This is a genomic window from Novosphingobium sp. FKTRR1 (assembly GCF_020404405.1).
Classification (GTDB): Bacteria; Pseudomonadota; Alphaproteobacteria; order Sphingomonadales; family Sphingomonadaceae; genus Novosphingobium.
Genome location: NZ_JAIZDA010000001.1, coordinates 288,358 through 402,375, shown reverse-complemented (window position 1 = coordinate 402,375; position 114,018 = coordinate 288,358). Strand labels below are relative to the sequence as shown.

Annotated in this window: 96 protein-coding genes and 1 tRNA gene (2 of these 97 cut by a window edge); 62 read left to right on the top strand and 35 right to left on the bottom strand. The window is 65.7% G+C overall.

Annotation, left to right across the window (positions count from 1 at the left end):
• The 6 genes in view from LDN95_RS01670 to LDN95_RS01645 are tightly spaced (at most 22 nt apart) and all read left to right on the top strand, a layout consistent with a single transcriptional unit that may run on beyond the window.
• On the top strand, positions 1-168 hold the end of the coding sequence (locus LDN95_RS01670; RefSeq protein WP_226015881.1) for an SDR family NAD(P)-dependent oxidoreductase. The gene continues 672 nt to the left of window position 1, outside the view; 168 of the gene's 840 nt are visible here — the last part of the coding sequence; its start codon lies beyond the left edge, outside the window; the stop codon is at positions 166-168.
• On the top strand, positions 165-497 hold the full coding sequence (locus tag LDN95_RS01665; RefSeq protein WP_226015880.1) for a cytochrome c: 333 nt from the start codon (positions 165-167) through the stop codon (positions 495-497). The genes LDN95_RS01670 and LDN95_RS01665 overlap by 4 nt, the downstream gene beginning before the upstream one ends.
• A complete protein-coding gene (locus LDN95_RS01660; protein ID WP_226015879.1) occupies positions 494-2,113 on the top strand; it encodes an FAD-binding oxidoreductase in 1,620 nt (539 codons plus the stop codon). Before LDN95_RS01665 ends, LDN95_RS01660 begins: the two co-directional genes overlap by 4 nt.
• Complete coding sequence (locus tag LDN95_RS01655; RefSeq protein ID WP_226015878.1) at positions 2,113-2,994, top strand: MBL fold metallo-hydrolase; 882 nt, start codon at positions 2,113-2,115, stop codon at positions 2,992-2,994. Before LDN95_RS01660 ends, LDN95_RS01655 begins: the two co-directional genes overlap by 1 nt.
• Positions 2,982-3,785 carry an SDR family oxidoreductase gene (locus LDN95_RS01650; protein WP_226015877.1) on the top strand — a complete coding sequence of 268 codons (804 nt, stop codon included), beginning with the start codon at positions 2,982-2,984 and terminating at the stop codon, positions 3,783-3,785. The genes LDN95_RS01655 and LDN95_RS01650 overlap by 13 nt, the downstream gene beginning before the upstream one ends.
• 22 nt (positions 3,786-3,807) lie before the next feature.
• Complete coding sequence (locus LDN95_RS01645) at positions 3,808-4,815, top strand: alcohol dehydrogenase catalytic domain-containing protein (RefSeq protein WP_226015876.1); 1,008 nt, start codon at positions 3,808-3,810, stop codon at positions 4,813-4,815.
• A 27-nt stretch (positions 4,816-4,842) separates the two neighbouring features.
• On the opposite strand, the gene LDN95_RS01640 is transcribed toward LDN95_RS01645, so the two are convergent.
• The 3 genes from LDN95_RS01640 to LDN95_RS01630 are packed head-to-tail and all read right to left on the bottom strand — an operon-like array spanning position 4,843 to position 9,011.
• A complete protein-coding gene (locus LDN95_RS01640) occupies positions 4,843-6,366 on the bottom strand; it encodes a DHA2 family efflux MFS transporter permease subunit (RefSeq protein WP_226015875.1) in 1,524 nt (507 codons plus the stop codon).
• Between the two features lie 16 nt (positions 6,367-6,382).
• A complete protein-coding gene (locus tag LDN95_RS01635) occupies positions 6,383-7,540 on the bottom strand; it encodes an HlyD family efflux transporter periplasmic adaptor subunit (protein WP_226015874.1) in 1,158 nt (385 codons plus the stop codon).
• 25 nt (positions 7,541-7,565) lie between these two features.
• Positions 7,566-9,011 (bottom strand): efflux transporter outer membrane subunit, encoded by a 1,446-nt coding sequence (locus LDN95_RS01630; protein ID WP_226015873.1) that lies wholly within the window; start codon positions 9,009-9,011, stop codon positions 7,566-7,568.
• Between the two features lie 80 nt (positions 9,012-9,091).
• Here LDN95_RS01630 and LDN95_RS01625 point away from each other — a divergent pair, with 80 nt between their 5' ends.
• Positions 9,092-9,751, top strand: coding sequence for a TetR/AcrR family transcriptional regulator (locus LDN95_RS01625; protein WP_226015872.1), 660 nt, complete (start codon positions 9,092-9,094; stop codon positions 9,749-9,751).
• A gap of 7 nt (positions 9,752-9,758) precedes the next feature.
• Here LDN95_RS01625 and phnX read toward each other — a convergent pair whose 3' ends face one another.
• From phnX to LDN95_RS01605, 4 genes are all read right to left on the bottom strand, one after another.
• Entirely contained in the window at positions 9,759-10,577 is an 819-nt protein-coding gene (gene phnX / locus LDN95_RS01620) for a phosphonoacetaldehyde hydrolase (RefSeq protein ID WP_226015871.1), read from the bottom strand.
• Positions 10,574-11,716 carry a TIGR03364 family FAD-dependent oxidoreductase gene (locus tag LDN95_RS01615; protein WP_226015870.1) on the bottom strand — a complete coding sequence of 381 codons (1,143 nt, stop codon included), beginning with the start codon at positions 11,714-11,716 and terminating at the stop codon, positions 10,574-10,576. Before LDN95_RS01615 ends, phnX begins: the two co-directional genes overlap by 4 nt.
• Positions 11,717-11,733: 17 nt before the next feature.
• Positions 11,734-13,773 (bottom strand): sulfotransferase, encoded by a 2,040-nt coding sequence (locus LDN95_RS01610; protein ID WP_226015869.1) that lies wholly within the window; start codon positions 13,771-13,773, stop codon positions 11,734-11,736.
• Positions 13,774-13,875: 102 nt separating this feature from the next.
• The gene (locus LDN95_RS01605; protein WP_226015868.1) at positions 13,876-16,542 is read right to left on the bottom strand and encodes a TonB-dependent receptor; all 2,667 of its coding nucleotides are present in this window, start codon (positions 16,540-16,542) and stop codon (positions 13,876-13,878) included.
• 240 nt (positions 16,543-16,782) lie between these two features.
• Between LDN95_RS01605 and LDN95_RS01600 the strand changes: the two genes are divergently transcribed.
• Entirely contained in the window at positions 16,783-17,664 is an 882-nt protein-coding gene (locus LDN95_RS01600; protein WP_226015867.1) for a LysR family transcriptional regulator, read from the top strand.
• Between the two features lie 35 nt (positions 17,665-17,699).
• Here LDN95_RS01600 and LDN95_RS01595 read toward each other — a convergent pair whose 3' ends face one another.
• Together LDN95_RS01595 and LDN95_RS01590 are read right to left on the bottom strand one after the other, a co-directional pair.
• Complete coding sequence (locus LDN95_RS01595) at positions 17,700-18,440, bottom strand: gamma-glutamyl-gamma-aminobutyrate hydrolase family protein (protein ID WP_226015866.1); 741 nt, start codon at positions 18,438-18,440, stop codon at positions 17,700-17,702.
• 159 nt (positions 18,441-18,599) lie between these two features.
• Positions 18,600-20,537, bottom strand: a complete 1,938-nt coding sequence (locus LDN95_RS01590) for an NAD(P)/FAD-dependent oxidoreductase (protein WP_226015865.1) — start codon at positions 20,535-20,537, stop codon at positions 18,600-18,602.
• Positions 20,538-20,784: 247 nt separating this feature from the next.
• Here LDN95_RS01590 and LDN95_RS01585 point away from each other — a divergent pair, with 247 nt between their 5' ends.
• The 4 genes from LDN95_RS01585 (at position 20,785) to LDN95_RS01570 (ending at position 26,471) form a co-directional block, all read left to right on the top strand.
• Positions 20,785-22,140 (top strand): aspartate aminotransferase family protein, encoded by a 1,356-nt coding sequence (locus tag LDN95_RS01585; RefSeq protein WP_226015864.1) that lies wholly within the window; start codon positions 20,785-20,787, stop codon positions 22,138-22,140.
• Between the two features lie 46 nt (positions 22,141-22,186).
• Positions 22,187-23,674, top strand: coding sequence for an NAD-dependent succinate-semialdehyde dehydrogenase (locus LDN95_RS01580; protein WP_226015863.1), 1,488 nt, complete (start codon positions 22,187-22,189; stop codon positions 23,672-23,674).
• 222 nt (positions 23,675-23,896) lie between these two features.
• Positions 23,897-25,117 (top strand): DNA (cytosine-5-)-methyltransferase, encoded by a 1,221-nt coding sequence (dcm, locus tag LDN95_RS01575; protein WP_226015862.1) that lies wholly within the window; start codon positions 23,897-23,899, stop codon positions 25,115-25,117.
• A gap of 67 nt (positions 25,118-25,184) precedes the next feature.
• Complete coding sequence (locus LDN95_RS01570) at positions 25,185-26,471, top strand: MvaI/BcnI family restriction endonuclease (RefSeq protein WP_226015861.1); 1,287 nt, start codon at positions 25,185-25,187, stop codon at positions 26,469-26,471.
• Between the two features lie 521 nt (positions 26,472-26,992).
• On the opposite strand, the gene LDN95_RS01565 is transcribed toward LDN95_RS01570, so the two are convergent.
• From LDN95_RS01565 to LDN95_RS01550, 4 genes are all read right to left on the bottom strand, one after another.
• On the bottom strand, positions 26,993-27,910 hold the full coding sequence (locus LDN95_RS01565) for a glutathione S-transferase family protein (protein ID WP_226015860.1): 918 nt from the start codon (positions 27,908-27,910) through the stop codon (positions 26,993-26,995).
• A 194-nt stretch (positions 27,911-28,104) separates the two neighbouring features.
• Complete coding sequence (locus LDN95_RS01560) at positions 28,105-30,549, bottom strand: TonB-dependent receptor (RefSeq protein ID WP_226015859.1); 2,445 nt, start codon at positions 30,547-30,549, stop codon at positions 28,105-28,107.
• A 110-nt stretch (positions 30,550-30,659) separates the two neighbouring features.
• Positions 30,660-32,606 (bottom strand): tetratricopeptide repeat-containing sulfotransferase family protein, encoded by a 1,947-nt coding sequence (locus LDN95_RS01555; RefSeq protein WP_226015917.1) that lies wholly within the window; start codon positions 32,604-32,606, stop codon positions 30,660-30,662.
• Between the two features lie 186 nt (positions 32,607-32,792).
• Positions 32,793-34,127 (bottom strand): MFS transporter, encoded by a 1,335-nt coding sequence (locus LDN95_RS01550; RefSeq protein WP_226015858.1) that lies wholly within the window; start codon positions 34,125-34,127, stop codon positions 32,793-32,795.
• 160 nt (positions 34,128-34,287) lie between these two features.
• Between LDN95_RS01550 and cyoA the strand changes: the two genes are divergently transcribed.
• Genes cyoA through LDN95_RS01515 form a run of 7 tightly spaced genes read left to right on the top strand, consistent with a single transcriptional unit; the run spans position 34,288 to position 41,234 of the window.
• Positions 34,288-35,538: a ubiquinol oxidase subunit II gene (gene cyoA / locus LDN95_RS01545; RefSeq protein ID WP_226015857.1), complete on the top strand. Its 1,251-nt coding sequence runs from the start codon at positions 34,288-34,290 to the stop codon at positions 35,536-35,538.
• A gap of 31 nt (positions 35,539-35,569) precedes the next feature.
• Complete coding sequence (cyoB, locus tag LDN95_RS01540; protein ID WP_226015856.1) at positions 35,570-37,585, top strand: cytochrome o ubiquinol oxidase subunit I; 2,016 nt, start codon at positions 35,570-35,572, stop codon at positions 37,583-37,585.
• Entirely contained in the window at positions 37,582-38,229 is a 648-nt protein-coding gene (cyoC, locus tag LDN95_RS01535) for a cytochrome o ubiquinol oxidase subunit III (RefSeq protein WP_226015855.1), read from the top strand. The genes cyoB and cyoC overlap by 4 nt, the downstream gene beginning before the upstream one ends.
• Positions 38,226-38,618 carry a cytochrome o ubiquinol oxidase subunit IV gene (gene cyoD / locus LDN95_RS01530; RefSeq protein WP_226015854.1) on the top strand — a complete coding sequence of 131 codons (393 nt, stop codon included), beginning with the start codon at positions 38,226-38,228 and terminating at the stop codon, positions 38,616-38,618. The genes cyoC and cyoD overlap by 4 nt, the downstream gene beginning before the upstream one ends.
• Positions 38,619-38,620: 2 nt before the next feature.
• Positions 38,621-39,382, top strand: coding sequence for an SURF1 family protein (locus LDN95_RS01525; RefSeq protein ID WP_226015916.1), 762 nt, complete (start codon positions 38,621-38,623; stop codon positions 39,380-39,382).
• On the top strand, positions 39,379-40,683 hold the full coding sequence (locus LDN95_RS01520) for an ATP-binding protein (RefSeq protein WP_226015853.1): 1,305 nt from the start codon (positions 39,379-39,381) through the stop codon (positions 40,681-40,683). Before LDN95_RS01525 ends, LDN95_RS01520 begins: the two co-directional genes overlap by 4 nt.
• Positions 40,683-41,234, top strand: coding sequence for a response regulator transcription factor (locus tag LDN95_RS01515; protein WP_226015852.1), 552 nt, complete (start codon positions 40,683-40,685; stop codon positions 41,232-41,234). Before LDN95_RS01520 ends, LDN95_RS01515 begins: the two co-directional genes overlap by 1 nt.
• A gap of 54 nt (positions 41,235-41,288) precedes the next feature.
• Here the strand turns inward: LDN95_RS01515 and LDN95_RS01510 are convergent, their stop codons facing one another.
• Genes LDN95_RS01510 through LDN95_RS01495 form a run of 4 tightly spaced genes read right to left on the bottom strand, consistent with a single transcriptional unit; the run spans position 41,289 to position 46,157 of the window.
• Positions 41,289-42,497, bottom strand: coding sequence for an ABC transporter permease (locus LDN95_RS01510; protein WP_226015851.1), 1,209 nt, complete (start codon positions 42,495-42,497; stop codon positions 41,289-41,291).
• Positions 42,498-43,292, bottom strand: coding sequence for an ABC transporter ATP-binding protein (locus LDN95_RS01505; protein ID WP_370631632.1), 795 nt, complete (start codon positions 43,290-43,292; stop codon positions 42,498-42,500).
• A gap of 3 nt (positions 43,293-43,295) precedes the next feature.
• Positions 43,296-44,702 carry an efflux RND transporter periplasmic adaptor subunit gene (locus LDN95_RS01500; RefSeq protein ID WP_226015850.1) on the bottom strand — a complete coding sequence of 469 codons (1,407 nt, stop codon included), beginning with the start codon at positions 44,700-44,702 and terminating at the stop codon, positions 43,296-43,298.
• A 12-nt stretch (positions 44,703-44,714) separates the two neighbouring features.
• Positions 44,715-46,157 (bottom strand): efflux transporter outer membrane subunit, encoded by a 1,443-nt coding sequence (locus tag LDN95_RS01495; RefSeq protein WP_226015849.1) that lies wholly within the window; start codon positions 46,155-46,157, stop codon positions 44,715-44,717.
• A gap of 298 nt (positions 46,158-46,455) precedes the next feature.
• On the opposite strand from LDN95_RS01495, the gene LDN95_RS01490 reads away from it, so the two are divergent.
• The 21 genes from LDN95_RS01490 to LDN95_RS01390 all read left to right on the top strand — a co-directional run bounded on the left by LDN95_RS01490 (position 46,456) and on the right by LDN95_RS01390 (position 69,054).
• A complete protein-coding gene (locus LDN95_RS01490; protein ID WP_226015848.1) occupies positions 46,456-47,550 on the top strand; it encodes an acyl-CoA dehydrogenase family protein in 1,095 nt (364 codons plus the stop codon).
• A complete protein-coding gene (locus LDN95_RS01485) occupies positions 47,547-48,758 on the top strand; it encodes an acyl-CoA dehydrogenase family protein (RefSeq protein ID WP_226015847.1) in 1,212 nt (403 codons plus the stop codon). Before LDN95_RS01490 ends, LDN95_RS01485 begins: the two co-directional genes overlap by 4 nt.
• Before the next feature lie 30 nt (positions 48,759-48,788).
• Entirely contained in the window at positions 48,789-49,571 is a 783-nt protein-coding gene (locus LDN95_RS01480) for an SDR family oxidoreductase (protein ID WP_226015846.1), read from the top strand.
• 104 nt (positions 49,572-49,675) lie between these two features.
• Positions 49,676-49,876, top strand: coding sequence for a DUF4089 domain-containing protein (locus LDN95_RS01475; RefSeq protein ID WP_226015845.1), 201 nt, complete (start codon positions 49,676-49,678; stop codon positions 49,874-49,876).
• The gene (locus tag LDN95_RS01470) at positions 49,873-51,216 is read left to right on the top strand and encodes an AtzE family amidohydrolase (protein WP_226015844.1); all 1,344 of its coding nucleotides are present in this window, start codon (positions 49,873-49,875) and stop codon (positions 51,214-51,216) included. Before LDN95_RS01475 ends, LDN95_RS01470 begins: the two co-directional genes overlap by 4 nt.
• 13 nt (positions 51,217-51,229) lie before the next feature.
• Positions 51,230-52,570: an NCS2 family permease gene (locus LDN95_RS01465; protein ID WP_226015843.1), complete on the top strand. Its 1,341-nt coding sequence runs from the start codon at positions 51,230-51,232 to the stop codon at positions 52,568-52,570.
• Positions 52,567-53,493: a 5'-methylthioadenosine/S-adenosylhomocysteine nucleosidase gene (locus LDN95_RS01460; RefSeq protein ID WP_226015842.1), complete on the top strand. Its 927-nt coding sequence runs from the start codon at positions 52,567-52,569 to the stop codon at positions 53,491-53,493. Before LDN95_RS01465 ends, LDN95_RS01460 begins: the two co-directional genes overlap by 4 nt.
• 4 nt (positions 53,494-53,497) lie before the next feature.
• On the top strand, positions 53,498-55,117 hold the full coding sequence (locus LDN95_RS01455) for a gamma-glutamyltransferase family protein (RefSeq protein WP_226015841.1): 1,620 nt from the start codon (positions 53,498-53,500) through the stop codon (positions 55,115-55,117).
• Positions 55,111-56,361, top strand: a complete 1,251-nt coding sequence (locus LDN95_RS01450; protein ID WP_226015840.1) for an allantoate amidohydrolase — start codon at positions 55,111-55,113, stop codon at positions 56,359-56,361. Before LDN95_RS01455 ends, LDN95_RS01450 begins: the two co-directional genes overlap by 7 nt.
• The gene (locus LDN95_RS01445; protein ID WP_226015839.1) at positions 56,358-57,602 is read left to right on the top strand and encodes an alanine--glyoxylate aminotransferase family protein; all 1,245 of its coding nucleotides are present in this window, start codon (positions 56,358-56,360) and stop codon (positions 57,600-57,602) included. Before LDN95_RS01450 ends, LDN95_RS01445 begins: the two co-directional genes overlap by 4 nt.
• Entirely contained in the window at positions 57,599-58,495 is an 897-nt protein-coding gene (puuE, locus tag LDN95_RS01440; protein WP_226015838.1) for an allantoinase PuuE, read from the top strand. Before LDN95_RS01445 ends, puuE begins: the two co-directional genes overlap by 4 nt.
• Complete coding sequence (hpxZ, locus tag LDN95_RS01435; RefSeq protein ID WP_226015837.1) at positions 58,492-58,872, top strand: oxalurate catabolism protein HpxZ; 381 nt, start codon at positions 58,492-58,494, stop codon at positions 58,870-58,872. Before puuE ends, hpxZ begins: the two co-directional genes overlap by 4 nt.
• Positions 58,869-59,339, top strand: coding sequence for a 2-oxo-4-hydroxy-4-carboxy-5-ureidoimidazoline decarboxylase (gene uraD, locus LDN95_RS01430; RefSeq protein ID WP_226015836.1), 471 nt, complete (start codon positions 58,869-58,871; stop codon positions 59,337-59,339). Before hpxZ ends, uraD begins: the two co-directional genes overlap by 4 nt.
• Positions 59,336-60,541 carry a urate hydroxylase PuuD gene (locus LDN95_RS01425; RefSeq protein ID WP_226015835.1) on the top strand — a complete coding sequence of 402 codons (1,206 nt, stop codon included), beginning with the start codon at positions 59,336-59,338 and terminating at the stop codon, positions 60,539-60,541. Before uraD ends, LDN95_RS01425 begins: the two co-directional genes overlap by 4 nt.
• Positions 60,538-60,870, top strand: a complete 333-nt coding sequence (uraH, locus tag LDN95_RS01420) for a hydroxyisourate hydrolase (protein WP_226015834.1) — start codon at positions 60,538-60,540, stop codon at positions 60,868-60,870. Before LDN95_RS01425 ends, uraH begins: the two co-directional genes overlap by 4 nt.
• 1 nt (position 60,871) lies before the next feature.
• A complete protein-coding gene (gene xdhA / locus LDN95_RS01415; protein ID WP_226015833.1) occupies positions 60,872-62,305 on the top strand; it encodes a xanthine dehydrogenase small subunit in 1,434 nt (477 codons plus the stop codon).
• Entirely contained in the window at positions 62,298-64,592 is a 2,295-nt protein-coding gene (gene xdhB / locus LDN95_RS01410) for a xanthine dehydrogenase molybdopterin binding subunit (protein WP_226015832.1), read from the top strand. Before xdhA ends, xdhB begins: the two co-directional genes overlap by 8 nt.
• Positions 64,589-65,596 (top strand): xanthine dehydrogenase accessory protein XdhC, encoded by a 1,008-nt coding sequence (xdhC, locus tag LDN95_RS01405; RefSeq protein WP_226015831.1) that lies wholly within the window; start codon positions 64,589-64,591, stop codon positions 65,594-65,596. Before xdhB ends, xdhC begins: the two co-directional genes overlap by 4 nt.
• A complete protein-coding gene (gene guaD / locus LDN95_RS01400; RefSeq protein ID WP_226015830.1) occupies positions 65,593-66,924 on the top strand; it encodes a guanine deaminase in 1,332 nt (443 codons plus the stop codon). The genes xdhC and guaD overlap by 4 nt, the downstream gene beginning before the upstream one ends.
• Positions 66,921-67,934, top strand: a complete 1,014-nt coding sequence (locus LDN95_RS01395) for an adenosine deaminase (protein WP_226015829.1) — start codon at positions 66,921-66,923, stop codon at positions 67,932-67,934. Before guaD ends, LDN95_RS01395 begins: the two co-directional genes overlap by 4 nt.
• Positions 67,918-69,054: a nucleoside hydrolase gene (locus LDN95_RS01390; RefSeq protein ID WP_370631631.1), complete on the top strand. Its 1,137-nt coding sequence runs from the start codon at positions 67,918-67,920 to the stop codon at positions 69,052-69,054. The genes LDN95_RS01395 and LDN95_RS01390 overlap by 17 nt, the downstream gene beginning before the upstream one ends.
• Positions 69,055-69,099: 45 nt before the next feature.
• Here LDN95_RS01390 and LDN95_RS01385 read toward each other — a convergent pair whose 3' ends face one another.
• A complete protein-coding gene (locus tag LDN95_RS01385) occupies positions 69,100-70,023 on the bottom strand; it encodes a LysR family transcriptional regulator (RefSeq protein ID WP_226015828.1) in 924 nt (307 codons plus the stop codon).
• Positions 70,024-70,335: 312 nt separating this feature from the next.
• On the opposite strand from LDN95_RS01385, the gene LDN95_RS01380 reads away from it, so the two are divergent.
• From LDN95_RS01380 to LDN95_RS01360, 5 genes are all read left to right on the top strand, one after another.
• Positions 70,336-72,804 carry a TonB-dependent siderophore receptor gene (locus LDN95_RS01380; protein WP_226015827.1) on the top strand — a complete coding sequence of 823 codons (2,469 nt, stop codon included), beginning with the start codon at positions 70,336-70,338 and terminating at the stop codon, positions 72,802-72,804.
• Positions 72,805-72,866: 62 nt separating this feature from the next.
• Positions 72,867-73,970, top strand: a complete 1,104-nt coding sequence (locus LDN95_RS01375; RefSeq protein ID WP_226015826.1) for a purine nucleoside permease — start codon at positions 72,867-72,869, stop codon at positions 73,968-73,970.
• The gene (locus tag LDN95_RS01370) at positions 73,967-75,328 is read left to right on the top strand and encodes an 8-oxoguanine deaminase (RefSeq protein WP_226015825.1); all 1,362 of its coding nucleotides are present in this window, start codon (positions 73,967-73,969) and stop codon (positions 75,326-75,328) included. The genes LDN95_RS01375 and LDN95_RS01370 overlap by 4 nt, the downstream gene beginning before the upstream one ends.
• Positions 75,329-75,370: 42 nt before the next feature.
• Entirely contained in the window at positions 75,371-76,795 is a 1,425-nt protein-coding gene (locus tag LDN95_RS01365; RefSeq protein ID WP_226015824.1) for a uracil-xanthine permease family protein, read from the top strand.
• A gap of 59 nt (positions 76,796-76,854) precedes the next feature.
• The gene (locus tag LDN95_RS01360; RefSeq protein ID WP_226015823.1) at positions 76,855-78,771 is read left to right on the top strand and encodes an ABC-F family ATP-binding cassette domain-containing protein; all 1,917 of its coding nucleotides are present in this window, start codon (positions 76,855-76,857) and stop codon (positions 78,769-78,771) included.
• A 66-nt stretch (positions 78,772-78,837) separates the two neighbouring features.
• On the opposite strand, the gene ald is transcribed toward LDN95_RS01360, so the two are convergent.
• On the bottom strand, positions 78,838-79,953 hold the full coding sequence (ald, locus tag LDN95_RS01355) for an alanine dehydrogenase (RefSeq protein ID WP_226015822.1): 1,116 nt from the start codon (positions 79,951-79,953) through the stop codon (positions 78,838-78,840).
• 133 nt (positions 79,954-80,086) lie between these two features.
• Between ald and LDN95_RS01350 the strand changes: the two genes are divergently transcribed.
• The 3 genes from LDN95_RS01350 (at position 80,087) to LDN95_RS01340 (ending at position 83,309) form a co-directional block, all read left to right on the top strand.
• Complete coding sequence (locus LDN95_RS01350) at positions 80,087-80,551, top strand: Lrp/AsnC family transcriptional regulator (protein WP_226015821.1); 465 nt, start codon at positions 80,087-80,089, stop codon at positions 80,549-80,551.
• A 135-nt stretch (positions 80,552-80,686) separates the two neighbouring features.
• Positions 80,687-81,799, top strand: coding sequence for an NAD(P)-dependent alcohol dehydrogenase (locus LDN95_RS01345; protein WP_226015820.1), 1,113 nt, complete (start codon positions 80,687-80,689; stop codon positions 81,797-81,799).
• 79 nt (positions 81,800-81,878) lie between these two features.
• Positions 81,879-83,309: an aldehyde dehydrogenase family protein gene (locus tag LDN95_RS01340; RefSeq protein ID WP_226015819.1), complete on the top strand. Its 1,431-nt coding sequence runs from the start codon at positions 81,879-81,881 to the stop codon at positions 83,307-83,309.
• A gap of 81 nt (positions 83,310-83,390) precedes the next feature.
• Here LDN95_RS01340 and LDN95_RS01335 read toward each other — a convergent pair whose 3' ends face one another.
• The 3 genes from LDN95_RS01335 to LDN95_RS01325 form a co-directional block, all read right to left on the bottom strand.
• Positions 83,391-84,929: an acetyl-CoA acetyltransferase gene (locus tag LDN95_RS01335; protein WP_226015818.1), complete on the bottom strand. Its 1,539-nt coding sequence runs from the start codon at positions 84,927-84,929 to the stop codon at positions 83,391-83,393.
• A gap of 138 nt (positions 84,930-85,067) precedes the next feature.
• Positions 85,068-85,493: a MarR family winged helix-turn-helix transcriptional regulator gene (locus LDN95_RS01330; RefSeq protein WP_226015817.1), complete on the bottom strand. Its 426-nt coding sequence runs from the start codon at positions 85,491-85,493 to the stop codon at positions 85,068-85,070.
• Positions 85,494-85,643: 150 nt separating this feature from the next.
• Positions 85,644-87,413, bottom strand: a complete 1,770-nt coding sequence (locus tag LDN95_RS01325) for a cation:proton antiporter (protein WP_226015816.1) — start codon at positions 87,411-87,413, stop codon at positions 85,644-85,646.
• 157 nt (positions 87,414-87,570) lie between these two features.
• Here LDN95_RS01325 and LDN95_RS01320 point away from each other — a divergent pair, with 157 nt between their 5' ends.
• Entirely contained in the window at positions 87,571-87,870 is a 300-nt protein-coding gene (locus tag LDN95_RS01320; RefSeq protein WP_226015815.1) for a hypothetical protein, read from the top strand.
• A gap of 53 nt (positions 87,871-87,923) precedes the next feature.
• On the opposite strand, the gene LDN95_RS01315 is transcribed toward LDN95_RS01320, so the two are convergent.
• Entirely contained in the window at positions 87,924-88,397 is a 474-nt protein-coding gene (locus LDN95_RS01315) for a PaaI family thioesterase (RefSeq protein WP_226015913.1), read from the bottom strand.
• Between the two features lie 65 nt (positions 88,398-88,462).
• A tRNA-Arg gene (locus LDN95_RS01310) sits at positions 88,463-88,539 on the bottom strand.
• 60 nt (positions 88,540-88,599) lie between these two features.
• Here LDN95_RS01310 and LDN95_RS01305 point away from each other — a divergent pair.
• Positions 88,600-89,406 carry a queuosine precursor transporter gene (locus LDN95_RS01305; RefSeq protein WP_226015814.1) on the top strand — a complete coding sequence of 269 codons (807 nt, stop codon included), beginning with the start codon at positions 88,600-88,602 and terminating at the stop codon, positions 89,404-89,406.
• Positions 89,407-89,448: 42 nt separating this feature from the next.
• On the opposite strand, the gene LDN95_RS01300 is transcribed toward LDN95_RS01305, so the two are convergent.
• The 3 genes from LDN95_RS01300 to LDN95_RS01290 all read right to left on the bottom strand — a co-directional run bounded on the left by LDN95_RS01300 (position 89,449) and on the right by LDN95_RS01290 (position 92,489).
• A complete protein-coding gene (locus LDN95_RS01300; protein ID WP_226015813.1) occupies positions 89,449-91,014 on the bottom strand; it encodes an AMP-binding protein in 1,566 nt (521 codons plus the stop codon).
• Positions 91,007-91,849 (bottom strand): beta-etherase, encoded by an 843-nt coding sequence (locus tag LDN95_RS01295; RefSeq protein ID WP_226015812.1) that lies wholly within the window; start codon positions 91,847-91,849, stop codon positions 91,007-91,009. Before LDN95_RS01295 ends, LDN95_RS01300 begins: the two co-directional genes overlap by 8 nt.
• A gap of 175 nt (positions 91,850-92,024) precedes the next feature.
• Complete coding sequence (locus LDN95_RS01290) at positions 92,025-92,489, bottom strand: MarR family winged helix-turn-helix transcriptional regulator (protein ID WP_226015811.1); 465 nt, start codon at positions 92,487-92,489, stop codon at positions 92,025-92,027.
• Positions 92,490-92,602: 113 nt separating this feature from the next.
• Here LDN95_RS01290 and LDN95_RS01285 point away from each other — a divergent pair, with 113 nt between their 5' ends.
• From LDN95_RS01285 to LDN95_RS01275, 3 genes are all read left to right on the top strand, one after another.
• Entirely contained in the window at positions 92,603-93,469 is an 867-nt protein-coding gene (locus LDN95_RS01285) for a p-hydroxycinnamoyl CoA hydratase/lyase (RefSeq protein WP_226015912.1), read from the top strand.
• Positions 93,470-93,503: 34 nt separating this feature from the next.
• Positions 93,504-95,624, top strand: coding sequence for an acetate--CoA ligase family protein (locus tag LDN95_RS01280; RefSeq protein ID WP_226015810.1), 2,121 nt, complete (start codon positions 93,504-93,506; stop codon positions 95,622-95,624).
• A gap of 64 nt (positions 95,625-95,688) precedes the next feature.
• Positions 95,689-96,552, top strand: coding sequence for an SGNH/GDSL hydrolase family protein (locus LDN95_RS01275; RefSeq protein WP_226015809.1), 864 nt, complete (start codon positions 95,689-95,691; stop codon positions 96,550-96,552).
• Positions 96,553-96,566: 14 nt separating this feature from the next.
• On the opposite strand, the gene LDN95_RS01270 is transcribed toward LDN95_RS01275, so the two are convergent.
• Genes LDN95_RS01270 through LDN95_RS01250 form a run of 5 tightly spaced genes read right to left on the bottom strand, consistent with a single transcriptional unit; the run spans position 96,567 to position 102,006 of the window.
• Entirely contained in the window at positions 96,567-96,941 is a 375-nt protein-coding gene (locus LDN95_RS01270) for a twin-arginine translocation signal domain-containing protein (RefSeq protein WP_226015808.1), read from the bottom strand.
• Positions 96,938-97,330: a cytochrome c gene (locus LDN95_RS01265; protein ID WP_226015807.1), complete on the bottom strand. Its 393-nt coding sequence runs from the start codon at positions 97,328-97,330 to the stop codon at positions 96,938-96,940. The genes LDN95_RS01270 and LDN95_RS01265 overlap by 4 nt, the downstream gene beginning before the upstream one ends.
• The gene (locus tag LDN95_RS01260) at positions 97,327-98,904 is read right to left on the bottom strand and encodes an FAD-binding oxidoreductase (RefSeq protein WP_226015806.1); all 1,578 of its coding nucleotides are present in this window, start codon (positions 98,902-98,904) and stop codon (positions 97,327-97,329) included. Before LDN95_RS01260 ends, LDN95_RS01265 begins: the two co-directional genes overlap by 4 nt.
• Before the next feature lie 49 nt (positions 98,905-98,953).
• The gene (locus tag LDN95_RS01255; protein WP_226015805.1) at positions 98,954-101,149 is read right to left on the bottom strand and encodes a PQQ-dependent dehydrogenase, methanol/ethanol family; all 2,196 of its coding nucleotides are present in this window, start codon (positions 101,147-101,149) and stop codon (positions 98,954-98,956) included.
• Entirely contained in the window at positions 101,146-102,006 is an 861-nt protein-coding gene (locus tag LDN95_RS01250; RefSeq protein ID WP_226015804.1) for a hypothetical protein, read from the bottom strand. The genes LDN95_RS01255 and LDN95_RS01250 overlap by 4 nt, the downstream gene beginning before the upstream one ends.
• An 89-nt stretch (positions 102,007-102,095) precedes the next feature.
• Between LDN95_RS01250 and LDN95_RS01245 the strand changes: the two genes are divergently transcribed.
• Genes LDN95_RS01245 through LDN95_RS01235 form a run of 3 tightly spaced genes read left to right on the top strand, consistent with a single transcriptional unit; the run spans position 102,096 to position 103,720 of the window.
• Positions 102,096-102,500: a nuclear transport factor 2 family protein gene (locus tag LDN95_RS01245; RefSeq protein WP_226015803.1), complete on the top strand. Its 405-nt coding sequence runs from the start codon at positions 102,096-102,098 to the stop codon at positions 102,498-102,500.
• 13 nt (positions 102,501-102,513) lie between these two features.
• Positions 102,514-102,966 (top strand): nuclear transport factor 2 family protein, encoded by a 453-nt coding sequence (locus LDN95_RS01240; RefSeq protein ID WP_226015802.1) that lies wholly within the window; start codon positions 102,514-102,516, stop codon positions 102,964-102,966.
• A 13-nt stretch (positions 102,967-102,979) separates the two neighbouring features.
• Positions 102,980-103,720 (top strand): SDR family oxidoreductase, encoded by a 741-nt coding sequence (locus LDN95_RS01235; RefSeq protein WP_226015801.1) that lies wholly within the window; start codon positions 102,980-102,982, stop codon positions 103,718-103,720.
• Between the two features lie 24 nt (positions 103,721-103,744).
• Here the strand turns inward: LDN95_RS01235 and LDN95_RS01230 are convergent, their stop codons facing one another.
• A complete protein-coding gene (locus LDN95_RS01230; protein ID WP_226015800.1) occupies positions 103,745-104,197 on the bottom strand; it encodes an Lrp/AsnC family transcriptional regulator in 453 nt (150 codons plus the stop codon).
• 75 nt (positions 104,198-104,272) lie between these two features.
• On the opposite strand from LDN95_RS01230, the gene LDN95_RS01225 reads away from it, so the two are divergent.
• On the top strand, positions 104,273-104,884 hold the full coding sequence (locus LDN95_RS01225; protein WP_226015799.1) for a LysE family translocator: 612 nt from the start codon (positions 104,273-104,275) through the stop codon (positions 104,882-104,884).
• A gap of 10 nt (positions 104,885-104,894) precedes the next feature.
• On the opposite strand, the gene LDN95_RS01220 is transcribed toward LDN95_RS01225, so the two are convergent.
• A complete protein-coding gene (locus LDN95_RS01220) occupies positions 104,895-106,370 on the bottom strand; it encodes an aldehyde dehydrogenase (protein ID WP_370631630.1) in 1,476 nt (491 codons plus the stop codon).
• A gap of 180 nt (positions 106,371-106,550) precedes the next feature.
• Positions 106,551-108,932, bottom strand: coding sequence for a TonB-dependent receptor (locus LDN95_RS01215; protein WP_226015798.1), 2,382 nt, complete (start codon positions 108,930-108,932; stop codon positions 106,551-106,553).
• A gap of 386 nt (positions 108,933-109,318) precedes the next feature.
• Here LDN95_RS01215 and LDN95_RS01210 point away from each other — a divergent pair, with 386 nt between their 5' ends.
• The 5 genes from LDN95_RS01210 to LDN95_RS01190 form a co-directional block, all read left to right on the top strand.
• On the top strand, positions 109,319-110,830 hold the full coding sequence (locus LDN95_RS01210) for an aldehyde dehydrogenase family protein (RefSeq protein WP_226015797.1): 1,512 nt from the start codon (positions 109,319-109,321) through the stop codon (positions 110,828-110,830).
• 84 nt (positions 110,831-110,914) lie between these two features.
• Positions 110,915-111,787 (top strand): amidohydrolase family protein, encoded by an 873-nt coding sequence (locus LDN95_RS01205; RefSeq protein WP_226015796.1) that lies wholly within the window; start codon positions 110,915-110,917, stop codon positions 111,785-111,787.
• Positions 111,787-112,554 (top strand): SDR family NAD(P)-dependent oxidoreductase, encoded by a 768-nt coding sequence (locus LDN95_RS01200; RefSeq protein ID WP_226015795.1) that lies wholly within the window; start codon positions 111,787-111,789, stop codon positions 112,552-112,554. The genes LDN95_RS01205 and LDN95_RS01200 overlap by 1 nt, the downstream gene beginning before the upstream one ends.
• Positions 112,555-112,578: 24 nt before the next feature.
• On the top strand, positions 112,579-113,355 hold the full coding sequence (locus tag LDN95_RS01195; protein ID WP_226015794.1) for a glutathione S-transferase family protein: 777 nt from the start codon (positions 112,579-112,581) through the stop codon (positions 113,353-113,355).
• A protein-coding gene (locus LDN95_RS01190; protein ID WP_226015793.1) for an alpha/beta fold hydrolase crosses the window boundary here: on the top strand, positions 113,355-114,018 show its 5' portion. It continues 74 nt past the right edge of the window; only the first 664 of its 738 coding nucleotides appear in the window; it begins with the start codon at positions 113,355-113,357; the stop codon falls past the right edge of the window. The genes LDN95_RS01195 and LDN95_RS01190 overlap by 1 nt, the downstream gene beginning before the upstream one ends.

Here is a 114,018-nt window from a genome sequence, read left to right as displayed (position 1 = left end):
GACCCCAGCGCGCGCGCCGCATGGGACGCCATCGTGCCGCTGGGCAAGCTGGCCGAGCCCGAGCAGATCAAGCCGCTGGCGCTGCTGCTGGCGTCCGATGCGTCGGACTACATGACCGGATCGCACGTCGTGATCGATGGCGGCATGATGCTGGGGAAGTACAAATGAGGGGGCCGTTGTTCCTTGCGCCGCTTGCGCTGGTTGCGGGTGGAACCGCGCTGGCCACCGCCCCCATCGCGCAAAAGCTGGGCGAGCCGCTGCCCCCGCGCACGCCCGAGCAGGTCTATTCCAGCACGTGCGCCTATTGCCACGGCGCCAACGTCGGGCCGGTGATCCGGGGCCGCGCGCTGCCTGCGGCGATGGTCGAGATGACCGTGCGGCAAGGGCGCAACGCCATGCCCGCCTTCCGCCCAAGCGAGATCAGCCCGGCCGAACTGCATGGCCTGGCGCAATGGATCGAAGCCGGCCCCGCCGATCTGAAGGAGAAAGGCCAATGACCGTCACCCTCGATCGCCGCGGACTGCTGGGTGCAGGCGTTGCCGGGGCGGCTTCGGTCGGTCTGAGCGGTGTTGCCGGGGCCAAGCCCGTCCTCGCCAAAGGCATGCGCAAGGCCGACTTCAAGGGCGCCATCGCCGCCATGCGCGCCGTCGTCGGGCCCGAATGGGTCTTTGCCGACGAGGACGCGGTGCGGCCCTGGCGCAAGACCTATGTGCCCGACCCATCGGGCCGCCATGCCCCGGTCGGTGCGGTCTGCCCCGGCACGGTCGAGGAAGTGCAGGCGCTGGTAAAGATCGCCAACCAGTTCCGCCAGCCACTGTGGCCGGTCTCCACCGGCAAGAACATGGGCTATGGCATGACCAGCACCGCCGCGCCGGGGCAGGTGGTGCTCGACCTCAAGCGGATGAACCGGATCATCTCGGTCGATCCCGAGCTGTGCACCGCGCTGGTCGAACCGGGCGTGACCTATCGCCAGCTCAAGGACTATCTGGTCGAACACAACCTGCCGCTGTGGATCGACGTGCCCACGGTCGGCCCGGTCGCCAGCCCGGTGGGCAACACGCTCGATCGCGGGGTCGGTTACACCCCCTATGGCGAACACTTCATGGTCCAGTGCGGCATGGAAGTGGTGCTGCCCAATGGCGAGATCTTGCGCACGGGCATGGGCTCCACCCGCAATCCATCGGCATGGCAGGCGTTCAAGTGGGGTTACGGGCCTTATCTGGACGGGTTGTTCACCCAGTCCAACTTCGGCGTGGTGACCAAGATGGGGATGTGGCTGATGCCTGCCCCGCCGGTCTACAAACCCTTCGTCGTGCGGCACAAGCGGGTCGAGGACGTGGCGAAGATCGTCGAGGCGATGCGCCCGCTGCGTATCTCGAACATCATTCCCAACGTCGTGCTGATGATGTCGGCCGGGTACCAGTTGGCCATGTTTCAGCGGCGCGGCGAGATCTGGGACCACCCCGAGCCGGTCACCGACGAGGCGCTGATGGCGGCGGGCGCCAAAGTCGGGCTGGGGTACTGGAACACCTACTTCGCGCTGTACGGCACGCCCGAGATGATCGCCGCGAACGAGGCGATCGTGCGCGCCGCCTTTGCCGCGATCGATGGCGAAGTGCTGACCGAGGCGGAAATGCAGGGCAACCCCTATTTCCACCACCACGCCACGCTGATGCAGGGCGGATTGAGCCTTGAGGAAGTGGGTATCGTGCGCTGGAAGGGCGCGGGCGGCGGCCTTGCGTGGTTTGCGCCGGTGGCCCCGGCCAAGGGCAACGAGACTACCGGCCAGATCGCGCTGGCCAAGCAGATCCTCGGGCGCCACGGCTTCGATTACACTTCGGCCTTCGCCATCGGCAGCCGTGAACTGCACCACATCATCGCGCTGTTGTACGACAAGTCCGACCCCGAGGAGGAGAAGCGCGCCGACGCCTGCTACCGCGAACTGGTCGCTGGTTTTGGTGAGCGCGGCTGGGCCAGTTACCGCACCGGGGTTCACGCGATGGATCTGGTCGCGCAGCAATATGGCGCGGTCAATCGCGCCTTCAACGCCACGCTGAAACACGCGATCGATCCCAACCATATCCTTGCGCCCGGCAAGTCGGGGATAGCCTGATGAAAAGACTGCTGCTTTCGCTCGCCGCGCTGGCCATTCCGTTTGGCGCGCAGGCGCAGGACAAGCCGCTGACGGTCGAGGTGCTGCGCACCAGCGCCGGTTCGCTTTATGCCAACGTCGCGCTGATCGAGGGGGAAAAGGACGCGGTGCTGGTCGATGCGCCGTTCACGCGGGCCGATGCGCACCGGGTCGTGGCCATGGTGCTCGACAGCGGCAAGCACCTGACCACCGTGTTCGTCACGCACGACCATCCCGACCACTTCTTCGCAATGGAAGTCATCAAGGATGCCTTTCCCGACGTAAAGATCGTGGCGCATCCGGTGGTGGTGGCTGATATCTGGCGCTCGCTGCCGTTCAAGGTCAAGCGCTGGGGCCCGCTGTTGGGCAGCAATGGCCCGCTTCACCCCTCGGCGCCTGCTTCGCTCGATGGCGACACGATCCTGCTGGAAGGCAAGGAGTTGAAGGTGATCGGGCCGATGCCGGGCGATCATCTCCATGCCACCGCGCTGTGGGCACCGTCGATCAAGGCGCTGTTTCCGGGCGATCTGGTCTACAACCAGATGTACTTGTGGTTCGGCGAACATGACGCCGCCGGGATTGCCGCATGGGGCCGCTCGCTCGACACGCTGGCCGCGCTGGGCCCGGTCATGGTTGTGCCGGGGCATTCCAAGCCGGGCCTGCCCAACGACGTTTCGGGCCTTGCGTTCAGCCGCAAATATATCGCCGACTGGCCCAAACTGGTCGCCGCTTCGAAAGACAGCGCCGACCTGCGCGCGCGGGTGAGCGCGGCCTATCCGCAAGCCGTCGACGTGCTGGGCGACTTCCTGCTCGGCAATTCGTCCAAGGTCGCCAAGGGGGAGCAACCAGCGTGGCAGGAGTAACCGGGGCAGGAGTAACCGGGGCAGGAGTAACCGGGGCAGGAAGGACGTTCGCAGGCAAAGCGGTGCTGGTGACCGGCGGCGCCACCGGCATCGGCCGCGCGACGTCGGTGGCGCTGGCTGGCAGCGGCGCGCAAGTGCTGATCGGTGATATCGACCCGCGCGCCGAAGAGACCGTCTCGATCATCCGGCAGGCTGGCGGCGAGGCCGACTTCGTGCCGACCGACGTGACCGATCCGGCGGCGGTCGAGGCGCTCGTGCGTGGCTGCATCGCGCGCTTTGGCCGGATGGACGGGGCGTTCAACAATGCGGGCGTGCTGCCACCGCAGCGGCCGATCCACGAAGTGCTGCCCGAGGAAATGGACCTTGCCATCAATGTCGATTTCAAGGGCGTGTTCTATGCCATGCAGTCCGAAATCCGCCATTTCCTGAGCGTCGGCGGCGGTGCCATCGTCAACACCGCATCGGTCGGCGCGCTGATCGCGGACCCGAACATGAGCGTCTATTGCGCGATGAAGCACGCGGTATCGGGCCTGACCAAGGCGGCGGCGGTGGAATATGCCCAACGCGGAATACGGGTGAACGCCATTGCGCCGGGCTTCGTTGTCACCCCGATGACCCAGCACTGGGCCGACAGCGCCGATTTCCGCGCGGCGTTCTTTGCGGGCAACGTTTCGGGCCGCGCCGCGCTGCCCGAAGAGATTTCGGGCACGGTGCTGCACTTGCTGTCCGATGCCGCAAGCTTCATCAACGGCGCCACTTTCGTGATCGACGGCGGGCAGACCGCGCACTGAGCGCCATCAGGGGACCAACACCATGCGCGCAGCCGTGATGCAGGGGCTTCATCGCCCGCTGACCATCGAAACTCTGCCCGATCCGACCCCGGCCGAAGGCGAACTGGTTGTGCAGGTGGGGCGCTGCGGCATCTGCGGATCGGACCTGCACATGACCGAGGACGCGGCCTATGGTCAGGGTGCGGGCTCGGTACTGGGGCACGAGTTTGCGGGTGAGGTCGTCGCGCTGGGGCGGGGCGTCGAAGGCCTTGCGCTCGGCGACCGGGTGGCGGTGAGCCCGCTGGTCAGTTGCGGCCATTGCCCCGCTTGCCGCGCCGGCAACGTGTCATGGTGCGACACGTTCGGCCTGCAAGGCGGCGGCTATGCCGAATATGCGCTGACCCGTCCCAACCAGTGCGTGCGCCTGCCCGGCAGCGCCAGTCTGGCCGACGGTGCGATCATCGAGCCGCTGGCGGTCGCGCTGCACGGTGTGGCGATGAGCGGGCTTACCATCGGTGACAAAGTGCTGGTCCTTGGCGCGGGGCCGATCGGGCTGGCGGTGGCGTTCTGGGCGCGGCGGCGCGGGGCGGGGCGCGTGGTGGTGCAGGATCTGGCCGAATGGCAGCGTGACCGCGCGCTGGCGATGGGCGCGCACGACTTCGTGGTCGATGCGCAAGACCCGGTCGGCGCTGCCGGGCGCGCGCTGGGCGGCAAGGCCGACGTGGTGTTCGAATGCGTCGGCGTGCCGGGTCTGATCGAACAGGCCGTGCAGCAAGTGCGCGCGCGCGGCAGCATCGTGCTGCTGGGCCTGTGCACCCGGCCCGACACCTTCAACAGCTTTGCCATGCTGTCAAAGGAGGTCCGGCTGATCACCTCGGCGTTCTTCACCGCGCAGGAGTTCGTCGCCGCGCTCGATGCGCTGGACCGCGGCGCGGTAGAGCCAAGGTTGCTGGTGACCGAGACCATCGCCTTGGCAGCGACACCCGACGTGTTCGAAAGCCTGCGCCGCCGGACCCATCAGTGCAAGGTGCTGATCGATCCGCAGGGATGATCGGGCGGCAAGCACCGGCCTTGCGGCTCAGTGCCCGCCCATCGGTGCAGAGGCCCCCTTCTTGGGCGCAGGTGCCAGCCAGACCACCGCCGCCGCAAAGATGAAGATGGCCGCGCAGATCAGGAACACCGTGTTGGTGGCGAGCGTGGTGCTCTCGACATCGACCAGCCGTTCGAGCGTGGCGCGCGCCTGATCCGCGATCGATCCCGTACCCAGCGCATTGGCAGGCGGATGGATCACGCCGACCAGTTCGGTGCGCGCGATCTTGCTTTCACGCTCCCAGAAGGTCGTCGTCAGCGAGGTGGCCATGGCGCCCGCAAGGGTGCGCAGGAAGTTCTGCAAACCGGCTGCCGAAGCGGTCTGGTTCGGGTTCACCGCACCCAGCGCCAGCGTGGTCGTGCCGATGAAGAAGAACGGCATGCCGATGCCTTGCATGAACTGGGGCAGGGCGATGGTCCAATAGTCCATCGACGTCACCCAGCCGGTGCGCAGCAGGGTCATCACGCCAAGCCACACCACACCGAACGTCACCAGTCGGCGCACGTCGGTCTTGGCGACCAATCCTGCCGCGATCGGTGACACGATCACCGCCATGATCCCCATCGGCGCAACCGCATAGCCCGCCCAGGTGGCGGTGTAGCCAAGGTTCGACTGCAGGAACAACGGCACCAGCACCACTTGCGCGAAGAACGCGGCATAGGTCGTGCTTTGCGCGATGACCCCGATCGTGAAGCCCCGGAAACGGAACACCGACAAGTCGACGATCGGATTGCGCTCGGTCAGTTCCCAGATCAGGAAGGCGATGAAGCCGAGTACCGCAACGATGGCCAGCGTCACGATCAGCGAACTGGAAAACCAGTCCTCCTCGCGCCCCTTGTCGAGCAGGATCTGCAACGCGCCGACCCACACGACCAGCAGGGCCAGCCCGACGAAATCGATCGGCCTGCGCTCGGTCGGCGTTTCATAGCGGCGCACCAGAATCCACGCCAGCGTGCCGCACAGCGCCACCACCGGCAGGTTGATGAAAAAGATCCAGTGCCAGCTCAGGTTGTCCGAGATCAGCCCGCCCAGAATTGGCCCGGCAATCGGCGCGGTGACCGTGGTCATCGCCCAGATGCCCATCGCCTGACCCGCTTTGGCCGGAGGAAACAGCCGCAGCATCAGCGTTTGCGACATCGGCATGATCGGCCCGCCGCACAGCCCCTGCATCACGCGGAACAGGACCAGCGATTCCAGATTGCCCGACACGCCGCACAAAAACGAGAACAGGCCGAAGCCGAGCAGCGAGAGCATGAACACCCGCACCGCGCCAAAGCGACTGGCGAGCCACCCGGTCAGCGGCACGCAGATCGCCTCTGCCACCGCGTACGATGTGATCACCCACGTCCCTTGCGAGGGCGAGACCGCGAGACTGCCCGCGATGTGCGAAACCGAGACGTTGGCGATGGTGATGTCGAGCACCACCACGAAGTTGGACAAGGCCAGCGCGAATGCGGCGAGTGCGATGGCGCCGCCGCGCAGCGGAGCCTGTTTGGCGGGGGCGGGGGACATGGTCCGGGCGCCCCGCTCAGTTGCTGCGCGTGTCGACGGAGGCGGTCATCGACAGACCGATGCGCAACGGGTGCGCGGCCAGTTCCTTGGGATCGAGCGTCACCCGCACCGGCAGGCGCTGCACCACCTTGATCCAGTTGCCGGTGGCGTTCTGCGCGGGGATGACCGCCAGCGCCGATCCGGTGCCACCCGAGAACCCGACAACCCGTCCGTGATAGACCACGTCCCCGCCATAGAGGTCCGAGGTCAGCGTAACCGGCTGGCCGGGTTGCACGTGGCGCAGTTGGCTTTCCTTGAAGTTGGCATCGACATAGGCCGCGCCGATCGGCACCACCGTCAGCATCAGCGCGCCGGGGGCGACGCGCTGGCCGACTTGCACGGTGCGCTGGGTGACCACGCCATCGACCGGCGCGCGCACGACGGTGCGGCCAAGGTCGATGCGCGCCTGATCGAGCTTGGCGCGCGCGGCCAGCACGTCGGGGTTGTTCTCGACGCTCACGCCGCTGACCAGCGCGGCGTTGGCCGCCTGCTGTCCGCTGGCCGCGCCGCGCACGGCCTGGGCCTGCGCCAGTCCGGCGCGCGCGGCGGCGAGGCTGCCCTGCGCGCTGGCAAAGGCGCTGCGTGCGCTGGTCAATTCCTCGCCCGAAACGCCGCCGCCCGTGGCCAGCGCTTCACGCCGGTCAAGATCGACGCGGGCGCGCGCCAGTTCGGCCTGCGCGATGGTCACTTGCGCCGCCATCCGGGCGATGTCGGCCTGCCGCGCGCCGACTTCGTCCGCCAGCGACGATCCGGTCGCAACAGTCTGGCGCACCCGGCGAATGGCTTGCTGATACCCGGCCTCTGCCGCGGCCAGCGCGATCCGCGCATCGGTCTGGTCAAGTTCGACCAGCACGTCGCCCTTGTGCACGACTTGCGTGTTGCCCACGTTGACGCGCAGCACCGGGCCGCCGACTTGCGGGGTCACTTGCGCGACTTCGGCGTTGACATAGGCATTGTCGGTTTCGACATAGCGCCCGCCGTACAGCCATTCGTAACCGCCGACGCCGACAGCCACGAGCGCGACCGCGCCACCGAACAGCAGGAAAGCACGCTTGCGGGTCTGCCCGGCCGAACCCGCAACGGCGGCGGTGTCCTGCGCGGTATCGACGGGGATGCGGGGATCGATGTCTGCCATGGGATTGTCCTGTGAGGGAATGGGGTCAGATCTGGTGGAAGCCGCCGCCAAGGGCGCGGATCAGCGCGATATCGACCGACAGCGCGCGCGCCTGCAGATCGGCCTGCAACTGGCGGTTGCGCAGCAGCGCATCTTCGGCGGAAAGCACGGTCAGATAAGGCGAAAGGCCGCCGTCATAGCGGGCGCGGGCAATGCGGAAGGCCTCTTGCGACCGGTCCACCGCATCGCCCAGCGCGGTCAGTTGCGCGTGGACCGAGGTGCGGCTGGCGCTGGCGTCGGCCACTTCGCGCACCGCCCGGATCAGGGTGTCGTCGTATTGCGCCACGGCGGCGGCATAGTCGGCGCGCGCGGCGGTATAGTTGCCCGCCAGTCGCCCGCCCTGGAACAGCGGCAGGCTGATTGCGGCACCGGCCTGTCCGATCTGTGAGCCGCTGCGGGTCAGCAGGTCAAGCCCGAGCGACTGGAAGCCGACCAGCGCGGTCAGGTTGACATTGGGATAGAACGCAGCCCGCGCGACGCCGATGCGGGCGGCGGCCGCTTCGGTCTGCGCCCGCGCGGCGGCGATATCCGAGCGGCGGCCGACCAGATCGAGCGCCAGTTGCGAGGGCACGCCCAGCGCGGGCAGGGTCTTGATGGCGGGAACGCTGATCGAAGCGCCGCGATCGGGTCCGGCGCCCAGCAGCGCGGCCAGCCGGTTGCGGCCAAGTTGCACGGCTTCTTCGGCGGCGACCAGATCGGCCTGCGCCACCGGCACAGCCGCTTCGGCCTGACGCTGCTCACCGCGATTGGCAAGGCCGTTGGCGGTCTTGCGCGTGACCAGCGCGGCAGTTTCCTGACGGATGCGCAAGGCTTCGACCCGCACATCGCGCAGCGCGGCGGCACGGCCCAGATCGGCGTAGGCATCGGCCACCGCGGTCGCCAGCACCAGCCGGGCGGCCTTGGCCTCGATCTCGGCGGCCTGCCGTTCGGACGTGGCGGCGCGCAAGGCGGCACGGTTGCGCCCGAAGAAATCGATCTCGTACGACAGGTCGAGGCTGGCCCGGCCGACATCGTTCCAACCGTGGGGCACGAATTGGGGCGGAATGCCGTTGTTGTAGCTCTGGCGGTTTTCGCCCGCGCTGCCCGAAGCCGATGCTGCGGGCAGCAAGGCCGCGCCGCTGGCCCGCGCAACGCCGCGCGCGCGCTCAAGCCGGGCATCGGCGGCGGCGAGCGAGGGCGATCCGGCAAGGGCTTCTGTGATCAGCGCCGACAGTTGCGGATCGCCAAGGCCGCTCCACCAATCCTCGTCCGGCCAACGTGTCGCAGGATCAGTCGGCAGGCTGGTGGCAGCGACGCTTTGCAACGACTTCACGGTCGGAACGGGACCGCTGGATGGAATGGCCGCGCAGCCTGCCAACAGGGTCGATGCGCCGAGCATCAGCCCAAGCAGCGCCGTTCGGATGTGGTTTTGGCGGGCAAGTCGGGGGATCATGCGGCAACCTTTACTGTACCGTTCGGTCACTAACGCAAAAGTCCTCTTGAACGAGTCGAGTCAAGCGCTAAGTGTACGGAATGGTCACCAAGCCCGAAGCCCTAACGTGCAGCCCTCCCAAATGCCGACTTGGCCGGGCCAGCCCCGATGAACGCCGCGAGCATATCCTGGCGGTGGCTGCCCGCGTCTTTGCCGAGGACGGCTATGGCGCCACCTCGATGTCGACGATCGCGGCCCGGCTCGGTGGGTCGAAAGCCACGCTTTACAAATACTTCCCGTCCAAGGAACTGCTGTTCGAGGCGGTCATCCAGCAGCGTTGCGGCGAGGTTGTGGCGCCCTTGCAGGCCATCGCCGAAGCCGACGGCGATGATCTTGAGGCGCTGCTGGTGTCGTTCGGGCTGCAATTCATGACCGCGCTGTTCCAGCCCGAAGCGATCGAGCTGTACCGCACCGTCCATGCCGAGAGTCGGCGCTTTCCCGAAATCGCGGCCATGTTCATGCGTTCCGGCCCCGAAATCCTGTTTGAGGCGCTGACCCAGACCCTGCAACGCTTTGCCGAGCGCGGCCAAATCGTGTCGACCGACCAGCGTCTGGCGGCGGGGCAGTTTCTGGGGATGGTCAAGGCCGACCTGCACATGCGGGTCGCGATCGGCCTTGAAGCCACACCCGACGCCGCCACGATCGAGCGCGAAGTGCGCCATGCCGCCCGCATCCTTGTGCGGGGGCTGGCGCCGCGCTGAACGGGGTTTACTCTGCGGCAGCGGCGATCCGTCCCGCGATTTCGTGCACCACCGGCAGCAACTGCGAGATGTCCTCGATCACATAGTCGGCCCCGGCGGCGCGCAGCCGCGCTTCGGCCTGGCCCACGCGCTCGGCGCGTTCGGCTTCGGGCAGGGCGCGGTAGGTCGCCAGATCGACGCCCACTTCGTTGCCCGACGCCGACAGGCCGATGGTCCATGCGCCAGCCGACTTGCCTTCGGCGATACCGACCGGCGCGTCATCCACCTTGATGCAGCGGTTGGCGGGCCATGCATCCAACTGGATCAGCGCGGCCCAGGTCATCAGCGGGGCAGGGCGGCCGCTGGGGGTCTCACCGGCGCAGATCACCACGTCGGGGGCATAGCCCTGTTCCTGTGCGGCGGGCAGGATGCCGGCCATCATCTCGCGGGTATAGCCGGTGCCCGAGCCGATCTTGACGCCCAGTGCGCGCAGGCTGTCGACCGTTTCGACCGCGCCCGGAATCAGCACCGCCGCGCGCGTGGCCGCTTCGAGCATCGCCGGTTCGAGCAGGGCATAGAGCCGCGTCACGTCGTCCTCGGTCGAGGGGGCGCCCTTGGCCGCCAGCCAGCGAGCGGCGACGCCCGGCTCGGCCAGGATCGCGCGCAAGTGGTCAAGCTTGGCCTTGCCCATGTCGGCGCGGGCTTCGGCCTCGCTGATCGGCAGGCCATCGGCCGCGAACACGCCCATCAGCGCATGGATCGGGGCCATGCAGCCGAAATCGATGACGGTGCCGGCCCAGTCGAACACGACGGCCTGTACCGGGAAGGAAGCGAGGGGGCTGGTCATGCTGCAACTCCTGCGGGAATGTTCAAAAGGTCGCCAAGCACGCGCTCGGCAATGCCGAATCCGGTCGATGCGCCGGTGCCGCTGGTGACGATCACCAGCCGCACGTTGTCCGACGGGGTGTCGACCAGGAACGTGCGGTCATCGGCCACGGCATAGACGCCGGTCCAGCGCTCCAGCACGGTGGGCGCAGGCTGGCCGAAGGCGCGGTGGTATTCATCGAGGATATCGTCCTCGGCGCTTGCGGGGGCAAACGGGCCGGGCAGTTCGTCGTAGTGGTGGCTGTCACCGACCACCAGACTGCCATCGCCGCTTTGCACCACGATCAAGTGGACGCCGTTGTCGAAATGGCGCGGCTGTTCGGCGCGCAATTTGGCTTCGAGCGCGCGCGCTTCCGGCAGGGCGCCATAGCCGCGATAGCGCACCAGGCCGAGGTCGCTCATCAGCGCGCCGGGCAGGCGGTGCCCCGGATCGGCCAGCCGCAGCATCGACAGGCGGCAGCGCTTGATCCCGTAATCGGCGATGCGATCGGCGTGCAAGGTGCTGAAGTCGTCGCCCGGACAGATCACCGCCGCACCCGCTTCGACCACCCCGCGCGAGGTCAGGATGCGCGGGCAGGTCACGTCAAAGGCGACCGTGCGGTTCATGAACGTGACGCCACAGCGCGCTTCCAGCCAGGCGGCCAGACGCGGGATGGCATCGCGCGATTCCACGCGCAGTTCGTGGCTGGAATGCAGCGCGCCCTTGAGGTCGGGGCCACCAAGGCCCGAAGCGGCGGCGCGAAACGCATCGGGCTCGATCAGGCGGCAGCCTTCGCCCATTTCGGTCTGCAGAAAGGCCTCGATCACCGCCATCGCTTCGTCCGAGCGCGCGGTCATGTAGAGCCCGCGATGTTCGACCGCGATGCCCGCGGGCTCTGCGATTTCGGCCCAGATGTCGCGCGTGCGGCGGGCCAGTTGCCAGCTCAACCCGCGTTCCTGTCCGGTCACGGTGACGAAGCCGAAGTTGCGGATCGAGGCGCCGTTGGCACGCGAGTCGCGCTCGATCACGACCACACGCTTGCCCGCCCGCGCCGCGACAAGGGCATGGGCAAGGCCGATTACCCCGCCGCCGATTACTGCAAGATCAAATGGTTGGGTCACCGGTCCTCAATCCTCCATCAGGTCCGCCAGGTGGTCAGCGCATCACCCAGCGCCAACTCCAGCGGTTCCAGCCACGCTTCATAGCTTCGCCATTGGTCTAGTCCAGTTCGAAATAGCGGCTGACGCACTTGTTCCGAGCTGGGGGTGCGGACCGAACGGCGGTTTTCGTGAAAGGCAAGGCAGGCCGGGTCGAACGGCACGCCGCAGGCATCGAGCATCCGCCGGACCTGCCCTTCCAGATCGTCGATCACATCCTCATGGATCACGCGCAGCACCCGGCCGGGCAGCGCGGTGTCCCAGTGGCGCATCAGGTTCAGATAGGTGCGATAATAGCGCGCGATATCGTCGACCGCGTAAGTGAACTCCTGCCCTTGCGCGAACAGTTGCTTGAGGTTGGAAAAGCAGCAGGCCATCGGCTCGCGCCGGGCATCGATGATCGTCGCATTTGGCAGGATCAGGTGGATCAGCCCGATATGGCGGAAGTTGTTGGGCATCTTGTCGATGAACAGCGGCCGCCCCTCGCTGCGATGGACGCGGGTGTCGGCAAGGTAGCGCTCGCCCAGCGCGCGCGCCTGATCCGCCGTCAGGTCGGCCATCGTGCCGGGATAGCGCGGATGGTCGAGATCGGGCTCGCGGCCCTGCAGTTCGAGCACGATGCGCTGGATATCGGGCAGCTCCTGCGTACCCTCGATCTGCGGATGGCTGGCGAGGATCTGTTCGAGCAGGGTCGAGCCAGCGCGCGGCAGGCCCAGCACGAAGATGGGATCGCGCGCGGCGCAGCCCCAGCCCGCGCGCTCGGCAAAGAAGGCGCCGGTGCACACGCGGATCTGCTCGGCGGTGTTGGTTTCGATGACTTCGGGGCGATAGCGGCTTTCGGCGCGGCGGTGGCCGTTGCCGCGCGCGTAATAGTCCCACGAGGCGGCGTGATCGCGCTTGTCCTCCAGCGCCTTGCCCAGCGCAAAGGCAAGATGGACGCGATCGACCGGGGCGGTGGCCTCGCTCGCTTCGCCCGCCTGCATCACCGCGATATCGGCGTCGGTGAAGCGGAAGGTCTTGAGGTTGGCAAGGCTCCACCAGGCATCGCCGAATTCGGGGCGGATGGCGGCGGCTTCGCGGTAGGCGGCGATGGCGGCATCGCGTTGGCCGATGGTCTTGAGCGCGTGGCCCATCCACAAGTTGAGGTCGGCGCGGGTCGCGCGGTTGACCGGATCGTCGGGCAGGACCGGCAGGTCGGCCAGCAGCGAACGGTAATGCGCGATGGCATCGTCATGGCGGCCAAGCCCGACGCAGATCGTGCCGGCCTGCGTGCGCAGCCGCTGGTCGTGCGGGGTTGCGGCCAGCAGCGGGGCCAGTTCGCGGTCGGCTTCGGCATACTTGTGGCGGGCGATCAGCACGTCGATGTAGTCGATGCGGGCGGGCCGGTGGTCGGGCGCGATCGTCAGTGCAGCGGCGAGCAAGGCCTCGGCATCGTCGAGCACTTCGCGCGCCAGACCGATCCGGGCGAGCAGGCGCATCGCTTCGGGATGATCGCCGAACCCGATCAGGAACTGGCGGATGATGGCCTCTGCCGGAACCAGATCGCCATCGGAAAACAGCGCGGTGGCGTGGACCACCTCGGGCGGCAAGGCCTTGAGCGCGGCGCCTTGGGCGGCGGCGTGCGCGGCGTTGGCGGTGTCGCCGACCAGCCGATAGACGCCTTCCAGCATGCGCCAAGCCATCGGCAGCGCGGGGTTGATCGCCACCGCGCGCACCAGCGCGGCGATGGCCAGCGGCGCATCGCGTTGCGCGATGTGGACAAGTCCGCGCTCCTGCCAGCCAAGGCTGTAGCCCGGTTGCCGGTCCATCAGCACGTCAAGCCGCGCCAGGCAATCGTCGAAGCGATGCAGATGGCGCAGGCTGATCGCCTCGATCAGGGCAAGATCGCGGTTCAGCGGATGGGCGGCCAGCAGCGGTTGCACCGCCTGCAGCGCGGCATCGTGCCGGTTGGCGCGTTGCAGGTCGCGCAGCCGGGTCACGGCTTGCTCGATTGTGCCCGCGCTGGAAGTCATTTCAGTCATGTTATGGTCACAGAGTCCCTGCGCCGACGAAAAAGGGTGGCGCTTGCGACGCCACCCTTCTCCTGTCTCAAGCTGGTTGCAAGTCTGTCGCCGGAGTGGCGATCAGAACTGCACGCCAACCTTGACACCGTAGATGCGCGGACGAACCGGCACTTCGGCCTTGATGAACTGGGCCGAGGTGGTGAACGTCGAAGCGGCGGTGTTGGCGAGGTTTTCGCCGAACACGGTAACGGTGTACTTGTCCTTCTTGAAGCCGAACGATGCGTCGACGATGGCATAACCGTCCATCTTGTAGCGCAGCAGCGTGGTGCCCGGAACAACCACACCATCACCCGACGGATAGGTGCTGGGCTGGTTGTACATCGACCCGGTGTAGGTCAGGCCGGCGTTGGCGAACCAGTTGATGTCGGCCTTGCCGTTCCAGTCATAGCGCACGCGGATGTTGCCCTGGAATTCGGGGCTGAACGGCGTGACCGTACCCTTGGCACCGAACGGGCTCTGCACCGGCACGGCGACCCCACCCTTGATGTAGGTGGTGATGCACTTGCCGAAGTTGTTCGACGCCGGGTTGTTGGCGATCAGGCAAGGTTCGTTGGCCTGCTCGCTCTTGTTGTAGGTGGCCGAACCCATCACCGTCAGGCCGGTTACCGGACGCGCGGTGAACTGCGCTTCCACGCCCTTGATGTGATAGTCGGGGCCGTTGGTGACGAAGCTGGTGTTGCCGAAGCCGCCAGCCGGGTTGAAGAAGCCGAACTGAACGCTCTGCCACTTCATGTAATAGGCCGACAGGTTCAGCGTGACCTTGCGGTCGAACAGGTCGGTCTTGAAGCCGGCTTCCCAGTTGGTCAGCGTATCGGGAGCCCAGCCGCCCGGACGCAGCAACTGTGCGTTGCCGTCGCTGCCCGGAAGCACCGGAACCACGCGACGGTTCGAGCCGCCCGGACGGAAGCCCTGGCTGAACAGCGCGTAGACCATGGTGCCGTCCTTGGGCTTCCAGGTGATCACGCCCTTGCTCTTGAAGCCCGTGTAGCGCGGGCTGGTGTCGGTGCGCAGGTCGATGTTGGCGTTGCCGCCACCGGCCACGGCGCAGACCACCACCTGATAGCAGTTGCCAGCATAGGTCTGGTACTGCGAACCGGTCTCGAACGCCTTGTAGTTGTAGTAGCGCGTGCCGCCGGTGATCGTCAGGTTGGGCAGGATGTCGAAATCGACCGAACCGAAGAACGCCAGCTGGTTGTAACCGCGCTGCAGATCTTCACCGAACGCGGTGTTGGTGTCGCGCAGACCCGGACGCGTGGCCGTCGAACCCGGAACCGTCTGGACCACGCCCGAGCAAGCCGCGTTCGCTGCGATCAGCGAGGTCGTGCAAGCCGGGATGGTCTTGTAGTCGAAGTTCATCACGTCATAGATCTTGAACGATTCCCAGTACGCACCGACGATGGCGCGGATGCGCTTGTCATCGGGGGTGGCGACGCGGAATTCGTGGCTCTGGTGCGTGCTGCGGACGGTGTCTTCCCAATACGCGACCGGCGAGTAGCAGTACGGCGCGCCGTTGCCCCAGCCGGTGCCGCCGCCGGTGCACTGATAGTACATGCCGCCGCCGGTGCGCGAATAGTTGGTGTAGTCCTGCTGTTCCGACATGTGCCGGGTCATGTAGGCGCCGGTGTAGGTCAGCTTGAAGCCGCCGACGTTGCCGTTGATCGTCCACGCGGTGTTCCAGAACTTGTCGCGGTTCCACGACGGGCTGAACGTGGTGGTCTGCAGCTTGCCCAGCTTCTGGAAGTCCGAACCGATCGGGTACGTCGAGAACGTGCCCTCGGCATCGACGTCCTGGAAGGTTTCGGTGACCAGCAGGTTCCAGTCGGGGTTGATGTCCCACTGTGCCGCGATCCGGCCGCCGACATAGTCGATCGGGTTGTAGTCGCGCTTGACCAGCGGGTAGTTGTTGTACTGGCCGCTGTTCGACTGCTGGCTGGCGGGCAGCGCCTTGTTGCCGTTGTTGAAATAGAAGTTGCCGGTATCGGCGTCCGAACGGTGGAACGTGCTCTGGACGTTGTCGATGTAGCCGCCGTGGTGATCGTCATAGACCACCGCGCGGATCGCCAGCTTGTCCTGGATCAGCGGGATGTTGATCGCGGCGTTGAACGCTGCGTTGGCCGCGCCGTTGGAGGTGCCGCCGAAGCTGCCTTCGATCTTGCCTTCCCAGACGTTCTGCTTGGGCTTGTTGGTGATGTAGCGGACCACACCGGCCTGCGCGCCACCGCCGAACAGGGTACCCTGCGGCCCTTCGAGCACTTCGACGCGCTCAAGGTCGGCGACATAGACGTCGGCGTTGCGCGCCGGGAACTGCATCGACTGGTCGTCGAGGTACAGCGCGACGTTGGGGAACGGCGCGATCGAGGCCGACGACTGGTTGCCGGCAAAGCCTGCCGACAGGCCGCGCATGAAGATGGCGCCCTGGCCGGGGCCGTTGCTGCCGAAAGTCACGTTGGGCGTGAACTTGAGCAGGTCATTGAAAGTGGTGACGTTGAGCTTGGACAGCGTGTCGGCGCTGAACGCCTGCAGCGTCATCGGCACGTCCTGGATCGATTCGTTGCGGCGCTGCGCCGTCACGATGATGACCGAGCTGTCGGTGGGCGCATCGGCGGCCGCCGCATCGGCCGGAGCAGGTGCAGCATCGGCGGCAAAGGCCGGGTTGCTGGCCAGGCCAAAGCCGATGGCGCACGACAGCAGCAAGCCTGTCTTGAACACGGTGTTCGTGGTCTTCATGGTAACCCCCTGAACGGAAATGTTTTTGTACACTCATGGAAAGCCCTTCGCCGCGTGTCGCAGCGATTGACTGTCCCCAGAGCGCCATTGGCAAAGTTCGCCGGAACAACCCAATTCAAAGTCGGAAACTAGACTATAGAAGAAATCTATCGTTCAATAGGGGCGAAACGGTATGGACATCTCGCAGCCGCGCCATCGCACCTGCGAGATTCGATCCGGCGGACGGGGAAATTTGGGTACATGTCGGTCAACCATCAGCATTTGCGGGCATTTCTGGCGGTCGCCAGCGAGGGCAGCTTCTCGCGCGCGGCGCGGCGGCTCAACATCTCGCAGCCAACATTGTCTCAACAAATCAAGGCTTTGGAAAGTCGTCACGGCCAGATGCTGTTCGAAGGACGGCGGCGGCCCCTGCAACTGACCCCGGTCGGGCGCGATCTGTTGGCGCTCACCCAGCGGATGTTCGCGACATCGCAGGAAATCGACGATCTGCTCGACGAGCGCAAGCCGAGCGATACCGCGTTCGTGCGGCTGGCGGCGGATTCGCCGACCCATGCGGTGCGCTTGGTGGCCGAATTGTTACGAACCGAGCCGGGTCTGGATGTGGAGATCCACATCGACAACTCGCACGCCACGCTGGTGCAATTGCTGGAAGCGCGCGCCGATGTGGCGATCGTCAGCGATCCGCAGATCGATCCCCGGCTGGTCTACAAGCCGCTGTTCATCGATCATCTGATGGCCGTGGTACCCACGAACCATGCGCTGGCGGCGCTCGATTGCATTCCGTTGCAGGCGCTGGGCAACGAATGCCTGCTTCTGCGTGAGGCGACGTCAAAGACCCGCGCGGCGATCATGACGGTCCTGCGCACGCACGAAGTGACCCCGCGCCGCACGATCGAACTGCACAGCCGCGAGGCAATCCGCGAGGCGGTGGCCTGCAACATCGGCGTCAGCCTGTTCTTTTCGTCCGAATGCCCGCCCGACGTGCGGCTGGCCGTCCGCCCGATCGAGCACCAACCCGACCGCGCGCTGCTGACCGGCTATATAGTTTGCAGCTTCGAGCAGCGCCGCACGCCGCTTATCCGCACCGTGTTGCAGGCCGCAACCCGCATCGAACAGCTTTGAATCGCCTGGCCGTTCCGACTGCGATCACAAGCTGGTCAGGCCGCGCTTGCCCGCAGCGCGGCGCCTAGCGCTGCGAAGAACCAGCGCGACTGCGGGTTCGTTTCGGCGTCCCATTCGGGGTGCCATTGCACCGCCAGCACCTGCGCGGGGCCGACTTGCGCGGAAAACGCCTCAACCAGCCCGTCCGGCGCGGTGGCCTCGATGGTCAGCCCGTCGCCGAGCCGGTCGACGCCCTGAAAGTGCACGGTGTTGACACAGATCGCCTCGGCACCAAGCCCCTGCGCGATCACGCCACCCGGCGCCAGCGCCACATCATGACAGTGCGCGAACATCGCGTCGAGCGTGACCCCGGCGGGGGCATGATGTTCGACGGAACTGGGCGCGAGTTGCTGCAACGTGCCGCCAAACACCACGTTCAGTTCCTGAAACCCGCGACAAATGCCGAAAACGGGCTTGCCCGCCGCGATCATCGCCTTGGCCAGCCCGAGCGCGGTGTCATCGCGCTGCGGATCGAACGGGCCATCGCCTTGCGTTCCGCCATAGCGCGCAGGTTCAAGGTTCGAGGTGCTGCCGGTCAGCAACAGGCCGTCGAGCCGATGGGCCATGCCGTCGTGATCGGTCAGCGCGCCGAGCGCTGGCACCAGCACCACGTCAACGTCGCTGAAACGGGCGGGTGCGCGCAGATAGCGGTCGATCACGCGGTGGATCGGCTCACCCTCGAACGTGCGGATGCAGCAGACGATGCCAAGCAGCGGGCGGGCGGGCGAACGGTTCATCACAAGGGGTCTCGGTTACGGCAGCAGGCGGAAAGGCGGGGGGCGGGCTTGGCGGCGACCACCGGCCGGATGCCCGCCAAATCCCTTTTAAAAGTCCCACCATTCTGGCGATAGATTAGTCATTTTTCTGTAAGATAGCAGTCATCATTGCCGGGCGGGTCAGGCCATCAGGTCGTTGACCGCGCGATAGGCCTGATCGATCGCGGAATCGGTATAGGCGGCGCGGCCCGAATCCGAATTGGCGATGGCGATCGCGCCAAAGCGCTTGCGCCCGACCAGATGCGGCGCGTCCGGTTCGTCATCGCGCTTGGCATCCCACAACGCGTTGTATTCGGGCGCATAGCCGTGCGGCCAGCGGTTCACGGTCACCCCGACGATGTCCTTGCCCGCATCGAAGCCATAAGCCCCCATCGCGCGGGTCAGCAGGTCGGCGATATGGCTTTCGAACGTGGCAAGGTCGGTGCCCAGCAGTTCGGCGCGACCGGCGCGGCTCTGGTCATGTTCGGGCAGGCCGGGGGCGTGGGGAATGTGGCTGAGCCGCATCAGGATCGGATCGTCGGGGCTTGCCGGGCCGGTATAGCCGCCGATCTCGGTCGCGCGGTCGAGGCCGAAGCTTTGGTACCAGTTGGTCGGGCAGGTGACTTGCCCCACGCCCGCCTTGGCAAAAGCGCGCCAGTTGTCGAGCGCGACGCTGACATAGACCAGCGGTTCCTTGACCAGTTCGTGCAGGGCGGCCTTCTGCGCATCGCCCAGCGTCGGGATCAGGTGCGGGATGATCATGTTCCAGCAGGCCATGACCACGTGGCGCGCGGCAACCTTGCGCACTTGTCCGCCCTTGGAATAGACCACGTCCGCCCCGGCAGAGGCGCGGTTTTCCACGCGGACAACCGTGCTGGACAGGCGCAGGCGCACCGGCTGACCTTCGCGATCAAGCGTTTCGTAATGGCAGGGCGCCAGGATCGCGCTTTCCGCCGTCACGCCGCCACCCATGAACGCCGGGATCAGTTGCGCCACCAGCAGGCGCGCCACCGAGCCGTTGCCATCGGGGAAATGGAAGGCATAGCTGCCCCCGGTATTGGCAAAGCCGCGCGGGGTATAGCCCATGCGGAAGGTGCCGCCCTTGTCGAGCTTCACCGCCTTGAACCCCGGAAAGAACCCGGTGCCCCACGCATCGAGCGCGCTGATCCCGTCGGCACCCACGCACCACCAGCCCAGCGGCCGGTTCTGGTACAAGGCAACCGCCTCGTCCCCCAGACCGCCGTGCTTTTGCAGATAGGCGCGGTAGCTGATGCGCGAGAGGTAATCCTTGCGCTGCTCCATCGGCATCGTGCCCAGCGGGTCGCTGGTCGCGGCTTCGAACGCCGCGATCTGGGCCAGCGCCGCTGCCGAAAGCGGCGCGGACTTGAGCGCCTCGGCATAGGACTGGCCGCGCGGGGTCTTGACCAGCGCATCGCGGCCGAACGTTTCCCGGTCGAAGAACGTGGCCGCTTGCAGGCCCGCCTTGTCGAGCGCGCCGGGCTTGGCCTCGCCGTACTTTTCGGAAAGGGTCGGCACGTCGATGCCGATGCGGCGCAGCAGCCCATCGGCCACGGTGCTGTAGGGCGTCGGGCTGTCGATGCCGAGCGTGCCGCCGTTGGCGATCAGGGTGTGGCCGCGCACGTGAAACTCGTTGCGCTTGGCATGGCCGCCGAAGTCGTCGTGGTTTTCAAGGATCAGGATGCGGGCCGACGGGTTGCGGTCGCGATAGAACAGCGCCGCCGACAGTCCGCTGATCCCGCCACCGACGACGACAAGATCGTAATCCTCATGCGCCGGACCGGCCAGCGCCTGACCGACAACCTGGCCATCGCGCAAGGCGTGGGCCACTTCGAACGATCCGGGATGCGATCCGCGCATGCCGGTGCGCACCGGGGGGTAATAGCCGCCCGGTTCTCCGGCCACTGGGGCTGATGGGGATGAAGGGGCGGGCGTGGCACTTGTTGCCGCGGCGGCCACCAGCGGCGCGCCTGCCAAAGCGGCCGCCGTCGACCCGGCTGCGGTGTTTCGCACGAAATCGCGTCGGGTCACGCCGATGCCATTTGCGCCGTCCTTGCTCATCACTCTCGCTCCGCCCGAAGTAGGTTATGCGCCACTGTGATCACATTCCGCGATCACTGGCAAGTCCGTTGCAAGCGTGCCCCCGCGCAAGCGCGATTGCGACCACCGCGCCCAAGTGGTGCATGGCAGGCACCACCCTTACGCCCTTTTGCGCCTTTCGCGACGGGGCGGTGAGGGGCTATCCAAGCTTTCGGCGTACCGGCTTCGGTATGACCGGATTCGACGTGCGAAGAACGGAGCAGTTTGGATGGCCAGCCTTGGTGACGTGGTGATGCAGGCAGATGGCACGGGCGCGGCAGCCCCGCTGGATCTTGACCACTTCTGGATGCCGTTCACCAACAACCGCTTTTTCAAGGCCAATCCGCGCCTGTTCGCCGCCGCGCAGGACATGCACTATACCACCACCACCGGGGCGCAGGTGCTCGATGCCACGTCGGGGCTGTGGTGCGTCAACGCCGGGCACGGCCGCGCGCCGATCACCGAGGCGATCCGCGAGGCGGCAGGCGTGCTCGATTTCGCGCCGACGTTCCAGTTGGGCCATCCGCTGCCGTTCCGGCTGGCGAGCGAGCTGACCAGGATCCTGCCCGCCGGGATGGACCGCGTGTTCTTCACCAATTCGGGTTCGGAAAGCGTCGAGACCGCGCTCAAGATGGCGCTCGCCTATCACCATGCGCGCGGCGATTCCGGGCGATTCCGGCTGATCGGTCGGCAGCGCGGCTATCACGGCACCAACTTTGGCGGCGTGTCGGTCGGCGGCATCGGCGGCAACCGGCGGCGCTATGTCTCGCAAGTGTGGGGCGTCGATCACCTGTCGCACACCCACACCGACGCCGTCCGTTTCCAGAAGGGGCTGCAACCGGGCAACGGCAATCTGGCCGAAGAGCTTGAGGAACTGGTCGCGCTGCATGGGGGCGAGACGATCGCGGCGGTGATCGTCGAGCCGGTCGCGGGCTCCACCGGCGTGCTGGTGCCGCCGCAGGGCTATCTCCAGCGGCTGCGCGAGATCACGGCCAAGCACGGCATTCTGCTGATCTTCGACGAGGTGATCACCGGCTTCGGACGGCTGGGCACGGCAACCGGCGCGGAATTCTTCGGCGTGACGCCCGATATCCTCACGCTGGCCAAGGGACTGACCAACGCCACCGTGCCGATGGGCGCGGTCGCCGCCACCCGCGCGGTGCATGACACCGTGGTCGATGGCTCGCCCGAGGGGATCGAGTTCTACCACGGCTATACTTATTCGGGCCACCCGCTGGCGGCGGCGGCGGGCATCGCCACGCTCGGCGTCTATCGCGACGAAGGCCTGTTCGCACGCGCGGCGCAACTGGCCCCGACATGGGAAGCGGCGATGCACGGGCTGCGCGATTGCCCCAACGTGATCGACATCCGCAACCTCGGCCTTGTCGCCGGGATCGAGCTGGCCCCGCGCGATGGCAAAGTCGGCGCGCGCGCGATGGAAGCGTTCCACCGCGCCTTCGATGCCGGACTGCTGATCCGCGTGACCGGAGACATCATCGCGCTGTCGCCGCCGCTGATCGTCAGCGAGGCGCAGATCGGTGAAATCGCCGACAAGCTGCGCAAGGTACTGCAAGAAACTGCATGACGCGCTATGGCGCGACCGATGCGCAATGTCGTTGAAAGGATTGAACATGGTTGATCAGGCTCGGGCCGCTGCGCCCGTACGGCCCACGCTGGCGCGCCCCGATCTGTGGCGCGAGGCGGCTTTCGTCGGCGGCGCATGGATCAGCACCGACAAGACCATCGCCGTGGACAACCCGGCCACCGGACAGGTGATCGGCCATGTGCCCGACCTTGGCGCGACCGAGGCCGATACCGCCGTCACCGCCGCCAGCGCGGCCTTCGTCACATGGCGCAAGGCCCCGGCCAAGGAACGCGGCGCGGTGTTGAAGCGCTGGGCCGCGCTGATGCACGCCCATGCCGACGATCTGGCGCTGATCCTCACCGCCGAACAGGGCAAGCCGCTGGCCGAGGCCAAGGGCGAGGTGGCCTATGCCGCCAGCTTCCTCGAATGGTTCGGCGAAGAAGCGCGGCGCGTGCGCGGCGAAGTGCTGACCCCGCACATGGCCGAGCGGCGGCTGGTCGTCACCCGCCAGCCGGTGGGCGTGGTCGGCGCGATCACCCCGTGGAACTTCCCGCTGGCGATGATCACCCGCAAGGCCGGCCCGGCGCTGGCGGTCGGCTGCACGTTCGTGGTCAAGCCTTCGGAGCTCACCCCGTTTTCCGCGCTGGCGCTGGCCGTGCTGGCCGAAGAAGCGGGCGTTCCGGCAGGCGTGCTCAGCGTGCTGACGGGTGAGGCCAAGGGCATCGGCGGTGTGCTGACCGGCGATCCGCGCGTGGCCAAGTTCACTTTCACCGGATCGACCCCGGTGGGCAAGCTGCTCGCCGCGCAATGCGCCGGTACGGTCAAGCGGGTCAGTCTGGAACTGGGCGGCAACGCGCCGTTCATCGTGTTCGAGGACGCCGATCTGGATGCCGCGGTCGAAGGCGCGCTGATGTCGAAGTTCCGCAACACCGGCCAGACTTGCGTGTGCGCCAACCGCCTGTTCGTGCACGAAGCGGTGCACGATGCCTTTGCCAAGAAGCTGGCGGCGCGGGTGGCGGCCTATCGCGTCGGGCCGGGGCTGGATGGCCCGACCGATCAGGGCCCGCTGATCGACGCGCGCGCCGTGGCCAAAGTCGCCGCGCACGTGGCCGACGCACTGGCGGGCGGGGCGCGGCTGCTGACCGGCGGCAAGCAGTTGCCGATCGGCGAACGCTTCTATGCCCCCACCGTGCTGGCCGATGTGCGGTCCGATGCGCTGCTGTGCCGCGAGGAAACCTTCGGTCCGGTCGCGGGCCTCGTCAAGTTCAGCACCGAGGCTGAGGCCGTTCGCATGGCCAACGACACGCGCGCGGGGCTGGCGTCCTATGCCTATACCCGCGACGGCGCGCGCCAGTGGCGGCTGACGGAATCGCTGGAATACGGCATGGTCGGCATCAACACCGGCCTGATCTCCACCGAAGTCGCCCCGTTCGGCGGCGTCAAGGAATCCGGCCTGGGCCGCGAAGGCTCGCACCTCGGCGTCGACGACTACCTCGAAATCAAACTGGCCTGCATCGCGGTCGCCGAGATCTGAGGGACACCGGGGGCGGTGCGCTGCGCCGAAGCCACCGCCCCCCGGATTTCGCGCGGCCTAACACCCCGCTAGCATCGGCGCCCCTCGGCTTGCGGCGATTGGGGTTTTGGCAAAGTGGTGCTGTAGTTTCAAATTCGAACAAAATGTGAACTTTATGCACAGCAGGGCCTTGTCTCGCTGGCAAGATCGCGACACTATATCGTGATATTACCCAGAGGTACCATGCTCAACGAACTTGCCGCTCTTCGCATTCGCGCCGGTCTGTCGGTCGAGGATTTTGCACTCATGACCGGATGCAGCATCCTGCAAGTCCGATGCTGGGAAGCCGGAGAAGGCAAACCGCGTCAGGCCGCAATAAATCTGCTGCGCTCAATGGCTGCCGTAGCGCCCGCCCCGGCCCCCGGTGGATTCACCTTTATTGATCTGTTTGCGGGGATCGGGGGTATCCGCAAGGGGTTCGATGCCATCGGCGGGCATTGTGTCTTCACCTCAGAATGGAACAAGTACGCCCAGCAGACTTACGCCGACAACTTCCGGGACAATCACCCGCTGCACGGCGACATCACCACCATTGCTACCGATGAAATCCCCGATTTTGATGTGCTGTTGGCGGGCTTTCCTTGCCAACCGTTCTCGATTGCCGGGGTTTCCAAAAAGAACTCGCTGGGTCGGCAGCACGGTTTTCTTGATGAAACGCAAGGTACGCTGTTCTTCGATGTTGCCCGTATCCTCAAGACACACCGACCAGCCGCCTTCCTGCTGGAAAATGTCAAGAACCTGACCTCCCATGACAGGGGGCGCACCTTCCAGGTCATCCTTAAAACACTGACTGATGAACTGGGGTACAAGGTCTGGAGTAAGGTTATAGACGCCCAGCACTTCGTCCCGCAGCACCGCGAGCGGATTGTCATCGTCGGTTTCCGCGAAGACGTGCCTTTCACTTGGGATGATCTCGTTCTTCCGCCCAAGGGCAGCGTGCGGCTCAGGAGCATTCTCCATCCTGAAAACGGCTCCGAGAAGGCAGAAGCGCATTACACGCTGGGGGCCAATGCCGTCGTGAACGGTAAGTACACACTGACGGATAAACTATGGCAGTATCTTCAGGGCTATGCCGACAAGCACAAGGCGGCAGGCAATGGCTTCGGCTTCGGCTTGGTTACGCCGGACGATATCGCCCGCACGCTTTCTGCCCGTTATTACAAGGACGGTTCGGAAATCCTCGTCAGTCAGGGCAGAAGCGCCAACCCTCGGCGCCTGACCCCCCGCGAATGTGCGCGTCTGATGGGCTATGGCGATGACTTCCGCATTCCAGTGTCGGATACACAGGCCTACAAACAGTTCGGCAACTCGGTTGCAGTTCCGGTATTCGGTGCGGTTGCCCGGCTTATGCAGCCGCATATTGAGGCCCTCGTCCGTCCAACGCGACGGCGCGAGGCCGCCTGAACGGGATCCCATGGCCAAGATCAGGGGCGGGTAATTGGTTGCATCGCTAGGACACCTGTTAGAACTGATGCGGCATTACGGCGCATCGCGCATCTATGCCAAGAAGCTAGCGCCTAATGATAACTCTAAGAACCAAGTCTATCTCGGCGGTGATTTCTCGGCGCTCAACATCATCCCACATGGCGAGATTCGCCCCGACGATGCCGCTGTGGCCGGCGCCGTCCGCGACCGCGCAAAGGCTGCAGTAGACTTCTGCTGGATCGATGAAGCGGGCCGACACCTTGCGCCGAATACCGGCCTCATTCTCTACCCGCGCTATCCCGAAGTGCGCATGTCCGGGTTCTTGTCAGGTTGCAAGCATGCGCCGTCGTCTATCATGCGTGTGCGCGATGAGGGACGCCTGTTGGTTCTTGGTATCACGCAGCAAGGCGGGGTGCTGGGTTATGCTGCAAACGCTGCCGATCCCATTACCGCCGAACTGACTGCGCGCGAATGGCCCACAATCGGAGTGTTTCTGGAACTGCCGCTAACGCTGAGGCAAACTACAAGCCCGAAGCAGCAGTTGCTGGATGAGTTGCGCCGCATTTACCGGCTACAATGGATCGCATCGCAAAAGCTAGCCCCTAGTGGCATCAAGGCTCCCTATGCTGCCCGCAATGGTGGCGGCTATACTCTGGAAGCCGAACTGGGCATCAGCCCCAATGGCTATGCCGAACCCGACTTCATGGGCTGGGAAGTTAAGCAGTACGGCGTAAGTGACCTACTGTCGTACCGACCTAAATCACCAGTCACCCTGATGACACCTGAGCCGACAGGTGGTCTCTATCGCACTGGTGGCGTTGCGAGCTTCCTGACGCGGTTCGGCTATCCCGATCAAGCTGGCAAGCCCGACCGCATCAACTTTGGGGGGCGCTATGACTGTACGCGCGGGGCTCACGCGCTGACCGGCCTGCGCATGACGATGACCGGTTTTGACGCGACAACTGGCAAAATTACTGATTTCGATGGTGGATTCTCCCTGCTCGACGCAGCAGACACTGTTGCCGCCTCATGGTCGTTCCGGGGCATGATGGCGCACTGGAACCGCAAGCATGCCCAGGCCGCCTATGTGCCTTCGCTCTTCCGCACGCCGCCGCCCGAATACTGCTACGGTGCCCACATCCTATTGTGCGAACAGACTGATTTTCTTTTATTTCTCAAAGCCTTCGCTACCGGCACCATTTGGTACGACCCCGCCATCAAGGTCGAACAAGCGTCTTCGGCAAAGCCTGAAATTAAACGGCGCAGTCAGTTCCGCGTTGCCCATGCCGACCTTACTCGGCTCTATCAACGACATGAGATCGTGCAGCTTTAACGGATTGACCCTAATACTTCCGTATCGCCCTTGACAAAACGAACCATATGGGTTATATGCCGCGCCGTGACGGGAGCTGGGGCGTGAGCGCTTCGCCTTTGCGACCCGGCGCGCGGTCGGCGCTTTCCAAGGACGGAGGCGTCCGCATTCGCGGCACGAACGGCGGGGCCTGTTACCTCCGCCGTGGGATCGGGCCCCAAGCCCGCAAGGTAGTCCGGCAAGAGCGCGAGCCCACCCCGGTGCCTGCGTGCCCGTCAGGGTCGAGCGAATTTGGTCCCTCAACGCGCCACTTTCGCCATTCGCTAACACCCGCGTCGAGAACCCAAACCAGCGCCGACCGCACCCGTCCGCGCCTTCCCCACCTGCCAGCGGCGTTAACCGGACTCGCCACCCGGCCCAGACCCGTGCGCGAATTCCGCGTGCGGGTTTTTTTGTGCTTGCCGGTGAGGTGGAGCCCCCACCCCCTATCCCTCCCTGCCGGAAGGGGAGGTAACCAAATCGGATCGCAATCGAGCGCCAGGCTAACCCGCCGGGCTGAGGGCGTAGCCGATGCGCGGCAGGTGGACGTGGATTGTGCCCAATTGCGCGTCCTGCCGGGCGAGGCTGAACAGTTGTGCCGAGGCGCCGACCAGTTGCCCAGCAACGGGATCGCGGCCGTAATCGGTGGCGCTGGCGATGACGGACTGGCCCAGCAGCGGGTGCTCGCCGCTGGCGGCCAGCAGCGCCGGGTCGGGCGCGTGCGCGGCGGCGATGGCCAGCGCCTCGTCCGGGGTGGCGGCGCTGCGGGTGCCGTGACCCAGCGCGGCAACGCGGTCGAGCCAGTCGCCAAGGTGCGGCAGATCGGCGAACAGCGCGGCGGCGGGCGGAAACGCGGCGCGCACGAACCACAAGTTGTAATAGGCGGTGGCGTCGGCAAGGCCGGGCGCGGCCCCTTCCAGAAAGGCGCGACCGTCGGCCAACTGCGCCGAGAGCAGCGCGGCATGGGCGCGGAACTGGTCGGACAGGTACGGCACCGCCCCGGCCATCGCCTGCGGGTCGAACGGCCGACCCGACAGCGCCTCCCGATCCTTGATGAAGGCGGGGTCCACTTTGTCGCCAAGGCCGCCGAAGATCACGCCGACAGCGGCCTGAAACACCTCGCGGTCGGTCCAGTATTGCAGCGCGGTGGCAAGGCCTCCCGTTCCTGCGGGAAACAGCGAGGGGGCAGGGTGGCGCCGCTCCAGTTCGGCGACGATGGCCACGCTGTCGAGCCAGACGTCCGCGCCGATCTGCATCACCGGGATGCGCCGGTACCCGCCGGTCAGCGGCAGCAGCGCGGGCTTGGGCATGATGACGGGCTGTTCGACCGCCAGCCATTCCAGCCGCTTGATCCCAAGACAGACCCGCACTTTTTCCGAAAACGGCGAACTGTCGTAGTGATGCAGGATGATCTTGGCCAAGCTCGCTCTCCCCCATGGCGCACAGGGTCCGCGGTCGGACCTGCGTCGTTTGGCGGCATGATGCGATTTCCGTGGCGCTTTGCAACCGGTGTTTGCAAAGGGGCGGGCGAGTGGCTGCGGCGGCCAAAGAAAATGGCAGGCCCCTTTGTCAGAGGCCTGCCATCGGTCGGTCCTGCGCGATCAGACGCGTGCGATCAGAAGCGCTGGGACGCCTTGATGCCGAACAGTTGCGGCTTGATCGGATAGAAGCGCGCATTCGAACGGCACTCGGCAAGGCCGCAAGCCGAAGCCTTTGACAGGATGCCGCGCTTGTCGAAGGCGTTCTGGATATAGGCTTCCAGCTTGATGTCGCCAAAGCTCAACCCGGCCGAAAAATCGAACGTGGTGAATGCCTTGGTGAAGCCGAACTGGCTGACCGTCTGCCCCAGATAGTTGACCGTGTCATAGACGAAGCTGTCCAGCAGCGCGGCGCGGGTGCCGCTCTGGTGGTTGGCCGATGCCTGAATGAACGGCTTCCACGACACGTCGTTCCACGCATAGCGCGCGGTGACGTTGCCCTTGAACTTCGGCGTGGCGGGAAGCTGCGTGCCCTTGGGCGTGCAGCCGCGCGCGTTGCAGAAGTCATCGGCCAGCTTGGCGTCGATATAGGCGGCCGATCCGGTCAGCGAGAAGCCGCCGTTGTAATAGGCAATGTCGCTTTCCACGCCGTTCACTTCGGCACCGCCGGGCGCGTTGAGCAGATAGTTCTGTCCGTTGGCGCCGGGCAGGGTGAACTGGATCTTCTGCCACTTTTCATGGAACACCGCGCCGTTGAAGCGGATGGAGTTGCCCAGCCACGAGGTTTTCCAGCCCAGTTCGTAGTTGGTCAGCGTATCGGCCAGGAACGACGGGGTGCCCGGTCGCCGGTCGTTGCCGCCGGGGCGGAAGCCGGTTGAATACGTGGCATAGATCATCCGCGATGGATCGATCTTCCACGACAGGCTGATCTTGTGGGTCTCACCCTGCTCCTTGTATTGCTTGTTCACGCTGATGCAGGGGTAGAAGCTGTCGCTGGTCGCCACGCAACGCGATGGCCTGCGCCCCAGCCCGGCGATGCCCGAGAACCCGTAGAGCGTGTTGTCGACACTGAAGAAGCGGATGCCGCCGGTCAGCGTCAACGACGAGGTGATGTCGATGTTCTCTTCGGCAAACACGGCATAGTCGCGGTCGACGCGATCGAGCCGCTTGAGGAACACGGCGTCGGGGAAACCGGGCAACGGATACAGGCCCTGATTGGGGAAGTCCGTGATCGGCACGCCCGAAGCGGTGATGCCTGCGGTCGCAAAATCGGTGGCGATCTTGTTCTGCTGGCGCTGCATGAAGGCGCCGAAGGTCAACCGCACCGGCGCGTCGGCGGGCGAACTGAAGCGCAACTCGTGCGTCTGCTTGGTGAAGTGCATGTTCTGGTATTCGAACTGGTTCGGGTTGAGGTAGCCGCCCTTGCCGTCCGGATACTTTGTGTAGAAATAGTAGTCGCCAGCCGCCGCATAGCCGCCGGCCAGCGAGTAGTGGTCATAGGCAACGGTGTAATACGAATAGTCGATGGCCGATTTCTTGTGCCGGTCGAAGTACGAACCGGCATAGGTGACATCCCAGTTGCCGATCTTGCCCTGAATGGTCAGCGATGCCTGCGCCAGTTCGTCGCGGTTGAACGAATCGAGGAAGTCGTGGACCTTCAGGTCGCCCGCTGCCGGGTCGAACAGCCATGACCCGTGCGAGATCTGCTTTTGATAGATCAGTTGCGGCGTCACCGACCAGTCGCTGTCGAGGTCGACCTTCAACGCGGCGCGACCGCCATAAGTGTCGACGGTGTTCTGATCTTTGCCGACGAACTTGGCGTTGTCGATGGTGACGTTGGTGTTCGGATCGGGATCGTCGAGCGAATACGTCCGCTGCTTGTAGGTGTTGTCGATGAAGCCGCCTTCGCGCTTGTAATAGCCGACGAGACGGATCGCGGCATTGGCGCTGATCGGCACGTTGACGAACGCTTCGGCGGTGCCGCCCGCGCCACCCTTGCCGTACTTGTTGACCTGCAGATCGTACCCGGCTTCGAACTTGCCGGTGGAGGGCTTGTTGGTGATGATGCGCAGCGTGCCCGCCAGCGAACTGGCGCCGAACAGCGTACCCTGCGGCCCGGCCAGCGCCTCGATGCGCTGGATGTCGTACAAGTGGATGTCGACCGAGTTGCCGACGGTGGTCACCGGGATTTCGTCGATGTAGCTGCCGACGGTGGGCAGCGAGCCCACGTCAAGCCCGTCACCGCCCGAGTTGATGCCGCGGAAATAGACCTGGCTCTGCCCCGGACCGAACGAGTTGAACGACACGCTGGGCAGCATCTTGGCGTAATCGTCGAAGCTTTGCACCTGACGCTGTTCGAGCGTGGCGGTGCTGAGCGCCTGAATGCTGATCGGCACCTTCTGCAGGCTTTCCGAACGGCGGGTGGCGGTGACGACGATTTCCCCTGCGGCGAGCGGCGCGGCGGCGGCTTCGGCCGGTGCCGGTGCTTCCTGCGCCAGCGCGGGAATTGCCACCGACGACAGCATCGTGCCGACGATCGCCGCCTGCGACAGACGCCAGCGGTCCTTCGAGATCATGCGCATCGTGTTCCCCTGTTGAGCGGCCGACACCCTCATGCCGCCGCGCAAGAACAGGGTAACCGAGCAGGCGGCCTTGCCGCAATCGGCAAGGACCACCCTTTTAAGCGGTCAGATCACGCTTCGAGATAGGGGTATTCGGTCAACGCCGGTCCCAATGCTTCACGCAAGGGGCCAAGAAATGGTGCAAAATTATACCATTGCTCCATACCGTCGCGATTGATCGGACGGCGCACCTGTTCGGAACTGGCGGTACGGACCGGGCGGCTGTTTTCATGGAAGCGCAAGCATGCCGGATCGAATTCGACTCCGACATAGTCGAGCAGCGCGCGCACTTCGGCCTCGGTATCGGTGACCATCCTTTCGTAGAACACGCGGTGGACCCGCCCCGGCAGCACGCGGTCGACATGGTCCATCAGCCGCACATAGTCGGCATAGTACCGACCCATCGTGACCAGATCATAGGCGAAACCCTGACCGCGCGCGAAGTGCTGCTTGAAGTTGGAAAAGCAGCAGCCCAGCGGATGGCGCCGGGCATCGATGATCCGCGCATTGGGCAGCGCAAGGTGGATCAGCGCGACATGCTGCCAGTTGTTGGGCATCTTGTCGATGTAGCGCGCCCGGCCCAGCTTGCGCTGGATGCGCGTTTCCTCGATATATTCGCGGCCCAGCGCGGCCAGCTTCTCGCCCGCAGGGATCGTTGCCGGATAGGCCGACCCCGGCTTCTCGGCGCCCAGCCTGCGCGCGATCACCATCATTTCGGGCAGCTCCTGCGTACCCTCGATCAGGGGGTGGCTGGCAAGGATCTGTTCGACCAGCGTCGACCCGGCGCGCGGCATGCCGATGATGAAGATCGGGTCGAGGGCAGGGTGCCCGCCGCCCTCCAGCCCCGCCAGAAACGCCGGGGTCACCGTGGCGATCGAGCGATCGACCAGCGCGGTCACCACATCGGCGTCATAATCCAGCTCGGTGCGGCGCAGGGCGTTGGCGGTAGCATAGGCGGCAAAGGCGCGCTCGGCCTCACCCATGTCCTCCAGCGCCTTGCCGATGGCGAAGTGCAGGTGATAGCGGTCCTCGTTGCCCAGTTCCGCCACCGTCGCCAGCGCGTGTTCCATCGCCGCGACATCATCGGGGCCGAGCGAGACGGTCTTGAGGTTGGCAAGGCTCCACCACGCTTCGCCAAAACCGGGTTCGAGCGCGATGCAGCGGCGATAGGCGGCAATGCTGTCGGCCTGCCGCCCCACGGTCTTGAGCGAGTGGCCATAGCTGAGCCAGATCTTCGAGGCCCCGGGATGGCGCTTGACGAGGAAGTCGTAGTGCTCGATCGCCTTGTCGACCTCACCGATGCGGCCCAGCGCCGCGGCGGCCAAATTGCGATAGGCGCTGTTGTGCGGGGCAATTGCCAGCAGCGCCTCAAGCTGTTCGAGCGCTTGGCCTGATTCGCCCATGCGGTACAGCACGGTGGCTAGATTGAACCGTGCTGGCTCAAAGCTGGGCGCCAGTTCGACCGCGCGGCTCAACAGCGAAATCGCATCGCGATTGCGGCCGATGCGTCCGGCCACTTCGGCCAGCATGCGGATGGCGGCGATGTCGGTGGGGTGCTGCTTGAGGTATTGCTTGAGCGCGCGTTCGGCGAACGGGATCTCGTTGCGGCACAGCGCCAGCGCGCCGGCCTGCAGCACCGGATCGGTCGCCTGACAGCGCAACTGCTGGGCAAAGGCGAAGTCGGCCCCGGCGTTGTCGCCGGTCAGCACAAGCTGGTCGGCCAGCGCGCGCCATGTCTCATAGCTTTCGGGGTTGCGCCTTGCCGCTTCGCGCAAGGGCGGCACCGCTTCCTCGATCCGGCCCAGCGCGGCGAGCGCAAGGCCCAGCAGCAGCAGCGCCTCGGCACTGGCGGGGACGACGCGCAGGATCTCGCGCGCCTGTTCGGCGGCCAGTGCGGGGGCGCGTTCAAGCAGACCGCGACCGTGCGCGATCGCGCGCTCCAGCGTACCGGTAGGGGCAGCGCCCGCCACCGTTGTGGCGGGCTTGCGCCCGATGGTGGTTGGTCCGGTTCCTGCCATGCTCAAGCGCGCTAGTCCGTGATCGTGCGGGTGCGTGAACCATGGGTCCACCTGTGCCCCGAACGATGGCAGCGAACCGCCGCGCCTGTCAAAGCAATCCGCCGCCCTTTTGCCCAAAGGAGGCAAGGGCGGCGGGAATGCGGGATCGGCCGGGGCCGCCTGTCAGCCGGTCAGCCTGTCAGCCGGTCAGCCTGTCCGGCCCAGTTCGCGGTTGAGCCACAGCGCAAGCAGCGTCGCCAGCGCGCCCGACAGCAAATAGCCGCCCGAGGCGATCAGGCCGAAGCTGGCCGACAGCCACAACGCCACCAGCGGGGCGAACCCGGCACCGAACAGCCACGCAAGGTCGCTGGTCAGCGCCGAGCCGGTATAGCGCCGGTGGATCGGGAAGCTGCTGGAAACCGAGCCTGAAGCCTGTCCGAAGCCAAGGCCGAGCAGGATGAAGCCGGTGGTCATGAACGCGATCTGGCCTGCTTCGCCAAGACCCAGAAACTGCGGGGCAAACCCGCTGAACGCGGCAATCGCGGCGGCCGATCCGGCCAGCACCGTGCGGCGGCCGAAGCGGTCAGCCAACAGCCCCGAGGCGACGATCGCCGCGACGCCCAGCGCGCCGCTGGCCGCCTCGATCACCAGAAAGCGGGTCGGCTCTTCGGACGTGAACAGGAACACCCACGAGAGCGGGAACACGGTGACCATGTGGAACAGCGCAAAGCTGGCGAGCGGGGCGAAAGCGCCGATCACGACGGTGCGCCATTCCGCGCGCAAGGTCGCCAGCACCGGTTCGGGCTGCAAGGCGGTGCTGGCAAACAGTTCCTCGACATCGTGCGAGCCGACCATCTGCAGCCGCGCGAACAGCGCCACCACGTTGATCGCAAAGGCGACGAAGAACGGGAAGCGCCAGCCCCATTCAAGGAAGTCGGCGGCGGGCAGCGATGCGGTGAAGAACGCGAACAGCAAGCTGGCGACGATCAGGCCAAGCGGCGCGCCCAGTTGCGGGATCATCGCATACCAGCCGCGCCGGTTTTCAGGCGCGCCCAATGCCAGGAGCGAGGGCAGGCCTTCCCACGTGCCGCCCTGGGCAAAGCCTTGGCCCAGCCGCAACAGCGCCAGCAGCCACACCGCATCGTTGCCCAGCGTGGCGTGGCCGGGCAGGAAGGCAATGGCCGCGGTCGATCCGCCAAGCAGGAACAGCGCGACCGTCAGCTTGGTGGTGCGGCCATAAAGCCGGTCGAGCGCGGTGAACGCCACCGTGCCGAACGGGCGGGCAAGGAAGGCCAGCGCAAAGATCGCAAACGACCACAAGGTGCCGGTCAGCGGATCGAATTCGGGGAAGAAGAACTTCGGAAACACCAGCACCGAGGCGATGGCATAGACGAAGAAGTCGAAGAACTCCGACGTGCGACCGATGATGACACCGATGGCCAGCTCGCCCGAGGTGACCGGGCCGTGAGCGCCGCCATGGGGAGCGCCTCCATGGGCATCTTGCGCAGAAGCGGTTTGGGGCGCGATGGGAAGGGCGGTCATCGTGGGATCAAGCTCCGTGGCCTTGCAGGTATGCGAATCGGGCGGACGGGCAAAGGCCGCCGGTTATCAAGGGCTGCCTTATCGTCCTTGATCCAGCGCAAAGGGATTGGACAAAATGTCCAATCGATTGCACCCCGCAACAGGCATAGGGGCTCGGGTCATGTCCCAGAAACCTGCCCGCTTCGCCCTGCTTGCGTCCATGCACCGTTTCCGCCCGCGCTTGGCCGTGGTGCGCACAGGGCTTGTCGGGTCCGCTGCGGCGCTGCTGGGCGGGTGCAAGCTCGAAGTGCTCAACCCCTCGGGCGACGTGGCCTGGCAACAGGCGCACATGGTCGAGATCGCCACCGCGCTGATGCTGCTGATCATCGTGCCGGTCATGGCGCTGACGGTGTGGTTCGCGTGGAAGTACCGCGCGGGCAATACCGAGGCCCGCTATGAGCCCGAATGGAGCCACTCGACCCAGCTCGAACTGGTGATCTGGTCGGCGCCGCTGCTGATCATCATCGCGCTGGGCGCGGTCACCTGGGTCGGCACCCATCTGCAAGATCCCTATCGCGCGCTGGCCCGGATCGACAAGGACAAGCCGCTCGACGCCCGGATCGCGCCGCTCGACATCGAGGTGGTCGCGCTCGACTGGAAGTGGCTGTTCATCTACCCCGGCCAGAAAGTGGCCACCGTCAATGAACTGGTCCTGCCGGTTGATCGCCAAGTGCGCTTCCACATCACTTCGGCCACGGTGATGAACTCGTTCTACGTGCCCGCGATGGCCGGGCAGATCTATGCGATGCCGGGCATGGAGACGACGCTCCACGCCGTGCTCAACAAGCAGGGCGATTACACCGGCTTTTCGGCCAATTACAGCGGTGCCGGGTTCTCGCACATGCGCTTTGCCACGCATGGCGTTTCGGCAGCGGCGTTCGAGAGCTGGGCCGCCGGATTGCGCGACAGCAAGGGTGCGGCCTTGACCCGCGAGGCTTATCTGCAGCTTGAAAAGCCGAGCGAGAAGGAGCCGGTGCGCCGCTTCGCCAGCGTCGCCCCCGACTTGTTCGATGCGGTGGTCAACTTGTGCGTCCGCCCCGGCAAGATGTGCGCCAGCGAGATGATGGCGCTCGACGCGCGCGGCGGTACGGGTTCGGCCGGACGCTTCAACATGGCCGCGCTGACGTATGACAAGAACGGCCGCGAGCAAGTTGCCAGCGCCGTTCCCGGTGGAATGACCGCCGCCGACCGCCTGTTCGTCAAGGCATGGTGCGCGCCGACCAAGCCACTGCGCGCCGCCTCTGCCGAAGTCGCCTCACCCGCCAACAGCGCGCCCTTGCGCGGCGCCGCCATCGCCTGGCCGGGGTCAGTGACCAAACCCGCCGGCCCCTTGCTCAGCCTTGCGCGCACCACGCGCGCACCCCGTTCTTGATCCCCCATCTCCCCTTTTCAGGCCAAGTGTCATGACTTCATCCGATCAAACCTGGTCGTTCCTGATGGGACGGCTCTCGCTCGACGCGCTGCCGCTGCACGAGCCGATCATTCTGGCGACTTTCGCCATGGTGGCGCTGGGCGGGCTTACGCTGGTGGCTGCGCTTACCTGGTTCCGCCTGTGGACATATTTATGGAAGGAATGGTTCACCAGCGTCGATCACAAGAAGATCGGCGTGATGTACATGGTGCTGGGGCTGGTGATGTTCCTGCGCGGCTTTGCCGATGCCATCATGATGCGCATCCAGCAGGCCATCGCGTTCAACGGTTCGGAAGGCTATCTGACCGCGCACCACTACGATCAGGTGTTCACCGCGCACGGGGTGATCATGATCTTCTTCGTGGCGATGCCGTTCGTCACCGGCCTGATGAACTTCGTGGTGCCGCTGCAGATCGGCGCGCGCGACGTGTCGTTCCCGTTCCTCAACAACTTCAGCTTCTGGATGACGACGGCGGGTGCGGTGCTGGTCATGGCCTCGCTGTTCATCGGTGAGTTCGCGGCGACCGGCTGGCTGGCCTATCCGCCGCTGTCGGGGCTGGCCTATAGTCCGGGCGTGGGCGTCGACTATTACATCTGGGCGCTGCAGATCGCGGGGGTGGGCACGACGCTTTCGGGGATCAACCTGATCGCCACCATCGTCAAGATGCGCGCGCCGGGCATGTCGCTGATGAAGATGCCGATCTTCACCTGGACCTCGCTGTGCACCAACGTGCTGATCGTCGCCTCGTTCCCGGTGCTGACCGCGGTGCTCGTGCTGCTCAGCCTTGACCGCTATGTCGGCACCAACTTCTTCACCAACGATCTGGGCGGCAGCCCGATGATGTACGTCAACCTGATCTGGATCTGGGGCCACCCCGAGGTCTACATTCTGGTGCTGCCGATCTTTGGCGTGTTTTCCGAAGTCACCGCCACGTTCTGCGGCAAGCGCCTGTTCGGCTACAGCTCGATGGTCTATGCCACGGTGGTCATCACCATCCTGTCCTATGTCGTGTGGCTGCACCACTTCTTCACGATGGGTTCGGGCGCCAGCGTCAACAGCTTCTTCGGCATCACCACGATGGTGATCTCGATCCCCACCGGGGCCAAGCTGTTCAACTGGATGTTCACGATGTACCGCGCGCGCATCCGCTATGACCTGCCGATGATGTGGACGGTGGCGTTCATGCTGACGTTCGTGATCGGCGGGATGACCGGGGTTCTGCTGGCGGTGCCGCCTGCCGACTTCGTGTTGCACAATTCGCTGTTCCTGATCGCGCACTTCCACAACGTGATCATCGGCGGGGTGGTGTTCGGGGTGTTTGCCGCGATCAACTACTGGTGGCCCAAGGCGTTCGGCTTCAAGCTGGAACCGTTCTGGGGCAAAGTCAGCTTCTGGCTGTGGGTGCCCGGCTTCTGGCTGGCGTTCAGCCCGCTCTATGTGATGGGCCTGATGGGCGTGACGCGGCGGATGCGGGTGTTCGACGATCCCAGCTTGCAGATCTGGTTCGTGATCGCCGCCATCGGTGCGTTCATGATCGCAGGCGGGATCGCGGCGATGCTGGTGCAGTACGGCGTGTCGATCATGCGGCGCGACCAGAACCGCGACGAGACCGGCGATCCGTGGAACGCGCGCACGCTGGAATGGGCGACCAGCTCGCCGCCGCCCGCCTACAACTTCGCGTTCACGCCGATCGCCCACGATCTTGACGCCTGGGCCGACATGAAGCGGCTGGGCGTGGTGCGTCCGCTCGATGGCTTCCGGCCGATCCACATGCCGCGCAACACCGGAGCGGGCGTGATCCTGTCGGGCATCAGCCTGATCTTCGGGTTCGCGATGATCTGGCACATCTGGTGGCTGGCCATCGTCGGCTTTGCCGGGCTGCTGATCACCGCGATCGCGCATACCTTCAACTATGACCGCGCCTATCACATCCCGGCCGAGACCGTCGCCGCGACCGAGGCGCAGCGCACCCGCCAACTCGCCGCGCATCAGGGAGCCAGCGCATGAGCACTCCGCAGCAACCGCTTCCCGCCTCGCTCAGCGGCGCGACCTTGACGGCCGGCTACTATGACCTGAACGAACACGACCATCCCGAAGGCGGCAGCACGCTGCTGGGCTTCTGGATCTACCTGATGAGCGACTGCCTCATCTTCGCGATGCTGTTTGCCGCGTTCGGCGTGCTGGGCGGCAACTTTGCCGCAGGGCCGGGGCCGAAGGATCTGTTCGACCTGCCGCTGGTCGCGCTAAACACCGCGATGCTGCTGTTCTCGTCGATGACCTATGGCTTTGCGATGCTGGCGATGCAGCGCGGCACCAAGGGCCCGGTCATCGGCTGGCTGATTGCGACCGCGCTGTTCGGCGCAGCGTTCCTGTCGATCGAACTGTACGAGTTCTCGCACCTCATCGCCGAGGGCGCCACCCCGCAACGCAGCGCCTTCCTGTCGGCGTTCTTCACGCTGGTTGGGACGCACGGGCTGCATGTGACGTTCGGGCTGGTCTGGCTGGCGGTGCTGCTGGTGCAGATCGGCCAGCGCGGCCTGTGCGATGCCAACCGCCGCCGCATCCTGTGCCTGTCGATGTTCTGGCACTTCCTCGACGTGATCTGGATCGGCGTGTTCACCTTTGTCTACCTGATGGGAATGGTGCGATGAGCGCTGCACACGAAGCACACGACCTGCATCACGACACCGGCCACGGCATCGACGCGCCGCATGTGTCGTTGCGCGAATATGCCACCGGCTTCATCGCCTCGGTGGTGCTGACCGCGATCCCGTTCTGGCTGGTGATGACCGGCGCACTGGGCGACAAGACCCTGACCGCGCTGACCATCGCGCTGTTCGCGGTGGCGCAAGTGATCGTCCACATGATCTTCTTCCTGCACATGAACGCCAAGGCCGAAGGCGGCTGGAACCTGCTGGCGCTGATCTTCACGATCATCGTCATCGTGATCGCGCTGACCGGGTCGCTGTGGGTGATGTACCACCTCAACCACAACATGATGCCGCAGATGACCGCGCATCAGGCGGACGCGCTGCCTTGACCATGAACGGGGAGCGCGCGCTCCCCGCTCGGCGCGCCAGCCTGCCCATCGCTCTGCTGGCGCTGCTGGTGCCGGTGTTCGTGGCGCTGGGCGTGTGGCAGGTGCAGCGGCTGGCATGGAAAGAGGCGCTGATCGCCCGCGTCGACGCCGCCACGCAGGCCGCCCCGCTGCCGGTGAGCCGCCTGCCGTCCGGCTCGCTCGATGCGCTGGCCTATCGCCGGGTCACGCTGCAAGGGCGGTTCGATCCGGCAGGGACGACGCTCGTCACCGGCACGTCGGCGCTGGGCAGCGGATACTGGGTGCTGGTTCCGCTGCGCACCGAACAGGGCAGGGCCTATTTCGTCAATCGCGGCTTCGTGCCGGTGGGCAGCAAAGTGGCCGACCAGCGCCGCCGCGTGGGCCTCAGCCAAGGCCAGGGCCAGGGCCAGGGCCAGGGCCAGGGACAGGGACAGGTCACGGTCATCGGCCTGCTGCGCCTGACCGAGCCGCACGGCACCTTGCTGCGCGCCAACCGGCCCGCGCTCGACCGCTGGTATGCGCGCGACATCGCCGCCATTGCCGCCAAACGCGGGGTTCAGGCCGATCCGCGCCTGTTCATCGATGCGCAGGGCCTTGTGCCGCCGTCCAGCGATCCGGCCGAGCCGGTGCCCGGCCTGACCGTGATCGCCTTCCCGAACAACCACCTTGGCTATGCGCTGACGTGGTTCACCATGGCGCTGCTGTGCGCGGGGCTGGCAGTCGTGCTATGGCGCCGTCGATCATGAACAAGCCCGGCTCCCGTCTGCTCTATCCGCCTGCCAGCGCGCGCAACATGGTGCTGCTGGTGCAGTTGCGCTGGATGGCGGTGGTCGGACAGTTGCTGACGATCTGGATCGCCGCGCGCTTCATGGGCATCGGCCTGCCGCTGGCGCAGCTCGTTTCGGTGCCGGTGCTGCTGGCCATCGTCAATTTGTCCACGCAAGTGATGGGGCGCGAGCGGCAGGGCTATACTTATGTCGAATTGCTTGGCGCGCTGATGCTCGACGTATTGGCGCTGACCTGGCAACTCCATTTCAGCGGGGGCGTGACCAATCCGTTCACCTTCCTGTTCCTGCTGCAGATCGTCATCGGCGCGATCCTGCTGCCGCCCGACTGGAGCTGGATCGTGGCGGCCATCGCGGTGCTGTGCGTGGTGCTGTTGAGCTTCGACTACCAGCCGCTGGCGCTGCCGCCGGTGCATGCCGGTGCGCCGCTCGATCTCTATCTGACCGGCAGCTTCGTGTGCTTCCTGCTGATCGCGGTGCTGCTGGTGTTCTTCGTCATCCGCATCGACCGCAACCGGCGGCAAAGCGATACGGCCTTGGCCAAGCTGCGCCAGCAGGCGGCCGAAGAGGACCACATCGTGCGCATGGGCCTGCTCGCGTCGGGCGCGGCACATGAACTGGGCACGCCCTTGTCGACGATGTCGGTGCTGGTGCGCGACTGGTTGCGCCATCCCGCCATCGCCGCCGATACCGACATGGCCGCCGAACTGGCCGACATGGAAACCGAACTGCAGCGCTGCAAGTCGATCGTCTCGGGCATCCTGTTGTCGGCGGGCGAGGCGCGGGGCGAGAACCCGACGATTACCCGGCTCGACACTTTCGTGCGCGATATCGCCCGCGAATGGGCCGCGCGCAGCAATGGCGCGGTAGCCTTGCGCAACCGCATCGACAGCGACCTGTCGATCGTCTCCGATCCGGCGCTGCGGCAGGTGATCGGCAACGTCGTGGACAACGCGCTCGAAGTCTCGCCCGCCGAAGTGTGGATCGAGGCCAGTCTGGCCGACAGCGAACTGGTGATCGAGGTGACCGATCGCGGACCCGGCTTCACGGCCGAGATGCTCGATACGTTCGGGCGGCCCTATGCTTCGACCAAAGGACGGCCCGGCGGCGGGCTGGGGCTGTTTCTGGTGGTCAACGTGTTGCGCAAGCTGGGCGGCCGGGTCACGGTCGCCAACCGTCCGCACGGCGGCGCGCTGGTGCGGCTGACGATCCCGCTGGCCGCGCTGGCCGTGCCCGAACGCAAGCGGGAAGGTACGTCCTGATGGAACCAGACCATATCGATCCAGATAGGCCGCAACTCGTCATCGTCGAGGATGACCCGGCGTTTGCCCGGACTTTGGCGCGCAGCTTTGAAAAGCGCGGCTATGCGGTGCGGCAGGCGGCCAGCCCCGAGGCATTGGAAGCGCTGCTGGCGGCGCAGGATTTCGCCTATGCCGTGGTCGATCTGAAGCTTGGCACCGCTTCGGGCCTCACGTGCGTGCACATGCTGCACGAGCGCGATCCCGACACGCGGATCGTGGTGCTGACGGGCTTTGCCAGCATCGCCACCGCGGTCGAGGCGATCAAGCTGGGCGCGGCCCACTACCTCGCCAAACCGGCCAATACCGACGATATCGAGGAAGCCTTCGGCCGCCACGCGGGCGATCCCACCGTCCCGCTGGAGGGGCGCAAAAGCTCGATCAAGACGGTGGAGTGGGAATATATCCACACCACGCTGGCCGAATGCGACTTCAACATATCGGAAGCCGCGCGCCGACTGGGCATGCACCGCCGCACACTGGCGCGCAAACTCGAGAAGCGGCAATTGAACTGAAGCGCCTGAACCGGGGCGCCTGAACTGGGGGCGCCTGAACCGGCATCTGTGGCCTCACTCGTGCCGCAGCGCCTCGATCGGGTCGAGCGAGGCGGCGCGGCGGGCGGGGAAATAGCCGAACACCACCCCGATCAGCGCCGAGATGCCGAACGCGAACACGTTGATCTCGGTATCAAAGATATAGGGCACCTGCATCAGCGGGGTGGCGATGGCGATCACCAGTTGCGCCAGCACCAGCCCGATCACCCCGCCAAGGCACGACAGCACGATCGCCTCGACCAGAAACTGCAGCAGCACTTCGCTGGCGACCGCGCCGATGGCAAGGCGGATGCCGATCTCGCGCGTCCGCTCGGTCACCGAGACGAGCATGATGTTCATGATGCCGATCCCGCCGACGACCAGACTGATCCCCGCCACCGCCGCCACGATCCGCGTCAGCAGCGTGGTGGTGCCGGTCAGCGTGTCGGAAATCTGCTTGGTGTCGAAGATGTTGAAATCGTCGTCCTTGCCCACGGTGATCTTGCGGCGTTCGCGCAGCAGGCGGATGATCGCGTTCTGCACTTGCGTGGTCGACCAGTCGGTATCGACCCCGACCATGATCGAGCGCAAGTCGGTGCTTCCGGTAAAGCGGCGCTGCACGGTCTTGAGCGGCATGATCACCACGTCATCCTGATCGCCGCCAAAGCCTGCCTGCCCTTTGGTCGAGAGCACGCCGATCACGTCACAACTGACGCTGCCGACGCGAAAGCGCAGGCCCACCGGGTCGCGCTCGCGGAACAGGCGGGTTCGCACGGTGTTGCCGATCAGGCAGACCGCCTTGCCCGCGCCTTCCTCGGTCGGGGTGAACAGCCGTCCCGAAGCCAGCGGCCAGGGCTGGACCTGAAAATAGCTGTTGGTGGTGCCGTTGATCGTGGTCGACCAGTTGGCGCCTTCGTAGATCGCGGTGGCGCTCGATTGCGCTTGCGCTGCCACGGCCTTGACCCCGCCGATCTGGTCGCGGATGGCGATCAGGTCATCGGGCTTGAAGTCCTGCGGCCGCTCGCCGCCGCCGCCGCGCCCGAAGCCTTGCCCCGGACGGACCAGCAGCACGTTGGTGCCCAGCGCCGAGATCTGCTTGCTGATGGCAGCGGTCGTCGCCTCGCCCAGCGTGACCATGGCGACCACCGCAGCCACCCCGATGACGATGCCCAGCGTCGTCAGGAACGAGCGCAGCAGGTGCCGCGTGATCGAGCGCATCGCCAGCAGGATGGTGGTCCCGAGCATTCAGGTGGTCTCCGGCGCGGTCGCGTGGGCAGCGGCATTCACTTCGGCATCGGCCGCCGCGATCGTGGCGGTGGGATCGTGCCGCTCGATGCTTGCGACCAGCCCGTCGCGGAAGTGCACGATGGTGCGGGCAAAGGCGGCCATTTCCGGCTCGTGCGTGACCATGACCACGGTGATGCCAAGATCGCGGTTCAGCCCGTTGAGCAGTTCCATGATCTCGATCGAGCGTTCGGTGTCGAGGTTGCCGGTCGGCTCATCGGCCAGCAGCACCGCCGGATTGGTGACCAGCGCGCGGGCGATCGCCACGCGCTGCTGCTGGCCGCCCGACAGTTCGGACGGGGTGTGGTTCCACCATTGCGCCAGCCCGACTTTGTCCAGCGCGGCCATGGCATCGCGCCGCCGCGTCTTCTTTTCATCGCCGCGATAGATCAGCGGCAGCTCGACGTTTTCCAGCGCGCTCGTCCGCGCCAGCAGGTTGAACCCCTGAAACACGAAGCCAAGGTAGCGCCGCCGCAGCAACGCGCGCTGGTCGCGGCCAAGCGCCTGCACTTCATGCCCCTTGAACAGGAAGCGGCCGGTGGTCGGTGTATCCAGACAGCCAAGGATGTTCATCGTCGTCGACTTGCCCGATCCCGACGGGCCCATGACCGCCACGAAATCGCGCTCGGCAATGGCAAGGTCGATGCCCTTGAGCGCGGAAAACGCGGTCGGGCCGGTGCCATAGGTCTTGGTCACGCCTTGCAGTTCAATGATCGGCTGAAGCGGCAGCGGGCTGGAGGGCGGTTGCAGGGCCATGGCTCACCCGGCCGGCGGGGTTGGGGTCTTGCGCGGGCTGGCGGCGGTGCTGGCAAGCTCGCCGGTGACCACTTGCATGCCCGGCTTCAACCCGCCGCCGATGACTTCGGTCTTGGTGCCGTTGCTGTCGCCGGTGGTGATCTGGACAGCCTGCAAGGCGCCGTCCGCGTTCTGGACATAGACCGTCTGTTGCGCGCCATGGCGGACGGTGGCGGTGCGCTGGGCGCTGCCACCCGACAGGCGCGGCGGCCCGAACTTGAGCGCACCGGCAACGCCGCTGGCCTTGCCCGAGCCGACAGACGGGGTGAAGCGCAAGGCGGCATTGGGCACCATCAGCACGTTGTCGCGGTCGGACGTGACGATATCGGCGGTTGCGGTCATCCCCGGACGCAGCCGCAAGTCGGTGTTGTCCACGCTGAGGTCGGCGGCATAGGAGACCACTTGCCCGCTGGTGGTCGAGGTCGTCGTGCTCGATGACGACGACGACGAGGAGGCCGACGATACCGTCAGGTTAGAGCCGATATCGACGCGGGTGATGCGGGCCGGGAAGCGCTCGCCGACAAAGGCATCGACGCCGAAGCTGGCCTTCTGGCCGACCTTGACCGCGCCGACATCGGCCTCGTCGATCGAGACTTCCAGCTTCATCTTGGCCAGATCCTCGGCGATCACGAACAGCGTCGGCGTGTTGAACGATGCCGCCACGGTCTGGCCGGGGTCGATCTGGCGGGCCAGCACCACGCCCGAAACCGGCGAGCGGATGATCGCGCGGGCGCGCTGCACTTTGGCTTGCGACAGCACGGCCTGCTGCGCCTTGACGTTGGCCTGCGCCACCGCCAGCGCCGCGACCGCGCGTTGTACGTCGGCCCGTCCGCTTTGCAGTTCGGTGCCCGAGGGCACTTTGCCGCCCGACAGGCGATAGACGTCCTCAAGCCGCGCCAGTTGTGCCTGCGATTGGGCCAGCGTCGCGCGCGCCTGCTGCACTTGCGCGGCGTTGGCACCCAGTGTCGCTTCGGCCTGGCGGATCTGGTCATCAAGCTGCGAGGGGTCGATCTCGGCCAGCGCCTGACCCGCCACGACCCGGTCGTTGACATCGACCAGCACGGTCGTCACCAACCCGGAAAGCTGCGAGCCGACGGTCACCTGATTGGTCGGCGCCAGACGGCCGGTGGCTGAAACCGTCGTCATCAGCTTGCCCTGTTCGACCGGCGCGGTCGCATAGCCACCGGTCTTGGCCGGGCTGAGCCAGTACCACAGGCCGAGCAGCACCAGCACCACCGCCAGCGCGATGCCGCCGAGCCGCAGCCAGCGGTGCCACGCCGGGGTTTTGGTCTCGCCAAGAAACGCGTCGAGATCCTTGGGCTCATCCACGGCGGGCGTGACAGCTTCGGGGGTCGTGGTGGGAGCTGGCATGGTGCGATCCGGTCAGCGAGGGGATGATGAGGGCGTAGCCGCAGCGGCGGGCGCAAGGTCCGCTCCGCTCCAGCCACCGCCCAGTGCGACAAACAGCGTCACCAGCGCCTGCGCCTTGTCCGCGCGGGCTTGCAGCAGGCTGGTGCGCGCGTTGACCAGCGCGGATTCCTGCGTGTTGAGCGTGGTGAAATCGGTCAGCCCGGCGCGGTACTGGCTGCGCGCAAGAATGGCCGAGTTCTGCGCGGCCGTTGCCGCAAGCGCAAACTGGACCTCGCGCGCTTCGGCGCTGTCGAGCGCGCCTGCGGCATTCTCGGTGTCCTCGATCGCGCGCAGCACGCTGCTTTTATAGGCGGCAAAGGCAAGGTCGGCACCGGCGCGGGCAGAGCGGGTCTGGGCGCGCCGCGATCCGCCGTCGAACAGCGTCTGCGCCAGATTGGCAAACAGGCTGCCGGTGATCGTATCGAACAAGGTGCGCACCGCTCCGGCGCTGCTTGCCAGCGATCCGGTGAACGACAGCGCCGGATAGAGCCGGGCCTGCGCCACGCCGATCCGCGCGCTGGCCGCCGCAAGGTTGCGCTCGGCAGACAGCACGTCGGGTCGGCGGCGCAGCAGGTCGGCAGGAATGCCCAGCGCGATGTTGGCCGGGCCGGTGGGGATCGGCGCGGGGGTGGCCAGCAGCGGCCGCAAGGCGCCGGGTGCCTCTCCGGTCAGCACCGCGATCCGCGCGACGGCTGCGGCAAAGGACTGCTCCACTTGCGGAATGACAGCCGCCGCCTGCGCGCGGGAAGCGCGGGCGCTTTCGACATCGACCGAGGTGACAAGCCCCGCCTGCACGCGGAATTGCGCGATCGACAGGTTGTCGTCCTGAATTGCCAGAGTGGCGCGGGCCAGATCGAGCTGCTGCTGAAAGCCGCGCGCCTGCATGTAGTTGCGGGCAAGTTCGCTTTCCATCGACAACTGGGTGGCCGCCAGCGTGAAGCCGCTTGCCGCCAGATCGGCGCTGCTTGCCTCGACCGAGCGCCGCACGCCGCCGAACACATCGGCCTGATAGCTGGCATCGAGCCCGAGCGAGAGGCTGGTGGCCCCGCTGCCGGTGGGCGATAGGGTGCCCGCCAGCGCTTCGTTCCGGCCGCCGCTACCGCTGGCCGACAGCGTGGGGAACAAGCCGCTGCGCGACTGGACGAGCGCCTCGCGCGCCTGCCGCAGCCGCGCCTGCGCCTGTGCGATATCGAGGTTTCCGGCCATGGCCTTGTCGATCAGCGCCGACAGCACCGGGTCATCGAAACGGCGCCACCATGCCGCCAGATCCTCGCGGCTGGCGGTGGCGGGCACCGACCATGCAGCGGGCACTCCCAGCGTGGGCGCGGTGGGCGCCAGATAGGTCGGCCCGACGGCGCAACCGGCCAGCAGCATGGCGAACGGGGTGGTCAGGGCAACGGTGGTCAGACTGCGCATGGGCGCTATCCCCATCCCTTCGGACGGCGAAGGGCAAGTCTCAAAGTGTATCACCTTTGGTTCGCCAGATGCCCAAATGGGCCAGTTTCCGAGAAAATCGGGCCTTATCAGAACGGCTTGTCCGCTAGTTGCAGTCGCTTCGGTGGATCGTCGCTTGCCAAGTGGGGCAAGGCTGTGCATTGTTTAATCGATCGACTAAACAATGGTCGGGCAAGCACACGACACGCGCATCCGCAGCCGGGCCACACCCGGTCGGCCCGGATGGCACAACGCGGACACGCAAGAGGGAGTGCCAGGGATGTCCATCCTTCACGATGAAGGGCAGCAGGCGATCGCGACCGAATCGCGCCGCGTGCTCGATGCCCGAACCAGCAAGGCGCGGCTGCTCAAGCTGCTTGAGGTCGTCGGCGAATACGACGCGCCGTTCTGGGAAACCGCCGTCGAGCAAGGCTGGACCGCGCTCGCCATTCCCGAAGCGCATGGCGGGCTGGGGCTCGGCCTGATCGAGCTGGGTCTGGTCGCGCAGGCCAGCGGCGCCGCAACCGCAGGCGCGCCGTTCCTGACCGTCGGCTATGGCGCCGCGCAGGCTCTGGTGCTGGCAGGAAGCGATGCGGTGAAGGCTGCATGGCTGCCCCGGCTGGCCAGCGGTGAAGTGCTGGCGACGGTCGCCTTTGCCGAAGGCAACGCGCCGCTGCCGCCGGTGCCCGCGGTCACGTTCGACAAGGGCGTGCTCAACGGCACCAAGCATGGCATTCCCGCCGCGATCACTGCCGATGTCGCGGTGGTCTGGGCCAGCCACGCGGGCCGCCCCGCGCTGGTGCTCGCCGAACTCGATAGCGTGGTGCGCAAGCCGATCCGCAGCTTCGACAACAGCCGCCTTTATGCCGATCTGGTCTTTGCCCAGACCCCGGCAACGCTGCTGGCCGAAGGAGAGGACGCGCGGGCGCTGGCGCTCGATCTGCTGGGCCGCATGGCCGTGATCACCGCGCACGAACAAGTCGGCGGGGCCGAGGCGCTGCTGCTGATCGCGCGCGACTATGCCAATACGCGCAAGGCGTTCGGTCAGCCGATCGGCGCGTTCCAGTCGGTCAAGCACCGCATTGCCGAGCTTTACGGGCTGGTCGAGATCGCGCGGGCCAATGCTATCCATGCAGCGGCAGCGGAAGGTTCGGACGACTTCCTGATGGCTGCGGCCGACGCGCGGATTTCGGCGACCGAAGCCTATGACACCGCCGCGCGCGATTGCGTGCAGGTGCATGGCGGCATCGGCGTGACGTGGGAGCAGGGCCTGCACCTGCACATGCGGCGCGCCCGCAGCCTCGCCATCGAACAAGGTAACCTGTTGTTCTGGGAAGACCTGCTGGTCGACCAGCTGACCGGAGAAACGGCATGAGCAGCACCAACTACGAAGCGTACAGCGCCCGCGCGCGCAACTGGCTGGAATCGGTTGCCGGCGAATTCGCCCGCCCTGCGCGCAAGGGGTTGAGCGTCGAACAGGACATCGAGGTTGGCCGCAAGTACCTTGCCGCGCGCTATGATGCCGGGTTCGGCGGGATCAACTGGCCCAAGGAATACGGCGGGCAGGGGCTGACCCACCTTGAAAAGATGCTGTTCGAGACCGAGGAAATGGCCTTTGGCATGCCCAACGGCTACTTCGGCATCTCGCTCGGCATGCCGGTGCCGATCCTGATGATGCACGGTCAGGACAAGGCCTTTGTCAAGGAGCGCGTGATCAAGGCGCTGCGCGGCGAGGAAATCTGGTGCCAGTTGTTCTCCGAACCCGCTGGCGGCTCCGACCTTGCCGGCCTGCGCAGCCGCGCCGAAGTGGACGGCAACGGCTGGAAGCTCAACGGCCAGAAGCTGTGGACCAGTTGGGCGCAGTATTGCGATTATGGCGTGATCGTCGTGCGCACCGACCCCACCGCGCCCAAGCACAAGGGCCTGACTTATTTCTGGGTGGACATGAAGGCGCCGGGCGTTGACGTGCGCCCGATCAAGCTGGCGGGCGGCGACAGCCACGTCAACGAGGTGTTCTTCGACGACGTGCGGCTTGAGGACAGCCAGCGGATGAGCCTGGTTGGCGGCGGCTTCGGCGTGGCGATGACCACGCTGATGATCGAGCGCTATATCGCTACCGACAGCGGTGGCTTCGGCCCGCACCTCGACTTGTTCGTCGATGTCGCGCGCGAGGCCGAAGTGAATGGCCGTCCCGCGATCGAGGATGGGCGCATCCGTTCACAGATCGCGCGCAATCACGCGATGCGCGCGGGGCTCGATTCGATCACCCGCCGCGCGATGCTGATGATGCAGGCGGGCATGCAGCCGGGTCCGGAAGGGTCGCTCAACAAGCTGGTGTCGGTGCGCAGCCGGCAAAAGCTGTCGGAACTGGCGCTCGATCTGCGCGGCAATCTGGGCTTTTCGTTCGATGAGCATGCCCACCAGAAGGAAGACTGGGCAAGCAGCTGGATCAATGCGCCGACCGGCCGCATCGCCGGGGGCGCCGACGAGATGCTGCTCAACACGATCGCCGAAAAGATCCTTGGCCTGCCGCAGGATCACCGCCCCGACAAGGGCGTGCCGTTCAACCAGATCCCGGCGTGACGCCAGCGCAAGTTTGACAGGACCAACACGATGAAGATCGACAGCAATCTGGCCGCCGTGGTGACCGGCGGCGCGTCGGGCCTTGGCCGCGCCACGGCCGAGGCGCTGGCCGCGCAGGGCGTGAAAGTGGCCATCTTCGACCTGAACGAGGAACTGGGCGCCGAAGTGGCGGCGGCCATCGGCGGCTTGTTCGTCAAGGTCGATATCCTGTCGGAAGAGTCGGTGATCGCAGGGTTCGCCACCGCGCGCGCCGCACATGGTCAGGAGCGGGTGCTGGTCCACTGCGCGATGGCCAACCGCAAGGGCAAGACCGTGGGCCGCAACAAGGAAACCGGCGAGTTCATCCGCTTTCCCACAGCGGACTACGCGTTTGCGATCGAAGGCATTCTGGTGGCCAGCTACCGCGTGGCCTCGCTGTCGGCGCTGGGCATGGCAAGCCTTGAGCCGCTGGAGGACGGCGAGCGCGGGGTGATCACGCTGACCGCTTCGGTCGCGGCGCAGGACGCGCAGATCGGCCAGATCGCCTATGGTTCGGCCAAGGCCGGGGTCAACGGGCTGGTCCTGCCGATGGCGCGCGACCTGATGGATCTGGGCATCCGTGTGAACGCGATCATGCCGGGCATCTTCGGCACGCCGCTGCTTGGCCGCTTGCCCGAAAAGGTGCTCGACGGGCTCAACGCCTCGGTGCCGTTCCCCAAGCGGCTGGGCAAGCCCGACGAGTTCGCCAGTCTGGCGCTGGAATTCGTGCGCAACAGCTATTTCAACGGGCAGGCCGTCCGGCTCGATGGGGCGATCCGCATGGCGCCGCGCTGATCGGCGCACTGTTCCTGGCACCTGAAGCGCTCTGTTTTTTGCAACGATCCGTTTCGATCATTGCGTTGGATCGCTAGGGGGCTTGCGGGCATAGCGGCGATGACATGTCGCAAGATGATACCCCAAGCCCCATCCCGGCCAACCGCGCCGCTCTGGTCGCGCAAATCGCGCTGACCGAGGAGCGGGCACGCGCGCGGGCCGAAGCGTTGGGCCTGACCATTCCGGCTGGGTGTTTGCCGGGGGTTCTGGCCAACCTCGCCCTGTTGCAAGGTCATGCGGCAAACCTGCTCGGGCCGACCGGATGACCGGCGTCATCGCCACCGCGGCGGCCATACGCGCAGGTCGGTTCACCGCCAGCGCGCTGCTTGAACGGACCTTGCGGCGGCTCGCCGACGAGGCGCCTGCGTTGGTGGCGGTCACCCGCATCCTGGCCGACCGCGCGCGGGCCGAGGCGGCTGCCGTCGATGCCGTGATCGCCGCCGGGCAAGACCCCGGTCCGCTGGCCGGCGTTCCTTATGGGGTCAAGGATCTGTTCGATGTGGCGGGCCTGCCGACCACCGCCGGTTCGGCGATCCATGCCAATGCCGCGCCAGCCGCGGCCGATGCCGAAGCGATCCGGCGCTTGTCGGCCGCAGGCGCGGTGCTGGTGGCGACGCTCAACATGGACGAGTTCGCCTATGGCTTCGCCACGATCAACGCCACCCACGGCACCACCCGCAATCCGCACGATCTTGCGCGGCTCGCCGGTGGTTCCTCGGGCGGTTCGGCGGCGATTGTCGCGGCGGGATTGCTGCCGTTCTCGCTGGGGTCGGACACCAACGGGTCGATCCGCGTACCCGCCAGCCTGACCGGCCTCTATGGCCTCAAGCCCAGCCATGCCGACTTGCCGCTGGAGGGCACCTTTCCCTTCGCGCACAGCTTCGACGATATCGGACCTTTCGCCACCAGCGCGGCAGACATGGAACTGGTGTGGCGCGTGCTGTCGGGTCGCGGGGGCGGAGATGATGCGGCAAAGCCGCTGCGCGTCGCCCGGCTGGGTGGCCGGTTCCGCCAGAATGCCGACCCCGACCAACTCGCCGCGATCGATGCCATCGCGCCCGACGCGCCGCTGCTCGAACTGCCCGACGTCGCGCGCGCGCGTTCGGCCGCGTTCCTGATCACCGCGGCAGAGGGCGGGGCGCTGCACCGCGCCGACCTTGCCCGCGATGCGCTGGCGTTCGATCCGCAAGTGCGCGACCGCTTGCTCGCCGGGGCGCTGCTGCCGCCCGAGCTGATCGCGCAGGCGCGGGCTTTCCGCGCCGACTACAAGGCGCGCGTGGCCGAACTGGTCGCGCCGTTCGACGTGCTGCTGGCGCCCGCTGCGCCTTGCGTCGCGCCATTGGTGGATGATCCGCGCATCCCGATCGACGGCGAACTGCGCCCGGCGCGCGCCGACCTTGGCATCCACACCCAGCCGGTCAGCTTCCTTGGCCTGCCGTCGCTGGCGGTGCCGCTGAACCGACCGGGGCGCCTGCCGCTGGGGCTGCAACTGATAGGGCGTGCAAAAGGTGAACCTGCGCTGTTGCGTCTGGCCGCGATGCTGGAGAAAAGTGGCGTGATCGCAGCATCCGCGCCGCAACCGGCGCCGACAGGGGAACGGGCATGACGGGGAAACCGAGATGAGCGGGCAAGACGCAGCGCCGACGGCGGGCGGGCGGTTGGACCGATACTTCCGCCTTGGCGAGCGGGGCACCAGCGTGCGCACCGAAGCGCTGGCCGGGGCAACCACGTTTCTGACAATGGCCTACATCGTGCTGGTCAACCCGGCAATTCTGGGACAAGCCGGTCTGCCGGTGGCCTCGGTCGCGGCGGCGACCTGCTTTGCCGCCGCGTTCGCCTCGATCCTGATGGGGCTGGTCGCCAACGTGCCGCTTGCTCTTGCGCCGGGCATGGGCCTCAACGCCTATTTCAGTTTCACCGTGGTTCAGCAGATGCACGTGCCATGGCCGGTGGCGCTGGGCTGCGTGTTCCTGTCGGGCGTGGTGTTCCTGATCCTGACGCTGACCGGCGTGCGCCAGTTGATCGTCAGCGCCATTCCGCAGCACCTGTTTGCCGCGGTGGCCGGGGGCATCGGCCTGTTCATCGGCTTCATCGGGCTGAAGGATGCCGGGATCGTCGTGGCCAATCCGGCCACCTTCGTGGCGCTGGGCAACTTGCGCGAGCCGGGCGCGGCGCTCGCCCTGCTTGGCCTGTTCATCATCGGCGCGCTGAGCGTGTGGAACCTGCGCGGGGCGATGCTGGTGGGCATCGTCGTCACCACGCTGGTCGCGGTGCTGACCGGTTTTGCCCGGATGACGCCCGAACCCTACAGCCTGACCGCGCTGACCCAGACCGCGTTCAAGCTCGACCTTGCCGGCGTGTTCCGGCTGTCGGGCGGGCTGGCCGAGATCCTGTTCGTGTTCCTGTTCGTCGACTTGTTCGACAACATCGGCACGCTGGTCGCCGTGACCAAGCGCGCCGGGTTGATGGACAAGGCGGGCCGCATCCCCGGCCTCAACCGCATCCTGATAACCGATGCGGTGGCAACCATCGTCGGCGCCATGGCGGGCACCAGCACGGTCACCAGCTATGTCGAGAGCGCGGCCGGGGTGCAGGCGGGCGGACGCACGGGCCTTACCGCCGTGGTCACCGGACTGCTGTTCTTGGCAACCATGTTCGTCGCGCCTTACGCGCAACTCGTGCCGCTGGCCGCCACCGCGCCCGCGCTGATCATCGTCGGCGGGCTGATGCTGCTGCCGTTGAGCGAGGTCGATTGGGAAGACCCGATGGCCGCCATCCCGGCGTTCCTGACGGTCGCAATGATCCCGCTGACGTTCTCGATCGCCAACGGACTGGCGTTCGGCATTACCGCGCACGCCGGGTTGAAGTTGCTGCGCGGCAAGGCCGAGCGCGCCGACTGGTTCCTGTTTCTTCTTGCCGGGCTGTTCGTGGTCCGCTTCGTGTGGATGTCCGCAGCATGATCCGCCAATTCGCTTATGCTTTCGCCGCGCTGGCGCTGCCCTGTGTGGCCCAGGCCCAGAAGCTCGACGATGCCCCGCGCACCGTGGTCATGACCGCCTTCAAGCCCGAGTGGGACGCGCTCGAAGGGGCGATCACGGGGCCCAAGAGCCATACGATCAACGGGCTGACCTTTCTCACCGGGACGCTTGAGGGCAAGCCGGTGATCCTGATGCAAAGCGGGGTCAGCGTCGTCAACGCGGCGATGAACACCCAGCTCGTGCTCGACCGCTTTACCGTCAAGCGCATCGTCTTTTCGGGGATCGCCGGGGGGGTGGACCCCTCGCTGTCGATCGGTGATGTCGTCGTGCCCGAGGACTGGGGCCAGTATCTCGAAGCCTCGTTCGCGCGCAAGACCGCGCAAGGCTGGCAGCCGCCCGAACACATCGCGGGAGCGCCTGCCAACTGGAATTTCATCTTTCCGCGCGGGACCACCGTCAGCAATGCGGCCGAGGCCAACAAGCGCTTCTTCGCCATTCCGATGGATGCGGGGTTGCTCGCGCTGGCGCGCAAGGTCGTGCCCACGATCAAGCTCGAACGCTGCGTTGCGCCAAGCGACAAGGCGCGCGCCGGGTCGGAACTGTGCCTGCCGCGCGAACCCAAAGTGCAGGTCGGCGGCACCGGGGTGACCGCCGGGATCTATGCCGACAACGCCGAATTCCGCGAATACCTGTTCGGCGCATGGAAGGCCCGCGTGCTCGACATGGAAAGCGCCGCCGTGGCGCAAGTGGCATGGGCCAACACCGTGCCCACGATCATCTTCCGCAGCCTGTCCGACCTTGCCGGTGGCGATGCCGACAAGAACATGGAGTACACGTTCGAGCACCTTGCCTCGGCCAACTCGGCGCATGTCGTGCGCGCCTATGTCGCCGCGCTGCCGGACTGATCCGATGACCGGGGGGCTCCACACCGTCAGCGACCGCACCGTTCATGGCCAAGGGGGCATGGTCACCGCGCCGCATCACCTTGCGGCGCAGGCGGGGCTTGGCGTGTTGCAGGATGGCGGCAACGCGGTGGAGGCGACGATCGCCGTCGCCGCGACGCTGGCGGTGGTCTACCCGCACATGACCGCGATCGGCGGCGATGGCTTCTGGCTGGTCGCCGAACCCGACGGGCAGGTTCATGCGATCCACGGCGTCGGCGGCGCGGCGCAGGCGGCGAACCTCGATCTGTATGCCGGACATCATTCGGTGCCGACACGCGGGCCCTTGGCCGCCAATACCGTCGCGGGCACGCTGTCGGCATGGGAGGCTTTGCTGGCCGGGTCGGGCGGTTCCCTGCCGCTCGAACGCCTGCCACTCGAACGGCTGCTGCGCGATGCGATCGCCCATGCCGAAGCGGGCGTGCCGGTAACCGCAGGCGGCGCGGCGCTCGCGCTGGCCAAGGGCGATGAATTGCGCCACCAGCCCGGCCTTTATGCGCGCGTGTTCGAACCGCAAGGCCGTCCGCTTGAAGTTGGCGACAGCCTGCGCCAGCCTCTGCTGGCTGAAACGCTGCGGCGGATCGCGGCGGAGGGGCCGGGCAGCTTCTATACCGGCGCGCTGGCAAGCGACGTAGCCGCCGATCTGGCCGAGCTGGGCAGTCCGGTCAGCGCTGCCGATCTTGCCGCCCATCGCGCCACCCGGCCCGCGCCGTTGAGCGTGATGGTGCGCGAAGGTCGCTTGTTCAACACCGCCCCGCCGACGCAGGGCTTCGCCTCGCTGCTGATCCTCGCTCTGTTTGACAGGTTCTCGCCAGAGGTCGTTGATTCGTTTGATCATGTCCACGCCTTGGTCGAAGCCACCAAGCAGGCGTTCCTGCTGCGTGACCAGCATGTGGGCGATCCGGCCTGGCACGATTTCGACCATCAACGGCTGCTCGATGACCCTGCCGCGCTGGACGAATTGGCCGCGCGGATCGATCCCGCACAGGCCCTGGCCTGGCCGCAGCCGCCGCAATGGGGCGATACCTGCTGGTTCGGCGCGGCCGATGGCGAAGGCCGGGTGGTCAGTGCGATCCAGTCGACCTATTTCGAGTTCGGATCGGGGCTGGTTCTGCCGCGCACCGGCATTGTCTGGCAGAACCGGGGCAGCAGTTTCCGGTTGGCGGAGAGTGGCTGGAACGCGCTCAAACCGGGGCGCAAGCCGTTCCACACGCTCAACCCCGCGCTGGCGAAGTTCGCTGATGGCCGGGTCATGGCCTATGGCACGATGGGCGGTGAAGGCCAGCCGCAGACCCAGGCCGCGCTGTTCACCCGCTATGCCCGCTTCGGGGTGGACCTGCAGGCAGCGATCTCGGCGCCGCGCTGGCTGCTGGGTCGGACATGGGGCGACCAGACCACCACGTTGAAGGTTGAGGACGGCTTTGACCCGACGCTCTACGCGGCGCTGGCCGCTGCCGGGCACGACGTGGAGCGGGCAGGGCCGCTGACCGCGACGATGGGCCATGCCGGGGCCATCGTCCGCCACCCTGACGGTCGGCTGGACGGCGCAACCGACCCGCGCAGCGATGGCGCGGTGGCCGCATGGTAGCCGGCGGGCCAGTCGGTGCCGGGGTCGGGGGCGCGCGTGCGGTCGCCCGCTGCGATGCGCTTGGCCTCGCGCCTTATACCGACATGGCCGATGGCCTGTTCCGCGCCTATCTCTCGCCCGCCTATCGCGCCGCGCAAGCCACGCTGGCCGAATGGATGGCACAGGCGGGCATGGCCGTGCGGCAGGACGCTGCGGCCAACCTGATCGGCCGCTACGAAGGCACCACGCCTGCGGCCCCTGCGCTGATCATCGGCAGTCACCTCGACAGCGTGCGCGATGGCGGCCGCTACGATGGGCCGCTGGGTATCATGCTGGGGATCGAGGCGGTGGCCGCGCTGAACGATGCCGGCCGTCGGATGCCGTTTCCGGTCGAGGTCTATGCCTTTGGCGACGAGGAAGGCTCGCGCTTTCCGGCCGCCATGCTGACCAGCCGGGCCGTGGCCGGAACGCTCGATGCGGCGGCGCTGGCGGTGGTCGATGCCGACGGGGTGGCGCTGGCCGACGCCGGGGTCGATATCGGCGCATACCTGTCGGCAGCGCGCCGCTCCGGCGAAGTGCTGGCCTACCTCGAAGCGCATATCGAACAGGGCCCGGTGCTTGAGGCTGAGGGCCTTGCCGTCGGCACCGTCACCGGCATCGCCGCGCAAGTGCGCTATCGCGTGCAGGTGACCGGGCAGGCGGGGCACGCGGGCACCGCGACGATGCCCTTGCGCCGCGATGCCCTTGCCGGCGCGGCGGAGATGATCCTTGCGGTCGAGCGCATCGCGGCCAGCGCCGCCTCGGATCTTGTCGCCACCGTCGGCCGGATCGAGGCGCAGCCCGGTGCTGCCAACGTGATCCCCGGCGCGGTGACCTTCAGCCTTGACGTGCGCGCGGGCGAACAGGCCCGGCGCGACCTTGCGGCAAGTGAAATATGCGCGCAATTGCAAGAAATTGCACGGCGTCGTTCGCTCGGTGTCGAAGTCGCACTGGTCCATGATTTGCCCGCCAGTCCGTGCGATCCGGCGCTTGTCGATGTGATGGACGCCGCGTTGGCCGCAGCCGAACAGCCATCACGCAGGCTGGTGTCCGGCGCCGGGCATGATGCCATGGTCATGGCGGCACTGTGCCCGACGGCGATGCTGTTCATCCGCTGCCGCGGCGGGGTCAGCCACAATCCGGCCGAGCACGTCGATCCCGCCGACGCGCAGATCGCGCTGGCGGTGATGTCCGGTTTCATCGATCGCCTTGGAGGTTCCGTGTGAACACGCTTGATCCCTTGCTGTTCGGTGAGATCGACCCGCCGCAGCGTCTGTTGATGGGGCCGGGTCCGGTCAACGCCCACCCGCGCGTGCTGCGCGCGATGGCGGCAGACCTGCTCGGCCAGTTCGACCCCGAAATGACCGGTTACATGAACCAGGTCATGGCGCTCTATCGGCCGGTGTTCGGCACGCAGAACCAGTGGACCATGCTGATCGACGGCACCGCGCGCGCGGCGATCGAGGCCAGTCTGGTCAGTCTGGTGCAGCCGGGCGACACCGTGCTGGTGGTCAACTTCGGGCGGTTCGGCCTGCTGCTGACCGAGATCCTTACCCGTATCGGCGCGACCATCGCCACGGTCGAGGCGCCGTGGGGCGAGGTCGTGCCGCTCGATGCCATTGCGCAGGCGCTGGCGCGGTCGGGGGCAAAGGTTATCGCCACGGTCCACGGCGACACCTCGACCACGATGGCGCAACCGCTGGAAGGCTTGGGCGATCTTGCGCGGGCGCACGGCGCGTTCAGCTATGTCGATGCCACCGCAACGCTTGGCGGCATGGAGATCGCGGCCGACCGCTGGGGCGTCGACGTGGTGACCGGGGGCTTGCAGAAGTGCCTTGGCGGTCCGTCCGGTTCGGCCCCGATCACCATTTCCGAGCGCGCTGCCGAGCGGATCTTTGCCCGTCGCCATGTCGAACAGGGCATCCGCCGCGCCGACATCGTTGATGGGCAGGGGCCGCGCATCGGCTCCAACTACTTCGATCTGGCGATGATCATGGATTACTGGTCGGACAAGCGGCTCAACCACCATACCGAAGCGACGAGCATGCTCTATGCCGCGCGCGAATGCGCCCGGGTGGCGCTGGCCGAGGGGCTGGAGGCGCGCTTTGCCCGCCATCGCCGCGCCGGGGCCGCGATGGCGGCGGGCCTGCGCGCGCTGGGCTTGCGGATTTTCGGCGACGATGCCCATCGCATGACCAATGTGACCGGCGCGTGGATTCCCGACGGCATCGACGGCGAGCGCGTGCGCGCGGCCATGCGCGACCACTTCGAGATCGAGATCGGCACCGCGTTCGGGCCGCTGCAGGGGCGCGTCTGGCGCTTTGGCGCGATGGGCTACAACGCGATGAAGCACAAAGTGCTGCTGACCCTTGGCGCGCTCGAAGCCTGTTTGAAGGCCGAAGGGCTGGCCGTTCCGGTGGGCGAGGCGGTACCCGCCGCGCTGGCCGCGTGGGAGGCCGTCGCATGAGCGAGCCCGCACTGCCACGCGATCTGGTCGGCTATGGCCGCACCCCGCCCGATCCGCATTGGCCGGACGGCGCGCGCGTGGCGGTGCAGTTCGTCATCAACTACGAGGAAGGGGCCGAAAACTCGGTCCTCAATGGCGACAAGGGCTCGGAAAGCTTCCTGTCGGAAATGGTCGGCGCAGCCAGCCATCCGGCGCGCGCGATGGCGATGGAAAGCCTGTACGAATACGGCAGCCGCGCCGGGTTCTGGCGACTGCACCGGCTGTTCACCGAACGGCAATTGCCGGTAACCGTGTTCGGCGTCGCCAAGGCGCTGGAGGCCAACCCGCAGGCGGTCGAGGCGATGCTTGAGGCGGGGTGGGAGATCGCCAGCCACGGTTATCGCTGGATCGACTACCAGTATCTGCCCGAAGCGGTCGAGCGCGACCACATCGCGCAGGCAATCGCGCTGCACACCCGGCTGACCGGCAGTCGGCCGTTGGGCTGGTATCAGGGGCGGACCTCGCCCAATACCGCGCGGCTCGTCGTCGAGGAGGGCGGTTTCGTTTATGATGCCGACAGCTATGCCGACGATCTGCCGTACTGGGACAGGCGCTTTGGCAAGTCTCAACTGATCGTGCCCTATTCGCTCGATGCCAACGACATGAAGATCGTGGCGCTGAACGGATTCACCGAGGGCGAGCAGTTTTTCAGATACTTGCGCGATACATTTGACCAGCTTTGTGAAGAAGGCGGGCGGATGATGTCGGTCGGGCTGCATGGCCGCATCGCCGGGCGACCGGGGCGGGCGCGGGCGCTGGCGCGGTTCTGCGACCATGTGATTGCCAGCGGGCAGGCCTGGGTGGCGACGCGGCTCGCCATCGCGCAGCACTGGCAGGCGGAGTACCCGGCATGACGATCAACGATCCGGTTGCGCTGGCCGAGGTGATGGCGGCTTTCGCGGCTTACGAGGCGGCGCTGATGGCCGATGATATCGCAACGATGGACGCGCTGTTCCACGATGCGCCGACCACCAACCGGTTCGGCGTCGGCGAAGTGCTGTGGGGGATCGAGGCGATCCGCGCATTCCGCAAGGGGCGCGGTGGATCGCCGCAGCGGCGGCTGGGGCAGGTCGCGATCACGACCTATGGCGACAGCTTTGCCACCGCCGACGCCGAGTTCTTTCGCGAAGGTGCCCAGCGCCGGGGCCGCCAGTCGCAGTCATGGGTGAAGTTCGCCGATGGCTGGAAGGTGGTGTCGGCGCATGTCAGTCTGGAAGGAGCGTCGCATTGACCGCGCTGTTCGAACACAGTCCGTGGATCGAGGCGCGCGCCGATGCGTTGCCTTCGTCCGGCGATCGTTGGGCCGATCTGATGGCGGTGGTCCATGCCGCCAGCGATGCAGAACGGCTCGCCCTGATCCGTGCGCACCCCGAACTGGCGGGAAAGGCGGCACTCGACCGTACGCTGACGCAGGCTTCTGCGGCCGAGCAGGCCTCTGCCGGGCTGGACCGGCTGAGCGAGGATGAGTTCGCCAAATTCCATGAATTGAACGCGGCTTATCGTGAGAAGTTCGGATTTCCCTTCATCGTCTGCGTGCGTCTGACCGACAAGGCCGGCATCCTGCGCGCGATGGCTGAACGGCTTGGCCATGATCGCGAGGTCGAAATTGCCACCGCCATCGGCCAGATCGGCGAAATCGTGCGGCTCAGACTGGCCGATTCGGGGTTGCAGGATCAGGCGAAGGAGGCGCAGGCGTGACCATTGCCCTGAACATCGACATCGCCGAATGGCTCAATCTGGCGATCCGCTGGCTGCATCTGACCGCCGGGATCGCGTGGATCGGATCATCCTTCTACTTCGTCTGGCTCGACAACCACCTCAAGCCCCCGCGCGAAGGATCGGCTTCGGGCGAGGTCTGGTCGGTCCATGGTGGCGGGTTCTATCACAAGCAGAAGTACGTCGTGGCGCCAGGCACCCTGCCCGACGACCTGCACTGGTTCAAATGGGAAGCCTATTTCACCTGGCTGAGCGGCTTTGCCCTGCTGGTGCTGGTCTATTACGTCGGCGCCAAAAGCTTTCTGATCGATCGTGCGCGCGCGGACTTGAGCCAGATTGACGCGATCGGCATCGGACTTTCGGCGCTGGTGGCGGGCTGGCTGGTCTATGACGGACTGTGCCGATCGCCGCTGGGTCGGAACAATCGCGCGCTGGGCGTGGTCTGGTTCGCGTTTCTGGTCGGCGCGGCATGGGGCTTGTGCGCGGTGTTCAATCCGCGCGGCGCCTATCTGCATGTAGGAGCGATGCTGGGCACGGTGATGGTGGCCAACGTGTTCATGGTCATCATCCCCAACCAGCGCAAGGTGGTGGCCGCGCTGAAAGCGGGCAAAGTGCCCGATCCGGCGCTTGGCAAGGCGGGCAAGCAACGCTCGGTGCACAACAATTACATGACCTTGCCGGTGCTGTTCATCATGATCAGCCACCATTACCCGATGACCTTCGGTGCGCAGCGGCCCTGGCTGGTGCTGGCGCTGCTGGGGGCGACCGGCGTGGCGGTGCGCCATGTCTTCAACTTGCGCCATACCGCCGCGCCGACCGGGCGGGCGATGCTGGTGGCAGCGGTGCTGGCCCTGATCAGCGTGACCTACGTTTCGGCGGAAAAGGGCGCGAACGCCGCGCCTGCTGCGCCCGCAGCGGATGGCCCGCCGACATTCGCCACTGTGCAGCCGATCCTGCAAAAGCATTGTTCCGGCTGCCACGCCCTACGTCCGACCCATGACGGTATCACCGATCCGCCGCTCGGGATCGTGCTCGATAGCGCCGATCATGTCGCCGCCGTGGCGCCACGGATCAAGGCGGTGGCGGTGGATGCCGAGATCATGCCGCTGGGCAACGAGACCGGCATGACCCGCGCCGAGCGCGACACGCTGGGCCGCTGGATCGCGGCGGGAGCCAAGCCATGACCACGCTATCCACCCACGTACTCGACACCGCGCACGGCTGTCCGGCTGTGGCGGTGGCGCTCACCCTGAGCGATGCGGAGGGGGACGTCGTGTTCCTTGGCGAGACCAACGCCGATGGCCGGTGCCCCGGCATTCCGCCGGTGGTGCCGGGGCGCTACCGCCTGTCGTTCGAGGTTGCCGCCTATTTCCGCGCACGAGGGGTGGACCTGCCCGATCCGCCATTCCTCGATGTGGTGACCATCGACTTCGGCATCGCGGCGGGCGGAGGGCATTATCATGTGCCCCTGCTGGTCGCGCCTTATGCCTACTCGACGTATCGGGGGAGCTGAGGTGGGCGTGCGCTTCGTGCTCGATGGTGCGGTGATCGACCTGCCAGCGGTCGATCCGACCGGCACTTTGCTCGATTTCCTGCGCTATCGGCTGGGGCGCACGGGTACCAAGGAAGGCTGCGCCGAGGGCGATTGCGGGGCCTGCACGGTGCTGGTCGGCGAACCCGATGCCGAGGCCACGGGGCTCGACTGGCGCGCGGTCAACGCCTGCATCACCTTTCTGCCGATGGTGCACGGCAAGGCGCTGATGACGGTGGAGAGCCTGAGCGGAGCCAGCGGGCTCAACCCGTTGCAAGCCTGCATGGCGGCCAACGGCAGTTCGCAATGCGGATTTTGCACTCCCGGCTTCGTGATGAGCCTGCACGGCCGCGCCATCGGTGCGGCAGGGGCGGACTTGCCGGTAGAGGATGTGCTCGCCGGAAACTTGTGCCGCTGCACCGGCTATGGCCCGATCCTCGATGCCGCGCGCGCGGTGCCGCAACTGGCGCAGGACGACACCGCCGCGCTGGCGGCGCTTGCCGGACTGGACTGCGCCAAGGGGGCGAGCGGCGAATGGCAGGGACGGCGCTGGTTCCGCCCGGCTTCGGCCAGCGCACTTGCCGAAGTGCTGGCCGAACACCCCGACGCGCGGATCGTCGCCGGGGCGACCGACGTCGGCCTGTGGGTGACCAAGGGGCTGCGCTCGCTCGATACGCTGGTATTTGTCGGCGACATCGCGGACTTGCGGGCCATCAGCGAGACGCCAGAGGGTGTCATGCTGGGCGGGGCGGTCCGCTATGCCGAGGCGCATGGCGCATTTGCCCGGCTGCACCCCGATCTGGGCGAGCTGGTGCGGCGCATCGGCGGCCTGCAAGTGCGCAATGCGGGCACCGTAGGCGGCAATATCGCCAATGGCTCACCGATCGGAGACGGCCCGCCAGCACTGATCGCGCTGGGTGCCAGCCTCACCCTGCGCAGCGCCGGGGGGCGGCGCACTGTGGCGCTGGAGGACTATTTCCTCGATTACGGCAAGCAGGACCGGCAGCCGGGGGAGTTCGTCGAGAGCTTGTTCGTGCCGCGTCCGGGACCGCATGACCTGATCCACATCGGCAAGCTGTCGCGCCGGTTCGATTCCGACATTTCGGCGGTGTGCGGGGCTTTTTGCCTGACCGTTGTCGAGGGTGTGATCACCGCTGCGCGCGTGGCTTTCGGGGGGATGGCGGCCACGCCGCGCCGCGCGCCCGCGTGTGAGGCGGCGCTGATCGGCCAGCCTTTCGCCGAAGCGACCATTGCGGCGGCAGCGGAGGCGCTTCAGATCGATTTCACCCCGCTCACCGACGTGCGTGGGAGTGCGGCCTATCGCAGCGAGGGCGCTGCCGCGCTGCTGTGGCGGCTGTGGCACAAGGCGCAGGGCGTGCCGGTGTCGGTCCTCGATATCGAGGCCGCCGATGCCTGATCGCGTCCTCCACCGGCCGGCGAACCCCCACGACAGCGCGCACCTGCATGTCAGCGGACAGGCGCGCTATGTCGATGACGAGCCGCAAGTGCCCGGCCTGTTGCATCTGGCGTTCGGACTTTCGACACAGGCGCATGCGCGGCTGCTGGCAATCGACCTGAGCGCGGTGCACGCGGCGCCGGGCGTGGTTGCGGTCTATACGGCTGCCGACATTCCCGGCGCCAACGACGTCAGCCCGATCGCGCACGACGACCGCTTGCTCGCCGATGGTGAGGTGATCTGGCACGGTCAGCCGCTGTTCCTGGTCGCTGCGACCAGTCGCGATGCCGCACGCAAGGCGGCGCGGCTGGGGCAGGTGACGTACGATCCCTTGCCGCCGCTGGTGACGGTTGAGGATGCCCGCGCGGCCAATTCGCAAGTCGAGCCGACGCAGCGCATGGCGCAAGGCGATGCCGCCACCGCGCTGGCGGGCGCTGCGAACCGGGTATCGGGCACGTTCAGCATGGGCGGGCAGGATCACTTCTATCTCGAAGGGCAAGTGTCGCTGGCCCGACCGGGCGAGGACGGGCAAGTCCATGTGCTGTGCTCCACCCAGCATCCCAGCGAGGTGCAGCATCTGGTCGCCCATGTGCTGGGCGTGTCGTCGGCCGATGTGACGGTCGAAGTGCGGCGCATGGGCGGGGCGTTCGGCGGCAAGGAATCGCAGGCCGCGCTGTTTGCGGCGGCGGCCGCGCTGGTCACCGCCAAGACCGGGCGTCCTGCGAGCTTCCGCTGCGATCGCGATGACGACATGGTCATCACCGGCAAGCGCCACGATTTCGATGTCGGCTTCGACGTGGGGTTCGACGCGCAAGGGCGGATCGAAGGACTGGCGCTGCGCCTGTCGGCGCGCTGCGGGGCGACGCTCGATCTGTCGCCCGGCATCAACGATCGCGCGATGTTCCACAGCGATAACACGTACTTCCTGCCCAATGTCGTGATCGTTTCCGAACGGCTCAAGACCCATACCGTATCGAACACCGCGTTCCGTGGGTTTGGCGGGCCGCAAGGCATGCTGGCGATCGAGCGGGTCATGGATGGCATCGCCGCGCATCTCGGGCTCGATCCGCTGGCGGTGCGGATGGCCAACCTTTACGGTCCGGGGCGGGACGTCACGCCCTATGGCATGACCGTGTCCGACAATATCGCGACCGAACTGATTGCCCGGCTGCGGAGCGACTCGCGCTACGACGAGCGGGCCAAGGCGATTGCTGCGTTCAATGCCACCAGTCCGGTGCTCAAGCGGGGCATCGCGCTGACCCCGGTCAAGTTCGGGATCAGCTTTACCGCCATCCACCTGAATCAGGCGGGCGCGCTGGTGCATGTCTATGCCGACGGGTCGATCCAGTTGAACCATGGCGGCACCGAGATGGGGCAAGGCTTGTACATCAAGATCGCGCAAGTGGTCGCCGATGTCTTTGCGGTGCCGGTGGCGATGGTCAGGATCACCGCGACGCGGACCGACAAAGTGCCCAATACCTCGGCCACGGCGGCCAGTTCGGGCGCGGACCTGAACGGCATGGCCGCGCAGGATGCGGCCTTGAAGATCCGCGAACGGATGGTTGCCTTCCTTGCCCGCACGCATGGTTGCGCGGCAGACGACGTGGCGTTTACGCCCGATGGCGTGCGCGTCGGTGGTGAACTGCTGCGGTTTGCCGATGCCTGCCGCAAGGTGTGGATGGGCCGGGTGTCGCTGTCTGCCACCGGCTTTTACGCGACGCCCGATATCCATTACGACCGGGCCACGCACAAAGGGCACCCGTTCTATTACTTCGCTTATGGTGCGGCGGTCGCCGAAGTGGTGGTCGACACGCTGACCGGCGAACACAAAGTGCTGGCGGTCGATATCCTGCACGACGTGGGCCGGTCGCTGAACCCTGCCATCGACCTTGGCCAGATCGAGGGCGCGTTCGTTCAGGGGCAGGGCTGGCTGACCACCGAGGAGCTGGTGTTCGACGGCAAAGGGCGGCTGCTGACCCACTCGCCCGCCACCTACAAGATCCCGACCGCGTCTGACCGGCCAAAGCGCCTGTCCATCGCGCTGTGGGACGGCGCCAATCGCCAGCCCACGATCCACCGGTCGAAGGCGGTGGGCGAGCCGCCGTTCATGCTGGCGATTTCCGTCTTTTCGGCGCTGACCCGCGCGATTGCCGCCACCGCTCCCGACAAGCGCGCGCTGCCGCCGCTCGATGCCCCGGCCACGCCCGAGGCGATCCTGCGCGCCATAGCCGGGCACCGCAGCGCATGAGCGCTTGGCTGGACCATCTGCGTGCGCTCGCCGGTCAAAAGCCGGTAGCCATGGCCCCGGTTGCGATGATCAGCGTGCTGGCGAGCGAGGGTTCCGCCCCGCGCGGCGCGGGCACGCGGATGCTGGTGACGGCCGAGACGCCGTTCGGTACGATCGGCGGTGGCCAGTTGGAGTTCCGCGCCATAGAGCAGGCGCGCGCCATCCTGAGCCAACCGGCGGGCGCATGGCGGGTGCAGGATTATCCGCTGGGGCCGCTGCTGGGCCAGTGCTGCGGCGGGCGGGTGCGGCTGCTGGTCGAGCACCTCGATCCAGCGAGGCTGGGCTGGCTTGCTCATGCTGCCGAAGGTCGGGTGCTGGTCAGCGCTTTGCGTCCCGGCACGATAGAGCGCCGCGTGGTGGCCGATGCGGCCGCACCGCCCCTGTCTGCACGCGGCGATCGCCCGCGCGAGGGTGACGTATTGGCCGAACGGATCGGGCAGTACCGCCGTCCGCTCTATCTGTTTGGCGCAGGACACGTCGGGCAGGCGATCGCCCGCCATGCCACCGGCCTGCCGCTGCGCCTGTGCTGGTTCGACAGTCGTCCCTTGTTCGAGACTATCGAAGGCGTTGCGACGGTGGCGGAAGATGCCATCGAGGCCTGCCTTGCCGATGCTGCGGACGATGCAGCGGTGGTGATCCTGACCCACGATCACGGGCTTGATTACCGGCTGGTGCGCGCCGCGCTGGCAAGGCCCGCGCTGGCGTTGGTCGGGGTCATCGGATCGCAGACCAAGCGCGCGCGCTTTCTGGCCCGGCTGCATCGCGAAGGCGTGGACGGGCCAACCTGTGCCCGCCTGACCTGCCCGATCGGCCAGCCCGGCATCGCGGGCAAGGAGCCCGACGTGATCGCCATTGCAACGCTGGCCCAGTTGCTCGCCCTGCCTGCGCCGGGAGAACAGGTGGCCCCGCAGATCGAGCCCGCCATGTCCTGCGAAACAAGGCTGATCGGGAGCGCAGGCGCATGACGGTAAAGGCCTTTCGCGGCGAACTGCTGTCGGTGGCGCACGATCCGGCAAGCCACTCGGAGGCGGTCTCGCATCAGCCTGACGGCCTGCTGGTGATCGAGGACGGGATCATCGTGGCGCGCGGGCCTTACGCCGAACTGGCGCCGCGCGTTCCCGCCGTTGCGGTCGAGCGCCTTGCCGGGCTGATCGTTCCGGGGTTTGTCGACGCGCATGTCCACTACCCGCAGACCGATCGCATCGCCAGCCATGGCGAGCAGTTGCTCGACTGGCTGGAGCGGCACATCTTCCCGGCCGAACAGGCCTTTGCCGACCGCGCCCATGCCGATGAAGTGGCAGCGGTGTTCCTGAACGAACTGCTGCGCAACGGCACCACCAGCGCGCTGGTGTTCCCGACCGTTCATCCGCAATCGGTCGATGCGCTGTTCTCGGCCGCGCTCGAGCGCAATTTGCGCATCGTCAGCGGCAAAGTGCTGATGGATCTGGGGCCCGAGGGCTTGCGCGACACACCCCAAAGCGCGCGCGCCGACAGCGAGGCGCTGATCCGGGCCTGGCACGGGCGCGGGCGGCTGGGCTATGCTGTCACCCCGCGCTTTGCGCTCACGTCGAGCGACGCCCAGTTGCAGGTGGCGGGCGACCTGCTGGCGGCGCATCCCGAGGTGTTGATGCACACCCATCTGGCTGAAAACACGCGCGAGGTGGCCGAAGTGGCGGCGCGGTTCCCCGCTGCCGCCGATTACCTCGATGCCTATGACCGGTTCGGACTGGTCAGCGCGCGCTCGGTGTTTGCGCATGGCATCCACTTGCCCGATCGCTCGTGCCGCCGCCTGCGTGGCAGCGGTGCGGGGATCGCGGTGTGCCCCAGTTCGAACTTTTTCCTGGGGTCGGGCTGCTTCGACTTCACGCAGGCCGAAGCGCATGGCGTGCGGATCGGTCTTGGCAGCGACATTGGCGCGGGGACGACGTTCTCGCTGCTGCATACTTGCGGGCTTGCCTATCAGGCGGGGCTGGCCAAGGGCTACCGGCTCGATCCGTTCCGCGCGCTTTGGCTGGCTACGGCGGGCAGCGCCGCGCTGCTGCACATCGCCGACCGGGTGGGCGCGCTGGCAGTAGGGCAGGAGGCCGATTTCGTAGAGCTCGATCAGCACGCAACCCCGCTGCTGGCGCGGCGTACCGCGCATCTCGAAGGGGCGGCGAACGATCTGGCCGAGCGGCTGTTCGCCTTGCAGGTACTGGGCGATGATCGCGCGATTGCGCGCACTTACGTGATGGGGCACTGCGCGTGGGACCGCGACAGCAACCGCTTCAGCCCTGCCGGGAGCCTGACATGACCGATTTCGACCGCTTCATCACCGGCCTGCCCAAGGCCGAACTGCACCTGCATATCGAAGGCAGTCTTGAGCCGGAACTGATGTTCGCGCTGGCCGAGCGCAACGGCATCGCGATACCGTATGCCTCGGTCGAGGATGTGCGCGCGGCCTATGCCTTTTCCAACCTGCAGGACTTTCTCGACATCTATTACGCCGGGGCAGGCGTGCTGCAGACCCGCGCCGATTTCCGCGATCTGGCGCTGGCCTATTTCGAACGCGCCCATGCCGATGGCGTGGTCCATGCCGAATTGATGTTCGATCCGCAGACCCACACCGCGCGGGGCATCGCCTTTGCCACGGTGATCGAGGGGCTGCTCGACGGCATGGCCGAGGCGGAACGGCGCTTTGGCCTGACCAGCCTGCTGATCCTCAGCTTCCTGCGCCATTTGAGCGAGGAGGAGGCCTTTGCCACGCTGGCCGAAGCCGAGCCGTGGCTTGACCGGATCGCCGCGGTCGGCCTCGACAGTTCCGAACTGGGCCATCCCCCGGCCAAGTTTGCGCGGGTCTTTGCCGCCGCGCGGGCCAAGGGCCTGAAGCTGACTGCCCATGCCGGTGAGGAAGGCCCGCCCGAGTACGTGCTCGAAGCGCTTGATCTGCTGCACGTCGAACGGATCGACCACGGCAACCGCGCACTTGAGGCGCCCGCACTGGTGGCACGGCTGGCCGATGAGGGCATGACGCTGACGGTCTGTCCGCTGTCGAACCTCAAGCTGTGCGTGGTGGCTGATCTGGCCGACCATCCGCTCGACCGGATGCTGGCCGCCGGGCTGAAGGCGACCGTGAACTCCGACGATCCGGCCTATTTCGGCGGCTACATCGCGGACAACTACCGGGCCGTGGCAAAGGCAAGGGGGCTCTCGCGCGCCGCTCTGGTGCAACTGGCGCGCAACAGCTTTACCGGATCGTTCTTGCCCGCCGATCAAATCGCTGCGCACCTCGAACGGCTGGAGGCCTATGCTGCGTCTGCTTGAACGGTTGCTGGCCAGCGTGTTGCTGGCCATCGCGTTGCTGGTCCTGCTGGCGACGGTGCCGGTGCGTGCCGATGAAGCGGCGCGGCGCAAGGTCATCATCGACGACGACGGCTTTGGCCTGATGCATCTGCTGCTGCTGGAAGCGCCCGATGTCGATGTGCTGGGGATGACCACGGTTTCGGGTGATGTCTGGGCCAATCGCGTCACCGCCATGGCCTTGCGCGGGCTTGAGATCGCCGGACGCAGCGATGTGCCCGTGATACCGGGTGCGACCTACCCCTTGCTCAACAGCGAAGCGCTGACCGACCGCTGGGAAGCGTTGTACGGCAAGCTGACATGGCGCGGGGCGTGGATGAAGCAGTGGGTCGAGCCGACCGCGCAAAGCACGCCGCCCTACCACGGCCCCAACGATCCGGTGGAGCTGCCATGGGGCAACCCCACGCACAAGCCATCGGCCGAGATTGCGGCGCTCTATCTGCTGCGCATGGTCCACCAGTATCCCGGTCAGGTGACGATCATCGCCTGCGGGCCGCTGACCAATCTGGCGCTGGCGCAGCGGCTTGACCCGCAATTTGCGGCGCTGGCCAAGGGGCTTGTGGTGATGGGCGGCAGCTTCAACCCGCATCAGGTTCTGGCCGATCAAGCCGCCGCCGACTTCGCGCGCGAGTTTGCCAACACGCCCCGCCGCGAATTCAACATCCGCTTCGATCCCGAAGCGGCCAGCATCGTCTGGCGCAGTCCTTGGCGGCAGGTGACGGTGGTTCCGGTCGATCCGTCGACCGCCACCCAGCGCCGTCCCGATCTGCTCAAGCGGTTGGCAGGGGTGGCGAGCCCGGCGCTGGGCAAGTTGATCGCAGCCATGGAGCCGGGCTTTCCGCTGTGGGATGAAACCGCCGCCGGGGTGTTCCTCGATCCCGCCATGGTGACCGGCAACGAGACGCTCTACATCGACACCAACACCCAGTTCGGCCCCGGCTATGGCGACATGCTGTCATGGCGCGAACACTACCAGCCCGGCCTTGGCGAGCGCCCGGCCGAGGTCATCCACAGCATCGACCCGGCAAAGCTGGAAGCGCTGATGGTGCGGACCATTGCCGAAAGCGCCAAAGCGGGGCGCTAGGCCCGCCAGCTACCCCGCCAGCTACCCCGCCAGTTAGCCCGCCCGTTAGCCCGCCAGCGCCGCCGGATAGCCCAGTTGCGCGAACCCGGCCTCGATCTCGCCCAGCACCAGCGCGGCGGCGTGGCTGGGGGTGCGGGCCGAGGCGGTGCACAGCGCAAGGGTCATCGGACGCAGGATCGGGTCGGTGATGCGGGTGAAGCGCAACAGCCCGCGCCGCACTTCGGTCATCACGTCCAGACTGGTCAGCATGCCGATGCCGATGCCCTGCATCACCAGCGATGTAAGCATCTGGATGTTGTCCGAAGTCACCTTCTTGTCGAGCGCGATACCGCTGGTGCCTTCAAGGATCGCCACTTGCTCGGCCACCGCCAGCGGGCGGGCAGGCACCACCACGGGCGATCCGGCGCAGGCGGAAAAGCGCGCTTCCCCGCGCTCGCCGAACGGGTGCCCGGCAGGGGTAATGAAGCCCAGCACCACGTCGACGAACGCGCGCACGGTCAGATCGCGATACGATTCGGGCTCGAACATGATGCCGAAGTCGACCTCGCCGGTGATGATGGCCTGCCGCACCCCGGCATTTCCGGTCACTTTCACGCCGATACTGATCCCCGGATAGCGGCCTTGCAGCGACTGGATCAGCGCCGGAACGTGGCCTTTGGTCAGCGCATCGATGATCGCGATGTCGACATGTCCGCGCTTCAATCCGCGCAAATCCTCGATCTGCGCGCGCACGTCGCCGAGGTTCTTCTGCCAGCGCCCCCCGGCCGCCATAAGGATTTCACCCGCAGCGCTCAGCCGCAGCCCGGTTGGCAGGCGTTCGAACAGCGGCATGCCCAACTCGGCTTCGGCATTGAGGATCTGCCGGTCGATGGCCGACGCCGAGACGTTCAACTCCTCCGCAGCACGGCGGATCGAGCCAAGGCGCCCCACGGTCATGAAGTAGCGCAGGAAACGGGAAAATGCCGGCATGAACCTGCTCTCTTTTTTGCAACAGCCTGTCGGAATCATTGCGTTTGATCGCTTGCCGTCAAGTCCTTAGGCGAAGGGTCCGAAAGAGCGGGGCGCAAACGGGCGGCGCCCGACGCGATTGCCGCGCCCGATTCCGGTGGAGTTGTTCCCACCCTTTTTACGTTTGCGCAGTTTGGCGCATTGCCGCGCTGCGCTGCACCATGCTTGAGAAGTCAGTGAGGGACTCCGGGGAGGGGGCCGACCAAAGGATCACAGCCGTCGCTCGTCAGGTCAGCAGACCGGCGTCGCGACCGCAACAGGGGGGTTTTAACCATGAAACGACTGCATTCTCGAACTGCGTCCGCAACCCGCGTCGCGCTCGCCCTGCTCGCCGGAACCGCGCTGAGCGTGCCCGCGCTGGCGCAGGAAGCCCCGGCCGACGCTCCGCCCAAGCCCGAGGAAATCGTCGTCACCGGCTCGCTCGGGGCCTTGCCGCTCAAGGACGTCGGCTCGGTGTTCGGCTTCGACAAGACGCTGGCTGAAACGCCGCGTTCGGCCTCGTCGGTCAGCGCCGAACAGCTTGAACGCTTCGGTATCACCCAGATCTATGACCTTGTCAGCCAGGTTCCGGGCACGTTCACCAGCTCGTTCTTCGGCACCGGCGGCGCGCTCGACATTCGCGGCACCCCCGGCGAAGTCTATTTCCGCGGCATGCTGCGGCTGGAAAACCCCGGCAACTACCCGACCCCGATCGGTGCGGCCGACCGCATCGACATCGTGCGCGGTCCCGCCTCGCCGATCTATGGCCCGTCCAAGACCGGCGGCTACATGAACTTCGTGCCCAAGACGGCGCGTGCCGCCAACGGCACGTATGCGACCGAGGCCAAGGGCTTCGTCAGCTATGACGGCGGCAGCTGGGGCCGCAATGTGCTCAAGGGCAGCGTCACCGGTCCGGGCAAGATCGGCGACCACGAATTCGGCTACAGTCTCTATGGCGAGTTCGAGGATTCGGGCAGCTATTACCGCAACATCTTCACCAAGAACACGCTGCTTTCGGCCGCGTTCGACACCGATATCACTCCGAACCTGCGGGTTGAATTCGGCGGCATGTACCAGAAGTTCCGTGGCACGCAGAACGGCGGCTGGAACCGTCTGACGCAAGACCTGATCGACAACGGCAACTACATCACCGGCAACGCCAGCACGTCGCTCGACAAGAACAACGACGGCAAGCTGTCGCGTGAGGAAGTCTATGCGGCCAATGGCGGCCGGGGCCTGACCAACTTCGGCTCGTTCGGCTGCGGCGTGTTCAATGCAGGGCCGACCGGCTGGACCGATGCCTGCCTCAAGGCGAATTACAAGGATCTGGCGCTGGTCAATCCCGGCAAGACCAAGTTGAGCGGCCGCGACACGCTGACCGGCGTTGGCGACAAGCTGAACAACGACCAGAAGACCGCCTACTTCGACCTGATCTGGACCGGCGCGGGCAAGCTGGAGATCAAGAATCAGGTCTTCTATGACGGCACCAAGAACCTGAACGAGAACCTCTACGGCTTCTCGCAGATGATCGATTCCTACGTGCTGGAAGACAAGATCGTCATTTCGGACCAGTTCCAGACCTCGGCGGCCAAGATCTCGGTGCAGGCAGCGCCTTCGCTGCGGTACACGCACTTCAAGTTTGCCGACGACTTCGGTGCTGAATTCTGGAACCGCCCCGACATCACCACCGGCTACACGGCAGCATCGACCCGCCTGTTGTCGACCCAGTGCGATTGCGATTACTCGGACTACCTGCGGGGTCACTACCTTGATGCGGGTCTGGCCGGGCTGGTCGATCTCGACTTCAACTTCGGGCTCGACATCATCGGCGGCGTGCGTTGGGATCACGTGAAGGTCAAGTCGTCCGCGATCGTCGAAAAGTACGATCCGACCGGCCGCCCCACGGGCCCCAACGTCAGCGCCAGCGGCAGCAAGAGCGCGCTGTCGTGGAACGGCAGCATTTCGTACAAGACCGAACTGGGCATCGTCCCGTACTTCACGGCCTCGCGTCAGACCACGGTCGTCGCCGGTGAAGGCGCCGAGGTCCAGCCGGGCGCGATCGCCGGGGGCAGCTTCCTTTCGGCCTCGCGTCTGTACGAAGCCGGGCTGAAGGGTGAGTTCCTCAACAAGCGGCTCTATACCTCGATCTCGGTCTACAAGCAGGAACGCACCGACGTGGTGTCGGACAGCCCGCTGACCAACCAGGTGATCAAGACCAAGGGTGTCGAGGCCGAACTGCGCTGGTCGGTCGATCGTCATCTGCTGGTGTCGGCCAACTATACCTACATCGACGTGGTCAACGCGGCAGCGCTCGACGGCGGGCTGACCGGGAATGGCTACTTCAACTACTTCGGCATCGGCGATCTGGTGAACGTCACCACGCCGTCGCTGTTCCTTGGCGGTAGCCAGATCGGCAACGTCTATCCGACGACCAATTCGCAGGCACGTCGTCCGGGCATTCCGCACAACGTGGTGTCGGCAACGGCCACGTATGCGTTCGACAACGGCATCGCGCTCAACGGCGATATCAGCCACGTCGATGCGGTTTTCACAGGCTACAACCAGAAAGTCCGGTTGCCCGCGTACACCCTGCTCAACCTGGGCGGTTCGTACACCAAGGGGCCGTGGCTGTTCCGCGCGGTTGTCAAGAACGTCAACAATGCCCGGTACTTCCGTGCAGGTGGTCAGGATCTGTTCGGGGCCGATATCGCCCTGCCGCAGCTTCCGCGCAGCTTCCAGGCGACCGTTCAGTACAAGTTCTGATGCAAAGGGGGCCGGGGGCAGCGATTGCCGCTCCCGGCCCACTTCCAAATGCAGGAAAGCGCATGATCCGTCCGTTCCTGATTGCGCTCCTTGCAGGTTTGCTGATTTCCCCGGCCGCGCAGGCCAGACCGACGTCCGCGCTGGCCACCGCGCTCGCCTGCAAGCCCGCCGCGCCGTGCCCGGTGGCGCTGCCGGTCAAGGTCGTGATCGTCACGATGTTCGAGATCGGCAAGGACAGCGGCGATGCGCCGGGCGAATTCCAGTTGTGGAACGAGCGGCGCAATCTGTCGGTGCGCTTCGCCAATCCGCAGGCCTATCACGACATTCGCTACAACCCGGCCACGCAAGTGCTGGGCATCGTCACCGGCATGGGCTCGATCCGTTCGGCCACATCCACGCTGGCGCTGGGGCTCGACAGCCGCTTCGATCTGCGCAAGGCCTATTGGCTGGTCGCCGGGATAGCGGGGGTCGATCCGGCCGATGCTTCGGTCGGTTCCACCGCCTGGGCGCACTATCTGGTCGATGGCGATCTGGCGCACGAGATCGACCCGCGAGAGACGCCACCCGACTGGAAATACGGCTATTTCGCCTTGCACAGCAAAGGCCCGCAAGACCCGACCCCGCTCGACCCTTCGATCAATGGCGAAGCCTTCGAACTCAATGGAGCCTTGGCGGACTGGGCCTTTGCGCTGACCAAGGACATTGCGCTACCCGATGACGCGGGACTTGCCGCCGCGCGCGCCGGTTACACCGCCACACCGCAAGGGCAGCGCCCGCCGTTCGTGCTCAAGGGCGACAATCTGGCAGCGATGACGTTCTGGCACGGCGCCAAAATGAACGCATGGGCCAATGACTGGGTCAAGTTCTGGACCCATGGCAAAGGTGAATTTGTCACCTCCGCGATGGAAGAAACCGGCACATTTCAATCGATCGAGTTCTTGGCGCGCGCCGGACGGGTCGATCGCAACCGGGTATTGGTGTTGCGCGGTGCAAGTAATTATACCATGCCTCCTGCTGGAGAGGACGCGGCTGCTTATCTGCTGCGCGAAAATCAGGGGTATGCCGGGATGAAAGCCGCGCTTGAAAACCTGTACACCGTCGGATCGAAAGTGATCGACGAACTGCTGGCGCATTGGCCGCAGTATAAAGCGGTGCCACCCAAATGACGCTGACGCTTGTCACCGGGGCAAGCGCGCTCGTGACGATGGACAATGCCGACCGCGAGTATGTGGACGGCGCGCTTGCCTTTCGCGACGGGGTACTGCTGGCGGTCGGCAGTCAGGCTGAACTTGCCGCACTGCGCGATGTCGCCGATACGGTGATCGACGCGCGCGGCGGAGTGATCACGCCCGGCCTGGTCAACACGCATCACCACCTGTATCAGTCGCTGACCCGCGCCTTGCCCGGTGCGATCAACACTTCGCTGTTCGGGTGGCTCAAACGGCTCTACCCGATCTGGGCGCGCTATCGGCCCGAGGATGTCTTTGCGGCCACGCAGTTGGGGCTGGCCGAACTGGCGCTGTCGGGCTGCACGTTGTCGAGCGACCACTTCTACATCTACCCCGACGGCGTGCGGCTTGAGGATACGATCGCCGCCGCGCAAGGGCTGGGCATCCGCTTCCACGCCACGCGCGGCAGCATGAGCGTGGGCGAGAGCGCAGGCGGCCTGCCGCCTGACAGCGTGGTCGAGCGCGAGGACGCGATCCTCAACGACTGCATCCGCGTGATCGATGCGTTTCATGATCCTGCCGACGGGGCGATGGTGCGGATCGGGGTGGCGCCGTGTTCGCCGTTCTCGGTCAGCCGCGAACTGATGCGCGATGCGGCGCTGCTGGCGCGCGACAAGGGGGTGATGCTGCACACCCATCTGGCCGAGGATGCCGACGATGTGGCGTTCAGCCTTGAACGGTTCGGGTGTCGTCCCGGCCAGTATGCGCAGGAACTGGGGTGGGTCGGACCCGATGTGTGGCATGCCCACTGCGTCCAGCTTGACGCGGCAGAGATCGAACTTTTCGCGCAGACCCGCACCGGCGTGGCGCATTGTCCCTGCTCGAACTGCCGGTTGGGCTCGGGCATTGCGCCGGTGCGGCAGATGCTGGCGGCCGGGGTGCCGGTGGGGCTCGGTGTCGATGGATCGGCATCGAACGACAGTGGCCACCTGCTCAACGAAGCGCGGCAGGCGATGCTGTTGCAGCGCGTGATCGGCGGGGCGGAGGCATTCGATCCACGCGCGGCCTTGCGCATGGCCACGCGCGGTGGCGCGGAACTGCTTGGTCGGCAGGATTGCGGCGTGCTCGAACGTGGGCGCCGCGCCGACTTCGTGATCTGGCCGGTCGACGAAGTTGCCACGCTGGGCAGTTGGGATCCGGTCGCCGCGCTGGTGCTGGCGCCGCCTGCTGGCCCGCGCGACGTCTATGTCGAGGGCCGCGCGATCGTGCGCGATGGCGAACTGGTGCAAGTGCCCCGCGCCGAGGTCAAACACGCCGCCCGCGCCTCGCTCGCCTACCTCATGGAGAGCGCCTGATGGAGCGCGCCTGAACCCCGCCAAGCCCCGCCGGAGATGCCGATGACCGCCGTTGCCGCTGCCGTTGCCGATCCAGTCGCCGATCCAGTCGCCGTTCCGGTTGCCGACGCGCCCGCGATCCGGCGCGGATTGATGACGCCCGAACAGGCGCGCGATCCGGATTACTTTCCGGGTTTTGCCACGGCGATCCCGCTGGGCATCCAGCATGTGCTGGCGATGTTCGTGTCCAACCTTGCCCCGCCGATCATCGTCGCGGGGGCCGCGGGCTTTGGCTATGGCTCGGCCGATCCTTCGCCGATGATCTACATGATCCAGATGGCGATGCTGTTCGCCGGCATCGCCACGCTGTTGCAGACGGTCGGGTTGGGGCCGATTGGCGCGCGGCTGCCGCTGGTGCAGGGCACGAGCTTTGCCTACATTCCGATCATGATCCCGATCGTGGCGGGCAAGGGTGTGGAAGCGATGGCGGCGCTGGCCACGGCGGCGCTGATCTGCGGGCTGGTTCACGCCACGCTCAGCACTTTCGTCGGGCGGATACGCTTTGCGCTGCCGCCGCTGATCACCGGGTCGGTCGTGCTGATGATCGGGCTGTCGCTGATGAAGATCGGCATCCAGTATTCGGCAGGCGGCGTCACCGCCATCGGCACGCCTGCCTTCGGATCGGGGACGAGCTGGCTGCTGGCGGGCACGGTGGTGGTGGCGACGCTGGGGCTCAAGTTCTTTGCGCGCGGCATCTGGTCGACCGCATCGGTCCTGCTCGGCCTGTTGGCGGGGTACGGCGTGGCGCTGGCGATGGGCCGGGTGTCGTTTGCCGCCGTTTCCGGCGCAGGCTGGGTGGTGGTGCCGCAGCCCTTCCACTTCGGCTTTGCGCTGTCGGTCTCGGCGGTGCTGGGCTTTGTGCTGACCGGCTTCGTCTCGTCGATCGAATCGATCGGCGACGTTGAAGCGATCTGCGAAGGGACGGCCGGCCGCCGCGCGACGGACCGCGAACTGACCGGCGCGGTCGGCGCCGATGGCGTCGGCACCGCGCTTTCAGCCATCTTCGGGGCGCTACCCAACACGACTTTCAGCCAGAACGTCGGGCTGATCGCGATCACCGGAGTGATGAGCCGCCATGTCGTGACGCTGGGCGCGTTGCTGCTGGTGCTGTGCGGCTTCGTGCCCAAGGTCGGGGCGGCCGTGACGACGATCCCCATCGAGGTGCTGGGCGGCGGGGTCATCGTGATGTTCGGCATGGTCGCGTCGGCTGCCGTGGCGATGCTTTCGGGCGTCGAGTGGAACCAGCGCAACATGCTGATCTTCGGTGTATCGCTGTCGGTCGCGCTGGGTTTGCAGCTTGAACCCGCCGCGGTCGGCCATCTGCCCGAGACCGCGCGCATCCTGATGACCTCGGGCGTGCTGCCGGTGGCGTTCATCGCGGTGCTGCTCAACCTGATCCTCCCGCGTGAGACGGCGGCCGCGGGTTGATCGCCATGACCTGCAACCAAGGCGTTGGGTTTCTGCGTCACCCCTGCTAGGGGGCCGCCATGCTGACAATTTCGGACATCACCGTGCGCCTTGGCGGGCGCGACATTCTGGCGGGCGCAACTGCGGCCATTCCTCCCCGCGGCAAGGTCGGGCTGATCGGCCGTAACGGCGCGGGCAAGTCGACGCTGGTCAAGGCGATCATCGGCGAGCTTGAGCCCGACCTTGGCAGCATCGACATGCCGCGCGGGCTGCGTCTGGGCTATATCGCGCAGGAAGCGCCCAGCGGCACCGCGACCCCGTTCGAAACCGTGCTGGCCGCCGACACCGAGCGGACCGCGCTGATGGAAGAATCCGAGACTTGCGTCGATCCGAACCGACTGGGCGATCTGCATGACCGCCTGATCGCCATCGACGCCTATACCGCACCGGCGCGCGCGGCGCGCATTCTGGTCGGTCTGGGCTTCGATGAAGAAGCGCAGGCCCGCCCGCTCGACAGCTTTTCGGGTGGCTGGAAGATGCGCGTGGCGCTGGCCGCGCTGCTGTTTTCCGCGCCCGACGTGCTGCTGCTCGACGAACCGTCGAACCACCTCGACCTTGAAGCGGTGCTGTGGCTGGAAAACTTCCTCAAGGGCTATCCCGCCACACTGATCATCATCAGCCACGAACGCGACCTGCTCAACAACGTGGTCGATCACATCCTGCACCTGCAGGGCGGCAAGCTGACGCTCTATCCCGGCAACTATGACCGGTTCGAGCGCCAGCGGGCAGAACGCGCGGCGCAAGTTGCCGCCGCCAAGGCCGCGCAGGAAACGCAGATGGCCAAGCTCAAGGACTATGTCGCGCGCAACAGCGCCCGTGCTTCCACCGCCAAGCAGGCGCAATCGCGCGCCAAGATGCTGGCGCGGATGCAGCCGGTGGTGGGCATGCTCGAAGATCCGACGCTCAGCTTCGACTTCCCCAACCCGGAAGAACTGCGCCCGCCGCTGATCACGCTTGACCTTGCCAGCGTCGGCTATGGCGATACGCCGATCCTCAAGCGGCTGAACTTGCGCATCGATCCCGATGACCGGATCGCGTTGCTGGGCCGCAACGGCAACGGCAAGACCACGCTGGCCCGGCTGTTGGCGGCGCAATTGCCCGCGATGGCTGGCGCGATGTCGGCATCGGGCAAGCTCAACGTCGGCTACTTCACCCAGTATCAGGTTGAGGAACTGGCGGGCGATGACAGCCCGCTGGAACACATGACCCGCGCCATGCAGGGCAAGACCCCCGGCGCGGTGCGCGCGCAACTGGGCCGCTTCGGCTTTTCGGGCAACCGCGCGACCGCGCAAGTCGGCACGCTTTCGGGCGGTGAGCGGGCGCGGCTGGCGCTGGCGCTGGTCACCCGCGACGCGCCGCACCTGCTGATCCTCGACGAGCCGACCAACCACCTTGACGTCGACGCGCGTGAGGCGCTGGTGCAGGCGCTCAACGCCTATAGCGGCGCGGTGATCCTGATCAGCCACGACCGGCACATGGTGGAATTGACCGCCGACCGGCTGGTGCTGGTCGATGATGGTACCGCGCAGCCCTATGACGGGTCGATGGAGGATTACATCGACTTCGTGCTCGGTCGCAACCAGCCGAAGGACGCGGGCCAGTCAGGCTCTGGCGACACCGATACCAAGGGCAAGGGCGGCAATGGCAAGTTGGACCGCAAGGCAAGCGCCGCCCTGCGCGAACAGCTCAAAGGCCAGAAGAAAAAGGTGATCGACGCCGAGGGCAAGATCGTGAAGCTGACCGCGCAGATCAAGGACCACGATATCGCCATGGCCGAACCGGCACGGGCCAAGCCTGACCTCGCCAAGCTGAACATGGGCGAACTGGCGCGGCGGCGCGGCCAGTTGGCCAGTGAACTGGAAGCGCTCGAAGCGACCTGGATGGAACTGAGCGAAGCCTATGACACGGCGTTTGCGGCGGGTAGTGCTGCAAACTGACGAAAAAATGGCGGCCGGGGTCTAGCCACCCCGGCCGCCAATCTTGCTGTCGCTCTGCTCGTCTCGTCAGGCAAGCACGTCGGCAAGCGGGGTGTAGGCGTAACCGAGCTCGGTGGCCACAGCTTCATACGTGACCTTGCCGGCGTGCACGTTCAGCCCGTTGGCGAGGTGGGCATCGGCCTTCAGCGCGGCCTTCCAGCCCAGATCGGCAATGCGCAGCGCATAAGGCAGCGTCACGTTGTTGAACGCATAGGTGCTGGTGCGGGCGACGCCGCCCGGCATGTTGGCAACGCAGTAGTGGACCACGCCATCGACCACGAAGGTGGGTTCGGCATGGGTCGTGGCATGGCTCGTTTCAAAGCAACCGCCCTGATCGATCGCAACGTCGACCAGTACCGCGCCGGGGCGCATCGTCGAGAGCATCGCGCGGGTGACCAGCTTGGGGGCGGCCGCGCCGGGGATCAGCACCGCGCCGATCACGAGGTCGGCGTCGGCAACCTGTTCGGCCAGCGTGGCGCGGCCCGAATAGAGCGTGCGCGCGCGGCCTTCGAAGTGCGCGTCAAGCCGTTCGAGCACGGCCGGGTCGCGGTCGAGAATGGTCACGTCGGCGCCAAGGCCGACCGCCATCTGCGCCGCGTTGAAGCCGACGACACCGCCGCCGATCACCACGACCTTGCCCGGCGCAACGCCCGGCACGCCGCCCAGCAGCACGCCGCGCCCGCCGTGGGCCTTTTCCAGTGCGGTGGCACCGGCCTGGATCGCCATGCGTCCGGCGACCTGGCTCATCGGCTTGAGCAGCGGCAGGGCATTGCCCGCCCCCGTCACGGTTTCATAAGCGATCGCGGTCACGCCCGACTTGACGAGATCGGCGGTCTGTTCCGGATCGGGCGCCAGGTGCAGGTAAGTATAGAGCACCTGACCTTCGCGCAGTTGCGCGCGCTCGACCGCCTGCGGCTCCTTGACCTTCACGATCATCTCGGCACCGGCAAAGATCGTCGCCGCATCGGGCTTGATCACCGCGCCTGCGGCCTCGTAAGCGCTGTCGGCCGCGCCGATGCCAAGGCCAGCGCCGGTCTGGACCCACACTTCATGGCCATGCGCGACAAGTTCACGCGCGCTCTCGGGCGTGAGGCCGACGCGATATTCGTGGTTCTTGATTTCGGTGACGGTGCCGACGCGCATGATCTGTCTCCTGAACTGTTTGTGATCACAGGATAGGCCCGGGCGGTTGCAATGTCTTACCGATTTTTGTCCTTGTAGGCACGTGTGTGACAAGTTTATCCTGAATTTTGCATCATTGTCAGGAAATAATCCCATGGATCGCACCGATCGCAACCTGCTTGCCGCGCTGCAGCGCGATTCGTCGCGCCCCATCGCCGAACTCGCCGAGGCGGTATCGCTGTCAACCTCGGCCTGTCACCGCCGGGTCAAGGCGCTGGAGGAGCAGGGGGCGATTGCCGGATATGCCGCCCGGCTTGATCCGCGTCGGCTGGGTCTGGCGATGGAAGTCTTCGTCGAGATCACGCTCAACAGCCAAAGCCGTGAGGCCATGGACCGGTTCGAACGCGCAGTCGGCGATTTCGACGACATTCTGGAATGCCACCTGATGAGCGGCAGCGCTGACTATCTGTTGCGCGTCGCAGCCGCCGATCTCGTCCATTACGACAGCATCCATCGCGATTGTCTGGCGCGGTTGCCGGGGGTTTCGGCCATGCGCTCAAGCTTTTCGCTCCGGCAGATCAAGCGGATGACCGGCTACCCGGTGCACCAGGCGCGCTGAGCGGTTCGTGCGCGGCCTTGCTGATTTTAATCGATCGACTAAATTGGTTGGACGTCGCGTCCGCTTGGCGATATGGCCTTTCCCTAGGGGCGGCGGCGACCGCTTTTGAGGATTGTTGGCAAGAAGGCTCCGATGATGACCCCGACCACCACCGCTGCCGTTGCCCGAAGCGCCAACGCCCCCTTTACCATCGAGCAGGTGACCGTCGATGGTCCGCGCGCTGGTGAAGTGCTGGTGCGGATTGCCGGTGTCGGCGTGTGCCATACCGATCTGGTGTTTCGGGATCAGTTCGATGCCTTTGCCAAGCCCGCTGTGCTCGGCCACGAAGGCGCCGGGGTGATCGAGGCGATCGGCGAGGGTGTAGAAGGTCTGGCGGTCGGCGATCAGGTCGTGCTCGGGTTTTCCAGTTGCGGCGGCTGCCCCCGCTGCGACGAGCACTTGCCCAGCTACTGCGTCAACTTCGTGCCCCTGAACTATGCGGGCTTCCGGCTTGAGGATGGGACGAGCGGGCACACGGTTGATGGTGCGCGGCTGTCGTCGCATTTCTTCGGCCAGTCCTCGTTTGCGACACTGGCGGTCACCCGCGCGCGCAATGTCGTGAAGGTTGGCGACACCGCGCTGCCGCTGGCCTTGCTCGGACCGCTGGGCTGCGGGTTCCAGACCGGCGCGGGCGCGGTGCTGAAATCGATGGCGGTCAAGGCGGGGTCGGCGCTGATCGTGTTCGGTGGCGGCCCTGTCGGTCTTGCCGCAGTGATGGCGGGCCGGATTGCGCAGGCCGCGCAGGTCATTCTTGTGGAACCTGTGGCCGCGCGGCGCGAAATCGCGCTCGAGATCGGCGCGACCCATGTGATCGATCCGGCAGCCGGCGATGTCGGCACCGCAATCCGTGCGATCGTGCCACTGGGCGTCGATGCCGCGCTTGACACCACCGGCAACGTCGGCGTGATCGAGACTGGGCTGGCCAATCTGGCCGCGCATGGCGTGATCGGCCTTGTCGGCGTGCCCAAGGACATGACCGCATCGTTCAGCGTGAACATCGCCGCGCTGATGACGCCGGGGCACCGCATTCTGGGCATCATCGAAGGCGACAGCGAGCCGCAGACGTTCATTCCCGAACTGCTGGCCTATCAGGCGGCCGGGCTGTTCCCCTTCGATAAGCTGATCAGGACGTATCCGCTGGCCGAGATCAACGCCGCGATCGAGGCGCAAGCGCGTGGCGAGGTGATCAAGGTCGTGCTGGTTCCCTGAAGGTCAGCGCCGGGCCCGTTCCGGCTCCCGCACGTTCAGATCAATTCGCCGACAATCCAATACCAACCGGAGAGTGACCATGGTTTTTGATGGACCCTATCGCATGTTGATCGGCGGCGAACTCGTCGCTGGCAGCGCTACGTTCGATGTTCTCAATCCCGCTACCGAAGAAGTGATTGCGCAGGCTCCCGATGCCACCCCGGCCGACCTCGATGCGGCGGTTGCCGCCGCGCGCGATGCATTTCCGGGCTGGGCTGCCACTCCGATTGCCGATCGCAAGGCCAAGCTTGTCGCGCTGGCCAATGCGGTGTGGGGCAATGCCGATGCTTTTGCCCGCCTGTTGACCAGCGAGCAGGGCAAGCCGCATAGCGAAGCCACCGGTGAAGTGATGGGTGCGGGCTATTGGCTGCAGGCCAACACCACGCTCGATCTGCCCGAAACGGTCAACGAGGACAGCGACGACCGGATCAGCATCACCCGCCATGTGCCGCTCGGCGTGGTCGGTGCCATCGCGCCGTGGAACTTCCCGATGATTCTGGCGATGTTCAAGGTCGCGCCGGCCTTGCTGGCGGGCAACACCATGGTGCTCAAGCCTTCGCCGTTCACGCCGCTGACCACTTTGCGCTTTGCCGAACTGGCCAAGGACATTCTGCCCGCCGGCGTGCTCAACGTGGTTACCGGCGGCGATGCGCTGGGGCCGTGGATGACCGCGCATCCGGGCTTCGACAAGATCAGCTTCACCGGGTCGACCCAAACCGGCCGCCGCGTGATGGCCTCGGCCGCGCCCACGCTCAAGCGCGTGACGCTGGAACTGGGCGGCAACGATCCGGCGATCGTCCTGCCCGACGTGAATGTCGAAAAGATCGCCGAGCAATTGTTCTGGGCGGCTTTTACCAACAACGGCCAGATCTGCATCGCGACCAAGCGCATGTATATCCACAAGGACATCTACGAGCCGCTGCGCGATGCCATCGTCGCCTATGCCAGGACGGTGAAGGTCGGCGACGGTGCCGAGCAGGGCACGCAGATTGGCCCAATCAACAACAAGCCGCAGTACGAACGCGTGCTCGGACTGATCGAGGACGCCCGCGAAAAGGGCTACAAGTTCCTGCTTGGCGGCGAAAAGGCAGACGTGCCGGGCTATTTCGTGCCGATCACCATCCTCGACAACCCGCCCGAGGACAGCCGCATCGTGCAGGAAGAACAGTTCGGCCCGGTGCTGCCGCTGATCAAGTTCGACGATCTCGACGACGTTATCACCAAGGCCAACGCCACCGACTATGGCCTCGGCGCGTCGATCTGGTCGGCTGACGAGGATCGCGCCTATGACCTTGCGCAGCGCATCCAGTCGGGCACGGTCTGGGTGAACGAGACGCAGCACCTCTCGCCGCTGGCCGCGTTCGGCGGGGTCAAGCAGTCGGGCGTCGGCGTCGAAGGCGGGCTGGAAGGTCTGCTTGAATACACCAATGCCCAGACGCTGGTGCGCAAGAAGAAGCCTGCCTTCGCGTAATCGCCGTTCAAGTTTCGGGAAATCCGAACGCCGGCCTGCACATTGGTGGCAGGCCGACGTTTCCTTGTATCAGGCGGCGTATCAGGCGGCAAAGTTGAACAGGTTGCGCTTGCCGTCAAATCGCACCGAGACGGTTGCTCCAAGCGGGTCGGTCTCGGCCGCTTGGGCAAGGGTTTCGGGGTCGGCGGCATTGGCGACAAAGCGCGAACCGTCGGCAAGGTGGCCAATCGCGATGGCCGACGCCGGAACGCCTTTGGCGCGCCAGACGGTGTAAGTCTCGATCGTGCCGTTCCCATTGGCTTCGGCCACCGGTGCGATATCGGCCACCGTATCGAGCGCTTGCTGGATCGGGTCTGCCACCAGCGGCCGCCATGGCGCGGGCGTTCCCGACAGCACCAGCGCCGCGTATTTCGACTGGAACCCGCCATTGGCGCCGACCAGACCGAAACTGCCGCGCGCCTCGGTGCGCAGCCGGTCGACCATGCTGGCGATGGCATGCATCGAATAGTTGTTCCCCGCCCCGCCGAAGTACGGCAGGCCGCCGGTCACGGTCAGCCCGCGCGGATCATCGGCGGCAAGGCCCAGCCCCTCGATGGCGGCGTTGAACACCGGGATCGGAAAGCAGCTGTAGAAATCGAATGCGGCAAACGCGTCGATCCGCTTGCCCGAAATCGCCAGCGCTTCGGCAATCGCGGCGTTGGCGGCGGGATAGGCATCGAGCGCCGGGCGGGCCAGCACTTCCTTTTCCTGCGCGTGGGTTGCGGCGTGCACGAAGGTCCAGCGGTCCTCGGGAATGCCCGCTGCGCGCGCCGCGCCGACGCTCATCAGCAACACGGCCGCGCCCTGATTGACCTGATCGCGTGAGACAAGCTTGATCGTGTAGGGATCGGTTACCAGACGGTTGCGCTCGCCGGGGGTGGCGATTTCGTCGGCGCTCAATGCCTGGCTGGCGGCGCTGCTGTAGGGATTAGCTGCCGCAACCGCAGAGAACGGCGCAAACAGCGCACCCATGGCCAACGCATAGCTGGCTTTGTCGAGCCCCAATCGCGCGCGGCGGGCGTTTTCCATCAGGGCATAGGCGATCGGCGGGGCGGTGATGCCGTGCGCGATGGCGAGCGGCGAGAGCAGGCCCTTCATGCCAAAGCCGTGGTCGTCAATCTCGCCGTCGAGTGCTTCGGCCCAGTCGCGCACTTCGCCCTTGCCCGACAGATAGCGGGTGCTGGAGATGGCCTCGGCACCAAACACGAGCGCGGCCTCGCTTTCGCCTGCCAGAATGCGGTCGCCCATCTCGGCAAGGATCGTCACCGGCGATTGCCCGCCGACTTTTTCCAGCACCGCGCGCGATGGTGTGATGCCAAGCCGACGGGCTATGGCGAGCGGGAACTTGTCGGGTTTGCCGAAAGGGGAGGGGGCGGCGTTCGAATCCTCGAACGTGCGCACCGCGCCGACAATCTTGACCAACCCGCGCGCGATTTCGGCCACGCCGCTGTCGGCCAGCGCCGCATCAGCGGCCCGCGCGGCCAGTTCGGCCGCCGAAACGCCCTGATAATCAGCCGCTTCAATGCGTTCGACCGACTGGCCGACGCCGACGATTACCGGAGTCCTGTCGCTGATGGTCATGGCCTTGCTTGTCCTCTGCCAGTTGCCGGAGCGCGCGGTCCTGCGACACGCCTTTCCCCCTTTCAAAGCGGCAAGCGGACGGTCTGGCAAGTGATTTTAAGCAGGCGATTAAACCCTGCGGCGCAGTGCCGTATCTGCTCAGGCCACCCGCGCTAGCAAACCCGCCAGCGCGATCCGTTCGGCATCGTCAAGACGCTGTTCAAGCGTGCCGTGGATCGCCGTTGCATAAGCCGGCCACATCGCCTGGCGGGCGGCGCGACCGGCGTCGCTCAACTGCACGATCTGTCCGCGGGCGTCGCCGGGGCAGGTCATGGTGTGGACCAGCCCGGCGCGCTCCATGCGCGTGAGCAGGCGCGACAGGTTGTATTGCTCGATCCCCAGCCAGCGCTGCAGATCGCGCGGACGGCTGGGTCCGCGCCGTTCCACCTCAAGCAGCACATCGTACCATTCGAGCGGGGGGAGCCCGGCGCGGCGCAATTCGCGGCGGACGGCGCGGGTCGCCTCGCGCCCGGCGGTGAGCAGGCGATCCCAGGCAAGGACCGTGATGGCGGCTGGTTTGATCATGCGCAACAGGGTAGCGGCGGTGCGCAAGGGGGCAATTCCGGTTGATGCCGGTGCATGCGTTAACCAAATGGTGGCAGGCCAACAATGCACCTGCATCGAAGCGCCGATGCACCTGCATGGGAATGTCCATGCATCAGCATCAAGCCTGGGTCAGCCGGGCTCGGCCGTCTCGACGGGAACGGCTTCGGTGATGATGCGGTCGCGCGCGGTGCGGATGTCACCGCTCTCGATTTGCAGATCCAGCCTTTCACGATCGCGCGCGCGGAACAGCGTTTCGGCGCGGTTGATCGCCTCCTGGCTGACCCCCGCACCGGCGAGGGCTCCGCGAGCAAGGGCGATTGCCGATTCCATGGTTTCGCGCACGACCAGCGTGGCGGGCCCGGTTTCCAGCTTGATCATCCCGCGCCGGTCGAACACCCGCACATAGATCGAGGCTTGGGGAAATGCCTCGTGCACCGCGTCGAGCAGGGCGGGTTCGACCTGATCGCCATCGATGCAGAACAGGATCATCTCGGCCTCGGCAGCACCGGCTTGACGCAGCATGTCGAGCCGGGTGCCATCGCCGAAATAGACCTTTGAGCCGAAGGTAGCGGCTGCGTCGATCATTTCGACATCGCGGTCGATCAGCGTCACCGCGATGCCGCTGGCCAGCAGCATCTGACCCGCCGCCTGCCCGAAACGGCCGTAGCCTACGATCAGTGCGTTGGCACAGTCACCGCCGGGAGCCTCGCGCTCCTCGCCCGGACGCTGCGGTTCTTCGCGGAAACGGCGCGTGGCGGTCATCAGGAACGGCGTGGTCGCCATCGACAGCGTGACGACCGCGCCGAACAGACTTGCGGCCTGCGGGGCGATCAACAAGGCGTGTGCCGCCTGCGCAAAGAGCACGAAGCCGAACTCGCCGCCCTGACTCAGCAGCAAGCCAAGTGCCATCGCGGCGCGCCAGCCCATCCCCGAAAGCCGGGCAATGCCGAACATCACCAGCGCCTTTACCGTGATCAGCAGCGCGGCCATGCCGACCACGAACAGCGGATCGCGCGCGATCGCGCCCAGATCGAGCATCATGCCCACGGTCAGGAAGAACAGGCCGAGCAGGATCGAACGGAACGGTTCCACGTCGGCTTCGAGTTCGTGGCGATAGGGCGTGTCGGCCAGCATGACCCCGGCCACGAATGCGCCAAGGGCCGTCGACAGCCCCAGCGCCTCCATCAATCCGGCCGAGGCCATCACGGTGAACAGCGCGGCGACCACGAACATCTCGCGCTCGCCCAAGTTGCCGATCAGGCGGAACAGCGGCCGGATCACGAAGCGTCCCGCCAGTACCAACCCCAGCACCGCGCCCAGCGTTTCCAGCGCCAACAACCAGCCCGGCGGGCCTCCGGCGTCAGCCGGGTTGCGGCTGAGCGCGGTGGTGATCGTGATCAGCGGGATGATCGACAAGTCCTGAAACAGCAGGATGGCAAAGGCGCGCTCGCCAAAGCGGGTCCGCATCCGCCCCGAAGATTGCAGCATCGGCAGCACCTGCGCGGTCGAGGACAGCGCCAGCGGCAAGCCCAGCACGATCGCGGCAGCTACGGTGAACCCGGTGGTCAGCCAGACCGCGCCGGCCACCGCCAATCCGCACAGCGTCACCTGCAACAGGCCAAGGCCGAGGATGTCCTTCTTCATTCGCCATAGCCGCGACGGATCAAGTTCCAGCCCGACAAGGAACAGCAGCAGCGTGATGCCGATCTCGCCCACGCCCATTTTCTGCTCGGCCTCGCCGACCAGACCCAGCACATGCGGCCCGACGACAGCGCCCGCCAGCAAGTAGCCAAGCGTGGCGCCAAGGCCCAGCCGACGGAACACCAGCACGAAGATCAGCGCAAATCCCAGCAAGAGGAAGCCATCATGCAGGATCGAGACCGAGTCGCCTGAATTCATCCGCGTAGTGCTCCATCGGATAGGTGTCGCTGTCGGACCATCAGCGGCTTGTCGGCCGGGCTTGTCGCAGCGTCAAGCCAAGTCGGATCCGTAACGCTATTGACATCAATGTAGGCAATCCAGAGGATGCAGACCGGAAACATCATGGGAGAGTGAAATGTCCGTATCAGGTACTTACGAAGTCGTGGCGAAAACCCCGATGGGCGATCAGAAGTCGACCCTTACGGTCGTTGCTGACGGGGCAACCTTTACCGGCAGCAATGCCGGGCCGATGGGCACGCAGGCGATCAGCGACGGCACCGTCGATGGCAACACCATCGCGTGGAGCGTGCAGGTCACCGTGCCGCTGCCGATGAAGCTGGATGGCAAGGCCACGATCGATGGCGATACCATCAGCGGTACCATCACCGCCGGCGCTTTCGGCAGCTTTCCGCTCAACGGAACGCGGGTCGGCTGATTCGACTGCCGGGCGCGGGCGATGTCCGCCCGCGCTCCGGTTGGCGCTTGTGCTCATCCACGCTCGGAAAAGCGCTTCAGCGTGCCCGAGAAGGCGAGTACCGAAACACCCGATTCGGTCGTTATCGTCCCGCGCGCGAAAACAACGCTGCGTCCGCCGCGTACCAGATCGCCGCGCGCCAGCAAAAGCTCGCCCGCCTGAGCCGGGCCGACGAATTCGCAATTCATCGTCACGGTCACGCCGTGCATTTCGGTGCCGCCCGAGCCTGCGATCATGAACAGGCTGAAATCGGCAAAGGTCATCAGGCTGCCGCCGTGGATCATGCCATGGCCGTTGCGATTATTGGGGCCGGGCCGAAAACCGCAGACGATGCCTTGTTCATCGCGCCGGACGTAATAGGGTCCGGTGGCGTCCTCGAACGGGTCGGTGCCGTTCCACTTCCACCATCCGGTCCATTCGCCCTCGGCAATCTGGCGCAAGTTTCCGGCAAAGGGTGGTTGGTCGGCAAGTGGCAACGGCGCGGTCACATCGGTCAAGAGGCCAGCTTTCAGGTCAGGGCCCAGTTTCAGGGGCAGGTGCGGTGGCAGGAAGGTGGCGCGCCCTGCAGGACTTGAACCTGCGACCACCCGCTTAGAAGGCGGGTGCTCTATCCAGCTGAGCTAAGGGCGCGCAACCGAAAATCCCCATAAGGCGGCTTTGCGCGGCATGCAAATCGCGTTAGCAAGTGTCATGACCGAACCGACCCCAGACCACATCCATACCCTGTCGCGCATTGCCGGCTCAGATGGTGCGCGGCGGCATTTCCGCTATTTCGACTACATGATGGCAGCGTTCGTCGGCATCCTGTTGCTGTCGAACCTGATCGGTGCGTCCAAGCTGACCAGTGTCGGTGGATACACCTTTGGCGCGGGCATCCTGTTCTTTCCGGTGTCCTATGTACTGGGCGACGTGCTGACCGAGGTCTATGGCTATGCCCACGCGCGCCGTTGCGTGTGGGTCGGCTTCTTTGCCCTGCTGTTCATGGCGTTCATGAGCTTTGTGGTCGTGGCGATGCCGCCGTCGGCGACCTGGGGCTGCGCATCAAGCGGCGACCCATTGTTCGCCGACGTGGTCAAGGCGACATCGCCGGGCGCCGTTTGCCAGACGACCTACGTCTCGGTGTTCGGCAGCACCTGGCGGATCGTGCTCGCGTCGGTCATCGCGTTCTGGGCGGGCGAGTTCGTCAACAGCTTCGTGCTGGCGCGGCTCAAAATCCTGACACAGGGCAAGTACCTGTGGACCCGCACGGTCGGCTCGACGGTGTTCGGTCAGGCGGTCGACAGCGCCCTGTTCTACCCCATCGCGTTCCTTGGCACCTGGACCACCCACTCGGTCCTGACCGTCATGGTCACCAACTGGGGGTTCAAGGTGCTGTGGGAGGTGGTACTGACTCCGGTGACCTACGCCGTGGTCGGCTTCCTCAAGCGCCGCGAAGGGGTCGACGTGTTCGACACCGACACCAACTTCTCCCCCTTCGCCAAGACCGGCCCCGCCTGATCGGCCAGTTGGCGAAAGGGGACATTTGGGGGAACAGCGCGATCAGTTGACGGCGCGATCCAGTCCGCCCCAGAACTCTGCGCGCATCGTCTTCTTGTCGAACTTGCCGACGGCAGTGCGGGGCAGGGCGTCCTTTATGAACACGTGCTTGGGTGCCTTCACGCTGCCCAGACGCTCCTTGGCATGGGCGATGATCGCTTCGACCGAAGGCGCGGTGGCCGGATCGATCACCACCAGCGCGGTGACTGCTTCACCCCACTTTTCATCCGGGATGCCGATGGCCGCGCATTCCAGAATGCCGGGCAATTCGGTCACCGCGGCTTCCACTTCGGTGCAGAACACGTTGAACCCGCCGGTGACGATCATGTCCTTCTTGCGGTCGACGATGTAGTAAAAGCCGTGTTCGTCGCGTCGGCCGACGTCGCCGGTGTGGTGCCAGCCATGCGCCCATGTCTCCTCGCTGATTTCGGGCAGCTCGAAGTAGCCGCCGCCAACGATACCGCCACGCCCGACGATCTCGCCCACTTCGCCGGTGGGCAGGATGTTACCGTCGTCGTCCATCAATTCGACCCGGCACGAGTACGATTGCTGTCCGCAACTGGCGAGGCGTTCGGGATGATCGCCCGCCGCAGCGGCCGCCACGACTTCGGGCGACAGCCAGGTGGCGACGAGGTGGAACTCGGTCTGGCCATAGCTTTGGCACATGCACGGCCCGAACACCTCGACCATCTGGCGCAGCTTTTCAGGCGCGCAGGCCGACCCTGCCAGCAGGAAATAGCGCAGCGAGGAATAGTCGCAGTCGCGCACGCGCGGATGGGCGAGCATGGTGTAGACCGCCGTAGGCGGCAGGAACGTGTGCGTGACCTTGTACTTGACGATGGCCTCCATCACCTCGTCGGCGTCAAACGCGGGCAGCACGACCACGGTACCACCCATCGCGATCCCGGCCATGGTGAACGGACCTGCGGCATGGGTCAGCGGTGCGGTCGCCAGAAACACTGGCGTGCCCTCGACCGCCATGACGTTGCCGATCGTTTCCAGCATCGTGCCCCAGCTCCGGTTGAGCACGCGCACACCCTTGGCCGGGCCGGTGGTGCCGCCGGTGGCGATGATCGCGGCCAGCTCCTCGCCATTGCCGGTGGGGTCGCCAAGGTCGGGGACCAGCGGAGAGCCTTCGGGCAGCATGAACTCATCGAGCGAAGGGTTGCCGGCATCGCTCTGGTCAAGGCAGATCAGCGTGTGGATCGTCGGCACCTGTCGCGCGACTTCAAGCGCATCGGCGCTGTAGTGCGAATGATAGAACAGCCAACTCGCCCTCACGTACGTCAGATAGGCGATGTTGTCGGGCAGAGCGTTGCGGGTGTTGACAGGAATCCATGCCGCGTTGGCGCGCCACAGCGAAAGCATGGCTGTCAGTACCGCGGGATGGTTGGGGCTCATCACCGCAACCGCTTCCTGATGCGCAAGGCCCTGTGCCAGCATCGCCCCGGCGACGCGGTGGGTCAGTCCCTGCATTTCCGCGTAACTGATGTCGCGCCCATCGGCCACCAGCACGGTGCGGTCAGGGTAAAGCGTGGCCGAACGGTCGAAATAGTCGATGTTACGCATTGGTCTTGCCTGTGATGTGTGCGGTTTCGGCGGCGGTGGAAGCGGGGCCGGTGTTGCGCTTGACCAGTCCGGCAACAAGTGCGGGGCCCTTGGCGAACGGTTCGGGATCGCCCTCGCGCCGTTTCAACCCGAACAGCGGGCTCATGCCCGGAATGCGGCCAAGCCCGCCATAAAGGTCGAAACCGCGATCGACCCAATCGCGCAGCGGATCGTCCTCGGCCAGTGGCGGCGTGTCTGCAACACTGGCGCACCACAGGAAGACAGCGAGCGCGCGATAGTCGGCATAGCTCGGGGTTTCGCCACCAAGCCAAGGCGTTTCGCGCAGCACGCCGCGCAGCAGTTCGAGTTCGGGTGAGACTTGCGCCAGCTTGTCCTCGCGCCCGACGATCAGGTCTTCCATCGGTGCACCCCACATCCGGCGGCGCGATTCGACGATGTAGGGGATGTCGTGGGCAAAGCAGCGGTCACGGTACTGCACGGCAAAGGCGCGCGCCCACACGCTGACCGCTGTCTTCCATAGCCACGATTCAAGGAAGTGGGCGAGGTGCTTGACCGATGGGTCGCCGATCAGCGTCGGCCGATCTGGATACTTCTCGTCAAGGTATTCGGCGATCAGCCACGAATCGAGCACCCAGTGCCCATCATCGACGATGACCGGCAGGCGTTCCGACCGGCCGCCGGTCCGTTCCAGGATGCCGATGAACCCGCCATCGACCACGTCGAGGTCAAAGCCCTTGTGCTTGAGCGCGTACTTGGTTGCCCAGACGAACGGGCTGGTCGTGCAGCCGCTGGCGTGCTGCAAGTCAAAGAACGTGATCGTGTTGTTGATTGCCACAGGCTCAACTCCTCTTCCCCGCCGCAGGCCTTCCCGGCTCTGGCCCTGCGCGATGGCACGCGGGCTAACGACTTGAGCCATTCCTAAATATTGTTAGCAAGACATACAAATGGTATTTCGGGAAAAGTGAAACCTTGGGGCGATTCCGTGGCTCGGATCGGATGGAGGCGGTGGTTCAATCCTCAACCCACAGTCCGGTCAGCGCCGGAACCAGATGGTCGCGATGCGCAGCCGGAATGCGGGCAAGCAGATCGTCCTCGAAGGCGGTGGTGATGGCGTCGGCCTCGGCGCGGCGGATCGCGCCAAGCGCGGTGAGCAGCACGGCCTGCGACTTGCCGTCGATCGGGCGGCGTTCGATCAGGCCCGCCGTTTCAAGCCGGGTAAGCAACGGCACCATGTTGGCGCGCTGGATGTCGAGCGTCCGGCCGATCTCGCTTGCGGTTGCATCGGTGCGTTTGTCCAGCAGCAGCAGGACTGAGGCTTCGGCAATGCGCAAGTCGATGGTGGCAAGGCGGCGGGTCAGGTCGGCCATCATCGCGTTGGCGGCCCGGCGCAAGGCGTAACCCGGACGGTCGCGCAGCGGATCGGACGAAATGCCGCGAAGCGAGGCGGTTTCGGTTCCGGCGCTGGTATCGTTCATCCGGTCTTGCCCTTTGAGGTGTGCAGAGTGATTGTTATTGACAATAGCATTCTTGTCCTTATCTCCCATAACATATTTCAGCCCTGATGCCAGATTTGAGCGAAGAGGACGCCATGACCGAACAGAAGATCGAGCGCGCGGAAGAAGATACCGTTGCTTTCACCGTCGCCGACGGGATCGCTTGGGTGAAGTTCAACCGCCCCGAAAAGCGCAACTGCATGAGCCCCAAGCTCAACCGCCAGATGAAGAAGGTGCTTGAGGAACTGGAATTCCGCGAGGACGTGAAGGTTCTGGTGCTGACCGGCGAAGGCGAAGCCTGGACGGCGGGCATGGATCTCAAGGAATACTTCCGCGAAACCGAAGCGCAGGGCCTGTGGGCGATCCGCAAGTCACAGCGCGAATCCTACGGCTGGTTCGAGCGGTTGCGCTGGTATGAAAAGCCCACGATCGCGATGATCAATGGCTGGTGCTTCGGCGGCGGCTATGGTCCACTGTTCGGTTGCGACATCGCCATCGCTGCCGAAGATGCCCAGTTCGGCCTGTCCGAAATCAACTGGGGCATCCTGCCCGGCGGCGGTGCGTCGAAGGTGGCGCAGGAACTGATGCCGTTCCGCAAGGCGATGTACCACGCGATGATGGGCGAAAACCTGTCGGGCAAGCAGGCCGAAGCACAAGGGCTTGTGACCGAGGCGGTCCCGGCCGACAAGCTGGAAGAGCGCGTGCTCGAAATCGCCAACGCGCTCAAGAAGAAGGACGGCAACGCCCTTCGCGCGACCAAGTGGACGATGCGCCGCGTCGTCGACATGACCTACGACAACGCGCTCGATTACCAGATTCGCGCGCAGGAAGCGCTGCACAGCTTTGGTGGGGCCGCCGCGCGCAAGGAAGCGACCAAGCAGTTCCTTGACGACAAGACCTTCAAGCCGGGCCTTGGCACCTTCGATGCCAGCAAGGTCAACACGAGCGGCGACCAGCACTGATCGCGCGACGGCAACGATAACGGGAGAGACGGGCATGACGGTCGAGGCGGGGCGCTATTCGCGCGAGCAACTTTCGCGGCTGCTGCGGCCGCGTTCGGTGGCGGTTGTCGGTGCCAGCGACAAACCCGGTGCGCTGGGTTCGACGCTGATCACCAACCTCGACCGGGCCGGGTTTTCCGGGCCCGTCTATCCCATCAATCCCAAGCGTGAGGCGATCGGCGAGCGGCGTTGCCTCGCATCGGTCGCCGACCTGCCCGACGGTGTGGACGTGGCCGTGCTGGCGATCCCGCGTCCGGCAGTGCTCGATACCGTGCGGGGCCTTGCCGTGCGCGGCGTAGGCGCGGCGATCGTGTTTTCGGCAGGCTTTGCCGAAGATGGCGAGGAAGGCCTTGCCGAACAGGCCGAGATCGGCCGCATTGCCCACGAAACCGGCATGGTGGTCGAAGGACCGAACTGTTTGGGGCTGGTCAACCACGTCGACCGTATTCCGCTGACATTCGTGGAAAGCTTCACCGAGCCACCAGCGGGGCGTCGCGCGGTGGGCGTCGTCTCGCAATCGGGCGCGATGGCGGCGGTGTTGGGCACGACGCTGATCGCGCGCGCGGTGCCGACCAGCTTCTCGGTCTCTACCGGGAATGAGGCCGCGAGCGGGGTCGAAGACTATGTCGACTGGTTGATCGACGATCCCGATACCCACGTCATCGCCATGATCGTGGAGCAGTTTCGCAAGCCAGCGCGGTTCCTGGCTGCGGCCAAAGCCGCGCGCAAGGCAGGCAAGCCAGTGGTGCTGCTGCATCCCGGAAAGTCTTCTGCCGCGCGCGAATCCGCTGCCACCCATACCGGGGCAATGGCGGGCGATTACAAGCTGATGCGCACCAAGGTGGCGCGCGCCGGAGTGGTCTTTGCCGAAAGCCTGCAGGAACTGGCGGACATTGCCGAACTGCTGGTGCGCTGCCCGCCGCTGCCGCGCCCCGAAGTGGCCGTGCTAGGCGAATCCGGCGCGTTCAAGGCGCTGACGCTCGATCTGGCCGAAGGGCTGGGCTTGCCGCTGGCGCACCTGACCAACGACAATGCGCCCGCCTTGCGCGCCGCGCTGCCGCCGTTCGTGCCGGTCAGCAATCCGCTGGACATCACCGCGCAAGGGCTCAGCCAGCCATCGATCTACACCGAAGTGCTGGGCTCGTTGCTCGATGACGACCGCGTTGGCGGCGTTGTCGCTGGGATCATCCAGTCCGATCCGATCACCGCCGATATCAAGGTGCCCGCGATCCTCAAGGCGCTGGAAGGTCGCACGCTGACAAAGCCGCTGGTCTTTGCCGGTCTGGACGAAGGTGCGCTGATGCCCGACCACTACATCGCCGCATTGCGTGAGGCCGGAGTGCCGTGGTTTCCCACCACTGAGCGGGTGTTCGCCGCGCTGGCCCGGATCGGCGCGCAGGATGCGCCGGCCGACGCCGCGTCAGCCACTCCGCTTGGGTTACCGGCGCTGGCAGACCATGTCGGTGTGATCCCCGAATATCGGGCCAAGGACTTGCTCGCCCCGCTCGGCGTTCCGTTCCCCAAAGGTGCCTTCGCTGCCAGCGCAGGGCAGGCTGCGACCGCTGCGGCGCAAGTCGGCTTCCCGGTGGCGATGAAGGCGCAGGCCGCCGCGCTCAGCCACAAGAGCGATGCAGGCGGGGTCATCCTCAACCTCGGCGATGCCGATGCCGTACGCGCCGCATGGGACAGGATGCACGCCAGCGTCGCAGCCTATGATGCCGCCATCGCACTCGACGGCGTACTGATCGAGGCGATGGGCCCGCGCGGAGTTGAAATGATCGTCGGCGGCAAGAACGACGCCGATTGGGGCGCGGTGGTCCTCGCCGGGTTCGGCGGGGTGACCGCCGAAATTCTGCAGGACGTACGGCTGATCACGCCGGACATGAGCCACGCCGAAGTCGTCGCTGAACTGGGCAAGCTCAAGAGTGCCGCGCTGCTGGCCGGGTATCGCGGTGCACCCGCGCTGGACGTTGCGGCGCTGGCCGACCTGATCGTCACCGTTGGGCGCGTGCTGGAAGGCAACCCGACGCTGGCCGAACTCGACCTCAATCCGGTCATCCTTTACCCGCAAGGGCAGGGCGTGATCGCGCTGGATGCGCTGATCTACACCGGGTGAACAGGAAAAGGCGCGGGTTGGCAGAGCGAGCGCAATTGGCATAGTCGGGGATAAGGAGATCGCCATGCCCCGACTGATTACCATTGCAGCCATTGCGCTCGCCGCTTTCTTTCCGGCAACCCTGGTGGCCAGACCTTTAGCCGGGACGGATGCGAGCCAGAATGCATACGTCGCGATGGGCAGTTCCTTCGCCGCCGGCCCGTGGGTGGCGCGGGATGCAGACACTCCGCCCAACCGCTGTGCACGCTCGGCGGCCAACTATGCGCACCTGCTGGCGGCTCGTCTCAAGATGCCGTTGGTGGATGTCTCATGCTCAGGCGCCAAGGCTGTTCACATCCTGTCGCCTTGGACCGAACTGCCAGCGCAAATCAACGCCGTAACGGCCAGGACACGGCTGGTGACGATCACGGCGGGCGGTAACGATCTGAACTACATCGGCAGTATTGCCGCGTTGAATTGCGGGCGGATGACCCCCGAACAGATCAATCAGGCGTTTCAGGGCAAGGGTTGCCCGGCGGTCGCTTTGCCGACGGCGGCAGACGAGGCGGCACTCGCCAGCACCTTGCGCAACGCCGTATCGCGCATCCGCGCGGCAGCCCCTCGCGCGCGCATCGTGCTGGTCCAGTATTTCAACTTGTTTTCAGGTGCCCCGAACTGTGCCGCAACCGGCCTTGTCGCCAAGGATCTGGTGACGCTGCAAGGCATAGCCGGACGCCTTGCCATGATCACGGCTTCGGTAGCACACGAGACCGGGGCAGAACTGCTGCCGCTCGATCGGTTGTCGCGCGAACATGGCGTATGTTCGGCGGCACCATGGGTCAACGGCAACTCAGCCGATCGGGCCAAAGGCGATGGGGTATTCTATCATCCCAACCGTGCCGGCATGGCTGCCGCCGCCGATGCGCTGGCGCAACTGATCGCGCGGTAAGCGGTCCGCGCGGCTCAGGTTTTACTCGTCATAGACCAGTGGACCAAGCCGCCTGACCGTGGCCGGCTTTCGCTGGCCACGCGATAGCCTTGTCGCTCCAGCTCGCCACGAATGGCCACCCAATCGCTCCAGCGGGTCAGTCCGTCGATCCTGCGCGCGCTGCCGTCGTGTCCGCGCAACGCCTGCCAGCGGGTGTGGCGTTCGCGGGCTATGTCGATGCACTGTGCCAGCGGGTGTTGCGCGGTGAGTGCAGCGGTTGTCGGAACAGCGCTGTCATGCACCAACAGGTCGGGCTCGCTGGCCAAGGCGCGCGCGCTACTGCCAAGACCCAGCGCGCCGCCTGCCAGCGCCGCGCCCTGCAACAGTCGTCGCCGGTCGGTGCGGATCATTTGCCCCTCCCGAGGTAAGCGGCAACGCTGGCCAGTTCGGCATCGGTCAGATCCACGCGGGTTTGCTGCGGCATCGCGCCTTTGCCCATGCGCACGACCCCCTTCACGTAATCTGCGGTCAGGTCATCGCGGTTGGCGAGCAGCGCACTTTGCGGTGGCGCACCGATGGCCAGCCTTTGCTTCATCAGCAGGTTGGTGCCCATGCCGAAAGTCAGGTGGCAATAACCGCAATGGTTTTCGAACAAGGCCTTGCCATCGCGACCCACTGCCAGTCGGTCACCCGCAGGGGCAGACGCACGCATCTGGTAGGGCGGCAGCGGCGGCGGATCGGCCAGAACGACCGCTGCGGGCACGAGCGTCAGCGCGACGCCAAGGATCAGGCGCTTCATGCCCGGCCCTCCTTGGCATGCGCGCGATAGGCCGATGGCCATACGCCCTGCTTGCCCGGCGCGATCACCCCGTTGGGATCCAGCGCGTCCTTGATCTTCTCGTTGAGGCGGCGCAGCGCGTGGCCGTTGAAGTCGTACGTATCCATCACCGTGTCCATCCAGCCAAGGTGTGTGCGGTATTCGCCGTAACCGGCCTGCGCCGTGCCCGCGATCAGCGCGTTGAACAGCTTCTTGATGTTGTCGATCTGTGCCGGTTGGTCACGATCGTACATCAGCATGTTGATGTTGGTGGCAAAGCGCCCACCGATGGTGAAGCTGGCGTAGAAGTCGACATCGTGATCGGCGATGATCTTGCGGCTGCGCTTCAACTGCCCCAGCACGTGCTCCGAGGTGGCGGGCACCACCGGCGAAAAGCCCATGTGTGCGCCGCGTCCACCGACCCAGTCGCTCATCTGCAAGGGCACCGCCGAGGGTACGCCCATGGTGGTGTCGATGGCGTTCATCGGCTCGCCCTCGTGCCACCAGTGCTCGGCGGGCGGCGCTGCCAGATGGCGGGCCATCGCTGCCTTGACGATATCGGCCTTGGCCTTGACCACGGTTTCGTCGCCATACAAGCGCAGTGCCACCTGCCAGTAGCCCAGCTTGTACTGCTTGAGCAGTTCGGCAACGCGCCATTCGGGGATGGCGCTGGGCTTGTCCCAGAAGTCCGCGCGCTGCCCTTTCAGCACCATCTTGCCCAGCCAACTGGGGATGAACACATTCTGGTCGACCAACCCGGAAATCTTGAGCGGGGCGATGGTGTCGATCACCCAGCCGATATCGTCCTCGTTGGGAATGTCGAACACCAGTTCGAGCGAGCTTGGCGGCGCCGGTTGCAACCACAGCCCGGCGCGGGTGACGACGCCAAGGCTCGACTGGGTGAAGGCAAGGTCGAGCGTCGGGCCATAGCTGAGCGGGTGGAGGTGCCAGGCATGGTTGCCCGCCATCGCACCCATGCCGGTGCGCACCAGATCGCCATCGGGCATCACCACCTCGAACCCGCACAGATTGCGCGCGTGCAGGCCATAAGGGGTGTAGCCGATACCGTGCTCGAAGGCATTGCCCAGCACCGAACCCCAGGCGTTGCCCGGAACCGACAGCCACAGCGGCAATTTCTGGCGCTGGATCTCCTCATAAAGGTCGAAAAAGCTGACGCCCGGCTCCAGCACGGCATAGGCCAGCCTGGCATCAAGCTCGATGATCTTGTTCATCCGGCCAAGATCGAGCACGACCGATCCCGCCATGCGCGGCGCGGCGGTGCCATAGCCAAGGTTCTTGCCGCGTGAGACAGGCCAGAGCGGCACTTTGTGCTCGTTGGCCAACCGGACGATCGCACGCACTTCGTCAACCGAGGCGGGCGCGACTGCGGCGGATGAGGCCCAAGGCTCGGCCGAACCGGGGGCATAGATGTCGGAATAGGCGTCGCGATCGGCGTCGCTGGCCAGAACCCAGTCCTTGCCGACCACGCGTGCAAACGCGGCAAGCGCGGCGTCGAACTGCTTCGGACTGGTGCGGGGCGGCAGTTTCAACTGCATGGCGCAGGCTCTCCCATGGCGGTGTCTTTCTGGTTCGTGTCGGGTTGGATCAATAGTTCGACAGGATCGTCAGGCTCGGCCCATCGAGCGGCAGACCCTTGGCGCGTTTGGCCAGTTCGTCGGTCCGGGTCTTGGTCTGCTGGTCGATCAGATAGGCGTGGATGGCGTCGGCATCTTCGGGTGAAAGGATATCGTTCCAGCGCGGCATTCCGCCACTTACCAGCGCGCCGCCGAGTACGATCTCGCGGAAAAGCGCGTGCGTATCCGGCTGCATCCGGCGCAAGTCCGGGGTGATCGAGCGCGGCTGGTTGGCATGGCAGATGGCGCAGTTACCGAAGAACAGGCCCTGACCACGCGCTATCGTGGCGGGGGTGACGCTGGCGGCTTGTGCGGGTGGGGCAGGGGCCACGTCGAGCGCAGGCAGCAGCGGCGGAACGCGGACCGCGCTGCCGCCCAGTCGGAACACCAGCAGCCGGTTCATGTTGCCGCGCGCATATGTCGCCGAATAGCGCGGTACGAAAGGATAACCGCCGCCACCCCAGCCAGCCATCACCGCGATGTATTGCACGCCGTTGACGGTATAAGTCATCGGTGCGGCCATGATCGCGGTGCCGGTTTCAATCTGCTTGAGCACCCGTCCGCTGCTTGTCTCGCGCACGACCAGCCTGCCGCCGACGTCGCCGTGGATGGTCAGGCCGCTGGCGGTGGTCAGCACGCCGCCCCGGTCCTGCCAGCCCGCCGTATCGGCAGCCCACACGGTCTTGCCGGTCAACGGGTCGAGCGCGCGGATCTGCGCCTTGCCCGGATCGCGCAGCGTTTCGGCGTAAGCGGGCAGCTTGCGCACTGCATCGGCCATCGCAGGGGGCAACGTATCGAGCGCGGCTTTGACGTCGGGGGTGAAGATCAACGCCGCATCGTTGTTCAGGCCGCGTGCCTTGTGCGGCTTTTGCCCCGGCGACATGAAGATCAGGTTGCCGATATCAAGCACGGCGGCGACATAAAGCCCGCTGGCCGGGTCGTACGATGCCGGGTGCCAGTTGCGCGCGCCGGTGGTGGCGGGGAACACGATTTTCGGACCGTTGGTATAGTCGGTTTCGGCCGGGTTGAGCCGAGGCCTGCCGGTGGTCATGTCGATGCCGGTGGCCCAGTTGGTGCGCACGATCGGATTGGCGCGCAGCAACTTGCCATCGCGGCGGTCCAGTACATAGAGATAGCCGTTCTTGGGCGCGTGCAGCAGCACCGGCCGCTCCTGACCATCGACATTCAGATGCGTCAGGATCATCGGCTGGGTCGAGGTGAAGTCCCAGTTATCGCTTGGCGTTTCCTGATAGTGCCACACCATCCGCCCGGTTCTGGGATCGAGCGCCACCAGCGAGCCGATGTAGAGGTTGTCACCGCCAGCGGGCGAGCGCTTCGACGTGGCGTAAGGCCCGCCGTTGCCGGTGCCGACCAGCACATAGCCGGTTTCCGGGTCGAAGGTAATCGCATCCCACGGTGCGCCACCGCCGCCGATGTCCCAGCGGCTGGCCGGATCCCAGGTCTTGAGCGCGGCTTCGAGCTCGGGCGATTCCTGCGGTCCCAGTTTCGGATCGCTTGGCACCACGTGCCAGCGCCAGCGCAGCTTGCCGGTCTTGAGATCGAGCGCGCTGACATAGCCACGCACGTCGTATTCGGCGCCGCTCATGCCGATGACCACCACGTCGCCCGCGATCTCGGGCGCGCCGGTCGACGTGTCGCCCTTGTGGCGATCCTCGATGAAGTCGGTTTTCCACACCACCGCGCCGGTCTTGGCGTTAAGGGCATAGAGCCAGCCATCCAGCGTGGCGACGAACACTTTGCCATCGGCCACGGCAACGCCACGGTTGACCATGTCGCAACAGACCGTGCGATTGACCTGCAGGTCAACTTCTGGCTCAAAGGTCCACAGCGGCTTGCCTGTGGCCGCGTTGAAGGCATAGGCGCGGCCCGCGACGCCCGAGGTATAGAGCACCCCGTCGATCACCACCGGGGTGGCTTCCTGCCCTCGCATGGTGCCAAGTTCAGCCTGCCACGCCAGCCCCAGCGTGCCGACGTTGGCAGGCGTGATCAGGCTCAACGTCGAATGATGGGTCTTGCCCGCATCGCCGCCGGGGCTGGGCCAGTTGGTCCCGGCCCCGGTGGTAAGGCCTGTGCCGGGCGCGGGGGCCGCCGCCACGATGCTCGTTGCGCACAGGACCGCGAGGCCAAGCCTTGCCAGCGCTTTCATGCCAGCGCATCCCAAGGGCAGGGCATGCGATAGGGCACGGTGATGAAGTTCGCCTCGATCTGGCAGATCATGCCGTGGTCGATCTTGAACAGTTCGCTGATGTAGAAGCTGTGCGGTCGCCGCACCGGGCTTTTCACCGTGCGGCCATCGGTCAACTGATAGGTGTCGAGCCGCCCCGAATGATCGATGAACCCGAAGGCCAGCACCAGCCCGCGCTCCTCGTCCACCAAGGGAAAGCGGCGGGCACGCAGTTCGTCGTCATAGCGATAGTTGCCCATGCGGAACTGCTCTTCGCAACCGAGCGCCGAAACCGGGACGATCTTGCCGAAGTCCGGGTTGTTGGTGGTCTGGACGCCGTTCTCCACGCGCTGGCAATCGGGGTGAAAGCGGGTGTGGATGGTTCCGTCGTTCAGTTGCAGGGTGTCGAAATAGCCGTTCGACAGGCGGATCATCTCGGCGCGATCGACCGGTGCCGTCGCGTTGGCCTCAAGGATCGGCTTGGTCCAATAGGCGGGGTTCTCGAACTTGATGCCGCTGTCTGACTGACGGACGACGCAGGCTTCGGCCTCAACCACCGCGCCGCTGTCATCCAGTTTCAGACGCAAGGTAAAGGCCGATTCCTCGATCGGTTCGTGCACTGTGCCGAAGTAGCCGACCTGGTTGGTGGCAGGGTCCGCAAAGCGCAGCGCATAGCTGCCGATGTCCTCGATCGTGCCCCATAGCCCGTCGCCGATGGCCAGCATCACGTTGTTTTCCGAAGTCAGCGCTCCATCGGCCCAGCGCACCGCCGCAGCGTCGCGCTGGGCCAGTGCGGCCAGGTAGCCGTCGAGCACGGCATAAAGCGCCGAGCGGTCCATTCTCTCTCCCGAATCTGTCTTTGCAGTCGCGGTTCCGACTGATACACACCTTATCAAATGTTACAATGCTCCGCGTCAAGGGGGCATGAATGGGAGAAGCGACGATGGCGCGAGAGGCGCAAGAACTGGCCAATCTGGCGCACGTGCTGGCGATGTACGAACACGTCCTGATTGCGCTCGACAGCAGCCGGGTCGATGAGTTCATCGCGCCCGGCTATATCCAGCACAGTTCGCTCGCCGAGCCGGGGGTGCAGGCGCTCAAGGACTGGCTCGATGCACGGCGGCTCGATTCACCCGACGCGCGCCAGACCATCCATCGCAGCTTTGCCGATGGCGACCATGTGGTCGTGCATGTCCATGTCGTGCGGTTTCCGGGCGATCCCGGCATCGCGGTAGTGGATATATTTCGTCTGGCAGATGGCATGATTGTCGAGCATTGGGATGTGCTCCAGGAAATCCCTGCCGACCCGGTCAATCCCAACTCGATGTTCTGAAAGGAAATCAGCGATGCGTCTTGTCGTTCTTGCCGTGCTGGCCGCGCTGCTGCCGGCAACTGCCCAAGCAGCACCCTGCAAGCTCACGCCAAAGCAGGTCGTCACCCAATTCATGCACGAATTCTACATCGAGAAGAAAGTGCGCTCTGCGTTCGAGCGCTGGGTCGATCCGAGCTATATCCAGCACAACCCCTATGCCAAGACCGGGCGCGACGCGGCGATCGGCTTCCTCGAAGGGTTCGTGAACGCCAATCCCGGCCAGAAAACCGATATTCGCAGGATCATCGCCGACGGCAATCTGGTGTCGGTTCACAGCCATGGCTGGGACGAAGCCGGTGATGCGGCGGCAAAGCGTGGCTTTGCGGTGGTCGACATCTTCCGCGTGCAAGGGTGCAAGGTCATGGAGCATTGGGACGTACTGCAGCCGGTGCCCGAAACCAGCGCCAACACCAACACCATGTTCTGAAGGATCGGGCGCCATGCGCTTTGCGGGCAAGATCGTCGTCGTTCTGGGCGGCAATGCGGGTATCGGACTGGCGGCGGCGCGGGGTTTCGTGGCCGAAGGCGCGAAGGTGGCATTGACCGGACGCAACGCCGCCACTCTGGCACAGGCGGCGCGCGAAACCGGCGCGCTGGCCCTGCAAAGCGACATGGGCGATCTTGCCGCCACCTGCGACACGCTGGCACGGGTGGCGGCCGAACTTGGGCCGATCGACGTGCTGTTCGTCAACGCCGGCGTCGGCGGGTTCGCACCGGTGGCGGACGTGACCGAGCCGTTCTGGGATGGCATCCACGACGTGAACCTGAAAGGGGCGTTCTTTGCCATGCAGGCGGCCCTGCCGCACATGGCCGATGGCGGGGCGATCGTCGTCACCGGATCGATTGGCTCCGTCGCGGCGGTGCCCGGCAATGTCGCTTATGCGGCTGCCAAGGCGGGCCTGCGCGCGGTGGTGCGCATCCTCGCCAAGGAACTGCTGCCCCGGCGCATCCGCGTCAACATGATCAGCCCCGGCCCCACCGACACCGAAATCTTCAAACGCGATTCAAGCGCCGAGGAAATCAGCGGCTTGCAGGATTTCTTTGCCACCGTCGTTCCGATGGGACGGATGGGCACGTCCGATGAAGTGGCCAATGCGGCGCTGTTTCTGGCGAGCAACGAGGCCAGTTTCATCAACGGAGTCGATCTTTACGTCGATGGTGGGTCGCTGGAGTTGCGGTGATCGGGGCGTAAACGCGACGGATGCTCAGGCGCGTTCGTCCTTGGGTGAGCCCATGACGATATAGGATGTGATGGTCGCCACTTGATCGAGCGCTCCCAGCACTTCGGTATGGAAGTGCTTGTAACTGGCTAGATCCGCTGCCTCTACCCGCAGCAGGTATTCCACGGTGCCAGTTACGTTATGGCATTCGCGCACCTCGGGCGCGCGTTGCATCGCTTGTTCGAATGCGGCCTGTTCGGCGCGGGTGTGGCGCGACAGCCCGACGGTCATGTACGCCAAAAAAGCCACGCCTCGCGCCTGCGGGCTGATGACCGCGCGGTATCCCGCAATCGCGCCCGAGCGCTCCAGTGCCTGTACCCGGCGAAGGCACGCTGACGGCGATAGTCCGACCACGGCCGCCAGTTCGACATTGCTGAGACGGCCATCGCCGGAAAGCGTGCGCAATATCTTGCGGTCAAATTGATCCAGATCGCTCATATGTTGCAAATCATGGAGCATATGCACGATCTTTGCAAGGATCGGTCCTCACGATCGCGCTAATATTGCGTGGTCATGAACGAACACCTTCTGCTGGCGCTAACCGCCTTTGCCTTTGTATCCTCGGTCACGCCTGGGCCGAACAACCTGATGTTGATGGCATCAGGGACCAATTTCGGCTTTGGACGCACGATCCCGCACATGCTGGGTGTGTCCATCGGCTTCACGCTGATGATCGTGCTGGTTGGCGCCGGACTTCGCCAGCTCTTTGCCGCGTTTCCGGTGTTCTACACGGGGCTCAAGTGGGGCAGCGTGGCCTATCTTGCCTATCTCGCGGTGAAGGTCGCCACCGCCGCTCCACCCGCCGTGCGCGCCGCCGCAGGCACCACGGCCCGGCCGCTGACGTTCACGCAGGCAGCGCTGTTCCAATGGGTCAACCCCAAGGCGTGGACGATGGCGCTGACCGCCTGCTCTGCCTATGTCGGGCAGGATAACCCGCTGCGCAATCTGCTGATCGTGGCTGGGGTATTCGGCGCGATCAACCTGCCCACGGTCAGCGCCTGGGCCTATCTCGGCGTGCAGATGCGGCGGTTTCTCGATGACCAGCTCCGTTTGCGAATCTTCAATGTGACCGCCGCACTGCTTTTGCTGGGTTCGCTCTATCCGGTCGTTTTCGGTCAGGCCTAATGGTTGCTCATCAAAGCGCTTCTGGCACCCCGTCGAGCAGCATTGTCTTGCTTTCGAGATAAGGCAGCAGTCCCTCGGGGCCGCCTTCGCGTCCGATGCCCGATTGCTTGAACCCGCCGAAAGGCAGGCCGAAGTCCATCCGCAAGCCGTTCTGGCCAAAGCCGCCGGTGCGGATGCGCCGACCGATGCGATAGGCGGCCTGCGCATCGTGGGTCAGCACCGAGCCGTTGAGGCCATAAGCGCTGGAATTGGCGAGGCGGATCGCGTCCTCTTCGTCATCGGCGGGGATCAGGCTTAGCACCGGGCCGAAGATCTCCTCCTGCGCGATACGGCTGCTGTTATCGACGTTGGCGAACAGCGTCGGCTCGATGAAGTACCCGACATTCAGATGCGATGGCCGTTGCCCGCCGCTAACGAGCGTTGCCGTTCGCCGACCTTCCTCGATATAACCCTCGATACGCTCCAACTGGCGCTTCATCGCCACCGGACCGAGTTGTGCGGTGGGATCATCGCTGTGGCCGATGCGTACTTGCTTCATCTCGGTGGCGATGGCGGCGGCCAGTTCATCGTGGCGGTGGCGCGGCACGATCACCCGGCTGAGCATGGCGCAGACTTGTCCGCTCATCAGCGTGATCGTGCCGGTCAGCAGCTTGGCGGCATGGTCGATGGCAAAGTCATCGCGCAGGATGGCGGCGGACTTGCCGCCCAATTCCAGCGTGCAGCGCGCCATCCGTCCGGCGCAGACCGTAGCGATGCGCTTGCCGGCCAGCGTCGATCCGGTGAAGCTGACCTTGTCGATGCCCTCGTTGCAGACAAGGTGGTCGCTTGCCTCGCGGTGGCCGGTGACCAGATTGACCACGCCCGCCGGAATGCCCGCAGCCTCCGCCGCTTCGGCGATGATGTAGGCTTCGAGCGGCGTTTCGGGTGAGGGCTTCATGATTACGGTGCAGCCGGTCAGCAGTGCATAGGCGACCTTGTTGGCCATGATTCCGAAGGGCCCGTTCCACGGCGCGATCGCGGCGACAACGCCGACCGGCTCGTGCGCGATCAGGGCGGCGGCGGCAGCATGGGTCGGGCGCTGTTCGACAAAGGCGAAGGCTTCGGCAAAGCCGGCGATCTGGTGCAGCGCGGCTACTCCGCCAGCGTGCATTGGCCCAGCAAAGCTGGCAAGACCGCCCATCTGTGCGCTCCACGCGCGCGCCAGTTCGGGCACCCGGCCTTCCAGATGTGTCACCATGCGGCGGAAGGTGGCGATCCGTTCAGCCGGGGGCGTGGTCTGCCAGGGGCCGTTGTCAAAGGCATCGCGCGCAGCGGCAACTGCTGCGTCCATGTCGGCCTCGTCGGCTTCTGCTACGCGCGCGACGACTTGCTCGGTATCGGGCGAGACCAGTTCGATCAGGCGGCCACTGTGCGCTCGAACCCAGCGCCCGCCGATGAACAGGCTTTCAGGATTGGCGATGGTAACGCCTTGGGGCAGCAGGGGCATCGGCTTGTTCTCCCATCGATGGCCGGATTCGGCTCTGGCTCCATCTTAACAAATGATAGCGTTTGGGCAAGCGCTCCGGCGCCGGGGGATCATGATCCTGTCGGTACAACGCAACGGGGGCAGCCCGGTTAGGACTGCCCCCATCCATTGCATGAAGTCGTTTCGGCCGTTCAGCCGAGATCAGAACTTCTTGCTGACGGTGATCCCCCATTCGCGCGGCTTGCCCACCTGACTGTAGATCGTGCCAGTGAACGCATAAACGGCGGCGAAACGATAGGGATTGTAATACTTGTCGAACAGGTTCTGCACCTCCAGCGAGACCGACAGATCCTCGGGCTTGTTGCGCCAGGTCAGGCGGGCGTTGGCGATGGTGTAGGATTGAAAATACTGGATCGGCCCACCGCCGACCAGACGCCCGGCGCTGGTCTTGCCGGTGAAGCTGGCGTCGAGACGAGGGGTCAGCGAACCGGAGTTGCCCAGTTCGGCGCGGTATTGCACCCCGGCACTCCACTTCCACTTCGGCGTCACGATCGGATCAGACAGCAAATAGGCATTGCCGACGCGAGGATCGATCTTGTTCCAGTCGCCGGTCAGGTAGCTGACCGAACCGTCGAAATCGAGGCCCTCGACAGGCCGCGCATTCACTTCAAGTTCGACGCCCTTGATCTTGCCGCTGCCCGCATTCTGGCGGGCACCGCATGGTGCGTTCGACCCGAGCGATGCGCACGTGATCAGCGGAAGCTGGACGTCCTTGTAGTCGTTGATGAAGCCCGACAGGTTCATCCGCAAGCGGCGATCGAACAAGTCGGTCTTGACGCCCACTTCATAGGCGACGACCGTTTCCGGGCCAAAGCTGCCGTTGAGCGCTTGCGCGGCGTCAAACGGGCGAGCGGTGACGCCGCCGCCCTTGAACCCGGTGCCGACTGTCACATAGGCCAGCACCTCGGGCGAGAAGCGATAGTCGGCCGACAGGCGCCAGTCGAGGCGATCGCCATCGTACTTTGCGGTCACGCCGTCGAGCGCGCCGAGGAAGTACGATGGGGTGCCGTCGAAGTTCTTGCGCACGAAGGTATAGTCCTTGTGCTCCTTGGTGTAGCGCAAGCCGCCGGTCAGGGTCAGGCCTTCGATTGGGCGGACGAACACCGTGCCGAAAGCGGCCTTGCTGTTGGCGTTGACCGGATCGTTGCCGAGGAACTGGAAGTTCAGCCCCGGTGCGATGTAGTGGATGTCCTGCCGGGTGAAATAGGTCGAGCGCTGGTCGGAATAGAAGCCGCCCAACGTGAAATCGATCATGTCACCGATCTTGCCGTTGAAGCGCAGTTCCTGGCTGAAGAACCAGAACTTCAGATCGTTGAAGCCTTGGCCAAGAATATTCTTGTCGGGGGTGAAATCGTCGTCGGTGCCCCATTCCTGACGGTATTCGCGATAGGCCGTGATCGACTGGATGTTGAAGGTGTCGCTCAGCTTGAACGTGCCGTTGCCCGAAACGCCCCATCCGGTGAACTTGGTGTGGTTCGGCATCGAATAGCCGTCCTTGACCTGACCCCATGGTCCGGGGATCGACAGGCCCGGGGGCGGGGTGTTGCCGGCGGCATAGAAGTTGGCGAACGTGCAGAACCGGCCGCACAGGTACGTCGGGCTGACCTTCGTCGGGTCCGCCGTCGTCAGTACTTCCGCCGCATTCGTGCGGTTTTCGTAAGTGTAGTCGCCAGTGACGGTGTAGTCGACGGAATCACTTGGGTTGTAGCGCAGCGCTGCCCGGACGCCGGCGTAGTTTTTCTCGCCAAGCTTGTCGATCAGGCAGCCCTGACCGGTGCTGGGACGCGCGCCTATGCCTTGTGTGTTGTTGGGATAGACGCAACCATAGTCGAGTTGGTCGACATAGCCATTCTGGTGCTTGTACACGCCCGAAACACGGCCATACAGGCCGTCTGCCAGCACGAAGTTGGCGCTGGCGCGCAGGTCGGTCCGCTGGCGGCTGCCATAGACGAGATCGATCGAGCCTGAATTGCTGTCGGTCGGCTTTTTCGAGAAAAGCTTGATAGCGCCGCCGATGGCGTTGCGGCCGGTCAGCGTGCCTTGCGGCCCGCGCAGCACTTCGACGCGGTCGAGATCGAGCAAGTCGAAGATACCGCCGGTCAGCGTCGCATAATAGACATCGTCGACGTACATGCCCACGCCCGGCTCATAGGCCGGGTTGAAGTCGAACTGGCCGATGCCACGGATCGATGCGCCGAGCGAAGAACCATAAGCGCCGCCCATGGCGTTCAGCGTCACGTTGGGGGCCTGCGCGGCGATTTGCGACAGGTCGGTCTGGTTGCGCGAGGTGAGCAGCGCGGAATCGACCGCCGTGATCGACAGCGGCGTGTCCTGCACCTTCTGGTTGCGGAACTGCGCGGTGACGATGATTTCCTGAATGGTGTTGTTGCCAGTGTCGGCATCGGTGGCCGATGCCTCTTCGGCGGGCGCAGCCAGTGCGGGTGTTGCGGCAAGCGCGGCACATGCCGACACACCCGCGAACAGCGCGCGGCGCACACGCCGCGTCGTGGTGAACCTGATCATAGCAATCCCCTCTCAAGCCGCCGGAACTTCGAGGTTCCAGCTTGCGACCGTTAGTAATGCATACAGATTCGCGGTTTGCAAGCGTGCTCGAACGGACTCGAAAAACGTCCGGTGAGTGCGGCAAATAAATCACATATGTTAGGATGGAGCGGCCATTCGTTCGCTGCATTGCAGCATCGCAAGGTGCGGCGCCGACCCGGCAGGGTTGCCCGCATGGGCAGCGCGATTGCGGGAGGGGGAACGTTTTTGCCAACCGGTTTCCGGTTGCAAGCGTCCGGATTTTTTGTAAGTAAGACCTACAAATAGAACTTTGGCGTTACTCGGGGCGAGCCTCGGGACAAAGCAAAGCGGTGCTACGGCATCAACCCTGCGGAAAAGGATGACCCATGAACGAACTGGCTTCCATCAGCTACCAGCAGCTTGCCTACTCGCCTGCCGCGCAAAAGGCGCTGGCCCGCAAGCCGCAGCTTTTCATCAACAACCAGTGGGTCGATTCGACGCACGGCGAGGTGATCGAGGTCGAAGATCCGTCGAGCGGCAAGATCGTCAGCCATGTTGCCGATGCTTCGCCTGCCGACGTTGACCGGGCGGTCGCCGCCGCGCGCGCCGCGTTCGACGATGGTCGCTGGTCTGGCCTGCCGCCGATGGCGCGCGAACGTATCATCAACCGTCTGGCCGACCTGCTCGAAGCCCACGCCGATGAGTTCGCCGAGCTGGAAGCGATCGACAATGGCAAGCCCAAGACGATGGCGGCCGCCGTCGACATTCCGGGTGCCATCAGCCAGTTGCGCTTCATGGCCGGCTGGGCCAGCAAGACCGGCGGCGAGACGACGGCGCCCTATACGATCCCGGCAGGCGCGTTCTTCACCTACACCCTGAAGGAGCCGGTGGGCGTCTGCGGCCAGATCGTGCCGTGGAACTTCCCGCTGCTGATGGCCACGCTCAAGGTCGCGCCAGCGTTGTCGGCAGGCTGCACACTGGTGCTCAAGCCGGCCGAGCAGACTTCATTGACTGCACTGCGTCTGGCCGATCTGATCGTCGAGGCAGGCTTTCCGGCCGGCGTGTTCAACGTGATCACCGGCTATGGCCACATCTCGGGCGATCATCTGGTCAAGCATCCCGATGTCGACAAGATTGCCTTCACCGGCTCGACCGAGATCGGCAAGCTGATCAATCGCAACGCCACTGCAACGCTCAAGCACGTGACGCTTGAACTGGGCGGCAAGTCGCCGGTGGTGGTCATGCCCGATGTCGATGTGGCGGTGGCTGCGCCGGGTGCTGCCGGTGCGATCTTCTTCAATTCGGGCCAGGTTTGCGTGGCGGGATCGCGCCTGTTCGCGCACCGCTCGATCTTCGACCAGGTGATCGAAGGCGTGGCCGAGGCATCAAGCTTCTGGGCGCCGCGTCCGTCGCTCGACCCGACCGGCCACACCGGTCCACTGGTGTCGAAGGAGCAGTACGACCGCGTGCTCGGCTATATCGAGGCCGGCAAGCGCGATGGCGCCAGTGTGGCAATCGGTGGCGATGCCCCGAGCGCGGATGGCTACTACGTCAACCCCACCGTGCTGGTGAACGTGAACCCGCAAATGAGCGTGGTTCGCGAGGAAATCTTCGGGCCCGTGGTCGTTGCACAGCGCTTCGACGATCTCGATGAAGTTGCCAAGATGGCCAACGACACCGCCTTCGGCCTTGGCGCCGGGGTGTGGACGCGCGACGTCGCCGCGCTGCACAAGCTCGCATCGAAGATCAAGGCGGGCACTGTCTGGGGTAACTGCCACGCGGTGATCGATGCCGCGCTGCCGTTCGGCGGCTACAAGGAATCGGGTATCGGGCGCGAACAGGGCCGCGCCGGGATCGAGGCCTACCTCGAGACCAAGACCGTCATCGTCCAGCTGTGACAGGGGGGAAGGGGGATTGACTTCGGTCCCCCTTCTTCGCTCGAACACTGTGGAACGATAGCGAACCAGACGGAGTGACCCCGCATGCCCATCGACCTGACCCGCATTTCTGCCATCGACGTCCATGTGCACGCCGAAGTGTCGTGCCACGACCCCGAAGATCCGGTGATGGGCAAGTTCTTCGATGCCGCCTCGGCCTATTTCAAGGCGCCGCGTGAACGCCCAAAGATGCCCGAGATCGTCGAGATCTACCGCGAACAACAGATTGCGTTCTGCCTTTTCACCGTCGATTGCGAAAGCGGGATTGGCGCCAAGCGGCTGTCGAACTATGAAATCGCCGAATTTGCGGCAAAGCATGACGATATCTGCATCCCCTTTGCCTCGATCGATCCGCACAAGGGCAAGCTTGGTGCGCGCGAGGCCCGAGATCTGGTCGAGAACCACGGGGTGCGCGGGTTCAAGTTCCATCATATCATGCAGAACATCGAACCGGCCGCCCAAGTCGGCTACCCGATCTATGAGGTGATCAACGAATACAAGTTGCCCGCGATCTTTCACACCGGCCATTCGGGTATGGGTACGGGCATGCGCGGCGGCGGCGGGGTGCGGTTGAAGTACGGTCAGCCGATGCTGGTCGACGATGTCGCGGTCGATTTTCCCGACATGAAGATCATCCTGGCGCATCCAAGCTGGCCATGGGTCGACGAAAGCCTGTCGATGGCGCTGCACAAGGACAACGTGTTCATCGACCTGTCGGGCTGGAGTCCCAAATACTTCGCGCCCCAGATCATCCAGTATGCCAACACGCAACTGCGCAAGAAGATGCTGTTCGGCAGCGACTTTCCGCTGATCCACCCGCAAAAGTGGATCGACGCGGCCAAGCAGGTCGGATTTCGCGACGATGTGTTGCCCGGCATCATGAAGGATAATGCCGTCCGCGTGCTCGGTCTGGGCTGATGGACTTTACTGGCGCCCACGTATTGGTGACAGGCGCTTCGACCGGGATCGGGCTGGCCACGGCACAACGGCTTGCCGGGTATGGCGCGCATGTTTCGCTGGTGGCGCGCAATGCGAGCAAGCTGGCCGAGGCGGTTGACACGATCGAGGCAGCAGGGGGCAAGGCGCATGCCTTCGCCGCCGATGTCGGTGATCCAGCGGCGTTCGATGCTGCGGTCGATGCGGCCGAAGCCATCTATGGCAGGGTCACCCACGCCTTTGCCAACGCTGGAACCGGCGGCACGTTCGGGCCGCTGGTCGATTGCCCGGACGACGTGTTCGAGGCGGTTATGCGCACAAATGTAACGGCAGTGTTCCGCCTGCTGCGGCGGGTTCTGCCGGGCATGATCGCGGCGCGGCAAGGCAGCGTTCTGGTCACTGGAAGCCTTGCCAGCGAGCGTGGCTTGCCGATGAACCCGGCCTATGTCGCGTCGAAGCATGCAGTGCTCGGCCTTGCGCGGGCTGCGGCGGTGGAGGCCGCGCCACACAATGTGCGCGTCAACTGCCTGCTGCCCGGCTTCATTGAAACGCCGATGCTGCACCAGTTGGGCGATGACCCGGCACACATTGCCGCGCGGATGGGGGCGACGGTGCCGATGGGGCGGATCGGTTCGGCAGACGAGGCGGCGTCGGTTGCCGCCTTCCTGCTGTCGGATCTTGCTGCCCATGTCACCGCGCAAGCGGTCGCGGTCGATGGCGGCCTGCTGGGCACGATGATTCCACGCTGACATCACACAACAAAGGGGGATGCCATGGCCTTGCGCTATTTTCATGCCGAACCGGTGGCCAATTCGCTCAAGTCGATGATTCCACTGAAGGAAAAGGGACTTGAGTACGAAAGCGTCTATGTCGATCTGCACAAGTTCGAGCAGCACCAGCCGTGGTTCGTGGCGATCAATCCCGAGGGGCAGGTGCCCGTGCTCGACCACGACGGCACCATCATCACGCACACCACCGTGATCAACGAATACTTGGAAGATGCCTTTCCCGACGCCCAACCTGCTGACGGGCCGTTGCGTTCGCGCGATCCATTGGGCGCATCACGAATGCGCTACTGGAACAAGTTCATCGACGAGCATGTTATGAACTTCGTGTCGATGCACGGCTGGCACCGGATGGTCGGGGTGATCGCGCGCAATGTCGAGAGCGGCGAGTTCGAGAAGCTGCTCGAAAACATCCCGCTGCCCGATCAGCGCAAGAAGTGGGCGACGGCGCGCTCGGGCTTTTCCGAGGCCGATCTGGCCAACGCCACCGCCAAGATCGAATATGCTGTCGACAAGGTCGAGCGCCAGCTTGGCGATACCGCATGGCTGGCGGGTGACGGCTACACGCTCGCCGACATCAACTTTTATTCGCATTGCGGCATGATGGTCGAACGCATGTTTCCCGAACTGGAGATCGCTGTCCGCGCGCCGCGACTGGTCGAATGGCGCGATCGGATGTCGGCGCGACCGGGCGTTGCGGCCGCGCTGAAGGGCGAGGATCGCACAGCACCGGGCCTGCGCACCTGGACCGGACACGTGCGCTGATGGCAGGCTTCGTGCTGATCCATGGGTCTTGGCACGGCGGCTGGTGCTTTGACCGGCTGTCCGCGATCCTTTCTGCGCGCGGACATACCGTGCGTGCGCCGAGTTTGCCGGGAATGGGGGGGACGGCCGAGGAACTGGCGGCGGTCACGCTGGACGGCTGGGGTGAATTTGCTGCGCAGCATTGCCGGGAACTGAAGGCGGAACTCGGTGGCGCGCCGGTCGTGCTGGCGGGGCACAGCCGGGGCGGGCTGGTCATCAGTACCGCTGCCGAACGCGACCCGCAGGCGATGGACGCGCTGGTCTACATTTGCGCGATGATGCTGCCCGACGGCATGTCACGCGCGCAATTCAAGGAACAGGAAGGCCCGAACCCCGCCTTCGACGCCATCATTCACAAGATCCACGATGGCGTCGCCACGGTCGTCGATCCGGCGGGAGCAGCGCCGGTATTCGCGCAACTGTCTCCGGCCGATGAAGTGGCTGCGATCCTGCCCCGGCTGCTGGCCGAGCCGCATGGAGTGCGCTCCACCCCGTTGCGGCTGACGGACGAGCGGTTCGGGTCAGTGCCGCGCACCTATATCGAGTGCACCGAGGACCGGACCATCCCGATCACCAGCCAGCGGCGGATGCAACAAGCGCTTCCGGGTGCGCGGATCGTATCCT

Excerpts from the sequence above, each read along its gene's own strand:
- LDN95_RS01255 (WP_226015805.1), bottom strand. The coding sequence starts at position 101,149 with ATGAAAGCGCTGGCAAGGCTTGGCCTCGCGGTCCTGTGCGCAACGAGC.
- LDN95_RS01655 (WP_226015878.1), top strand. The coding sequence starts at position 2,113 with ATGAAAAGACTGCTGCTTTCGCTCGCCGCGCTGGCCATTCCGTTTGGC.
- LDN95_RS01200 (WP_226015795.1), top strand. The coding sequence starts at position 111,787 with ATGGACTTTACTGGCGCCCACGTATTGGTGACAGGCGCTTCGACCGGG.
- LDN95_RS01595 (WP_226015866.1), bottom strand. The coding sequence starts at position 18,440 with ATGAACCGTTCGCCCGCCCGCCCGCTGCTTGGCATCGTCTGCTGCATC.
- LDN95_RS01505 (WP_370631632.1), bottom strand. The coding sequence starts at position 43,292 with ATGGCCCTGCAACCGCCCTCCAGCCCGCTGCCGCTTCAGCCGATCATT.
- LDN95_RS01270 (WP_226015808.1), bottom strand. The coding sequence starts at position 96,941 with ATGATCCGCACCGACCGGCGACGACTGTTGCAGGGCGCGGCGCTGGCA.
- LDN95_RS01320 (WP_226015815.1), top strand. The coding sequence starts at position 87,571 with ATGTCCGTATCAGGTACTTACGAAGTCGTGGCGAAAACCCCGATGGGC.
- LDN95_RS01225 (WP_226015799.1), top strand. The coding sequence starts at position 104,273 with ATGAACGAACACCTTCTGCTGGCGCTAACCGCCTTTGCCTTTGTATCC.
- LDN95_RS01250 (WP_226015804.1), bottom strand. The coding sequence starts at position 102,006 with ATGGACCGCTCGGCGCTTTATGCCGTGCTCGACGGCTACCTGGCCGCA.
- LDN95_RS01560 (WP_226015859.1), bottom strand. The coding sequence starts at position 30,549 with ATGCGCATGATCTCGAAGGACCGCTGGCGTCTGTCGCAGGCGGCGATC.
- LDN95_RS01610 (WP_226015869.1), bottom strand. The coding sequence starts at position 13,773 with ATGACTGAAATGACTTCCAGCGCGGGCACAATCGAGCAAGCCGTGACC.
- LDN95_RS01370 (WP_226015825.1), top strand. The coding sequence starts at position 73,967 with ATGACGCTGACGCTTGTCACCGGGGCAAGCGCGCTCGTGACGATGGAC.
- LDN95_RS01220 (WP_370631630.1), bottom strand. The coding sequence starts at position 106,370 with ATGCCCCTGCTGCCCCAAGGCGTTACCATCGCCAATCCTGAAAGCCTG.
- LDN95_RS01605 (WP_226015868.1), bottom strand. The coding sequence starts at position 16,542 with ATGAAGACCACGAACACCGTGTTCAAGACAGGCTTGCTGCTGTCGTGC.
- LDN95_RS01665 (WP_226015880.1), top strand. The coding sequence starts at position 165 with ATGAGGGGGCCGTTGTTCCTTGCGCCGCTTGCGCTGGTTGCGGGTGGA.
- xdhC (WP_226015831.1), top strand. The coding sequence starts at position 64,589 with ATGAGCGCTTGGCTGGACCATCTGCGTGCGCTCGCCGGTCAAAAGCCG.
- LDN95_RS01395 (WP_226015829.1), top strand. The coding sequence starts at position 66,921 with ATGACCGATTTCGACCGCTTCATCACCGGCCTGCCCAAGGCCGAACTG.
- LDN95_RS01215 (WP_226015798.1), bottom strand. The coding sequence starts at position 108,932 with ATGATCAGGTTCACCACGACGCGGCGTGTGCGCCGCGCGCTGTTCGCG.
- LDN95_RS01365 (WP_226015824.1), top strand. The coding sequence starts at position 75,371 with ATGACCGCCGTTGCCGCTGCCGTTGCCGATCCAGTCGCCGATCCAGTC.
- LDN95_RS01525 (WP_226015916.1), top strand. The coding sequence starts at position 38,621 with ATGAACGGGGAGCGCGCGCTCCCCGCTCGGCGCGCCAGCCTGCCCATC.
- LDN95_RS01460 (WP_226015842.1), top strand. The coding sequence starts at position 52,567 with ATGATCCGCCAATTCGCTTATGCTTTCGCCGCGCTGGCGCTGCCCTGT.
- LDN95_RS01480 (WP_226015846.1), top strand. The coding sequence starts at position 48,789 with ATGAAGATCGACAGCAATCTGGCCGCCGTGGTGACCGGCGGCGCGTCG.
- LDN95_RS01290 (WP_226015811.1), bottom strand. The coding sequence starts at position 92,489 with ATGAACGATACCAGCGCCGGAACCGAAACCGCCTCGCTTCGCGGCATT.
- LDN95_RS01640 (WP_226015875.1), bottom strand. The coding sequence starts at position 6,366 with ATGTCCCCCGCCCCCGCCAAACAGGCTCCGCTGCGCGGCGGCGCCATC.
- LDN95_RS01335 (WP_226015818.1), bottom strand. The coding sequence starts at position 84,929 with ATGACCATCAGCGACAGGACTCCGGTAATCGTCGGCGTCGGCCAGTCG.
- xdhB (WP_226015832.1), top strand. The coding sequence starts at position 62,298 with ATGCCTGATCGCGTCCTCCACCGGCCGGCGAACCCCCACGACAGCGCG.
- LDN95_RS01570 (WP_226015861.1), top strand. The coding sequence starts at position 25,185 with ATGCGGCATTACGGCGCATCGCGCATCTATGCCAAGAAGCTAGCGCCT.
- cyoB (WP_226015856.1), top strand. The coding sequence starts at position 35,570 with ATGACTTCATCCGATCAAACCTGGTCGTTCCTGATGGGACGGCTCTCG.
- LDN95_RS01350 (WP_226015821.1), top strand. The coding sequence starts at position 80,087 with ATGGATCGCACCGATCGCAACCTGCTTGCCGCGCTGCAGCGCGATTCG.
- LDN95_RS01470 (WP_226015844.1), top strand. The coding sequence starts at position 49,873 with ATGACCGGCGTCATCGCCACCGCGGCGGCCATACGCGCAGGTCGGTTC.
- LDN95_RS01330 (WP_226015817.1), bottom strand. The coding sequence starts at position 85,493 with ATGATCAAACCAGCCGCCATCACGGTCCTTGCCTGGGATCGCCTGCTC.
- LDN95_RS01485 (WP_226015847.1), top strand. The coding sequence starts at position 47,547 with ATGAGCAGCACCAACTACGAAGCGTACAGCGCCCGCGCGCGCAACTGG.
- LDN95_RS01300 (WP_226015813.1), bottom strand. The coding sequence starts at position 91,014 with ATGCGTAACATCGACTATTTCGACCGTTCGGCCACGCTTTACCCTGAC.
- LDN95_RS01260 (WP_226015806.1), bottom strand. The coding sequence starts at position 98,904 with ATGCAGTTGAAACTGCCGCCCCGCACCAGTCCGAAGCAGTTCGACGCC.
- LDN95_RS01450 (WP_226015840.1), top strand. The coding sequence starts at position 55,111 with ATGGTAGCCGGCGGGCCAGTCGGTGCCGGGGTCGGGGGCGCGCGTGCG.
- ald (WP_226015822.1), bottom strand. The coding sequence starts at position 79,953 with ATGCGCGTCGGCACCGTCACCGAAATCAAGAACCACGAATATCGCGTC.
- LDN95_RS01195 (WP_226015794.1), top strand. The coding sequence starts at position 112,579 with ATGGCCTTGCGCTATTTTCATGCCGAACCGGTGGCCAATTCGCTCAAG.
- uraH (WP_226015834.1), top strand. The coding sequence starts at position 60,538 with ATGACCACGCTATCCACCCACGTACTCGACACCGCGCACGGCTGTCCG.
- LDN95_RS01520 (WP_226015853.1), top strand. The coding sequence starts at position 39,379 with ATGAACAAGCCCGGCTCCCGTCTGCTCTATCCGCCTGCCAGCGCGCGC.
- LDN95_RS01660 (WP_226015879.1), top strand. The coding sequence starts at position 494 with ATGACCGTCACCCTCGATCGCCGCGGACTGCTGGGTGCAGGCGTTGCC.
- phnX (WP_226015871.1), bottom strand. The coding sequence starts at position 10,577 with ATGACCAGCCCCCTCGCTTCCTTCCCGGTACAGGCCGTCGTGTTCGAC.
- LDN95_RS01495 (WP_226015849.1), bottom strand. The coding sequence starts at position 46,157 with ATGCGCAGTCTGACCACCGTTGCCCTGACCACCCCGTTCGCCATGCTG.
- LDN95_RS01500 (WP_226015850.1), bottom strand. The coding sequence starts at position 44,702 with ATGCCAGCTCCCACCACGACCCCCGAAGCTGTCACGCCCGCCGTGGAT.
- cyoA (WP_226015857.1), top strand. The coding sequence starts at position 34,288 with ATGTCCCAGAAACCTGCCCGCTTCGCCCTGCTTGCGTCCATGCACCGT.
- LDN95_RS01455 (WP_226015841.1), top strand. The coding sequence starts at position 53,498 with ATGACCGGGGGGCTCCACACCGTCAGCGACCGCACCGTTCATGGCCAA.
- LDN95_RS01345 (WP_226015820.1), top strand. The coding sequence starts at position 80,687 with ATGACCCCGACCACCACCGCTGCCGTTGCCCGAAGCGCCAACGCCCCC.
- LDN95_RS01555 (WP_226015917.1), bottom strand. The coding sequence starts at position 32,606 with ATGGCAGGAACCGGACCAACCACCATCGGGCGCAAGCCCGCCACAACG.
- LDN95_RS01630 (WP_226015873.1), bottom strand. The coding sequence starts at position 9,011 with ATGATCCCCCGACTTGCCCGCCAAAACCACATCCGAACGGCGCTGCTT.
- LDN95_RS01380 (WP_226015827.1), top strand. The coding sequence starts at position 70,336 with ATGAAACGACTGCATTCTCGAACTGCGTCCGCAACCCGCGTCGCGCTC.
- LDN95_RS01245 (WP_226015803.1), top strand. The coding sequence starts at position 102,096 with ATGGGAGAAGCGACGATGGCGCGAGAGGCGCAAGAACTGGCCAATCTG.
- LDN95_RS01385 (WP_226015828.1), bottom strand. The coding sequence starts at position 70,023 with ATGCCGGCATTTTCCCGTTTCCTGCGCTACTTCATGACCGTGGGGCGC.
- LDN95_RS01515 (WP_226015852.1), top strand. The coding sequence starts at position 40,683 with ATGGAACCAGACCATATCGATCCAGATAGGCCGCAACTCGTCATCGTC.
- cyoC (WP_226015855.1), top strand. The coding sequence starts at position 37,582 with ATGAGCACTCCGCAGCAACCGCTTCCCGCCTCGCTCAGCGGCGCGACC.
- LDN95_RS01325 (WP_226015816.1), bottom strand. The coding sequence starts at position 87,413 with ATGAATTCAGGCGACTCGGTCTCGATCCTGCATGATGGCTTCCTCTTG.
- LDN95_RS01635 (WP_226015874.1), bottom strand. The coding sequence starts at position 7,540 with ATGGCAGACATCGATCCCCGCATCCCCGTCGATACCGCGCAGGACACC.
- LDN95_RS01585 (WP_226015864.1), top strand. The coding sequence starts at position 20,785 with ATGGCCAGCCTTGGTGACGTGGTGATGCAGGCAGATGGCACGGGCGCG.
- LDN95_RS01230 (WP_226015800.1), bottom strand. The coding sequence starts at position 104,197 with ATGAGCGATCTGGATCAATTTGACCGCAAGATATTGCGCACGCTTTCC.
- LDN95_RS01240 (WP_226015802.1), top strand. The coding sequence starts at position 102,514 with ATGCGTCTTGTCGTTCTTGCCGTGCTGGCCGCGCTGCTGCCGGCAACT.
- LDN95_RS01590 (WP_226015865.1), bottom strand. The coding sequence starts at position 20,537 with ATGAGCAAGGACGGCGCAAATGGCATCGGCGTGACCCGACGCGATTTC.
- LDN95_RS01375 (WP_226015826.1), top strand. The coding sequence starts at position 72,867 with ATGATCCGTCCGTTCCTGATTGCGCTCCTTGCAGGTTTGCTGATTTCC.
- LDN95_RS01280 (WP_226015810.1), top strand. The coding sequence starts at position 93,504 with ATGACGGTCGAGGCGGGGCGCTATTCGCGCGAGCAACTTTCGCGGCTG.
- LDN95_RS01390 (WP_370631631.1), top strand. The coding sequence starts at position 67,918 with ATGCTGCGTCTGCTTGAACGGTTGCTGGCCAGCGTGTTGCTGGCCATC.
- LDN95_RS01340 (WP_226015819.1), top strand. The coding sequence starts at position 81,879 with ATGGTTTTTGATGGACCCTATCGCATGTTGATCGGCGGCGAACTCGTC.
- hpxZ (WP_226015837.1), top strand. The coding sequence starts at position 58,492 with ATGACGATCAACGATCCGGTTGCGCTGGCCGAGGTGATGGCGGCTTTC.
- LDN95_RS01360 (WP_226015823.1), top strand. The coding sequence starts at position 76,855 with ATGCTGACAATTTCGGACATCACCGTGCGCCTTGGCGGGCGCGACATT.
- LDN95_RS01205 (WP_226015796.1), top strand. The coding sequence starts at position 110,915 with ATGCCCATCGACCTGACCCGCATTTCTGCCATCGACGTCCATGTGCAC.
- LDN95_RS01285 (WP_226015912.1), top strand. The coding sequence starts at position 92,603 with ATGACCGAACAGAAGATCGAGCGCGCGGAAGAAGATACCGTTGCTTTC.
- LDN95_RS01510 (WP_226015851.1), bottom strand. The coding sequence starts at position 42,497 with ATGCTCGGGACCACCATCCTGCTGGCGATGCGCTCGATCACGCGGCAC.
- puuE (WP_226015838.1), top strand. The coding sequence starts at position 57,599 with ATGAGCGAGCCCGCACTGCCACGCGATCTGGTCGGCTATGGCCGCACC.
- LDN95_RS01645 (WP_226015876.1), top strand. The coding sequence starts at position 3,808 with ATGCGCGCAGCCGTGATGCAGGGGCTTCATCGCCCGCTGACCATCGAA.
- guaD (WP_226015830.1), top strand. The coding sequence starts at position 65,593 with ATGACGGTAAAGGCCTTTCGCGGCGAACTGCTGTCGGTGGCGCACGAT.
- LDN95_RS01550 (WP_226015858.1), bottom strand. The coding sequence starts at position 34,127 with ATGACCGCCCTTCCCATCGCGCCCCAAACCGCTTCTGCGCAAGATGCC.
- LDN95_RS01265 (WP_226015807.1), bottom strand. The coding sequence starts at position 97,330 with ATGAAGCGCCTGATCCTTGGCGTCGCGCTGACGCTCGTGCCCGCAGCG.
- LDN95_RS01465 (WP_226015843.1), top strand. The coding sequence starts at position 51,230 with ATGAGCGGGCAAGACGCAGCGCCGACGGCGGGCGGGCGGTTGGACCGA.
- LDN95_RS01235 (WP_226015801.1), top strand. The coding sequence starts at position 102,980 with ATGCGCTTTGCGGGCAAGATCGTCGTCGTTCTGGGCGGCAATGCGGGT.
- LDN95_RS01580 (WP_226015863.1), top strand. The coding sequence starts at position 22,187 with ATGGTTGATCAGGCTCGGGCCGCTGCGCCCGTACGGCCCACGCTGGCG.
- cyoD (WP_226015854.1), top strand. The coding sequence starts at position 38,226 with ATGAGCGCTGCACACGAAGCACACGACCTGCATCACGACACCGGCCAC.
- LDN95_RS01475 (WP_226015845.1), top strand. The coding sequence starts at position 49,676 with ATGTCGCAAGATGATACCCCAAGCCCCATCCCGGCCAACCGCGCCGCT.
- dcm (WP_226015862.1), top strand. The coding sequence starts at position 23,897 with ATGCTCAACGAACTTGCCGCTCTTCGCATTCGCGCCGGTCTGTCGGTC.
- LDN95_RS01625 (WP_226015872.1), top strand. The coding sequence starts at position 9,092 with ATGGTCACCAAGCCCGAAGCCCTAACGTGCAGCCCTCCCAAATGCCGA.
- LDN95_RS01275 (WP_226015809.1), top strand. The coding sequence starts at position 95,689 with ATGCCCCGACTGATTACCATTGCAGCCATTGCGCTCGCCGCTTTCTTT.
- LDN95_RS01490 (WP_226015848.1), top strand. The coding sequence starts at position 46,456 with ATGTCCATCCTTCACGATGAAGGGCAGCAGGCGATCGCGACCGAATCG.
- LDN95_RS01600 (WP_226015867.1), top strand. The coding sequence starts at position 16,783 with ATGTCGGTCAACCATCAGCATTTGCGGGCATTTCTGGCGGTCGCCAGC.
- LDN95_RS01305 (WP_226015814.1), top strand. The coding sequence starts at position 88,600 with ATGACCGAACCGACCCCAGACCACATCCATACCCTGTCGCGCATTGCC.
- LDN95_RS01210 (WP_226015797.1), top strand. The coding sequence starts at position 109,319 with ATGAACGAACTGGCTTCCATCAGCTACCAGCAGCTTGCCTACTCGCCT.